Origin of the sequence: Geodermatophilus saharensis (assembly GCF_900188205.1) — a bacterium.
GTDB classification, from domain to species: Bacteria; Actinomycetota; Actinomycetes; order Mycobacteriales; family Geodermatophilaceae; genus Geodermatophilus; species Geodermatophilus saharensis.
The window spans coordinates 112,203-224,646 of the sequence record NZ_FZOH01000002.1 but is presented as its reverse complement, the minus strand read 5'-3'; the positions used below and the strand labels follow the sequence as shown (position 1 = coordinate 224,646).

Sequence of the window (112,444 nt, the reverse complement as noted above, 5' to 3'; positions counted from 1 at the left end):
ACGGCGGTGGCGATGTGCAGCACGTTGTCGGCGGCGTTGATGTTGAGGAAGTCCCAGTCCTGGCCGATCGCGATCAGGCCGTAGACGAACGCCGCGCCGTAGCCGACGGCGAGCAGCCAGCCGTAGGTGCGCGCGCCGGCCAGCGTGCGCGACAGGGCGATCCCGGCCAGGCCGATCACGATGTGCACGATGTTGTGCAACGGGTTGATCATGAAGATCAGGAGCATCTCGTCCTGGCTGTTGTCGGCGAAGGCGTCGAAGCCGGTGACGAAGAAGCCGACGATGCCGACCAGGAGGTAGACCACCCCGAAGGCGAGCGCGAGCGCCTGGGGCCAGGTCATGCCCTGCCGCGCGCCGGTGTTCCCTGCAGATGCCATGGTGCTCGTTCCTCCGCGTGTGTCGTGCGCCGCCGTCGTGGCGGGTGCTGGGGGTTCCGGTACCCGGCGGCGGCGACCCGGCAACGACGCTCCCCCCATCAGGGGACCGTCGTTACCGGATCGTCACCGTCGTGGTCCGGCGTGCTCCCGGACTTCGCAGGAGGGGGCCGTCCCGGTTCGCCTCTCGCCCGGACGGGGGAGAGGTGGACCGCTCAGGGGCGCGGCGTGGGGCGCGGCCGGCGGACGACGAAGGGGCCGATGGCGAGCAGGTCGACCGGCGCAGAGCCGAAGCACTCGAGGGCGTCGCGCGGGTCGTCGACCATCGGCCGCCCGGCGGTGTTGAGGCTGGTGTTGACCACGACCGGCAGCCCGGTGCGCCGCTCGAACGCCGCGATCATCCGGTGCACCAGCGGCTCGGTCCGCGGGTCGATGGTCTGGATGCGCGCGGTGCCGTCGACGTGGGTGACCGTGGGGATGCGGTCGCGCCACTCCTCGGCGACGTCGTGCACGAAGAGCATGTAGGGCGAGGGGATCGGCCCGCGGCCGAAGATCTCCGGCGCCCGCTCCAGCAGCACCATCGGCGCGACCGGGCGGAACTGCTCGCGGCCCTTGACGTCGTTCATCCGCTCGAGGTTGGCCTCGAAGCCCGGGTGCGCCAGCAGCGACCGGTGGCCGAGCGCGCGCGGGCCGTACTCGCTGCGGCCCTGGAACCAGGCGACGATGCCGTTGTCGGCGAGGACCTCCGCGACGGCCTCGGCGACGTCGTCGGGCCGCTCGTAGTCGATGGCCGCGGTCTGCAGCCACCGCTCGATCTCGTCGTCGCCCCAGCCGCGGCCCAGCGCCGCCCCCGGCATCGGCTCGGTGCGCTCGCCGAGCTCGTGCGCGACGTGCAGGGCGCTGCCGAGCGCGGTCCCGGCGTCGCCGGCGGCCGGCTGCACCCAGACCTCCTCGAAGGGGGTCTCGGCCAGGATGCGGGTGTTGGCCACGCAGTTGAGCGCGACACCGCCGGCCATGGTCAGCGTCTTCTCGCCGGTCTGCTCGTACACCCAGCGGGCGAGGTCGACCAGCACCTCCTCCAGCCGGGTCTGCACGCTGGCGGCGAGGTCGGCGTGCGCCTCGGTCCAGTCGTCGCCCTTGCCCAGGCGGGGCGCGAACTCGGTGAAGTCGATCCGCTCGGTGACGAAGCCGCCGTCGCCGGTGGGCCGGATGAGCTCGGACAGCTCGCCGAGGAAGCGCGGCTTGCCGTAGGAGGCCATCGCCATGACCTTGAACTCGTCGGAGCTGCGCAGGAAGCCCAGGTGGTCGGTGAGCTCCTCGTACAGCAGCCCGAGGGAGTGCGGCAGCGCCTGCCCGGCGAGGACCTCCAGCTGCCCGTCGACGTAGCGGCCGGCGAGGTGGCTGTGCGCCTCGCCGCGGCCGTCGAGCACGAGCACCGCGTTGTCCCGCTGCGGGGCGGCCTTGCCCGCCGAGGCGGCGTGCGCGACGTGGTGCTTGACGAAGCGGACCTTGGCGGGGTCCAGGCCGGGCAGGGCGTGGGCGAGGAAGTCCGGCGCCATCTCGGCGTACCGCTTGCGCATGGTGTCGCCGTCGTCGAAGAGCCCGGAGTCCTCGGGGGTGCCCATGAGTGCCGGGTCGAAGGAGTAGGCCACCGCGTCGAGCTCCTCCGGGCGGATGCCGACCTCCCGCAGGCACCACGCGGCCGACAGCTCGGGCAGCTCCCAGGCGCTCCAGGGCAGGGGGCGCTTGCCGTGCTTGCGCCGGCTGAAGCGCTCCTCCTCGGCCGCGGCCACGACCCGCCCGTCGACGACGAGCGCCGCGGCGGGGTCGTGGTAGATGGCGTTGATGCCGAGGACCTTCACGTGCGCACTCCTCCCGCCCGGGCGCCGCGCCCGGGTCCTCGGGTGATCATCGCCGCGGTGCGGCCGCCCCGCAGGGCGAGCACCCGAAGCGGTGGTGCCGTGCAGCCGCTGTGCGGGGCCCCGCGGCTACAGGGGCGGGCGCCGGCTCGTCCAGTCCGTCGCCGACTCGTAGGCCTGTCCGATGCGGAGCACGCCCGCCTCGTCGAAGGGCCGGCCGATGACCTGCAGCCCCACGGGGAGCCCGGCCGAGGTGAAGCCGCAGGGCACCGACAGCGCCGGCAGGCCGGTCACGTTGCCCGGGGCCGAGTGGCCGACCCAGGCGTCGATCACCGACTTCCGGGCGCCGCCGGGGAAGGTGAACGCCTCCTGGCCCACCTCCGCGGCGGCGGTGGGCAGGGTGGGGCAGACCAGCGCGTCGAGGCCCTCGAAGGCGTGGCGGAACGCCTGCTGCACCAGCGTGCGGACGCGCAGGGCCTTGATGTACTGCGTGGCGAGCACCGTCTCCCCGGCCTCGAGGAGCACCCGCACGTCGGCGGTGTAGCGCTCCCCGGACTCCCGCAGCATCTCCTGGTGGTAGGCGCTGGCCTCGGGGATGACGATCCCGAACTCGACGGCCATCATCTGGCCGGCGTACGGGATCTCCACCTCCCGCAGCCGCGCCCCCTGGGCCTCCAGGACGGCGATCGCCTCCCGGACGGCCGCCTCCACCTCGGGGTCGACGTCGTCGAAGAAGTAGTTGGTCGGCACGCCGAGCGTCAGGCCGCGGACCCCGGCGTCGAGGTCGCGGGCGTAGTCGGGCACCGGCTCCTGGACCGATCCGGGGTCGCGGGCGTCGAAGCCGGCGACGGCCTGCAGGGCCAGGGCGGCGTCGCGCACGGTCCGCGTGAGCGGCCCGGCGTGGTCCATCGACCAGCACAGCGACGTGATGCCCGCGCGGGAGACCCGGCCGAAGGTGGGTTTGAGGCCGACGGTGCCGCACACCGACGCCGGGATGCGGATCGAGCCGCCCGTGTCGGTGCCCATCCCCAGCAGGCACTCCCCGGCGGCCACCGCGGCCCCGGACCCGCCGCTGGAGCCACCCGGCACGCACCCGGTGTCCCAGGGGTTGCGCGTCGTCGGGGTGAGCACGCCGTAGGCGAACTCGTGGGTGTGCGTCTTGCCCACCACGACGGCGCCGGCGTCACGGAGCCGGGCCACGCAGGCGGAGTCCTCCGTCGGGTGGTGGTCGGAGCGGACCGCGGAGCTCGACGTCGTCGGCAGGCCCACGGCGTCGTAGAGGTCCTTGATCCCCACGGGGATGCCGTGCAGCGGCCCGCGGTACCCGCCGCCGGCGATCTCCTCCTCCGCCCGGCGGGCCGCCTCCAGCGCCTGCTCGGCGGTCACGACGACGAAGGCGTTGAGCCGGTCCTCGACCTGCTCGATGCGGTCGAGCGCGGACTGCACGAGCTCGACCGGGGACAGCGTCCGCTGCTCGATCTGCCGGGCGGCCTCGGCGACGCTCAGCTCGTGGGGCTGCACTCCCTCACCGCCACCGCGCGTCGAACGCCGAGGCGGGCGGGGTCTCGCCGACCGCGACGTCGTCGAGGCTGTCGTAGAGCCCCAGGACCATCGTCACGGCCGGACCGGCCACGGCCCGCCGGTCCTCCGGGAGCTCCAGGCGGGCGTGGGCGAGCAGCTGGTCGAGGACCTCGTCGCCGAGCGGCGACCGTGGTGTCGAGGCCATGAGCCACCTCTTCCGGTCGGGGCGGTGCTGTGACGCACAGCATGCCCCGGTGCCCGGGTCGCGGGCAGGTCGTCCGGCGCTGCGCCCTGCCGGTCAGGCGCCCCGGACCCGCAGCAGGTCGTGGGCCTCGACCGCCCGCAGCGCGAGGGTCTTGTAGCCGACCTCCTCGAACAGCACGACGACGCGGTCGTCCTCCACGCGCATCACCACCCCCGGGCCCCACTCGGTGTGCTCCACCGGCGTCTCGGGCGCGAACGGGGTGTCGGCGTCGGCGCCGGAGGGCTGCTCGTGCGAGGTGCCCGCCGAGCAGGTGTCGCAGTTGCCGCACGGCTCCTCGAGCTGCTCGCCGAAGTAGCCGAGCAGGTACTGGCGGCGGCACCCGGTGGTCTCGGCGTAGCCGCGCATCATCTCCACGCGGCTCTGGTCGACCCGCTCGTGGTGCTCGGCGAGCTCGCGGGCCGCGGCGGCGGCCTGGCCGGGGGAGGGCGCGCCGTCGGCGGGGTGGGCCGCGCCCTCCTCGTCGAGGACGACGGCCGACACCTGCTCGAGCAGGTTGAGGTCGCGGGCCAGCGGCGTGGCGCCCCGGCCGGTCTCCTCGCGCAGCTGCCTGACGTCGACGCCGTCCTCGAGGCCGGCCGCCGGTGCGGCGGCGACCAGGCCGGCCACCTGCTGCAGCTCCTCCTCGCCGGGGGCGCCCGCGGCGAAGAACCGCCGCAGCCCGAGGTCCTCCTGCCGGTACACGAGGACGGCGAGCGCCGCCTGCCCGTCGCGGCCCGCGCGGCCGATCTCCTGGTAGTAGCTGTCGATCGAGTCGGCGGGCTCGGCGTGCACGACGAACCGGGTGCCGGGCTTGTCGATGCCCATGCCGAAGGCGGTGGTGGCCACGACGACGTCGAGCTCGTCCTCCATCCACGCGCGCTGCGTGTCCTCGCGCTCGCTCTTCTTCAGGCCCGCGTGGTAGGGCCGGGCGCGCAGGCCGCGCTCCACGAGGGCCTCGGCGAGGTCGGTGGTGCCCTTGCGGGTGGCGCTGTAGACGATGCCCGGGCCGCGGCCGGCCTCGACCTCCCCGGCGGCGCGGTCGAGCACGGCGGTGCGCTTGGCGTGCGCGTCGGCGTGGTGGTCGACCTCCAGGCGGATCTCGGGACGGTCGAAGCCGGCGACGACGACCTCGGGGTCGCGCATCGCCAGGCGCTCGACGATCTCGGCGCGCACCGGCGGGGCGGCGGTCGCGGTCAGTGCGAGCACCGTGGGGTGGTCCAGCTGCTCGACGACCTGGCCCAGCCGGAGGTAGTCGGGGCGGAAGTCGTGCCCCCAGGCGGAGACGCAGTGCGCCTCGTCGACGACGAACAGCGCGGGGGAGGCGTCGCGGACCGCGTGCACGACCTCGGGCTTGGCCAGCTGCTCCGGGGCGAGGAACAGGTAGCGGACCGTTCCCTCCCCCAGTCCCTGCAGCGCCGCGTGCTGCTCGCCGGCCGAGAGGCTGGAGTTGAGCTGGGCGGCCCGGCCGGCCTCCTCGCCGAGCTCGGCGAGCCGCTCCACCTGGTCGCGCTGCAGGGCGATCAGCGGGGAGACGATGACCACCGGGCCGTCGAGCAGCTGCCCGGCCACCTGGTAGACGGCGCTCTTGCCGGCGCCCGAGGGCAGCACCGCGAGCGTGTCACGGCCGGCCAGCACGGCCTGCATGGCGCGCTCCTGGCCGGGGCGGAACTCCTCGAAGCCGAGGACGTCGCGGGCGGTCTCCCGCAGCCGGCGGGTGCGGACCGAGGCGGAGCCGCCGGCGGGGTTCTCGCGGGGGGTGCGTGACACCGGGTGCCGCTGCCCGGCCGCCGAGATCGGCAAACGGAGCCCAGGTGGCCCGGGCACCGCCCCGCCGGACGTGGCCGGGCGCCTCACCGCAGGTGGGCGCGGCGCGAGCCGACGTCGGCGGAGTCCGCGGCCGACCGCCCGGCCCACCAGCCGGCGCCGTCCACCGACGAGCGGCTGCGGCTGCTGCGCACCCGCGGGAACAGCTCGGTGAACGCGTCGTCGACGGCCTCCTGCCTCGACCGCAGGACCGGCAGCAGGTCGACGCCCCGTTCCTCGGCGGCCGCCCGGGTGGCCCGCTCCCGCGCCCGGGTCAGCCGCTCGCCGATCCGGCCGGCGTAGCCGAGCAGGAACGCCCGCCGGAAGGCGCGGGAGGCCGGCCGCCGTCCCGTCGGCGCCGCTGTCGGCGCCCCTGCCGGCGCCTCGGCCGCCGCCAGTGCCTGACCGGCCTGCAGCAGCAGCGAGGTGAACAGCAGCTCCACCGCGTCGAGGTCGGCCGCGATGCCGACCAGGGTCGCGATGCCCAGCCCGCGGTACCAGGCCAGCCGGACCCCGTTGGCGTCGGCGACCGCGCCGAGCAGCTGCACCTTGGCCTGCACGTACGGGTCGTCGACGTGGACGCGGCGGGTGGCCACGTCGGAGCAGGCGGCAGGCCGGTCGGCCACGAGGACGGTGTCGACGGCGTGCCGGGTCATCAGCTCCTGCGCCTTCGCGGTCAGCGCCTCGGCCTCCTCCGGGTACTCCGTGGACTCCGCCTTCGCCAGCAGCGCCCGGATGCGCCGCAGCACCCGCGCGTCGTCCGGGCCGGGCGCCGCCTCCCGCCGGGCGGCCGGCCCCCACCGCGAGGGCGGCGGGACGAGCACCTCGAGGCGCGCCGTGGACCGCAGCAGCCCGGCCAGCCGCAGCACGATCCGCCACGCGTCCGCCGGCGACCTGCCCTCGCGGCGCACCCAGGCGGCCACGACCGCGGGGTCGCCCGCGGCGGGCACCCCCAGCTCGCGCAGCTGGTCGAGCCAGGTCCCCGGTGCGCGCGCCGCCGCGTCGGTGCGCCGCGCGTGCTCGGCGACGAGCGCCACGACCAGCGGCACCGAGGCCGCCGTCGCCTGCGCGCGGGCGGCGTGCACCACGTCGGCCGGTTGCCAGCCGCGCTCCCACGTGTCGTCCAGGGCGGCGAGCAGCTCGCGGGTGGCGGTCCCGGTGCCGTCGACGACCCGGTGGCGCGCGGCGAGGGTGGCCGCCAGCTCCGACGCCACGCCGGCGTCGGTGAGCAGGCCGCCGCGGGAGCGGAGGAGGTCGGTGAGCCAGGCGTCGTCGAGCACGGCCCGATGCTCTCCCGCCGCGACGGCGGGGACGCCGGACGCCTGTGGACGGCGGCTCCGCGTCCCCAGCCCGCCCCGGCGCCGCCGGGACCGTCGTACCGGCGACTAGGGTCGCCCGGCGTGGGCGCGAGCTACCGGATCGCCGAGGCCGCGACGCTCCTCGGCGTCAGCGACGACACGGTCCGGCGGTGGATCGACAGCGGCCGCCTGCCGGCCGCGCGGGTGGGCAGCGGCCCGGCGCACGTCGACGGCGCCGACCTCGCCCGCCTGGCCACCGAGCTGCACGACGCGCCCGAGCCGGGGACGACCCGCGGCTCCTCCGCCCGCAACCGGCTGGCCGGCATCGTCACGCGCGTCGTCCGCGACACCGTCATGGCGCAGGTCGAGATCCAGGCGGGCCCCTTCCGTCTGGTGTCGCTGATGTCCCGCGAGGCGGCCGACGAGCTCGGCCTCGACGTCGGCGTGCGCGCCGTGGCCACCGTCAAGGCGACCCAGGTGTCCGTCGACGTCCCCTAGTCGGTCCCGTACACCGAGCAGTGGACGGTCGCATGGGCGCATCCTGGCGGATCTGCGGAGGCCGCGCCCGCGGACCGGCCGCAGGTCCGGCCCCTCCTCGGCTATCGTCCCGCAGGCGCGGATCAGATGGTCCGCCCGGCGGTGAGGAGACCCGATGCGCGGACGGGGCACGGCGGTGCTGGTGGCGGTGGCCCTGGGGGCGCTCGGCGCCTGCGGGGGCGGCGGGGACGACGGCGCGCAGGCGTCGGGCGGCACGTCGGCGTCACCGTCCGGCGACGGCGGTCTCAGCGGCACCCTCACCGTCTTCGCCGCCGCCTCGCTCACCGACGTCTTCACCGGGCTCGGGGAGCAGCTCGAGGGCGACGACCCCGACCTGACCGTGCAGTTCAACTTCGCCGGCAGCTCCGCGCTGGCCACCCAGCTGACCCAGGGCGCCCCGGCCGACGTCTTCGCCTCGGCCAACCCCACGCAGATGGCGGTGGTCACCGACGCCGGCCTCGCCGACGGCGACCCGACCGTGTTCACCGCCAACGTCCTGCAGATCGCCGTCCCCGCGGGGAACCCGGCCGGGATCACCGGACTGGCCGACTTCGGCCGCGAGGACCTCGCGCTCGCCGTCTGCGCCCCCGAGGTGCCCTGCGGCGCCGCCGCCGAGGACGTGTTCGCCGCCGCGGGCGTCACACCGCTTCCGGACACCCAGGAGGAGGACGTGCGCGCGGCGCTGACCAAGGTCGAGCTCGGCGAGGTCGACGCCGCCCTGGTCTACGCCACCGACGTCACCGCCGCCGGTGACGCCGTCGAGGGCATCGCCTTCCCGGAGGCCGAGGACGCGGTCAACGACTACCCGCTGGTCACCCTGGCGGAGGCGCCCAACGCCGACGCCGCGCAGGCCTTCGTCGACCTGGTGCTGTCCGACGAGGGGCAGCAGGCGCTCGAGGCGGCCGGCTTCCGCTCCCCGTGAGGCGGCCCCGCACCCCGGCGCCGCTGCTGGTCCCCGCCGCCCTCGCCGTCGCCTTCCTCGTCCTGCCGCTGGCCGGGCTGCTGGTCCGCACCCCGTGGTCGCAGCTGGGCACCCTGCTCACCGCCCCCGGCGTCGGGCAGGCGCTGCGGCTGTCCCTGGTGTCGGCCACCCTCGCCACGCTGGTGTCCGTCGTCCTGGGGGTGCCGCTGGCCTGGGTGCTCGCGCGCTCGCGGGCCCGCGGGCGGGCGGTGCTGCGCGCCCTCGTCACCGTGCCACTGGTGCTGCCCCCGGTGGTCGGCGGCGTCGCGCTGTTCCTGGTGCTCGGCCGCCAGGGGATCGTCGGGCGCTGGCTGGCCGAGGCCACGGGGATCACCATCCCGTTCACCACCACGGCGGTCGTCATCGCCGAGACGTTCGTGGCGATGCCGTTCCTCGTCATCAGCGTCGAGGGCGCGCTGCGGGCCGCCGACGCCCGCTACGAGGACGCCGCCGCCACCCTCGGCGCGGACCGGTGGACCACCTTCCGCCGCGTCACGCTGCCGCTGGTGGCACCGGGCGTGGCCGCCGGGGCGGTGCTGTGCTGGGCACGGGCGCTGGGCGAGTTCGGCGCAACGATCACCTTCGCCGGCAACTTCCCGGGGACGACGCAGACGATGCCGCTCGCGGTCTACCTCGCCCTGCAGCGCGACCCGCAGGCGGCGATCGTGCTGTCGCTGGTCCTGCTCGTCGTCTCGGTGGCCACCCTGCTGCTGCTGCGCGACCGCTGGCTGGGCCGGGGCGCGGCCGCGTGACCCTGGCCGCGCGGGTCGTCGTCGGCCGGGGTCCGCTCACCGTCGACGTCGCGCTCGAGGTCGCCGACGGCGAGGTGCTCGCCGTCCTCGGACCCAACGGGGCGGGCAAGTCCACGCTGCTGCGGGTCCTGGCCGGCCTGCTGCCGCCCGACGGCGGCCGGGTGGTCGTCGACGGCGCGACCTGGGACGACGTCGCCGGCCGGGTGCACCTGCCCGCCCACCGCCGCCCGCTCGGGATGGTGTTCCAGGACCACCTGCTCTTCCCGCACCTGTCGGTGCTCGACAACGTCGCCTTCGGCCCGCGCACCCGCGGGGCGCCGAAGTCGGCCGCGCGCCGGGCGGCGGCCGCGTGGCTGGAGCGGGTGGGCATCGCCGGCCTCGGCGACCGGCGGCCCGGGCAGCTGTCCGGCGGACAGGCGCAGCGCGCCGCACTGGCCCGGGCGCTGGTCGGCGACCCGGCGCTGCTGCTGCTCGACGAGCCGCTGTCGGCGCTCGACGCCCGCACCCGCCTCGCCGTCCGCGCCGAGCTGCGCCGCCACCTGGCCGACTTCGCCGGCAGCACCGTGCTGGTCACCCACGACCCGGTCGACGCGATGGCGCTGGCCGACCGCGTGGTGGTGGTCGAGGACGGCGCGGTGGTGCAGGCCGGGGCGCCGGCGGAGGTGGCCCGGCACCCGCGCACCGACTACGTCGCCCGCCTGGTCGGGCTCTCGCTGCTGCCCGGCACCGCCGAGGGCCTCACCGTGCGCCTCGACGGCGGGGGAGTGGTCACCGTGGCCGAGCCGGCGCAGGGCCCGGTGCTGGTGGCCGTGCGGCCGGAGTCGGTGGCGCTGTACCCGTCGCGGCCCGAGGGCAGCCCGCGCAACGCGTGGCCGGCGGTCGTGGCCGGCGCGACGCCGCACGGGTCCACGGTGCGCTGCGAGCTCGACGGCGAGGTGCCGCTGCTCGCCGACGTGACCGCGACGGCGTTCGCCGAGCTCGGGCTGGCCCCGGGCTCGCGCGTGTGGGCGGTGGTCAAGGCCTCCGAGGTCGCCGTCTACGCCCGCTGAGGGGTTGCTCGTGCGGGGAGGGAGGCTGGGCGCATGAGCACGGTCGCGGGGCTGGTCCTCGCCGCGGGCGGAGGGCGCCGCTACGGCATGCCCAAGGCGCTGGTCGAGTACGGCGGCAGCCTGCTGGTCGAGCGGGCCGTGCGGACGGCGCGGGCGGTGTGCGACCCCGTGCTGGTCGTCCTCGGCGCACGGGCGGTCGACGTGTGGCGCACCGCCGACCTCGACGGCGCGACCGTGCTGGCCAACCGCGACTGGGAGACCGGCATGGCCTCCAGCCTGCGCACCGGCCTCCAGGGCCTCCGCGGCTGGCCGGGGAGGGTCGACGCCGCCCTGGTCACGCTGGTCGACATGCCGGGGATGACGCCGGAGGCGCTGCGCGCGGTCGCCGCGCACGCCGGCCCGACCGCGCTGGCGGTGGCCACCTACGACGGCGTCCGCGGCCACCCGGTGCTGCTGGGCCGGGAGCACTGGGCCGGCGTCGCGGCGACGGCGACCGGCGACGAGGGCGCCCGCCGCTACCTGGCCGCGCACGCCGTCACCGAGGTCGACTGCACCGGCCTGGCCGACCCGGTGGACCTCGACGTGCCACCCGGCGGGGTAGCTTCGGCGCCGTGATCGCCGGGCACCTGGTCGCCAGAGTCGTCGACGAGCCGCTGTCGGTCGCCGAGCACGAGCAGGCGGTGGCCGACCCCGGTGCCGGTGCCGTCGTCTCCTTCTGCGGCGTCGTCCGCGACGTCGACGGCGGGCGGTCGGTCACCGAGCTGGAGTACGTCGGCCACCCGACCGCCGAGCAGGTGATCACCGAGCTGGCACGGGAGTTCGCCGCCCGCCCCGAGGTCCGCGCGGTCGCCGTCTCGCACCGCGTCGGGCTGCTGGGCATCGGCGACGTCGCCCTGGCCTGCGCGGTCAGCGCCGCCCACCGGGGCGAGGCGTTCCGCGCCTGCGCCGAGCTGGTCGACGAGGTCAAGAAGCGGCTGCCCATCTGGAAGCGGCAGGTCTTCGCCGACGGCGAGGAGGAGTGGGTCGCCTGCCCCTGAGGCGGCAGGGCACCGCACGGTCGCGGCCCGGCCGGGTCCCTTGACCGGCGGCCGCCCCCGTGGCACAACAGGCGCCGGGGCTCCAAGGGCGGGGCGCGGTCTCCCGGCGACCCCTCGACAGCGTGAGGACGGGAGCGGCGTTCCGGTGCACGCTCAGCGCGACCCCGTCCTCGAGGCGATGCCCCTGGGGTACGTCGCCGTCGACCGCGACTGGCGGATCACCTACGTCAACGGCGAGGGCGAGGCCGTCCTCGGCCGGACGTGGGACCAGCTGGTCGGCGCCTGCTACTGGCGGTCGTTCCCGTTCGCCGTCGACACCGAGTTCGGCCGCACCTACCGCGAGGTGGTGGCCAGCGGCCGGGCCCGCACGGTCGAGGCGTTCTACCCCGAGCCGCTCGACCGCTGGTTCGAGGTGCGCGCCGTGCCGCGGTCCGACGGGCTGGCGCTGTACTTCTCCGAGGTCACCGCGCGCCGCACCGCGCAGGACCGGCTGTCGCTGCTGGCCCGGGTCGGGGCCGAGCTGACCGGCACGCTCGACCTCACCGAGGCGGTCCGCCGCATCCCCCGGCTGGTCGTGCCCGAACTCGGCGAGGCCTGCCTGCTGACCGTCCTCGACGACGACGGCCGGCCCCGCGACCTCGGCTCCTGGCACGGCGACCCGGCCAGGCGCGACCTGCTGCACCGCTACGCCGCCGTCCGGCTGCCCGGGATGCCGTCGGCCGCGCCGGTGGTGCGCGCGCTGGCCGGGGAGACGGTGGAGGCCGACGGCGCCGACGTCCTCGCGGCCATCCACGACGACGAGGCCCGCGCCCTGTACGCGCAGCTGGGCGCCCCGGCAGTGCTGGCCGTGCCGCTGCCCGGACGCGACCGGGTGATCGGCGCGCTCACCTTCCTCTCCGGCGGGCCCAGCGGCTCGCGCGTCGACCCGCTCACCGCCCGCGAGGTCGCCGGCCGGGCGGGGCTGGCCCTGGACAACGCCCGGCTGTTCGCCCGCCAGCGGCAGCTGGCCGAGGCGCTGCAGCGCAGCCTGCTGACGACCCCTCGCGGCTCCCGGCTGGGCCGGCTGGCGGTGCGCTACACCCCGGCGGCGGAGGCCGCCCGGGTGGGCGGGGACTGGTACGACGCCTTCGCCCAGCCGGCCGGGGCGACGACGCTGGTCATCGGCGACGTCGTCGGGCACGACACCGCGGCCGCCGCGGCGATGGGCCAGCTGCGCTCGCTGCTGCGCGGCATCGCGGCCTACAGCGACGCGGGGCCGGCGGAGGTGCTGCGGGGCCTGGACCGGGCGATGGCGACCCTGGCGGTCGACACGTACGCCACCGCGGCGGTGGCCCGCTTCGAGCAGACGCCGGAGGAGGCCGCGGCCGGGCTGACCCGGGTGTGCTGGTCCAGCGCCGGGCACCTGCCGCCGCTGGTCCTCGACCCCGCCGGGCGGCTGCGCGAGCTGCCCGCCGCACCGGTCGACCTGCTCCTCGGCGTCGACCCCGGCAGCCCGCGGCACGAGAGCGCGCTGGTGCTGGAGCGGGGCAGCACGGTGCTGCTGCACACCGACGGCCTGGTCGAGCGCCGCGACGTCGACCTCGACACCGGGCTGGCCCGGCTGGCCGACGCGGTCACGGCCCTGGCCGGGCGGCCGCTCGGCGAGCTGTGCGACGAGGTGATCGAGCGGCTCGTGCACGGCCGCCCGGAGGACGACGTCGCCCTGGTGGCCCTGCGCCTCGGGGACTGACCGGCGGTCAGCCGACCGGGGCCTGGCCGTCCTCGTCGGTGGGGCGGGGCGTGCCGTGCCCGTGGGCGGCCTCCTCGGCGCGCTCCTCCTCCAGCTCCACCTCGGCCTCGAGCCGGTGGGCCTCCCCGGCCACCTGCGCGGCGGCGTCGCCGTGCGACTCGCCGTAGAGCTCCTCGGCCCGCCCCAGCAGTTCCTCGGCCTTGGCCTTCGCCTTGTCGATGAAGCTCATCGCGCTCCCGTCCTCCCCGGCTCCCGAGCGGGTGCCCTGTGTGCAGCATCGCGGATCTCCCCGACGAGCTCCTCGAGGATGTCCTCCAGGGCCACGACGCCGACCACCCGGCCGCCGTCGGTGACCGCGGCGAGCTGGGCCCGCCCGGACTGCATGACGCCCAGCGTGCGCCGCAGGTCGTCGTCGGCGGCGACCCGGGGCAGCGGGCGGGTGATGTCGCGGACGCGCGGCTCGGGCGCGCCGTCGGCGACCAGCACGTCCTTGACGTGCACGTAGCCGAGCAGCTCCGCGCCCTCGGCCACCGGGAAGCGGGAGTAGCCGGTGGCGGCCGCGGCGCGCTCGACGGTGGCGGTGTCGTCCCCGGGCGCGACGACGGTCAGCGCGGCGCGGGGGATGAGCACCGAGCGGGTGTCGCGCTCCTCCAGGCCCAGGGCGCCGGTGAGCAGCTCGAAGCCGCGCTGGTCGAGCAGCCCGCCGGCGCGGGACTCACCGATCAGCCCCGCCACCTCGTCGCGGGTGAACGCGCTGGTGACCTCGTCCCTGGGCCGCACGCCCAGCAGCCGCAGCACCGCGTTGGCCAGCGCGTTGAGCACCACGATGACCGGCTTGAGCACCGTGACGACGGCGGCCAGCGGCGGGGTGAGCACCAGCGCGGCGCGGTCGGGCCCGGCCAGCGCCAGGTTCTTGGGCACCATCTCGCCGATCACCACGTGCAGCGCGACGACGACGGTCAGCGCGATGACGAACGAGATCGGGTGCACCAGGCCCTCGGGCACGGCCAGCAGCGTGAAGAGCGGCTCGAGCAGGTGCGCCACCGCGGGCTCCCCGATCGCGCCGAGGCCCAGCGAGCAGACGGTGATGCCCAGCTGCGCGCCGGCCATCATCAGCGACACCCGCTCCATCGCCGCGAGGGTCGTGCGGGCGCGGCGGGAGCCGGCGTCGGCCAGGGGCTCGATCGACGAGCGGCGCGCCGAGATGAGGGCGAACTCCGCGCCGACGAAGAAGGCGTTGGCCAGCAGCAGCACCACGGCGACCAGCACGCCGCCCCAGTCACCCACGGCCGTCCTCCTCCTCGCCGGTGGTGGCGGGCACCTCGCCGACGAGGGCCCGCTCCACCCGGGTGCCGTCGACCCGCTCGACCCGCACCCACACGCCCGCCGGCAGGCCCTCGGCCTCGGCGGCCAGCTCGGGCGGCAGGGTGGGCCGGGCCTCGATCCGGTCGCCGACCTCGGGGATGCGGCCGAGCACGTGCAGCACCAGCCCGCCGACGCTCTCCCAGTGCCGGTCGGCGGGCACCGAGAGCCCGGTGACCGCGGCGACCTCGTCGGGCCGCAGCAGGCCCGACACCGACCAGGTGCCGTCCCCGCGGTCGACGACGTCGTCGCCGGCCTCCTCGTCGTGCTCGTCGGCCAGGTCGCCGACGAGTTCCTCCACGAGGTCCTCGACGGTCACCACCCCGTCGGTGCCGCCGTACTCGTCGACGACGACGGCCATCTGCAGCCCGCCCCGGCGCAGGTCGCCGAGCAGGTCGTCCAGCCGCCGCGAGGTGGGGACGAACAGCGGGGGCAGCATCACCGCCGACACCGGGGTGGCCGCCCGTCGGTCGCGGGGGACGGCGAGGGCGTGTTTCACGTGGACCATCCCGACGACGTCGTCGACGCCGGCGGCGGAGACGACCGGGAAGCGGGAGTGGCCGGAGTCGCGGGCGACGGTGAGCACCTCGGCGACCGGCGCCTGCTCGGGCACCGTGGTCATGCGGGTGCGCGGGGTGGCGGCGTCGCTGGCGCGCAGCTCGCCGAACGCCAGGCCGCGCTCGAGCAGCTCCGCGGTCTCCGTGGGCAGCGTGCCCTGCCGGCCGGACCGGCGGACCAGGGAGGTCAGCTCGTCGGGTGAGCGCGCGGAGGCGAGCTCCTCCTGCGGCTCGACGCCGAACACCCGGCGCAGCGTGGCGTTGGCCCAGCCGTTGAGCAGCCGGATGACCAGCGACGTGGCCCGGGTGAAGCCGCGCTGGAAACCCGACACCGCCCGGGCGGTGCGCAGCGGCTCGCTGATGGCCACGTTCTTGGGCACCAGCTCGCCGAACACCATGGTCAGCGCGGTGGCCAGCACCAGCGCGAGGGTGATCGACACCGAACGGGCGGCGGCACCGGACAGGCCGGCCGACTCCAGCGGCCCGCGCAGCAGCGCCGCGATCGAGGGCTCGGCCACGAAGCCGATCGCCAGGTTGGTGACGGTGATGCCCAGCTGGGCGCCCGAGAGCTGGGTGGACAGCGTGCGCAGCGCGGCGAGGACGCCCGTCGACCCGCGCACGCCGGCCGCCGCCTCGCGCTCGACGGTGGGCCGGTCGACGGTCACCAGCGAGAACTCGAAGGCCACGAACGCGGCGCAGGCGAGGACCAGGACGACGCCGACGAGGACGAGCAGCCACTCGGTCACGGCGTCGCCTCGCTGGCGCTCGGCGATGCCGTGCCCGGCGGTGCTGTGCTGTTGCGTGACCTCGCGAGCTCGGTCACGAGCGGCCCCGGCAGAGCAGGGAGGGGGTCGTATGGTGAGGCTTGCTCACAGGGGGGCGGTCATCCTCCGGCGAAGGGGGGCAGCACGTCGACCGTGGCCCCGGGTCCCAGCTGCAACGCACGGTCGCGCGTCTGCGTTCCGTCGACGAGGAACGAGCAGGCGGTGAGCACCTTCCCGAGGCGCTCGCCGTGGACCTCGACGATCCGGTCGACCAGCTCCGCCAGGGTGCCGGCCGCGCAGGTCTCGGTGTCGACGCCGGCGGCCGCCCGGGCCCCGGCGAAGTAGCGCACGGTCACGGTGCCCACGGCCGGTCAGCCCCCGATGGCCGACATCGGCCGGGACGGCTGCAGGAAGCTCGGGTCGTCGATGCCGTGGCCGGGGAGCTTGGCCAGGGTGGCGATCCGCCACCGGTCGGCGAGCTCGGCGTCGGTGGCACCCTCGCGCAGCGCCGTCCGCAGGTCGGACTCCTCGCGGGCGAACAGGCAGTTGCGGATCTGCCCGTCGGCGGTGAGCCGGGTGCGGTCGCAGGTGCCGCAGAACGAGCGGGTGACCGAGGCGATGACGCCGACGGTGGCCGGGCCGCCGTCGACCAGCCAGCGCTCGGCGGGCGCCGAGCCGCGCTCCTCGGTGTCGGGCGCGAGGTCGTGCGCGGCGGACAGCCGCGCGAGGATGTCCTCCGCGGTGACCATCTCGCCCCGGGTCCAGGCGTGGTGGGCGTCGAGCGGCATCTGCTCGATGAAGCGCAGCTGGTAGCCGTGCTCGAGGCAGAAGTCCAGCAGCGGGACGGCGTCGTCCTCGTTCATGCCCCGCAGCAGCACGGCGTTGACCTTCACCGGGGTCAGCCCGGCGTCCTGCGCGGCGCGCAGGCCGGCGAGGACGTCGTCGAGCCGGTCGCGGTGGGTGAGCTGCCGGAACCGCTCGCGGTCGAGGGTGTCGAGGCTGACGTTGATGCGGTCGAGGCCGGCGGTGGCGAGCGCGGGAGCGACGCGGGCCAGCCCGATGGCGTTGGTGGTGAGACTGACCTCGGGCCGCGGGTCGAGCGCGGTGGCCGCCGCGACGATGCCGACCAGGCCCGGGCGCAGCAGCGGCTCGCCGCCGGTGAAGCGGACCTCGCGGATGCCCAGCTGCTCGACGCCGATGCGCACCAGCCGCACGACCTCGTCGTCGGTGAGCTGCTCGACCTTGGGCAGCCACTGCAGGCCCTCGGGCGGCATGCAGTAGGTGCAGCGCAGGTTGCACCGGTCGGTGAGCGAGACCCGCAGGTCGGTGGCGACCCGGCCGTGCCGGTCGACCAGCCCGCCGCTGCCGGGCAGGGCACCCGGGGCGACGCCGTCGGCCGTGCGGGGCCGCGGGTCGGGGAGCGGGGTGGCACTCACCCCGCGAATGTATCCGCGGAACGGGATCGCGTCGCCCGTCGCGCGGTGGGCGCCCCCGGAAGCGCCGCATCCGCGGTCGCGACCGGGGAGTCCTGGCCGCGACCGCGGATGCGGGGGTTGCACCGGCGCTGCGACGCCGGGGGAGGTCAGCCGATCGGGGTGGGGTTCGTCGGGTCCGGCGGGACGACGAGGTCGCCCTGCACGCGGTTGCGCGCCTGGCAGTCGGTGGTGCAGTTGGTGGCGCCGGCCGAGAGCTCGATCGCGTCCTCGCCGAGCACGCCGCCCAGGCGGCCGCCCGAGGCGACCGACCAGCGGGTCGTCGTCGCCGTCTGGGACAGCTTGGTGGCCACCTGCGGGCTGTCCTTGCCGAGCAGCATCTGGTGGGTGGCGTCGGCCGCCACGCCGTCGCCGAAGTTGATCTTCCCGGTGTACTCGTTGACGAAGTAGAAGAGGCCGGCGCCGAGGGTGTGCACGTACTCGACGGCGGTGCCGAACTCCTGCTCCATCTGGAAGATCCCGCCCTGCGGCGCGTCCTTCGACTGAATCTTGAACTTGCCGCCCGAGGCTGTGGTGAACGAGACCACCAGCACGTCGTCGCGCAGCCGCAGCTCGCTGATCCGCACGCCGCGGAGCTGGGCCGCGGACAGCACGGGCACCTTGGAGGCGAAGACGACGGTCGGGGCGGTGACCATGCGCTGCGGGTCGGGGGCACCGGTGAGGGCGTAGTCGTACACGCCGAGGGTGGCGGGGTCGATCGTGTAGGTCACGTGCCGGCCGCGGACGGCGATCGGCCCGGTCGGCGTCACGTCGCGCAGCCGGTACTCGCTGCCGGGGCCCGGGTTGGACGTGCGGCCGTTGACGGTGACGGCGAAGTCGCCGCCGCTGCTCGTGCCCTCGGTGCCGCCGTCGTCGCCCCCGGAGGCCGAGGCGGTGCCGGGGACCAGGAACGCGGCGAGCGCGAGCAGGAGGACGAGGACCGCGCGCAGGGGACGCGGCCGGGAGGTGGGGGCCACGGGGCTCCTCGGGTCGGGTGGACGGGCGCGGGTCAGGGTGCCGGTCCGACCTCGGACTGTGAGTGATGACACGCACACGTACCGAAACCGGGACGACGGACGGGTGCGCCGTTGTTACGGTCGCGTCGCCACCCGAGAGTCCGGCGGGCAGTCCCGCCCTCGCCTGTGGCCAGGAAGCGCGAGAAGAGCCCGTGTCACCCCGCACCGTCCTCCGTCCCCTGCTCGGCCCCTACGCCCGCCTCTTCACCGTCCCGGGCGCCGCCTGGTTCTCCTTCGCCGGCTGGGTCGCCCGGCTGCCGCTGCCGATGCTCGGCCTCGGCGCGGTCCTGCTCGTCGAGGGCGAGTCCGGCAGCTACGGGCTGGCCGGCGCCGTCGCCGGCACCCTCGCGCTGGCCGCCTCCGTCGGCGGCCCGGCGTGGGCCCGCGCGATGGACCGCCGCGGCCAGGGCGTCGTCCTGCGCGCGGCGATGGCCGCCTACGCCGTCACCGGCCTGTCCTTCGTCGGCGTCGTCGTGGGCGGCGCGCCGACCTGGACCTGGTTCGCCCTCGCCGGGCTGACCGGCGCGAGCGCGCCCAACATCGGCGCGCTGGTGCGAGCCCGGTGGGCTGCCGCGCTGGCCGACGCCGAGCGCCGGCAGACCGCGTTCGCCTTCGAGTCCGTCGTCGACGAGGTGGTCTTCGTCGTCGGACCGCCGGTGGTCACCCTGCTCGCCACGCTGGTCGCCCCGGCCGCCGGGTTCACCACCGGCATCGTGCTGGGCACCCTCGGCGGGCTGTGGCTGTCCCGCCAGCGGGCCACCGAGCCGGTGGTCACGCCGGCATCGGGCGGCGCCGGGCACCGGCGGCGCGCCGCCCTCGGGCCGGCGGTGCTCGTCGTGCTGGTCGCCTACCTCGGCGTCGGCACCGTGTTCGGCGCGATGGACGTCGTCGTCGTGGCCTTCGCCGAGGAGAGCGGGCGGCCGGCGCTGGCCGGCCTCGCGCTGGCCCTCTACGCCGCCGGCAGCCTGGTCGCCGGGCTGGCCTACGGCGTCGCGCGGCTGCCCGGCTCGCTGGCCGCGCGGTTCGTCGGCACCGCCGTCGCCTTCGCCGTGGCCGCGCAGGGCCTGTGGGCGGTGTCCTCGCTGCCGCTGCTGGTGGGCGCCGGCTTCCTCGCCGGCCTCGCCGTCGCGCCGGTGCTGGTGTCGGGTGCCTCGCTGGTCGAGTCGCGGGTGCCGCGCTCGGCGCTCACCGAGGCGCTGTCGTGGACCCACACCGGGCTGACCGTCGGGGTCACCGCCGGGTCGGCGCTGGCCGGTGCCGCCGTCGACGCGTGGGGCGCCCAGGCGGCCTTCGCGGTGCCGGCCCTCGCCGCCGCCGTGGCCGGGGTCATCGGCCTGGCCGGGGCGCCGCTGCTGCGCCGCGCGCCGGAGCCGGTGCCGGTGGCCGCGTGACCCTCACCGTCCGGCCGCTGGCCGACGACGACCTGCCCGCCGCGTGGGACCTGGGCCGGCTGGCCTTCGGCGGCCCCGCCGAGGCGCCCGAGTGGGCGCTGCGGCCGGTCGAGGGGGTGCTGCGCCTCGGCGCCTTCGACGCCCGCGGCCGGCTGGTCGGCAAGGCCACCGACACCGGCCACCGGCAGTGGTGGGGCGGCCGGACGGTGGCGACGGCGGACGTCGGCGGCGTCGCCGTCCTCCCCGAGCACCGGGGCGCCGGGGTGGCCCGCGCGCTGCTCACCGACCTGCTGGCCCGCGGCCGCGAGCGGGGCGCCGCGGTCAGCGCCCTCTACCCGACGGTGTCGGCGGTGTACCGGCGGCTCGGGTGGGAGGTCGTCGGCGCGCTGCAGCGGGCCGACCTGGACACCGCCTCGCTGCCCTCGGCCCCGGTGCCCGGCGTCGACGTGCGCCCCGGGGAGCCGGCCGACCTCGCGGTCGTCGACGCGCTGTACGAGACCCTCGCCCGGCCGCGCGCGGGGCTGCTCACCCGCCGTGGCGGCGCCTTCGACCTGCCGCACGGGGGCCGCTGGCCCGACGGCGTCGACGGGCTCACGGTGGTCGAGCAGGACGGCGTCCCGACCGGGGCCCTGACCTACGAGCGCGGCACCGGCTACGGCCCCGAGGCGCGGCTGGCCGTCCACGACCTGGTCGCGGTCACCGCCGAGGCCGGGCGGGCGCTGGTGGCGGTCCTGGCCGGCTGGCGCAGCGTGACCCGCACCGTGCGGGTGCCGCTGCTGCCCGGCGACGCGGTGGCCGGCGCGCTGCCGCTCGAGCGCTCCCTCGCCGGCCCGGGCGCGGCGTTCATGCACCGGCCCGTCGACGTCGTGCGCGCCGTGGCCGACCGCGGCTGGCCGCAGCACGTGCGCGGACGGGTGGCGTTCACGCTGCTCGACCCGGCCGTGCCGGAGAACGCCGGCCCCTGGGAGCTCGAGCTCGCCGACGGCGCCGGTGAGCTCCGCCGTCCGGCGTCCGAGCCCGGGCTGGTGCTCGACGTCCGGGGGTTCGCCCAGCTCTACGGCGGTGTCACCGGCGGCCGGGCGGCGGCGCTGGCCGGGCTGGTGACCGGGCCGGACGACCCGGCGGCGCTGGACCTGCTCGCCTGCGGACCGCCGGCGCAGCTGCTCGACCACTTCTGAGGCGGGTTGAGCGCCCGGCCCGCGGGTAGGCGGTGGACCGGCAGGCCGCGCCCGGTGTGCGCGCGGCGGCCCCATCCGTCGTCAGCCAGAGGAGCGCCCGTGGCCACCGTGCCCACCATCCGCCTGAACAACGGCGTCGAGATCCCGCAGCTGGGCTTCGGCGTCTTCCAGATCGAGCCGGAGAACACCGCCGAGGCCGTGCGCAGCGCGCTCGAGGTCGGCTACCGCCACATCGACACCGCCGAGATGTACGGCAACGAGAAGGAGGTCGGCCAGGCCGTCCGCGAGTCCGGCCTCGACCGGTCGGAGGTGTTCGTCACCAGCAAGCTGAACAACGGCTTCCACCGCCGCGACGACGCCCTGCGCGCGTTCGACCAGACGATGGACGACCTGGGTCTGGACTACCTCGACCTGTTCCTCGTCCACTGGCCGCTGCCCACCATCGGCATCGACTACGTCGAGACGTGGAAGGCGATGGAGGAGATCTACGCCGGCGAGCGGTGCCGCGCGATCGGCGTCTCCAACTTCAACCCGCACCACCTGCGCCGGCTGTTCACAGAGACCGAGGTGCGCCCGGCGGTCAACCAGATCGAGGTGCACCCCTACCTCGCCAACGACGAGGTCCGCGCGTTCGACGCCGACCACGAGATCGTCACCGAGGCCTGGTCGCCGATCGCCCAGGGCAAGGTCCTCGACGACCCGGTGGTCGTGGCCATCGCGGAGAAGCTGGGGCGGACGCCGGCGCAGGTCGTGCTGCGCTGGCACGTGCAGCGCGGCGACGTCGTCTTCCCGAAGTCGGTGACCCGCTCGCGCATCGAGGAGAACTTCGCGCTGTTCGACTTCGAGCTCGACGGTCAGGACATGACCGCGATCACCGCGCTCGACCGCGGCGAGCGCACCGGCCCCGACCCGGACACGTTCGACTACGTCCCCGGCTGACCTCCGGCGCCCCCGGACGTGCCGAGATCACGTGATCTCGGCACGTCCGGGGCCCGGAGCGGTCGAGATCACGTGATCTCGACGGGGATCAGTCGGTCGTGACGAAGTCGATGAGCTCCTCGACGCGGCCGATGAGCGCGGGCTCGAGGTCGGTCCAGGTGCGCACGCGGGCGAGGATCCGCTGCGCCCACACGTAGCCGGTGTCGTCCTCCCAGCCCAGCCGGCGGCAGACGCCGGTCTTCCAGTCCTCGCCCCGGGGCACCTCCGGCCAGGCGCGGATGCCGACGACGGAGGGCTTGACCGCCTGCCAGATGTCGATGAACGGGTGGCCGACGACGAGCGCGTGCTGCCCGGTGACCTGCTCGGCGATCCGCGACTCCTTCGACCCGCGCACCAGGTGGTCCACCAGCACGCCCAGGCGCCGTCCCTGCCCGGGGCGGAACTCGCGCACGATCGCCGGCAGGTCGTCGACGCCGTGCAGCGGCTCGACGACGACGCCCTCGATGCGCAGGTCGTGGCCCCACACCTTCTCGACGAGCTCGGCGTCGTGCTTGCCCTCGACGTGGATGCGGCCCTCGCGCGCCACGCGGGCGCGGGCCCCGGCGACGTAGGTCGAGCCGGAGGCGCTGCGGGTCGGTGTCGCCGGACCCCTCGGCGTCGGGCGCACCAGCACGACCGGCCGGCCGTCGACCCAGAAGCCCGGCCCCAGCGGGTAGGCGCGCACGCGGCCGAAGCGGTCCTCGAGGTGGACGACGTCCTTCTCGCAGCGCACGACGGCGCCCACGAACCCGGAGCTGGGGTCCTCGACGACGAGGTCGCGTTCGGCGGCGACCTGCGGCGTCGGCTTCTTCACGGTGCGCGGGTGGACCAGGTCGTCGTAGGGGGAGCGGGGTGGCACGTCCCCAGGAGAGCCGATGACGGCGCGGGAGCCCCGCAGACGCGCCGGGAGGGAGCGGCTGCGACACGCCCGGGCGACACGCCGTTGACGCTGTGTCCCCGTCCGTCGCGGATCGTCGGGCGCTCCGGAGGGCTCCTGTCGCGGCCCATCACCGGGTACTGACCTGCGGGAACGGGCCGTCGGGTGCGGCTCCGCAGGGCGGTCCGGGCCGGGCGGTCGAAGGAGGGGCACGAGGAAGATCGCGTCGGGTCGTTTCGGTCCCGCGAGCCCGGTCACCCACTTCTCGACCGGAACACCTGAGCTCAGATGGGAGCGCGAAACGACGATGATCGGCACCGACACCATCAGCCGTGTGATCGGGCAGGACGTCTACGACGACACGGGCGACAAGATCGGCTCGGTCTCGGAGGTCTACCTGGACGACGAGACCGGTCAGCCGGAGTGGGCCACCGTGCGGACCGGCCTGTTCGGCACCAAGGAGTCCTTCATCCCGCTGCGGGACGCCGACCTGACCAACGACGGCCTGCGCGTCCACGTGAGCAAGGCCAAGGTCAAGGACGCCCCGCGGATCGACACCGACGGCCACCTGTCCCCGCAGGAGGAGCAGGAGCTGTACCGGTACTACGGCCTGGGCACCTCGGGCACCCAGACCACCCAGACCGCCCAGACGACGCAGACGACGCAGACGACGGGCACCGACACCGGGACGGCCGGCACGTACAGCGCCGACCAGACCCGCACCCAGCAGGACCTCACCACCGGCGGTGCCGGGATGGGCACCACCGCCGGCACCAGCACCACCGGCCGTGCCGACCGCGACGGCGACGGCGTCTACGACGACGTCCAGGGCCGCGCCGTGGGTCACGACACCTCCGGCCCGACCACCGACCGCGCGATGACCCGCTCCGAGGAGCACGTCAACGTGGGCACCCAGCGCGTCGAGGCCGGCCGCGCCCGGCTGCGCAAGTACGTGGTGACCGAGAACGTCAGCACCACCGTGCCGGTCTCCCACGAGGAGGTCCGCGTCGAGCGTGAGCCCATCACCGACGCCAACATCGGCAACGCGATGGACGGGCCGGCGATCTCGGAGGAGGAGCACGAGGTCGTCCTGCACGCCGAGCGCCCCGTGGTGGAGAAGGAGGCCGTGCCGGTCGAGCGCGTCCGCCTGGACACCGAGACCGTGACCGAGCAGCAGCAGGTCAACGAGCAGGTGCGCAAGGAGGAGATCGAGGTCGACGGCGGTCAGTCCGGCGTCGCCGGGACGACGACCGGCACCACCGGCCGTGACGAGCGCGGCTTCGTGCAGAAGGCCAAGGACGCGCTCGACCGCGACAACGACGGCAAGATCGGTCGCTGACGCACGGCACGACCCAGGGCCCGGGACCGACCGGGCGCACGAGACGGCGGTGGCCGGCCGGAGACCTCGACTCCCGGCCGGCCACCGTGCTGTCCGGGGCCGCCCGCGCCGGCGCGGCCCGCGGCGCGTGCGGGTGGGATGCTCGGCGGCGTGATCGAGACCACGGCCGCGGCGTCGGCGCCCCCTCCCCGGACCGACGGGCTCCCGGGCGGTCCCGACGAGCTCGCCGCCGCACTCCGGGCGACCGGGTACCTCCCCGACGAGGGGCTGGCGACCGCGGCCTACCTGGCCCTGGTCATGCGCCGCCCGCTCTTCCTCGAGGGCGAGGCCGGCGTGGGCAAGACGGCGCTGGCCCGCGCGCTGGCCGAGGTCACCGGCCGGCCGATCTACCGGCTGCAGTGCTACGAGGGCCTCGAGGCCAGCCAGGCGCTCTACGACTGGGACTTCGGCCGCCAGCTGCTGCACCTGCGGGCCGCCGAGGCCGCGCACGCCACGGGGGACACCGAGACGCTGGAGGCCTCGCTCTACGACCGGCGCTTCCTGCTCGCCCGCCCGCTGCTGCAGGCGCTCGAGGACTCCCCGAGCGTGCTGCTGGTCGACGAGGTCGACCGCGCCGACGACGAGTTCGAGGCCTTCCTGCTCGAGGTGCTGTCGGACTTCACCATCTCCATCCCCGAGCTCGGCACCGTGCGCGCCGAGGTGCCGCCGCTGGTCGTGCTGACCTCCAACCGCACCCGCGAGGTCCACGACGCGCTCAAGCGCCGCTGCCTCTACCACTGGCTGCAGCACCCCGACTTCGACCGCGAGGTCGCGATCCTGCGGACCCGGCTGCCCGAGGTCACCGAGACGCTGGCCCGGGAGGTGGCCCGGGCGACGGCGAAGCTGCGCACGCTGGACCTGCTCAAGCCGCCGGGCGTGGCCGAGGCGATGGACTGGGCCAGCGCGCTGCACGCCCTGGGGGCGCGCGACCTCGACCCCGACCTGGCCGCCCGCACGCTCGGCGCCGTCCTCAAGTACCGGGAGGACACCGACCGGGTGCACGCCCTGGCCCGGGGAGCGCTGTTCGGTGGCGCCTGAACGGGCATTGGATGCTCTTCGCACGTCGGAGGGCTGAGAACGTGGGGATGGCTTCCTGTGCCTCGCAGCCGCGCGACGTGGTCGGCGTCGTCCTGGGGTTCGCCCGGACGCTGCGCGCCGCCGGGGTGGGCGCCTCGCCCGACCGGGTCGAGGCGATGCTCTCGGCGGTGGCAGCGCTCGACGTCCTCGACGCCACCGCCGTCTACTGGGCCGGCCGGCTGACGCTGTGCGCCGGTCCCGACGACCTCGACCGCTACGACGCCGCCTTCGCCGCGTACTTCGGCGGCGAGACGCCCCGCCGGTCGACGGCGACGGCGCAGACCCCGCCCCGGGTCGCGGCGACCGCGCCGCTGGAGCAGGGCGCCGGTGCCGGTGCGGAGGGCGAGGACCCCTCCGACCTCGCCGTCGCCGCGTCCGGGGACGAGGTGCTGCGGCACCGCGACGTCGCCGACCTGACCCCGGCCGAGCGCGAGCAGCTGCGCCGGCTGTTCGCGCTGGTGCGCCCGGCCGCGCCGATGCGCCGCGCCCGCCGGCGCCGGCCGGCCCCGCACGGGTCGGTGCACCCCGCGCGCACGGTCCGGCGGGCGCTGCGCGACGGCGGCGAGGTGACCCGGCTGCTGCGCCGCCGCGCCCGTCCGAGACCGCGGCGGGTGGTGCTGCTCGTCGACGTCTCGGGGTCGATGAGCCCCTACGCCGACGCGCTGCTGCGCTTCGCGCACGCCGCCGTGCGCGCCCGGCCGGCCTCGACCGAGGTGTTCACCATCGGCACCCGGCTGACCCGCGTCACCCGCGAGATGCGGCTGCGCGACCCCGACCGGGCGCTGGCCGCCAGCGGCGAGGCCATCCCCGACTGGTCCGGCGGCACCCGGCTCGGCGAGGTGCTCAAGGCCTTCCTCGACCGGTGGGGCCAGCGGGGGACCGCCCGCGGCGCCGTCGTCGTGGTGTGCAGCGACGGCTGGGAGCGGGGGAGCCCGGACCTGCTGCGCGAGCAGATGGCGCGGCTGCGCCGGCTGGCGCACGCCGTCGTCTGGGTCAACCCGCACAAGGGGCGCAGCGGCTACGAGCCGCTGACCGGCGGGATGCAGGCGGCGCTGCCCTCTGTTGACGCGTTCGTCTCCGGGCACAGCCTGGCGGCGTTCGAGGAGCTGTCGGGAGTGATCTCACGTGCGTGATGTTCTCGATGACCTGGTGGGCTGGTGGCAGGCCGGGGAGACGGTCGGCATGGGCACGGTCGTGGCCACCTGGCGCTCCGCGCCCCGCCCGGCCGGCGCATCGATGCTGGTCGGCCCGGACGGGACGGCGGTCGGCAGCGTGTCCGGCGGCTGCGTCGAGGGCGCGGTGTACGAGGAGGCCAAGGACGTCGTCGAGACCGGCGTCCCGACGCTGGAGCGCTACGGCGTCAGCGACGACGACGCGTTCGCCGTCGGGCTGACCTGCGGCGGGATCCTCGACGTGTTCGTCGAGCCGGTCTCGCGCGAGTCCTTCCCCGAGCTCGGCGAGATCGCCGAGTCCGTGGACCGGCACGAGCCGGTCGCCGTCGTCACCGTCGTCCGCGGGCCCGAGGACCGGATCGGCCGGCGGCTGGTGCTCTGGCCCGACCGCGCCTCCGGCACCCTGGGCCTGCAGCGCCTGGACGACGCCGTGGCCGACGACGCCCGCGGCATGCTCGCCGCCGGCCGCACCGGCACGCTGGCCTACGGCCACGACGGGGAGCGGCGCGGCGACGAGCTGACGCTGTTCGTGTCCTCCTTCGCCCCGCCGGCGCGGATGGTCGTGTTCGGCGCCATCGACTTCGCCGCCGCCGTCGCGCGGGTCGGCGCGTTCCTCGGCTACCGCGTGACGGTGTGCGACGCCCGGCCGGTGTTCGCCACCGCCCGCCGCTTCCCCGACGCCCACGAGGTCGTCGTCGAGTGGCCGCACCGGTACCTGCAGGCCGAGGTCGACGCCGGGCGGATCGACGAGCGCACCGTGCTGTGCGTGCTCACCCACGACCCCAAGTTCGACGTCCCGCTGCTGGAGGTGGCCCTGCGGCTGCCGGTGGCCTACGTCGGCGCGATGGGTTCGCGGCGCACCCACGAGGAGCGGCTCGACCGGCTGCGCGAGGCGGGGCTGACCGACGACGAGCTCACCCGGCTGTCCTCGCCGATCGGGCTGGACCTCGGCGCGCGCACGCCCGAGGAGACGGCGGTGTCGATCGCCGCGGAGATCATCGCCGGGCGCTGGGGCGGCACCGGCGAGCGGCTGACCGGGACGGAGGGCCCGATCCACCGCACCGCCGAGAGATGAGCCTTCGTCGCGATGTCGGCATCCCGTACCGGTACGACGTCGAGGTGGTGGGGCTGCTCGTCTCGCCGGTGCACCGCTACGACGGGCGGCCCGCCGGGGTGGTCCCGCCGCAGGACGGCGACCGGGTCGGGCGGATCGAGGTGCGCGCCGGGCACGGCGTCGTCGGCGACCGCTACGCGGGCCGGGCCGCGCACCGCGACGCCGCCGTCACCGTGCTGGCCGCCGAGTCGGTCGAGACGCTCGCCGCCGATCTCGGCGTGGGCCCGCTCGACCCGCTGCTGGCCCGCCGCAACGTCGTCCTGCGCGGAGCCGAGGTGGAGGCGCTGCGCGGCGAGGTGTTCTCCCTCGACTGCGGGGAGGGCGTGGTGGTCCTGCGCGGCGGGCGGCCGGCCAACCCCTGCGCGTGGCTCGACACCGTCCTCGCGCCGGGTGCCCACCGCGGCCTGCGCGGCCGCGCCGGCATCCGCTGCGCCCCGCTGACCGACGGCGTGCTGCGGCTCGGGCCCGCCGTGCTGGCGAGCGCGGTGCCCCTCGACGCCGCCCGCGCGGGCCTGGCCCGCCGGGTGGCGCCCCGCCCGCCCCGTGCCTGACCTCGCTCTCCGTGCCCGGCCTCGCCCTCCCCCCGTCCGGGGGTGCCCGCCGCCTCCCCGCGCCCGGACGATGGCCCGGCCGAGGACGTGCCGTCGAGCCGCGGCGGCCGAGCGACGGGAGTGTCGATGAGGACCAGGGCAGCCGTACTGCGCGACGTCGGGCAGCCGTTCGAGATCACCGAGCTGGAACTGGACGAGCCCAAGGCGGGGGAGGTGCTCATCCGCTACGTCGCCGCCGGGCTGTGCCACTCCGACGAGCACCTGCGGCACGGCGACATCGTCCCGCAGTTCCCCATCGTGGGCGGGCACGAGGGCGCCGGGATCATCGAGAAGGTCGGCCCGGGCGTCACCCGGCTGCAGCCCGGTGACCACGTCATCTGCTCGTTCCTGCCGGTGTGCGGCCACTGCCGGTGGTGCTCGACGGGCAAGTCGAACCTCTGCGACATGGGCGCGTCGATCCTCGTCGGGAACCTCCCCGACGGCACCTACCGCTTCCACGACGACGACGGCAACGACTACGGCGGCATGTGCATGCTCGGCACGTTCTCCGAGCGCGCCGTCATCAGCGAGAACTCCGCGGTGAAGGTCGACCCCGACCTGCCGCTGGACAAGGTCGTGCTCATCGGCTGCGGCGTCCCGACCGGCTGGGGGTCGGCGGTGCACGCGGCGGCCACCGAGCCCGGCGACACGATCGTCATCTACGGCATCGGCGGCATCGGCATCAACAGCGTGCAGGGCGCGGCGCTGGCCGGGGCGCGCAACGTCATCGCCGTCGACCCGCTGCCCAACAAGCGGGAGGCCGCCGAGCAGCTGGGCGCCACCCACAGCGTCGAGACGGCGGAGGAGGCCCAGGAGCTGGTCCAGGAGCTGACCCGCGGCGTCGGCGCGGACAAGGCGATCATCACCGTCGGCGTCGTCGACGCGAAGGTGGTCACCGACGCGGTGAACACCATCCGCAAGGGCGGCACCGCGGTCATCACCGGCCTGGCCGACCCGACCAAGAACAACATCGAGCTCAGCAGCTCGCTGCTCACCCTGTTCGAGAAGACCGTCAAGGGCAGCCTGTTCGGCTCTGGCGATCCGTTCCACGACATCCCGAAGATGGTCGAGCTCTACCAGTCCGGTGACCTCAAGCTCGACGAGCTGATCACCAAGACCTACACCCTCGACCAGGTCAACGAGGGCTACGAGGACCTGGTCAACGGCAAGAACATCCGCGGCGTCATCAAGTACGACACCCCGCCGCTGGAGGGCGCGCCGGCCTGAGCGGTCCCCCGGCGAGACCTGCGCACCGGCGCCCCGGGGCCGGTGCGCAGGTCTCGTCCCTGTCCCCGAGAGGAGTCGCGTGGGCAACCCCACCGCGCCGCACCCGGTCATCGGGCTGCGCCGGGAGCGCGAGGTGCTCACCGTCGCGCTGCGCACCAACCGCCACGTCGTCCTGGAGGGGCCGCCGGGCACGGGCAAGTCCACGCTGCTGCGCTCCATCGCCGCCGACGTCGGCCAGGAGGTCGTCTTCGTCGAGGGCAACGCCGAGCTGACGCCGGCCCGGTTGATCGGCCAGTACGACCCCGCCGCCGTCCTCGCCGACGGGTACGTGCCCGGCAGCTTCACCGACGGGCCCCTGCTGACGGCGATGCGCGGGCACGGGCTGCTCTACCTGGAGGAGCTCAACCGCATCCCCGAGGAGACGCTCAACGTCCTCATCACCGTGCTGACCGAGGGCGAGATCACCGTGCCCCGGCTCGGGCACGTGAAGGCGGCGGCCGGCTTCCGGCTCATCGCGGCCATGAACCCCTTCGACGCCATCGGCACCGCCCGGGTCGGGCAGGCGATCGCCGACCGCATGTGCCGGGTCGTGCTCGGCTACCAGGACGCCGCCGCCGAGCGGGCGATCGTCGGCGCCGTCACCGGGGCACCGCCGGCGCTCATCGGGCTCGCCGTCCGGCTGGTGCGCGCGTCGCGGGAGCACCGCGACGTCCGGATGGGCTCGTCGGTGCGCGGCGCGATCGACCTGGTGCTGCTGCTCGGCGGCCTGCTCGACGTGCGCGGGCAGTCGGGGCTCGGGGCCGACGGCGCCCGGGAGACCGCCCGCGACGCCGCCTACGCCGCGCTGTCGGGGCGGATCCGCATCGCCGAGGGCGTCGAGCGCACCGCCGAGGCGGTCATCGACGAGATCCTCGACGGCGTCTGGCCGGAGGAGGGGCCACCCCCACCGGACGAGGCCGACGCTGCGCCCGAGCCACCGGGCGGTGGTGACCAGGGAAAAGGTGAGGGCCCGCCGGAGACACCGGCGGGCACCGACTCGGGGTCATCGCTGCGCCGCGACCGGCGCTCCGGCGGCGGGCGCAGGCAGACCAGCCGGCGGGAGATGGCGGCCCGGCACGAGGCCTTCGAGGAGGTCAGCCCGGAGGTCGGCGAGCTCGACGAGGAGGCCTTCGCCGCGCTGATGGCCGAGGACGCCGACGCCGCGGCCGCGCTGCTCACCGACCTCGCCGCCGCCACCGACCGCGACCTGCGCTCGGCGGCCCAGCGGCTGGCCGCGCGGGTGTTCGTGCAGGTCGGCCGCGTGGGCCGCACCCGCACCCGGGGCACGCGGCGGCTGGTGCCCGACCGGCGCGGCGACGGCGACCTGGACCTCGACCGCACCCTGGACCGCTGGGACGTGGGGACGCCGCTGACCACCGGCGACCTGGTCACCCGCACGTGGACCGGCAACCGGCGGGCGGTGTGCCTCGCCGTCGACACGTCGGGGTCGATGACGGGGCTGGGCGTGGCGATCGCGGCGGTGGCGGCGGCCGGCGTCGTGCTCACCGGCGACGAGAAGCTGCGGACCAGCCTGATCACCTTCGGCCGCGACGTCGACGTCGTCCAGCGCTCGGGCCAGCGGCGCGCCGCCGAGGACGTCGTCACCCACCTGCTGGGGCTGCGCGGGCACGGGATGACCGACCTCGCCGCCGCGCTGCGGGCCGCCCGGCTGCAGCTGGCCGAGGAGGTGGCCGACGAGCGCGCCGTCGTGCTCCTGTCCGACTGCCTGCACACCACCGGCGACCCGCCGGAGACCGCGCTGGCCGGGATCGACCGGCTCGACGTGCTGTGTCCGCTGCCCACGCCGGAGGCCGAGGAGGCCGCACGGGCGCTGGCCGCGCGCGGCGGCGGCAGCGCGCAGATGGTGCGCACCGTGCGCGACCTGGGGCCCGCCCTCACCCGCCTGCTCGGCTGAGACGGGGCGGGCGCGGCGCGTTGCTTCGATCATCGGATGCGTGCACGTCGGTGCGGCGTGTCGGTGCGTGTCGCGGTACGCATCCGATGATCACGACCCCGATCCCGTCGACCCCATGGTCGACGTGTCAGGCCCCACGAGCACGCGCTACGGCAGGAGCCCCAGCCGCCGCGCGTGGACCACGGCCTCCAGGCGGGTGTGCGCGTCCAGCTTGGTCATCGCCGACCCGAGGTAGCTCTTCACCGTCTCGGGCCGCAGCGACAGCCGCGTGGCGGTCTCGCGGTTGCTGCAGCCCAGCGCCACCTGCGTGAGGACGTCGACCTCGCGGGCCGACAGGTGCACGGCCGGCGCCGCGGCGTCGGGCGCGGCCCCGAGCGCCGCCAGCCGCCCGCAGGCCGACAGCAGCCGCTCGCGCAGGGCGGCGTCGTCGGTGGCCTGCGCGGCCAGCCGCAGGTCGGCGTGCACCGCCCGCACCTCCTCCCAGCGGGCCGGGTCCTCGGCCGGAGGCGGACCGGTCGCGGCGGTGGCCATCAGCTCCAGCCTGCGGTCCACCTCGTCGCGGACGGCGAGCTCGGACCCCATGCGGGCGGCGGCGCGGGCCAGCGCGTCGCGCACCCGGTCGCCGAGCGACCCGCCCTCCCGGCTCGCCGCGTACAGCACCGCCCGCGCCCGCCCGCCGACCAGCACCGGGACGGCGGCCACCGTGCGCAGTCCCTCGGCGAGCACCGGCCCGTCGTACTCGTGGGTGATGTCCAGCGCCCGCTCGTAGTCCTCGACCCCGGCCGGCCGGCCCTCGCTGAGCACCCGCCCGCCGAGTCCCGCGCCGGTGCGGATCTCCAGCCCCCGCAGGTACCGGGTCCGCACGCCGACCAGCTCGTCGATGCGCGCGGACGGGCCCTGCACCGGCCCGGCGGCGAAGACGACGCTCATCCCCGACCGCGCGTGCACCTCCCGGACGGCTGCGCGCAGCGCGTCGCGGTCGTCGGGACGTGCCGTGGCGGGGAGGGACACCCGGGAGCCTCCTCGCGCGTCCGGACGACGGTGAGACAGGTCACGTTAGCGCAGGTCGCGACGGCGGCGACGGCCCGGCGAGATCGGGGGTGGCGGCACCCCGGACCCGCGGCCGACCATGCCCGGCACGCGACCGCACGACCGAGGAGCCACCCCATGCCCGGCACCGCCACCACCGCCTACCGGGCGGCCCGCGACCAGCTGCTCGGGCTGCGCGGGGACCCCGTGAAGGCCGCCGAGGAGTTCCGCTGGCCGCACGTCGAGGGCCCGTTCAACTGGGCGGTGGACTGGTTCGACGAGGTCGCCCGCGGCGTCGACCGGCCCGGGCTGCGCATCACGGGCGAGGACGGGCGCACGGCGAGCTGGTCGTTCGCCGAGCTGGCCCGCCGCTCCGACCAGGTGGCCGGCTGGCTGCGCGGGCGCGGCGTGCAGCGCGGCGACCGCGTCGTCCTCATGCTGGGCAACCAGGTCGAGCTGTGGGAGTCGATGCTCGCCGTCATGAAGCTCGGCGCGGTGATCATGCCGACCACCACCGCGCTCGGCCCGGCCGACCTCGCCGACCGCATCGGCCGCGGCGGCGCGCGGCACGTCGTCGTCAACGCCGCCGACGCCGGCAAGTTCGACGGCGTCCCCGGCGACTACGGGCGCATCGCCGTCGGGGACGCACCGGCCGGCTGGGCGCCCTACGGCGACACCGCCGGCGCGAGCGACGAGCCGCCCGGCCACCCCGGCACCGAGCCGGGCGACCCGCTGCTCCTGTACTTCACCAGCGGCACCACCAGCCGGCCCAAGCTGGTCGAGCACACCCAGGTCAGCTACCCGGTCGGGCACCTGTCGACGATGTACTGGCTGGGCCTGCAGCCCGGGGACGTGCACCTCAACATCAGCTCGCCCGGCTGGGCCAAGCACGCCTGGAGCTGCTTCTTCGCACCCTGGGCCGCCGAGGCCACCGTGGACCTGTTCGACTACCGCCGCTTCGACGCCGCCGCCGTGCTCGGGCACGTCCGCGACAACGGCGTCACCACGTTCTGCGCCCCGCCGACGGTGTGGCGGATGCTCATCCAGGCCGACCTCTCCGGCGGCCCGGGCGCGCTGCGGGAGGTCGTCGCCGCCGGTGAGCCGCTCAACCCGGAGGTCATCGAGCAGGTGCGCCGGCAGTGGGGGCTGACCCTGCGCGACGGCTACGGCCAGACGGAGACGACGGCGGCCGTGGGCAACCCGCCCGGCGCCGAGGTGCGGCCGGGCTCGATGGGCCGCCCGCTGCCGGGCGTGCCGGTGGTGCTCGTCGACCCGGTCACCGGGCAGCGCGGGGACGACGGCGAGATCTGCCTGGACCTCGCCCAGCGGCCGCTGAACCTGATGTCGGGCTACCAGGCGGACCCGGAGCGGGCGGCGGAGGCCATGGCCGGCGGGTACTACCACACCGGCGACGTCGCGACCCGCGACGCCGACGGCTACGTCACCTACGTCGGGCGCACCGACGACGTCTTCAAGGCCAGCGACTACAAGATCAGCCCGTTCGAGCTGGAGAGCGTGCTCATCGAGCACCCAGCGGTGGTCGAGGCCGCCGTCGTCCCGGTGCCCGACCCGGTGCGGGCCGCCGTCCCCAAGGCCTACGTCACCCTGGCGCCGGGGTGGGAGCCGGGCCCGGAGACGGCGCTGGCGGTGCTGCGCCACGCGCGCGAGCGGCTGGCGCCCTACCTGCGGGTGCGCCGGATCGAGTTCGCGGAGCTGCCCAAGACGATCTCGGGCAAGATCCGCCGGGTCGAGCTGCGGCACCGCGAGGAGCGGGCCGCGCCGGCCGGCACCGGCACCGACTGGGCCGACACCGACTTCCCGGAGCTGCGCGGCGGCTGAGCCGCTCCCCGTGCCCGCCGGGAGCGCCGGCGGGCACGGGGCACGGTCTCAGCGGTCGGCGTCGGTGTAGACGATCATCCCGCGGATGTTCTTGCCGTCGCGCATGTCCTGGTAGCCCTGGTTGACGTCCTCGAGCGAGTACTTCGCGGTCGCCAGCTCGTCGAGCTTGAGCTGCCCCTCCTGGTAGAGGCTGAGCAGCTCGGGGATCGCCGCCCGCGGGGCCAGGCCGCCGAAGATCGCACCCTGCAGGTCCTTCTGCAGCAGGGTCAGCTCGAAGAGGCTGAGCTTGACGTCGGTGTTGGCGTAGTTGCCCATGCCGGTCACCACGGCGCGCCCGCCCTTGCCGGTGAGGCTGAGCGCGGTCTGGATGTCCTCGCCCTGGATGTCGCCGACGGTGATGATCGTCTTGTCGGCCATCCGGCCCCAGGTCAGCTCGTTGACCTTCTCGGTGGCCTCCTCGGCGGACTCGAAGACGTGCGTGGCGCCGAGGTCCATCGCCCACTCGCGCTTGCGGGCCACCGGCTCGATGACCATGACCCGCTTCGCGCCGGCCGCGGCCGCGCCCTGGACGGCGTTCATGCCGACGCCGCCGGCGCCCATGACGACGACGTTCTCCCCCGGGCGGACGTCGGCGACCTTGGTGGCCGAGCCCCAGCCGGTGGTGACGCCGCAGCCGACCAGCGCGGCGATCTCCAGCGGGACGTCCGGCTCGATCTTGACCACCGACGCCTGGTGCACGGTGATGTAGGGCGAGAACGTGCCGAGCAGGCACATCGGGATGACGTCCTTGCCGCGGGCCTGGACCCGGTAGCTGCCGTCGGAGATCGACGTCCCGGCCAGCAGGTTCGCGCCGAGGTCGCAGAGGTTCTGCATCCCCTTCGAGCACGGCGGGCACTGCCCGCAGGCCGGGATGAAGGCGGTGACGACGTGGTCGCCCTCCTGCAGCCCGGTGACGCCGGGGCCGACCTTGGTGACCACGCCCGCGCCCTCGTGCCCGCCGATGACCGGGTAGAAGGCCACGGGCGTGCCCCCGGTGACCAGGTGCTCGTCGCTGTGGCAGAGCCCCGAGGCGGCCAGCTGGACCTGGACCTCACCCGCCTTCGGGTCGCCGAGCTCGATCTCCTCGACCGACCACTCCTCGCCCACGCCCCACAGGATCGCGCCCTTGGTCTTCACCCGGTGTCCCTCCGTCAGTGCGGTCTCGCCACCCGTCGCCGTCGACGGGCTGTGCGCCGGGCCACAGACTCCGTGTGACACCCGGTGCCGTCAAGCGGGACGGCCGGTGCCGTTCCGTCAGCGGCCGGGGTCGACGGTGACCGAGCTGAACGGCAGGTGCGGCTCCACCACCGGGAAGACGACGAACAGCAGCAGCGCGCAGACGGCGAGGGCGAGCAGCAGCGACAGCGCCGAGCGGCTCGCGGTGCCCCCGGGCAGGTGGTGCCAGATCCAGCGGTACACGGGTCCTCAGTCCTCGGTCAGGGCCGGCGGCCCGTCGGGTGAGTCCGCCCGGGCCACGCCGGGCCCGTCGAGGACGGCGTGCACGATCAGCCGCTGCCGGGCGGAGTAGCGCGGGTGGCAGGTGGTCAGCGTCAGGTAGGCGCCGGTGGGGGCGGCGTCGGCGGGCCCGCCGGGCGTCGGGGCGATCACGTCCACGTCCGCGGGCGTGACGATCTGCTGGCCGGGGATGCCGCTGGGGTCGGCGAAGTCCCCGGTGGCCTCGTCGCCGAGCACGCGGTAGGTGAACCAGCCGTCGGCCACCTCGACGACGATCGGGTCGCCGGGGCGCAGGGCGTCGAGGTCGAGGAACGGCGACCCGCGGCCCACCCGGTGACCGGCGATGGCGAGGTTGCCCTGCTGGCCGGGCATCGCCGTCCCGACGTAGTGGCCCGGCCCCTGGGACAGCTGGTCCTCCGTGGTGCCCTCGAGCACCACCCGGGACCAGTCCTCGCCCAGCCGCGGGACGTGCAGCACCGCGAACGGCTCGCCCACGCCCGGCTCGGCGGGGGAGGTGGGCACCCCGACCACGGGGGCGTCGGCGTTCCACCCGGTGCGCAGCTCGTCGGCCAGCCGGTCCTGCTCGCGCGCCGCGAACAGGTCGGTGACGTAGAGCTCGTAGACGACGAAGAGCAGCAGCACGAGGCCGGCGGTGACGAGCGTCTGGCCGAGACCGCTGACCAGCGTGCGCCACCGGTCGCGGCGCGGGCGGCCGTAGCGGCGCCACTCGGTGGGCGGCGGTGCTGTCGCGGAGGGTGATGCCATGGCGACTCCACGATGCCAGTGCGGGAGCCGTGCGCCGGTCCGGGAGACTGGACGGCGTGTCGCAGCCGCCGGTGGTCGTCGTCGGCGCCGGGCCGGTGGGCGCCACGGCTGCGCTGCTGCTCGCCCGGCGGGGGCTGGCGGTCCTGCTGCTCGACCGGCAGCCCCGCCCGCCCGCCGTCCCGCGGGCGGTGCACCTCGACGACGAGGCGCTGCGCGCGCTGGCCGACGCCGGCGTCGCCGAGGAGTTCCTCGCGGTGAGCCGGCCGGCGGCGGGGCTGCGGCTGGTCGACGCCGCCCACCGGGTGCTCGCCGAGTTCGGCCGCGAGCCCGGTGCCGGGCGGCACGGCTGGCCGCAGGCGTCGATGTTCCACCAGCCCGACCTCGAGGCCGTGCTGCGTGCCGCCGTCGTCCGGACCCCGGGGATCACGCTGCGCACCCCGGCGGAGGTGGTGGGGCTGACCGCGCGGGCGGACCGGTCCGTCACGGTCGCGGTCGTCGACCGGCGCACCGGGGAGCGGGCCGACGTCCACGCGGCGGCGGTGCTCGGCTGCGACGGCGCGCACAGCACGGTGCGCCGGCTGCTGGGCGGGCGGATGCGCGACCTGGGCCGGCCCGACCGGTGGCTCGTGGCCGACCTGCGGGCACCGTCGCCGCTGCCGGTGTGGCCGGGGGTGCACCAGGTCTGCGACCCGGCCCGCGCCGCAACGTTCATGCCGGTCAGCGGCGACCGCTACCGGTTCGAGGCGCGGCTGCTGCCGGGGGAGACCGTGTCCGGGCTGGCCGGCGGACTGCCCCGGCTCCTCGCGCCGTTCGGTGCCGCGGACGCCGAGGTGGTCCGTTGCGCCGAGTACGTCTACCGGGCGCAGGTCACCGACCGCTGGCGCCGCGGGCGCGTGCTGCTGGCCGGCGACGCCGCCCACCTGACGCCGCCGTTCGTCGGCCAGGGGCTGGGACTGGGGCTGCGCGACGTGCACCAGGTCGCCTGGAAGCTGGCCGCCGTCGTCACCGGTACCGCCCCCGAGGACCTGCTCGACACCCACGGGGCCGAGCGCGGGCCGCACGCCCGGGCGCTGGTCCGCCTCGCCGCGCTGGTCGGGCGGCTGATGACCGGCGGGGGAGCGGGCGCGGTCCCGGTCCGCCGGGCCGTGCTGGCCGCCGTCGTGGGCGTGCCGGCGCTGGCCGCCTACGCCACCGACAGCCGGACGCCGCCGCTGCGCTCCGGCCCGCTGGTCGACCGGCGCGGCCGGGCCGGCCGCCGGCTGGCGGGCGCCCTGGTGCCGCGCGCGCGGGTGCGGGTGGACGGGCGGGAGTGCCGGCTCGACGACGTCCTCGGCGCCGGGACGGCGGTGGTCGCGACGGCCTCGCCCGGCCGGGTCGCGGTGACCGCGGCGGGTCGGCGCACCGAGGTGGACGACGTCGACGGCGCGCTCACCGCGTGGCTGGGTGCCGGGCGGGCGCGGTACGCCGTCGTCCGGCCCGACCGGGTCGTGCGCGCCGCGGGGTGAGTGCACTCCCGCTCGGCGGGTACCGGCGGGTCATGCAGATCGACAAGGCACAGATCCTCCAGCTGCTGCAGTCCCAGGGCGACGACGCCAAGGCGCAGCAGGCCGACCAGGAGCTGCCCGGCCAGGTGGACACCGAGCAGCACGCCGGCATCCTGCAGAAGCTCGGCCTCGACCCGATGGACCTCGTCAAGATGCTCGGCGGCGGTGGCGGTCAGGGCGGCGGCCTCGGCGGGGCGATCGGCGGCATCCTCGGCCGCTGACGCCGGGGTCCCTCCCGACGATCCCGTGCACTTCGGCGGAAGTGCCCCAGGGCACTTCCGCGGAAGTGCACGCCGTTCCGGATCGGCGGGGCGCAGTCGTGTGACGCGCATCACGACAGCGGCTATCGTGGGCGGGCCGTCCGTGCCCCGGAGGTCGTCGTGCCCGCTCCCCACCTGCCGCCCCACCCGGCGCGGTGACCGCCGTCCCGCTGCGGCACGGGCCCCCGCCGGTCCACCGCGCGCTCGACCGCCCGGTCCGGCCGGCTCCCTGCCCGTCAGCAGAGCCGGCGCCCGGGTTCAGCAAGTACCTCGTGCCCGAGGTCGTGTTCGGCTGGGGTGCGCTGTCCGAGGCCGGCTTCGCCGCCCGCCGCCTGGGCGCCCGCCGGCCGTTCGTGGTCACCGACGCCGGCCTGGTCGAGGCCGGCTGGCTCGCCGAGCTCGCGGGCCACCTCGACGACGCCGGCCTGCGGCCCACCGTGTGGACCGGGCTCACGCCCAACCCCAAGGACCACGAGGTGGCCGAGGGCGTCCAGCGGTACCGCGAGAGCGGCTGCGACGTGGTCGTCGGCCTGGGCGGCGGCTCGGTCATCGACGCGGCCAAGGCGGTCGCCGTCGTCGCCAGCAACGGCGGGTCGATCCTCGACTACGAGGGGGTCGACCGGGTCACCACCGCGATTCCGCCCACCGTCATGTGCCCGAGCACCGCGGGCACCGGCGCGGACGTGTCGCAGTTCGCCGTCGTCACCGACACCACGCGGCGGCTCAAGGCCACCCTCATCGGCCGGGTGCTGGTCCCCGACATCTCTCTCACCGACCCCCGGCTGCTCACCACGATGCCCGAGGACCTCGCCGCCGCCACCGGCCTCGACGCGCTGACCCACGGGATCGAGGCGTTCGTCTCCCGGGCGTCGGGCCCGCTCACCGACGTGCACGCGCTGCACGCCGTCGAGCTCATCTGCGGCTCGCTGCGGCGCACGCTCACCGCGCCGGGCGACACCGCCGCCACCACCCGCATGGCCCAGGCCAGCCTGGAGGCCGGGATGGCCTTCACCAACGCCATCCTCGGCGCCACCCACGCGATGAGCCACCAGGTCGGCGGGCTGCTCGACGTGCCGCACGGCGTGGTCAACGGCGTGCTGCTGCCGCACGTCATCCGGTTCAACGCCCGCGCCGTCCCCGAGCGGTTCCTGCCGGTGGCCCGGGCGATGGGCGTCGACGTCACGGGCCTGAGCGGCGAGGAGGCGGCGGAGGAGGCCGCCGGCGTCGTCACCCGGCTGGCCGCCCAGCTGGGGTGCCCCAGCCGGCTGGGGCCGCTGGGCGTGCGGGAGGCCGACGTCGAGCGGCTGGCGACGACGACGCTGGGCGACGCCTGCCTGTCGACCAACCCCCGCGACGCCGACCGCGCCGAGATCGCCGAGCTGTTCCGGGCCGCGCTGTGACCGCCCGCCGGCGCTGACCCGGGGTGCCCGTGACCCCCCGCGCGCCCGTCCCCGGCATCCCCGAGCTCACCGGGCTGCGCTCGTCGAAGCCCAGCTGGTACGCGGAGTACCGGCAGACGGCCGAGGACCTCTCCCGGGCCATGACGCAGCTCGAACATGTCGCCCGGGTGCTGTCGGCCACCGGGCAGGGCGCCGACGCGCTGTGCCGCGCCGTCGTCGACGCGACCGCCGGCCAGCTCGCCGTCCCGTGGGTGGTGCTGGCCCTCGCCGAGGAGGCGCTGCCGCTGGCCCGGCCGCGGCTGGTCGGCCGCGGTCCCGGCGGGGCCCGGGTCGCCGAGCTCGCCGCGCTGCCGGCCGAGGTGGGCCGGCCCGTCGCCGCCGCGCTGGCCGCCGGGGAGGTGGAGCCCTGGCGGGCCGACGGCGGTGCCGTCGTCGTCCCGCTGGTGGTCGACGGCGACCCGGTCGGGGCGCTGGTCGCCTGCGGCGGGGCGCCGCGCAGCGCCGACCCGGCCGACCTGTCCATCCTGCGGATCGTGGCCAACCAGTCGGCCGTGGCGCTGCACGCCGACCACCTGCTGGCCCGTTCCGAGGCGCTGCGCCGGCAGACCGAGCGGCTCTACGCCGAGGCCGACCAGCGGGCCCGCGACCTCGCCGAGCGGCACGAACAGCTGGCCGAGGCCGAGCACCGCCTCGACGTCGCCGCCCAGCGCGAGGCGGTCGACGCCGAGCGGCACCGCATCGCCCGGGAGCTGCACGACAGCGTGGCCCAGCACGTGCTCTCCGCCGGGATGACGATCGAGTGGTGCCGCCCGGAGGTGGCCCACCACACCGAGGTGCACGAGCGGCTCGGGCACGCCAAGGCGCTCACCCGGGAGGCGGTCGAGCGGCTGCGCGGCGCCATCCACGCGCTGTCGGAGCACGAGCACGGCCTGCCCGGGCCGGCGCTGCCCGGCCTGCTCGACCGGTTGCCGTCGGTGCCGGGGCTGGCCGTCGCCGTCCGGGTGGAGGGGCGGCCGCGGGTGCTGCCGCCGGAGGCCGAGCACCAGCTGTTCCGCATCGCCACGGAGTGCCTGTCCAACACCGCCCGGCACGCCGGCGCCACCCGGGCGACCGTCCGGCTCGGCTACCGGCCCGGGGAGGTCCGGCTGTCGGTGGCCGACGACGGCACCGGCGACCCCGAGACGCTGCGCCGCCTGCTGCGGGCCGCCGTCCGGCGCGGCGACGGCCACCACCGCGGGCTGCGCAACATCGAGTCCCGCTGCCGCGAGCTCGGCGCCGGCCTGCGCGTCACCCGCGCCCGGATGGGCGGGGTGCGGGTGGAGGTCCGGCTGCCGTTCCCGTCCGACCCGCCCGCGGAGGAGACCGGTGACTGACCCGATCCGGCTGGTGATCGTCGACGACCACGCCATCGTCCGGCAGGGGCTGCGGTCGATCCTCGAGCGCGAGCCCGACATCGAGGTCGTCGGCGAGGCGGCCACCGCCGCGGCCGCGCTCGACCTGGTCGCCGCGGCCCGCCCGCACATCGTGCTGCTGGACCTGAAGCTGTCGGCCGGGTCCGACGTCGCCGGCCTGGCGCTGTGCGGTGAGCTGACCGCGCGGACCCCCGCGCCGGGCGTGCTGGTGGTGACCACGTTCCTCGACGAGCGGCTGGTGCTCGAGGCGATCCAGCACGGCGCGCGCGGCTACGTGCTCAAGGACGTCGACGCCGTCGCGCTGGTCGCCGCGATCCGGGCGGTGCGCCGCGGCGAGAGCGCCTTCGACAGCCACAGCGCGGCGATGGTGGTGCGCTCGCTGGCCGCGTCCCCGTCGTCCCCGTCGTCCCCGTCGTCCCCGTCGTCCCCGGAGCTGACCGGCCGGGAGCGGCAGGTGCTCGCGCTGCTGGCGCGGGGGCTGTCCAACGAGGCGATCGGCCGCGAGCTCTACATCTCCGCGACGACGGCGAAGTTCCACGTCACCAACCTCATGCGCAAGCTCGCGGTGTCCCGGCGCGCCGAGGCGGTCTACGCCGGTTCCAAGCTCGGCCTGATCTGAGGGCCGTGCACGTCCGCGGACGGGCACGGCCCCCGGCCGGGACGCCGGGTGTCAGCCGGCCTCGGCGATGCGCTTGATCGAGGCCAGCGTCGCCGGGATGCCCTCGCGCGCCGCGCGGATGCGGACCTGCACCTGCTCCGGCGCGTCCTGGCCGTAGCGCTCCTCCATCAGCTCCAGCCCGCCGGGCAGGAACTCCCAGGACTCGGTCAGCCGTGTGCCGCCTCCGACCGCCTCGAGGGTGTAACCCCAGCGCGCCCGCGTCCCGCCGACCAGCCAGGCGAACTCCCGGCCGCGGTCGGCCACCGCCACCACGCTGCGGGTCTCCCACGTGCGGGCCGGGGTGACGTTGCGGCCGGTGAACCAGTCGCCGACGGCGCCCGTCGCGCCCTCGTCCCACCAGCAGGCCACGCACACCGGGCTCCACTCGCCGGTGCGGGTCACGTCGCTGACCAGGTCGTAGACCTCCTCCGGGGAGGCGGCGACGATGATCGAGCCGGAGTGGGTCAGGTCGCTCACGCCCGCAGTGTGCACTTCCGCGGAAGTGCACACCCCGTCAGCGGGCCGAGGCGCGGGTGACGACGTCGGTGGCCCAGCTCTCCAGCCCGCTGTGGTCGCGGATGACCTCCACCCGGTCGCAGTGCTCGGCGTAGGCGGGCAGGTCGCAGCCGCCCAGCGCCCAGGAGTACCGCGGCTCGGGGGTCAGCCAGATCGTCTCGCGCACGCGGCGGGTGAGGTCGGCGAAGACGTCCAGGCGCGGGGCGTTGCCGTTGCCGCGGCCGTCCCCGAGCACGAGCAGCGTGGAGCGGCGGGTGAACGCGCCGGAGTGGTCGGCGGCGAGCCGGGCGAACACGGTGCCGTAGTCGCTGGAGGCGTCCACGTCGATCACGTCGCCGCCGAACACCAGCCCCAGGGCGTGCTCCAGCGGGTGCTCGTCGAACAGGTCGGTGATCTCGACGACGTCGTCGACGAAGGCGAACGTGCGCACCTGCGCGAACAGGTCCTGCAGCGCGTGCACCACGTGCAGGCTGAACCGCGCCGTCGTCCGCACCGACAGGCTCACGTCGGCGACGACGACCAGCCGCGGACGGTCCTCGGCCAGCCGGGTGGTCACCGGCCGGAACGGGACGCCGTCGTAGCGCATGTTGCGCCGCATGGTCCGGGCGACGTCGACCCGGCCGCGCGGCGACTGCCGCTTGCGGTGGGTCAGGCCCCCGTGCAGGGACGTGGCCAGCCGGCGCAGTGACTCCTCGATGCGCGCCCGGTCGGCCTCGGTGACCTTCTCCACCGGCGCGCGGGCGAGCTCGCGCTCCTCGATCGCCAGGTCGGTCATCTCGGCCAGCTTCTGCAGGTGTGCGGCCAGCAGCTCCGGCAGGTCCTCGATGACGCCGGCCAGCTGCCGGCGCAGGGCCTCGGCGACCTCGGGGTCCAGGTCGCCGACGGGGTCGGCCAGCCAGTCGCGCAGCGCCTGCTGCTGGGCCACCGTCAGCTGCACGTCCAGCGGCGTGCCGCCGGCGCGCGCCAGCTCCCCGGGCAGGCCGGGGTCGTGCAGCCGCGAGACCTCCAGCTGCACCTGCTGGGCGTCGTCGGCCGGACCGGCCGGGCTCTCCGGGGACAGCACGATCTGCTCCGTCAGCGAGGCGAGGTCGATCTTGTTCGCCTCCTGGTGCAGGTTGTACTGCGCGGCGAGGTCCTCGGGCCGGAAGAAGTCGCGGATGTCGACCGGCTTGCCGTGGCTGTGCCCCTCCTGGACGTCGGTCGGCGGATCGGCCGACCAGGTCATCCGGGTCAGCTCGCCGGTGTCCTCGAGGTCGTCGTGGGCGTGCCCGTGCTCCTCGGCGTCGGGGACGACCGGCCGCAGGGTGAAGAACCGGTCGAAGGTGTCGGCGAAGACCTCGGCGTCGCGGCGGTCCTTGAGGAGGGCGGCGCCCAGGGCCGCCTCCAGCGCGGCGCGGTCGCTGACGCCGACGGCGGCCGCGGCCTCGGCGGCGTCGAGGACCTCCGCCGTCGACACGCGCATGCCGCGCAGCCGCAGCAGCCGGACGAACCGGTGCAGCGCGCCCTCCACGTCAGACCGGCCGGCGCCGGGCGCCGCCGCGACTGCCGGCGGAGAAGGAGCGCGCCCCCTGCCCGGCGCCCACCTGCCGCTTCGGCGCGGGCGCCGCGTCGGGCGCCTCGGCCGGAGCCTGCTGGCCGTAGTAGTTGCGGTCGTGCCGGCCGGGGGTGTCCTTGGCCGCCCGCACGCGGCGGCCGTCGTCGTGCGGGTGGTCGTGCGGGTGGTCGTGGTCGTGCGGGTGGTCGTGGGTGTGCCCGCCGTGGGTGTGCGACCCGTGCGAGTGGGTGTGGCCGAGGGACTCGGGCACCGTCGCGTTCGGGTCGACCAGCCGCGGCAGCGCCTCGCGGGAGCGCTGCACGTCGCGCTCGTACTTGGCGACGACGGACACGGTGTCGGCCAGCACCTCGGCCGACAGCTCGCCGACGCCGAGGACGGCGAGGGTGCGCGCCCAGTCGATGGTCTCGGAGATGCTCGGGGCCTTGCGCAGGTCCAGCCCGCGCAGCCCGCGCACGATCTCGACCAGCCGGCGGGCGGCGGCGTCGTCGAGGCCGGTGCGCTTGGACCGCAGGATCTCCAGCTCCCGCTCGGCGTCGGGGTACTCGAGGAACAGGTGCAGGCAGCGTCGCTTGAGGGCGGCGGAGAGGTCGCGGGTGTTGTTCGAGGTCAGGACGACGTAGGGCGGCTGCCGCGCGACGAAGGTGCCGATCTCGGGCACCGACACCTGGTACTCGGCGAGCATCTCCAGCAGCACCGCCTCCAGCGCCTCGTCGGCGCGGTCGACCTCGTCGACCAGCAGCACCACCGGCTCCTCCGAGCGCACCGCCTCCAGCAGCGGCCGGGCGGCGAGGAAGCGCTCGGTGAAGAAGGCGCTGTCGGCGTCGGCGATCCGCTGCACCGCCGCCTCGAGGGTGTCGGCGTCGCCGAGCAGTGCGGCGGTCTTCTCCCGCAGGATCTGGGTGTAGAGCAGCTGCTTGCCGTAGTCCCACTCGTAGAGGGCCTTGGTCTCGTCCTGGCCCTCGTAGCACTGCAGGCGCAGCAGCCGGCGGCCGGTGACGGCGGCGAGCGTCTTGGCCAGCTCGGTCTTGCCGACGCCGGCCGGTCCCTCCAGCAGCAGCGGCTTGGCCAGCCGGGACATGACGAACGTCGTCGTGGCCAGCCGCCGGTCGGTGACGTAGCCCTGCGCGGCGAAGGCGCGGGCGACGTCGTCGGGGTCGTCGAAGTCGTTCGGCGCGCGGTCGGCGGGGACGGGCTGGACGCTCAACGGGGCTCCTGAGGGCGGGCTGGGTGGGTGCGGTGACGGAAGGGGCGGGGCGACGCGCGTCGCCCCGCCCCCGGGAGTCGGTCAGGACAGCAGGTCGTCGAGGTCGCCGGTCATGCAGTGCTCCACCACGGGCCGGACCGTCTCGAAGGTGCACTCCTTGGCGTTGCCGGGGGTGCACGCGTCGCCGAGGACGTGGTGGGTGATCCGGTCGACGTCCTTGTCGTCGCCGACGATCGTCGGGGCGTTCTCGTAGAACCGGGTCGGGCCGACGCCCAGCCGGTTCTTCGAGTAGCTGTCCTGGGTGACGTCGACGAACCGCTCGGGGATGCCCACGTCGCGCAGCAGCCGGATGGCCGCGGCCAGGGCGGCGTCGGCGGCCTGCACGTCGGTCATCCCGTGGGTGTCCACGCCCATGGCCTGCGCGATGTCGGCGAACCGCCGGTACTGGGTGGGCATGTTGAACGCCCACACGCGGGGCAGCGCGATCGCGTTGTTCAGGCCGTGGTGGGTGTCGTAGAACGCGCTCACCGCGTGGCTGATCGAGTGGATGATCCCCAGGCCGCCGGAGTTGAACGCCTGCGCGGCGATGTACTGGGCGTACATCATCCCCTGCCGGCCGCCGAGGTCCTGGCCGTTCCACACCGCCTGCCGCAGGTGCTGGTTGGTCAGCCGGATCGCGTAGAGGGCGTTGCCCAGCGACGGCGGGAAGTCCAGCCGCGACACGTAGGGCTCGCTGGCGTGGGCCAGGACGTCGAAGCCGCACTGGGCCGTGTAGTCGATCGGGCAGTCGAAGTAGAGGACCGGGTCGTCGATGGCCAGCGTGGCCAGGCAGTGGTCGTCGAAGGCGACGTACTTGTGCGGGTTCTCCGGGTCGGTGGTCGTGTCGGTGATGACGTAGGCCCAGCTGGTCTCCGACCCGGTGCCGGCCGTCGTGGAGACGGCGATGTGCGGCGGGTTCTTCGGGTTCTCCGACTGGTTGAAGCCCTCGAACTCGTTGACGCTGCGGCCGTCGTGGGCCACCGAGATCCGCGCGCCCTTGCACGCGTCGTGGCTGGAGCCGCCCCCGATGGAGACGAAGCTGTCGCACTCGTTCTCCTGGTACATCGCCACGGCGTCCATGACGTTGTAGTCCTTGGGGTTGGACTCGACCCGGTCGTAGACCACGACCTCCAGGCCGTGGTAACGCAGGGAGCCGGCGATCTTCTCCACGACGTCGGTACCGCGCAGGCCCGAGGTCATGACCAGCGTCTTCCGGAACCCGAGCTTCAGCGCCTCGGGGCCGATGATCTCGTGCGCCCCGGGCCCCATCAGCGCCCGGGGGAACGGGTGGAACTCCTTGATGGGGAAGGGCTTGAGGAGTTCTTCGACCTTCATCGAGGGGTCCTTCCAGGCGGGGCGGGGCGGTCCGGCCGGACGCTAGGACCGGCGTCCCGGCCCGCGGGATCCCCGCGGGCCGGGAACCGTCCGTCCGGAGGAGCAGGTCCGGCCACCCGGCCAGGGCGCCCTGCCCGACCGGCCAGGGCCGTCGGCCCCTGCGGCAGGGCCCCGGGCTGTCCGGCGAGATCGCCGATCTCGCACGCCCGCGGGCCCGGAGGCGGCGAGATCGCCGATCTCGTCCGGCTCCGGAGGTGACGGGATCGCCGGGCCCGCCGGGTGAGGGGTGAGCACCGGCGGCATGCTGCGGGGGTGACCACCGCGCGCACCACCTACGACGTCGCCGCCGTCCGTGCCGACTTCCCCGCCCTGCGCGCCGGCGCCGCCCACTTCGACGGTCCCGGCGGCTCCCAGGTGCCGCGGCAGGTCGCCGAGGCGGTGGCCGCCACGCTCACCGCCCCGATCGCCAACCGCGGGCAGGTGACCGCGGCCGAGCGGCACGCCGACGCCGTCGTGCACGCCGCCCGCGCCGCGGTGGCCGACCTGGTCGCGGGCGACCCGGGCGGCGTCGTCTTCGGCCGGTCGATGACCCAGCTGACCTACGACCTCTCCCGCACGCTGGCCGCCGGCTGGGGCCCCGGCGACGAGGTCGTGGTGACCCGACTCGACCACGACGCCAACGTCCGGCCCTGGGTGCAGGCCGCGACGGCGCGGGGCGCCACCGTCCGCTGGGCCGACCTCGACCCCGACACCGGCGAGCTCACGGCGGAGGCGCTGGCGGCGGTGCTGTCCGACCGCACCCGGCTGGTCGCGCTTCCCGGCGCCTCCAACCTCATCGGCACCCGCCCCGACGTCGCCGCGCTGACCGCGCTGGCGCACCGGGCCGGCGCGCTCGCCTACGTCGACGGCGTGCACCTCACCGCGCACGCGCCGGTCGACGTCGCCGCGCTCGGCGCCGACCTCTACGCCTGCTCTCCGTACAAGTTCCTCGGCCCGCACCTCGGCTGCGCCGTCGCCGCGCCGTCGCTGCTGGAGACGCTGCACCCGGACAAGCTGCTGCCCTCCACCGACGCCGTCCCCGAGCGGTTCGAGCTGGGCACGCTGCCCTACGAGCTGCTGGCCGGCACCACCGCCGCCGTCGACTACCTCGCCGGGCTGGGTGGGGACGACGGCGACCGACGCGGCCGGCTGGTCGCGGGCCTGACCGCCGTCGAGGCGCACGAGGACCGGCTGCGCGAGCGGGTCGAGGAGGGCGTCGCGGAGCTGCCCGGCGTGACGTCGTGGTCGCGGGCCGCCCACCGCACGCCCACGCTGCTGTACACCTTCGCCGACCGCCCGGCCGCCGAGGTGTCGCGCGCGCTGGCGCAGCGGGGCGTCAACGCGCCCGCGGGCAGCTTCTACGCCATCGAGGTCTCCCGGCGGCTCGGGCTCGGGGACACCGGCGGGCTGCGCGTGGGCCTGGCGCCCTACAGCGACGACGACGACGTCGACCGGCTGCTCGACGGCCTGCGCGCGGCGCTGGCCCAGGCATAGGAGGCGATCCGCACGTCGGCGGCGCGCGGACGTGCGGAGAGCTTCCGATGCCTCCTGTCAGCGCAGGCCGGGGAAGCCCTCGGCGAGCTGGCCGAACGCGGTCCGCAGCGCCTCGGCCAGCGACGGGACGTCGCCGGACAGCCAGGCCTCGAAGGCCGTCGTCGCCGCGGCGCGGGTGGCCGTGGCCACCAGCCGCGGCACCAGCGACGTCGGGGACTGCCCGCAGCGCCGCGCCACGTAGCCGGCCACCACCCGGTCGACGTCGGCGTAGCGCAGCTGCGAGTGGGCCTGCAGCGCCGGCTCGGTGAGGATCAGCCGCATCCGCTGGCGCAGCACCGGCAGGTCGCCCGGGGCGTAGTCGTTGGCCTCGACGTAGGCGGCGAGGACGGCGGTCAGTACCGGGACGTCCTCGCCGGACCGGTCCAGCAGCGTCGCCAGCCGGTCGACGTGCCCGTCGAAGTCGCCCCACACCGCGTCGGCCTTGCCGCCCACCGTGCGGAAGAACGTGCGCCGGCTGGTGCCCGCGGCCGCGGCGATCTCCTCGATCGTGACCTGTTCGAAGCCGGCGGCGGTGAACAGCTCGAGCGCGGCCTGCTCGATGCGGGCGCGGGTGTCCTCGCGGGGGTCCTCGCGGGGGACGCCGCGGTCGGACTCGCGCAGCACGCTCACCGGCCCATCTTCACCCGTGGCGCCCCGGTCGCCGTCCGAGGGTGTGCCGTGGCTCACCCCCTCGGTTGCCCGTGGCACCCGGTGCCCCTACCGTCCTCGGCATCCCCCGCTCCCCCTGATCCGGAGGTCGGCATGCCCGAGACGCCCGCCCAGACCGAGGCCCAGACCGTTCCCCAGGACGGGGCCGCGCCCGCCGTCGCCGAGGAGGCGCTGGTCGAGGAGTCCCTCGTCGAGGAGGTCTCCATCGACGGCATGTGCGGCGTCTACTGAGCCTGCGGTCGTGACCCCCGCCGCTCCGGCCGCGAGCGTCTTCGACCCGGGGCTGCCGTGGCGGCGCGCCCGGTCGGTGGCGCTGCGGCCGGAGCCGTTCGGGGCGCTGGTCTACCACTTCGGCAACCGGAAGCTGTCGTTCCTGAAGTCGAGGACGCTGGTCACCGTCGTGGAGACGCTGGCCGACCACCCCAGTGCCGACGCCGCCCTGGTCGCGTGCGGCGTCCCCGAGGCCCAGCGGCCGGCCTACGTCAAGGCGCTGGCCGACCTCGCCCGCTCGAGCATGATCGAACCCCGGGAGCTGACCTGATGACCGCCGTCGTCCCCGACCGGCCCGTGGGTGGCCGCCTGGTCGACCAGTTCGAGTACGGCCTCGACGCCCCGATCTGCCTGACCTGGGAGCTCACCTACGCCTGCAACCTGGCGTGCGTGCACTGCCTGTCCTCCTCGGGCCGGCGCGACCCGCGCGAGCTGTCCACCGCCGAGGCCGAGGCGGTCATCGACGAGCTGCAGCGCATGCAGGTCTTCTACGTCAACGTCGGCGGCGGTGAGCCCACCGTCCGGCCGGACTTCTGGCACCTGCTCGACTACGCGATCGGCCACGACGTCGGCGTCAAGTTCTCCACCAACGGCGTCAAGCTCGACCGGGCGCGCGCGCAGCAGCTGGCGGCCACCGACTACGTCGACGTCCAGATCTCCCTCGACGGCGCCACCGCCGAGGTCAACGACCGCGTCCGGGGCACCGGCTCGTTCGCCACCGCCACCAAGGCGCTGGAGAACCTCGCCGAGGCGGGGATGCGCGACTTCAAGGTGTCCGTCGTCGTGACCCGGGAGAACGTGTCCCAGCTCGACGCGTTCCGGGAGCTCACCGACCGCTACGGCGCCCAGCTGCGGATCACCCGGCTGCGCCCCTCGGGCCGCGGCGCCGACGTCTGGGACCAGCTGCACCCCACGCAGGCCCAGCAGCGCGAGCTCTACGCCTGGCTGCTGGCCAACGGCGAGCGCGTCCTCACCGGCGACTCGTTCTTCCACCTGTCGGCCTACGGCGAGGCCCTGCCCGGGCTGAACCTGTGCGGCGCCGGGCGGGTCGTGTGCCTGATCGACCCGGTCGGCGACGTCTACGCCTGCCCGTTCGCCATCCACGAGCAGTTCCTCGCCGGCAACGTGCGCGGCGAGGGCGGCTTCCAGCGGGTCTGGCAGCAGAGCGAGCTGTTCGCCGAGCTGCGCAGCCCGCAGACCGGCGGCGCCTGCACGAAGTGCGCGCACTTCGACGCCTGCCGTGGCGGCTGCATGGCGGCGAAGTTCTTCACCGGCCTGCCGCTGGACGGCCCGGACCCGGAGTGCGTGCAGGGGTACGGCGAGTCGGCGCTGGCCGCGCGCGAGGCGGACCTGGTGACCCCGCGCAGCTCCCTCGACCACTCCCACACCGGCCCGGTGCGCGGTCAGCCCACGCTGCTCGGCATGCCCGCGATCCCGGCCAAGCCGTGCGACGAGTCGCCGCTGGCCGGCCTCCAGCCCCGCTGAGGCCCGTCAGCGGGTCGGCGCCACCGCCGCGGGACCCGGACCGTCGGGCAGCAGCGCGGGGGCGAGGTCGGCGAGGGTCATGGTGAGCAGCAGGGCCACGAGCACGGCGACGGTCAGCACGGGATACCTCCTGGGTGTGTCGTGTCCCCAGCCTCGCCGTCGACCCTGACCGACGGCAGGACACCGGCTGGGAGTCGGCTGGACGCCGGCCGGGCGCTCTGACCAGGGCGTTGCCGAACGTCGCCCTCCTCCCTAGGTTGAGACCTGCGTCACCTGGCACGGTCCCTCGACCCGGGAGTCCGGATGGGCAAGCTCGACGGCAAGGTCGCGTTCATCACCGGCGCCGCGCGCGGGCAGGGCCGCAGTCACGCGGTCCGTCTCGCCCAGGAGGGCGCCGACGTCGTCGCGGTGGACATCTGTGCCGACGTGCCCACCGTCGGCTACCCCATGGCCACCGAGGAGGACCTGGCCGAGACCGTCCGCCAGGTCGAGGCGCTCGACCGGCGGATCGTCGCCCGGGTGGCCGACGTGCGCGACACCGCCGCGCTGGAGTCGGCCGTCGGCGAGGGGGTCGCCGAGCTCGGCCGGCTCGACATCGTGCTGGCCAACGCCGGCATCGCCAGCTTCGCGCCGGTGGAGGACCTCACCGACGAGATGTGGGACCAGATGATCGGCATCAACCTCACCGGCGTCTTCCGCACGGTGCGGGCCGCGGTGCCGCACCTGCGGGCGCACGGGCAGGGCGGGGCGATCGTCATCACCAGCTCGACGGCCGGCATCAAGGGCCTGGCCAACCTCGCGCACTACGTCGCCGCGAAGCACGGCGTCGTCGGCCTGGTGAAGACGCTGGCCAACGAGCTGGCCCCCGACATGATCCGGGTCAACTCGGTGCACCCGACCTCGGTGAGCACCGACATGATCCACAACCGCGAGACCTACGGGAACTTCGTCCCGGACAAGCCCCCGGACGAGGTCACCCGCGACGACGTCGCGCCGATGTTCCAGGGGCTCAACGCGCTGCCGATCCCGTGGGTCGACGCGGTCGACATCAGCAACGCGATCCTGTGGCTGGTCAGCGACGACGCCCGCTACGTCACCGGCGTGCAGCTCCCGGTCGACGCGGGGTCGGTCATCAAGTAGTCGAGCAGCGCCGGGACAGGAGGACACCGTGGCCGGACGCGTCGAGGGCAAGGTCGCCTTCATCACCGGGGCCGCCCGCAGCCAGGGCCGCAGCCACGCGCTGCGGCTGGCACAGGAGGGCGCCGACGTCATCGCCGTCGACCTCTGCGGGCCGGTCGAGACGGTCACCATGTACCCGCCGGCCACCGAGGAGGACCTCGCCGAGACGGTGCGGCAGGTCGAGGCCCTCGACCGGCGGATCGTCGCGACCAAGGCCGACGTCCGCGACCCGGCGGCGCTGCGCGCGGCGGTCGACGACGGTGTCGCGCAGCTGGGCCGGCTCGACATCGTGCTGGCCAACGCGGGCGTGTTCGAGGTGGCGCCCGCGCTGGAGCTCACCGACCGGGCCTGGCAGGAGATGATCGACATCAACCTGACCGGCGTCTGGAACACCTGCCGGGTCGCGCTGCCGCACCTGGTCGACGGCGGCGGCGGGTCGATCGTGATCACCAGCTCGACCGCCGGCCTCAAGGGCACGCCGAACACGATCCACTACACGGCGGCCAAGCACGGCGTCATCGGCATCATGCGGACGCTGGCCAACGAGTTCGGCAAGCAGTCGATCCGGGTCAACACCGTGCACCCGACCGGCGTCGACACCGTGATGATCCAGAACGAGCGGACCTGGGGCCTGTTCACGCCGGACGACCCCAACCCGACCCGGGAGAAGTTCGCCGAGCTGTTCGAGACGCTGCACCCGCTGCCGGTGCCCTACATCGACCCGGTGGACATCTCCAACGCGATCCTCTTCCTCGTCTCCGACGAGGCGCGCTACGTCACCGGCGTGACGCTGCCGGTCGACGCCGGCTACACCGTGCGCTGAGCCGGGCCGCCGGTCAGGACAGTCCCGACAGCAGCGCGGCCAGCAGCCGCTCGAAGGAGGCCTCGGGGTCCCCGGCCTGGGTCACCCCGGCCAGCTCCAGGCTGACCGCGCCGTGCACGGCCGACCAGATGACCTGGGCGGTCTCGGCCGGGTCGTCCCGGCGCAGGACACCGGCGTCCATCGCCCGCGACACCTCGCCGACGAGCACGCCGAAGGCGGCCGCGGCGTGCTCGTCGAGCTCCGTGGTGGAGGCGGCCGCGCGCGCGTCGGAGGGCACGGCGGTGCCGAACATCGCCTCGTAGTGCTCCCGGTTGCCCAGGGCGAACCGCCGGTAGCGCCGCCCGCAGCCGGCCAGCCGGTCCTGCGGTGCGTCGGCGTCGTCCCCGCGGACGCTGGCGGCCAGCGCGTCGAACCCGCGGACCAGGACGGCGGCCACCAGGCCGTACTTGTTGCCGAAGCGGTTGTAGACGCCCATCGGTGCCACGCCGGCCTCGGTGGCGACCGCCCGGACGGTCAGCCCCGCGGTCCCGTCGCGCACCAGCACCCGCTCGGCCGCGTCGACCAGCGCGCCCTGCACGTCGCGGCTCGGCGTCCGCTGCCCCGTCTCGGTCATGCCGTCATCCTCCCTTGCGGCTTGTAGAACATCGTTCTACTGTTCTGGAACATCGTTCTACGAGAGGAGGGCCCCGTGGTGGTCCGATCCCCGGCCGAGGCCACCCGCCGGTGGTGGGTGCTGGCCGTGCTGTGCCTGTCGGTGCTCCTGGTCAGCGTCGACAACACGATCGTCAACGTGGCCCTGCCGACGCTCGCGGCGGAGCTGTCGGCCGACACCAGCGGCCTGCAGTGGGTCGTGGACGGCTACACGCTGGTCTTCGCCGCGCTGCTGCTCCTGGGCGGGCACCTCGGTGACCGGTTCGGCCGGCTGCGCGTCCTGCAGGTGGGCCTGGTGCTGTTCGGGGTGACCTCCCTGCTCGCGGCGCTGGCCGGCACCACCGGGCAGCTCGTCGCCGCCCGCGCCGCCATGGGCGCCGCGGCCGCCCTCGTCTTCCCGGCCACCCTGGCGCTGCTCGTCGTCGCCTTCCCCGACCGGCGCGAGCGGGCGACGGCGATCGGCGTCTGGTCGGCGGTCACCGGGCTGTCGGTCGCGATCGGCCCGGTCAGCGGCGGGCTGCTCCTCGAGCACTTCGCGTGGGGCTCGGTGTTCCTCGTCAACCTGCCGCTCGTGGCGCTGGCCCTGGTCGCCGGCCGCGTGCTGCTGCGCGAGTCCCGCTCCGCCGAGCACGGCCGGTTCGACGTCGGCGGGGTGCTCGGCTCCGTCGCGGGCGTCGGCCTGCTGGTGTGGACGACGATCGAGGCGCCCGGCCACGGCTGGACCGCGCCGCTCACCCTCGCCGGCTACGCCGCCGCGGCCCTGCTGCTGGCCGGCTTCGTCCGGTGGGAGCTGCGCCGTCCCGACCCGCTGCTCGACGTCCGGCTGTTCACCGACCGCCGGGTGTCGGCGGCGAGCGTGGCGATCGCGCTGGCGTTCTTCGCGCTCTTCGGCTTCATCTTCCTGATCACCCAGTACCTGCAGGCGGTGCTCGGCTACGGGACGCTCGCCGCCGGCGTGGCGACGCTGCCCTTCGCGACGGTCATCGCCGTGACCAGCCCGGTGGCGGTGCTCCTGGTGCGGCGCGTGGGCACGGCGGTCGTCGTCACGGCGGGGCTGCTGGTCATGGCCGCGGGCTTCGCCGTCGCCGCGGGCGCCGCGGTGGACTCGGCGTACTGGGGCCGGATCGTCGTCTCCATGGTCCTCATGGCCGCCGGGCTCGGCCTGGTCACCAGCCCGGCGACCGAGACGGTCATGGGCGCCCTGCGCGCGGGGCAGGCCGGTGCCGGCTCGGCGGTCAACGACACCGTCCGCGAGCTGGGCGGCACCCTCGGCGTCGCCGTCGTGGGGTCGGTGACGAGCACCGTCTACGCACCGGCGGTGCGCGACGGGCTGGCAGGGCTGCCGGCCGCGGTGCGCGACGCGGCCACGGACTCGGTGGTGGCCGGCCTCGCCGCCGCCTCCCGGCTGCCCGACGGGGTGGCGGCCGCCGAGGTCGTCCGCCGGTCCTTCGTCGACGGGCTGTCTGCGGGGTCGTGGGTGTGCGCCGCGGCCTGCGTGGCCGGGGCGCTGGTGGCCGCGGTGTGGCTCCCGGCCCGGCGCCCGGCGGCCGTGCCGGTGCCCGAGCCGGTCCCGGCGGCGTGAGGCCGGGTGCGGCGGCCGTCCGGCCGCCGCACCCCGGCGCCGTCTCTAGAGGTCGACCTTCTGGTGCTCGCCGGTGTCGGGCTGCGACCCGGTGGCCTTGGCCTTCACGAAGCTGAACGCGGTGGCCAGCCGGTTGCCGGGGCTGTCCCAGTACTCGGCGGAGTCGGCGTCGACCTTCACCAGCACCACCGACGGGTCCTCCGGTCCCTGGGGCAGCCACGCCTCGACGCCGCTGTTCCACAGCTCCCGCTTCTTCGCGACGTCGTCGACGACGAGCGCGCGCCCGGTCAGCGACACCCAGCTGCCGCCCGAGCCGACCCCGACGTTGACCTGCGGGGAGACCGCGACGTGGCCCAGCCAGGGCGCGTGCGCCTCGGCGAAGAACCACAGGTCACCGTCGAACTCGACCTCCTGCAGCGACATCGGGCGGCTGGTGAGCTTGCCCTCCGGCGTCGTGGTGGTGAGGAAGCCGAACCTCTGCCCCGTGAGCAGCTCGGCGACCTTGCGGGTGGGGTCCGTCGTGTCATCGCTCATGTCCCTGCCCTTCCCCGGATCGGCCGCCTGACACCGCCGGTGGGGCCGGTGACACACCGCGGTGCCGGAATGCGCGGCCGCGGGGCCGTCTTGCCCTCCTCCGTGACGACGATCCAGGACCGGCCGGCGACCGCACCGCCCCCGACGACCGACCGGCCCGGGACGGCGCGCACCGCCCTGACCCTGGGCGCCTTCGTGGCGCTCGGCCCGCTGACCGTCGACACCTACCTCCCGGCCCTCCCCGCCGTCGCCGAGGACCTGCAGACGTCGCCGGCCACCGTGCAGCTCACGCTCACCGGCACCCTGGTCGGCCTCGCGCTCGGCCAGCTCGTCCTCGGCCCGCTGTCCGACGCCGTCGGTCGCAAGCGGCCGCTGCTGGCCGGCACGGCGCTGCACGTCGTCGCCTCGCTGCTGGTGCTGGTCGCACCGTCGATCGCCGTGCTGGGGGCGCTGCGCTTCCTGCAGGGCGTGGGGACGGCGGCCGGCGCGGTGATCGCCCTCGCCGTCGTGCGCGACCTGTTCGAGGGGCGCGCCGCGGCCACCATGCTGTCGCGGCTGTTCCTCGTCCTCGGCGCAGCGCCCGTGCTCGCCCCCACCATCGGCGGCGAGATCCTGCGCTTCACCTCCTGGCGCGGGGTCTTCCTGCTGCTCGCCGGTTACGGCCTGGCGCTGGTCGTCGTCGGCCGGTACGCGGTGCGGGAGACGCTGCCGCCGCAGCGGCGGCACAGCACCGGCGTCGCCGGCACGCTGCGCGACTACCGGGCGCTGCTGGGCGACCGCGTCTACGTCGGGCTGGTGGTGGTGGCCGGGCTGACCATGGCGAGCCTGTTCAGCTACGTGTCGGGCTCCTCGTTCGTCTTCCAGGAGCAGTTCGGCCTCGACGAACAGCAGTTCGGCCTGCTGTTCGGCGCCGGCGCCTTCTGGCTGATCGCCGCCACCCAGCTCAACCCGGTCGTGCTGCGGTGGACCTCGCCCGCGCAGGTGCTCGTCGCCGGCACCGTCGTCGGTGCGCTGGCCGGTGCGGTGCTCGTGGTGCTCGCCGGCACCGGCACCGGCGGCCTGTGGGCGGTCGCGCTGCCGCTGTGGGCGGTGCTCTTCGCCGCCGGGCTGGCGCTGCCCAACGCCCCCGCGCTGGCGCTGTCGCGGCACGGCGAGGCGGCCGGCACCGCGGCCGCGCTGCTCGGCGCGGTGCAGTTCGGGGTGGGCGCGGCGGTGGCGCCGCTGGTCGGCCTGCTGGGCAACGACGCGGTCGCCATGGGCGCCGTCGTGGTCGCCGCCCTGGTGCTGGCCCTCGCGGTGCTGGCGGCCGTCGTCCGCCCGTGGCAGCTGCCCGACCCGGTCGAGGTCCCCTAGGCTCCGGCGGTGCCCGACCTGGCCGGCGCCGTCTGGCCGGAGCTCCCCGACCGGCCCCTGCTGGTGGTGCCGCTGGGCTCGGTCGAGCAGCACGGCCACCACCTCCCGCTGACCACGGACACCGCCGTCGCCACCGCGGTGGTCGCCGCCGCCGACCTCGGCGCGGCACTGGTGGCACCCGCCCTCCCGTACGGCGCCAGTGGCGAGCACGAGGGCTTCCCCGGCACCGTGTCCCTCGGCACCGAGGCACTGACCGCCGTGCTGGTCGAGTACGGCCGGTCGGCGTGCCGCTGGGCCGGGCGGCTGCTGGTCGTCAACGGCCACGGCGGCAACCTCGACGCCCTGCGCCGGGCGGTCCCGCTGCTGCGCACCGAGGGCCGCGACGCCGCCTGGTTCCCCTGCGCCGTCCCGGACGGGGACGCGCACGCCGGCCGCACCGAGACCGCGCTGCTGTTGCACGTGGAACCGGCCGCGGTGCGCACCGACCGCGCCGTCGCCGGCGTGACGACGCCGGTGGGCGAGCTGCTGCCGCGGCTGCGCGCGGAGGGCGTGCGCGGCGTCAGCCCCACCGGCGTGCTCGGCGATCCCGCCGGCGCCACCGCGGCGGAGGGGGCGCGGCTGCTCGGCGACCTCGCCGCCCGGCTGACGGCGGCCGTGGCCGGATGGGACGTCGGCGGGGACGGGCGGCTGCGCGGCTGACGCGCTGCGCGCACCCGTCGCGGGCGCGGGAGCGCGCGCGGCACGATCATGGCGGGACGGGGCCGGGGACGGCGGGCCCGCCGAGCGAGGAGGTCGGGATGGCGCAGCGGCAGGCCCTGGACGACGGGACCGGCGCGCCGGGGACGCGCGTCGCCGTCGAGACCAACGGCATCAACGTCATCGCCGAGGAGGAGCGCCGCGGCCGCCCGCGGCAGCTGTTCTGGCCGTGGTTCGGCGCCAACGTCAGCGTGCTGGGCCTGGCCTACGGCTCGTTCCTGCTCGGCTTCGGCATCTCCGCGGCGCAGGCGCTGGTGGCCGGCGTCGTCGGCATCGTCGTGTCCTTCCTGCTGTGCGGGCTGGTCGCGATCGCCGGCAAGCGCGGCTCGGCCCCCACGCTGGTGCTCAGCCGCGCCGCGTTCGGCGTGCACGGCAACCGGGTCCCCGCGGCGCTGTCGTGGGTGCTCACCGTCGGCTGGGAGACGGTGCTGGTCAGCCTGGCCACGCTGGCCACCGCCACGGTCTTCGGCCAGCTCGGCTGGAGCGGCGGGACGGCCACGCAGGTCGTGGCGCTGCTCGTCGTCGCCGCGCTGGTCGTGGCCGGCGGCGTCCTCGGTTTCGACGCGATCATCAAGATGCAGGCGGTCATCACCGTGGTCAGCGGCGTGCTGACCGTCGTCTACCTGGTCCTGGTGGCCGACTCCGTCGACTGGTCGGCGGTCACCGGCATCCCGGGAGGCTCGACGGCGGCCGTCGTCGGCGCGCTCGTCCTGGCCATGACCGGGTACGGCTTCGGCTGGGTGAACGCGGCCGCCGACTACTCCCGCTACCTGCCGCGCACGGCGTCGACGGGTGGCGTCGTGGCCTGGACGACGTTCGGCGGCGCGCTGGCGCCGGTCGTGCTGCTCGGCACCGGGCTGCTGCTGGCGGCGTCGGACCCAGAGCTGTCGGCGGCCATCGGTGCGGACCCGATCGGGGCACTCGGGTCGATCCTGCCCACCTGGTTCCTCGTGCCGTTCGTCGTCGTCGCGGTGCTCGGCCTGGTCGGCGGCGCGCTGCTGGACATCTACTCGTCGGGGCTGTCGCTGCTGGCCGCCGGGGTGCGGGTGCCCCGGCCGGTGGCCGCGTCGATCGACGGCGCGCTGATGGTGCTGGGCGCGGTCTGGGTGGTCTTCGTCGCCACCGGCGGCTTCTTCTTCCAGTTCCAGGGGTTCCTGATCACGCTGGGCGTGCCGATCGCCGCCTGGTGCGGCGTGTTCCTCGGCGACCTCGCGCTGCGCCGCCGGCCCTACGCCGAGGCCGACCTCTACGACCCGCGCGGCCGCTACGGTGCCGCCCCCGCGGTGCCGCTGGTGCTGCTGGTGGCCGGGACCCTGCTCGGCTGGGGGCTGGTCACCAACACCTACGCCGGCTGGCTGGACTGGCAGGGCTACCTGCTCGGGCCGCTGGGGCTCGGCGGCCGGGAGGGCGACTGGGCCTTCGCCAACCTCGGCGTGCTGGCCGCCTTCCTCGTCGGGCTGCTGGGCACCCTGGCGCTGCGCCGCGGGGCGGTGCGGGCGCAGGAGGCCGCCCGGGTCTAGCCGGGAGCCGTCCGGAGGATCTCGCTCGCCCCGGCACCTGTCCGTGGAGGCGGCCCCGGGGACACCGCTGTCGACGAGCGACGTGCAGATCCGCGCACGTCCCGGCCCTGCGACTGCGCCCTCGGCGCACACCGTCCCGGCGCTGGCAGGTCTGCGACGCCGGTGACGTCCACGGGGCGTTCCCGCGGGGACGTCTGCGTACCGAGGGGCCGTCGAGCGGGCCGCTCGGGAGGCACCTGCGGCAACTGCCGCTCCCGTGATCCCCGGGCCGGCCCTCAGGACCTCAGCGCAGCGTCTCGGCGAACAGCGGGACGGCCTGCTCGAGCGCGTACTCCGTCCCGAGCACCGAGCCGCTGGAGAAGGCGCTCACCAGCGTCTGGTCCTCCAGGACCACGGCGTTGCCCTGCTGCACCGAGCCCAGCGTCTGCCACAGCGGGTTCGAGGTGATCTGCGCCGGGTCGACGAAGATCGGGAAGACGACGGTCAGCGGCGCGTCCAGCAGCGACACCTGCTCCTCCGACACCGGCACGAAGAAGCTCTCGGTCGCCAGGTCCTGGATCGCCGGCCGGTTCACGAAGCCCAGCGCCTCCATGAAGTCGACGCGGGTGTCGCCGCGGACGTAGGCGCCGAAGCCCTCGGAGGTGTACGCGCCGACGGCGACCTCGGTGCCGTCGAACTCCGGGTGCGCGGCGGCGGCATCGGCGAAGGCCTGCTCGAGGTCGCCGCGCAGCTGCTCGGCCTCGTCCGTGCGGCCCAGCGCGCGGCCGACGAGGTCCAGCTGCTGCTGCCAGGTGGTCTGGTAGGCGCCCACGCCCTCGGGCGCGCCCACGACCGGGGCGATCGCGCTGAGGGAGTCGTAGCGCTCCTGCGTGCCGTCGGAGCGGGTGTCCAGGATGAGGTCGGGCTCCAGTGCCGCGATCGCCTCGAGGCTGGGCTCGAGCGTCTCGATGATCTCCGGCGCCTCGTCGTAGCGTCCCTGCGCCCACGGTCCGACGCCCTCGCCGCCGAAGCCGAGCCAGTCGCTGGCCCCGACCGGCTGCACGCCCAGCGCCAGCGCCGTCTCCGCGTCGGACCAGCCCAGCGCCACGACGCGCTGCGGCTCCTCCTCGATCTCGGTGTCGCCGAACGCGGTGCTCACGGTGACCGGGAACTCGCCGCTCCCGCCGCCGGAGGAGGCCGTCGACCCCGCCTCGCTGCCGCCGTCGTCGGAGCCGCACGCGGTCAGCGACGCGGCGGCGGTGAGGGCGGCCGCCAGCAGGACGGCGCGGCGGGGCAGGGGGTGGGACATCGGGGCTCCTCGGGTGCGGCTGGTGAGGGCAGCCTAACCAAAGTCACATGGGGGCTCCGTCGCCCGGCTAGGGTCCGGGCGTGGCAGAGACCTCCGGCCGGCTGGTCGTCGTCGACGCGCAGCGGGTGTTCGCCGACCCGGACTCCCCATGGGCGGCGCCCCGGTTCGCCGAGGCCCACCCGCGCATCCGGCGCCTGGTGGCCGCCTTCGGCGACCGGGTCGTCTACACCCGCTTCGTCGCCCCGGCCGAGCCGAGCGGGGCGTGGGTCGACTACTACGAGGTGTTCCCCTTCGCGCTGCAGCCGCCCGACGCCCCGCTCTACGACCTGGTCGAGGACCCCGGCGCGGCCGCCGTGGTCACCGCGACCACCTTCGGGAAGTGGGGGCCCGAGCTCGCCGCGCTGGTCGGTGCCGGCCCGATGACGGTGGCCGGCGTGGCCACCGACTGCTGCGTCGTCTCCACCGTGCTGCCCGCCGCCGACGCCGGCGTGCCGGTGCGCGTGGTCGGCGACGCCTGCGCCGGCAGCAGCGACGACGACCACCGCAAGGCGCTGGGCCTCATGGGCCTCTACGCCCCGCTGGTCGAGGTCACCAGCACCGACGCCGTCCTGGGCGGGTGAGCGTCCCGCCGCCACCGCACGCCCGGCTGCCCGACGGCTACGCGGTCCGGCTCGCCGGGGGCACCCGCCGGGTGGAGGGCGGCGCGGCGCTGCTGGGCGGCTCGCCGCTGCGGCTGCTGCGGCTGTCCCCGGCCGCCCGCGACCTGCTCGACGGCGACCGGCTGGTGGTCTCGTCCGCGGCGACGGCGGCGCTGGCCGCCCGGCTGCTCGACGCCGGGGCCGCCGTCCCCGAGCCCGCCGGCCCCGCGCCCGGCCCCGGGGACGTCACCGTCGTCGTCCCCGTGCGCGACCGTCCCGAGGGGGTGGCCCGGCTGGTGGCCGCGCTGCGGGCCGACCCCGCCACCGCGGCCGCGCGGGTGGTGGTCGTCGACGACGGCTCGGTGGACCCGGGCGCCCTGGCCGCCGCGGCGGGCCCGGCGGAGGTGCTGCGGCACGAGCGCCCGCTCGGCCCGGCCGCGGCCCGGAACACCGGCCTGCGCGCCGCGACCACCGGAGCGGTGGCCTTCCTCGACTCCGACTGCGTGCCGCTGCCCGGCTGGCTCGACGTGCTGCTGCCCCACCTGGCCGACCCGCGGCTGGCGCTCGTCGCGCCGCGGGTCGTGGCGCTGCCGCCGGCGCGGCCAGGCTGGACCACGCCCTACGAGACGGCGGTCAGCGCGCTGGACATGGGGCCCGAGCCCGCGCGCGTGGCCCCGCTGAGCGCGGTGTCCTACCTGCCCAGCGCCGCCCTGCTGGCCCGCCGGGCGGCGCTCGGGGAGGGCTTCGACGCCGCCATGCCGGTGGCCGAGGACGTCGACCTGGTCTGGCGGCTGACGGCGGCCGGCTGGCGGGTCCGCTACGACCCGGCGGCGCGGGTGGCGCACGAGCACCCGGCCGCGACCGGGGCGTGGCTGCGCCGCCGCGCCGTCTACGGCACCGGCGCCGCGCCGCTGGCGCAGCGGCACGGCGGCCTGGTCGCTCCGGTCGTCGTCAGCCCCTGGTCGGCGGTGCCGGTGGTGCTCGCCCTCACCGGCGGGCGGGCGGGCCGGGTCGCCGCGGCCGGGGTCCTCGCCGTCTCCGCGGCCGGCCTGGCGCGGCGGCTCGCGCCCCCCGGCGGGGCGCCGCCGTACCGGCTGGCCGCCGGGCTGGTGCTGCGCGGCACCGCCGCGGGCGTGCGCACGCTCGCCCGCGCCGCCACCCGCCACCACTGGCCGCTGACGGTCGCGGCCGCCGCCGTCTCCCCGCGGGCCCGGCGCGCGGCAGCCGCCGTCGCCACGGCCGACGCCGTCCTGGCGTGGTGGCCGCACCGGGCCGAGGTCGGCCTGCCGCGCTTCGCCGCCGCGCGCCGGATGGAGGACCTCGCCTACGGCGCCGGGCTGTGGGCCGGCGCGCTGCGGGCCGGGAGCGCCCGCGCGCTGCTGCCGGCGCGTCCACCCGGCGGCTGACCTGCGGCGGGGGGACCTGGCGCGGACCGGTGACAGGGGTCACCATGGGCGGACCATGAGCCACACGTCGGGGAGCGCGCCGTGACCGGCGTCAGCCCGTGGCTCGCACTGCCCGGCGGCCGACCGCCGCCCGGGCTGACCCGGCAGTTGCGTGCCGCGCACGAGACGCTGGTGACCCGCGGCGCGCCGCCGCCCCGCCCCGGTGTGCGGTCGGTGGTCTGGGACTCCTGGCGGCGCAGCCTGGGCAGCGGCGTCGACCCCGACGGCCAGGGGCCGCCGGTCGACCTGCTCGACGACGACCTGGCCGCCTACCGTGCCGCCCACCCGCTCGCCCCGGTGCTGCCGCTCATCCGGCGGCTGCTGGTCGAGGACGCCGAGGCCGACCGGATGATCGTGGGCGTCACCGACGCCGACGGCCGGATGCTGTGGGTGGAGGGTGACCGCCGGCTGCGCTCCCTGGCCGAGACGATGAACTTCGTCGCCGGCGCCCGGTGGTCGGAGGAGGTCGCCGGCACCAACGCGCCCGGCACCGCGCTGGCCATCGACCACCCGGTGCAGATCTACGGCAGCGAGCACTACCGCCGACCGGTGCAGCCGTGGAGTTGCTCGGCCGCGCCGGTGCACCACCCGGTGAGCGGCGTGCTGCTCGGCGCCATCGACGTCACCGGCGGCGACCACGTGGCCACCCCGCACGTGCTCACCCTGGTGCGCGCCACGGTGGCCGCCGTCGAGGCCGAGCTGCGGTGGCTGCACCGCGAGGAGCAGTCCCGCGGGCCGGTGCGCCCGGCGCCGGCCCGGCCGCCCGCGCCGCTGCTGGAGGTCCTGGGCCGCGAGCGCGCCCGCCTGACCCTGCCGTCGGGTCGGCAGGAGCTGTCCCTGCGGCACTCCGAGCTGCTCCTGCTGCTCGCGGAGGCCGCCGCGGCGGGGGAGGAGGGCCGCAGCGCCGAGCGGCTGGCCGCCGAGTGCCACCCCGCCGGCAGCGCCGCGGTCACCGTCCGCGCCGAGCTGTCCCGGCTGCGCCGGCTGGTGGGCGCCGACCTCGTCGGCTCGCGGCCCTACCGGCTGCTCGCCCCGCTGGAGACCGACCTCGACCGGGTCCGCGTGCTGCTCGACCGCGGCACCGTCGGCGCGGCGCTGGACCGCTACCCCGGCCCGGTGCTGCCCCGCTCGGCCGCGCCGGGCGTCGTCGCCGCCCGCCGCCGCACCGCCGCGGCGCTGCGCGCGGCGGTCCTGCGCAGCCGCCGGCCGGAGCTGCTGCTGCGCTGGACGGCGCTGCCCGAGGCGCGCGAGGACGCCGTCGCGTGGCAGGCCTGTCTCGAGGCGCTGCCGGCCGGCTCACCGCGCCGCGGCCCCGTCGCGGCGCACCTGCTGGCGCTGCGACGGTCCTCCCGCGGCTGACCCCTGGTGCCTTTGTCGCGCAATCGGCACCTGGACCGGGTCGGGAATACGCATCGGTCCCGTTCCCTTGGCACGGTCACGTGACCGCCCGTGCCGCCGCACCGCCCGCACCCGCGTCCCTGACCACCCCGCGGGTCGCCGCCGCGCTGCTGGCCCTCGCGCTGGGCGGGTTCGCGATCGGGACCACCGAGTTCGTCACCATGGGCCTGCTGCCCGACATCGCCGCCGGCACCGGCGTGGACATCCCGACCGCGGGCCACGTGATCTCCGCCTACGCGCTGGGCGTCGTCGTCGGCGCCCCGGTCCTCGCCGCGCTCGGGGCGCGGCTGCCGCGGCGGGGCGTGCTGGTTGGGCTGGCGGCCGTCCTCCTCGCCGGCAGCGCGCTCAGCGCGGTGGCGCCGGGCCCGACGGCGCTGCTGCTCGCGCGCTTCGTCAGCGGGCTGCCGCACGGCGCCTACCTCGGCGTGGCCTCGCTGGTCGCCGCCTCCCTCGTGCCGCCGACGCTGCGCGGCCGGGCGGTGAGCACGGTGATGCTCGGCCTCGCGGTGGCCACCGTCGCCGGCGTCCCGGCCGCCACCTGGCTGGGGCAGACGCTGGGCTGGCGCGCGGCGTACTGGGCCGTCGTCGTCCTCGCCGCGCTCACCGTGGTCGCCGTGCTCGCCGTCGTCCCCTCCACGCCCGGCGACCGGGACGCCACCGTCCGCACCGAGCTCGGCGCGCTGCGCCGGCCGCAGGTGCTGATCACCCTCGCGGTCGGCACCGTCGGGTTCGGCGGCATGTTCGCCGTCTACAGCTACGTCGCGCCGCTGGCCACCGAGGTCACCGGCCTGTCCCGGAGCGCCGTCCCGTGGGTGCTGTTCGCCTTCGGCGTCGGCGGGGTGCTCGGCACCGCGCTCGGCGGGCGGCTGGCCGACGTGGCGCTGTTCCGCTCGCTGGTCGGCACCCTGGTCGCCCTCGCCGTGCTGCTGACCCTGCTGGCCCCTGCGGCGGGTAGCGGGCCGACCCTGCTGGCCGGGATCTTCCTCGTGGCGGTGAGCGCCTCGACGCTCGTCGTCTGCCTGCAGCTGCGGCTCATGGAGGTCGCCGGGGAGGCGCAGATGCTCGGCGCCGCGCTCAACCACTCCGCGCTCAACGCCGCCAACGCCCTCGGCGCCTGGCTCGGCGGCGTGGTCATCGCCGCCGGGTACGGCTACACCGCCCCCAGCCTGGTCGGCGCCGGGCTGGCCGGCCTCGGCCTGGTCGCGCTGGCCGCCGGCGCGCTGCTGCGCCGCCGCGAGCTGACCCGCAGCCGCGAGCTGCAGCGGAGCCGCGAGGCGCGCGCCGTCCCGGCCGGCTGACCGCCGCTGCAACGCGGTTGCAACCTCTCCGCTGCGGCACCGCGCACCGGAGCGCGCCGCAGGCGCGGCTCGATCCGCGCTCCCGGTCCGCTCCTGCGGATGCGCAGGGGCTCCGTGTGGAGGTAAGCGTGGCCTAAGTCACTCCTCCGTAGGCAGACTCCGCCCTGGAGCGCCCGGCCACCGGGCGCACTCGCCCCCTGCAACCAAGCGGAGGATCCATGACACGGGTGAGCATGCGGGTCGACGGAGTGACCTACACCGACGAGGTCGAACCCCGGACCCTGCTGGTGCACCACCTGCGCGAGGCGCTCGGCAAGGTCGGCACCGTCGTGGGCTGCGACACCAGCAACTGCGGCGCGTGCACCGTCCACCTCGACGGGCAGGCCGTGAAGTCCTGCACCGTCCTGGCCGTGCAGGCCGACGGCGCCGAGGTCACCACCATCGAGGGCATCGGCAGCACCGACGCCCTGCACCCGGTGCAGAAGGCCTTCCACGAGCAGCACGGTCTGCAGTGCGGCTTCTGCACGCCGGGGATGATCATGGCCTCGATCGACCTGCTCAAGGAGAACCCGTCCCCCAGCGAGGACGAGGTCCGCGAGGGCATCGAGGGCAACCTCTGCCGCTGCACCGGCTACCAGAACATCGTCCGGGCCGTGCAGCAGGCCGCCCGCGAGATGTCGGGCACCTCCGAGACCCTGGGAGCGCAGTCGTGACCGTCACCGAGGACCCGGCCACCACCGCCCCCTCCGCGCCGGAGAAGGAGATCGGGCAGGCCCGCCGCCGCAAGGAGGACGCCCACCTCATCACCGGCGAGACCACCTGGACCGACAACATGGTCCTGCCCGGGATGCTGCACATGGCCCTGGTCCGCAGCCCGGTGGCGCACGCCCGGATCACCGCGATCGACGTCAGCGCGGCCCGCGAGGCGCCCGGCGTCGTCGCCGTCCTCACCGGCCAGGACGTCGCCGAGGAGCAGGGCTCGATCCCCAGCGCCTGGCAGGTCACCCCCGACATGGTCAACCCGGGTCACCCGTCGCTCGCGGTCGACCAGGTGAACCACGTCGGGGAGGCCGTCGCGCTGATCGTGGCCCGCAGCAGGGCCGCGGCCACCGATGCGATCGAGCTGGTCGACGTCGACTACGACACGCTCCCGCCGGTGCTCGACGTCGAGGAGGCGGCGAAGGAGGGCGCCGACCTCGTCCACTCGCACCTGTCCTCGAACACCAGCTACCACTTCGTCTTCGACGCCGGGGAGGCCGGCACCGGCAGCGACACCGAGCAGGCCTTCGCCGACGCCGACGTCGTCGTCAGCCGGCGGTTCGTCAACCAGCGCCTGATCCCGGCCTTCATGGAGCCGCGGTCGGTCGTCGTCCAGCCGGTCGGCGACAGCTTCACGATGTGGTCGGCCACCCAGATCCCGCACATCCTGCGCGTCATGGCCGCCATGGTCACCGGCATCCCCGAGCACAAGCTGCGGGTCATCGCCCCCGACGTGGGCGGCGGCTTCGGCGGCAAGCTGCAGGTCAACCCCGAGGAGATCCTCGCGCTGCTCGTCGCCCGCCGGCTCGGCAAGCCCGTCAAGTGGACCGAGACCCGCAGCGAGTCGCTGATGGCCGCCCACCACGGCCGCGACCAGGTCCAGTACATCGACATCGCCGCCGACCGCGAGGGCAACGTCAAGGGACTCAGGGTCCGGCTGCTGGCCGACATGGGCGCCTACCTGCGGCTCATCACGGCCGGGACGCCGGCGCTGGGCGCGTTCATGTTCCCCGGCATCTACAAGTTCCCGGCCTACCGCTTCGAGCTCGACGGCGTCTTCACCACCAAGACCCCGACCGACGCCTACCGCGGCGCCGGCCGGCCCGAGGCGACCTTCGCGATCGAGCGGATCATGGACGAGCTCGCCGTCGAGCTGGGCATGGACCCGCTGGAGCTGCGCCGCAAGAACTGGATCGACGCCGAGGAGTTCCCGTTCACCACGGTGGCGGGCCTCGAGTACGACAGCGGCGACTACGACACGGCCACGCGCAGGGCGCTGGAGCTCATCGGCTACGACGAGCTGCGCGAGGAGCAGCGCCGCCGCCGGGAGTCCGGCGACCCGGTCCAGCTCGGCATCGGCTTCTCGACGTTCACCGAGATGTGCGGCATCGCCCCCTCCCGGGTGCTCGGCTCGCTGTCGTTCGGGTCCGGTGGCTGGGAGCACGCGACGATCCGGATGCTGCCCACCGGCAAGGTCGAGGTGGTCACCGGCTCCACCCCGCACGGCCAGGGGCACGAGACGGCGTGGAGCCAGCTGGTCGCCGACCGGCTCGGCGTGCCGTTCGAGGACATCGAGGTGCTGCACGGCGACACCGCGATCGCCTCCCGGGGCCTGGACACCTACGGTTCCCGCTCGCTCGTCGTCGGCGGTGCCGCGGTGGTCAGGGCCGCCGACAAGGTGATCGCCAAGGCCCGCAAGGTCGCCGCCCACCTGCTCGAGGCCAGCGAGGACGACCTCGAGTTCGACGGGGGCCGGTTCTCCGTCCGCGGCACCCCGGGCACCGGCATGGCCATCCAGGAGATCGCGCTCGCGGTGTTCACCGCGCACAACTACCCCGAGGACATCGAGCCGACGATCGACGCGGACGCCGCGTTCGACCCGGTCAACTTCTCCTTCCCGCACGGGACGCACATCTGCGCCATGGAGGTCGACACCGAGACCGGGTTCGTCAAGATCCGCAAGTACGCCTGCGTCGACGACGTCGGCACGATCGTCAACCCGCTGATCGTCGAGGGGCAGATCCACGGCGGACTGGCCCAGGGCATCGCCCAGGCGCTGTACGAGGAGGCCGTCTACGACGCCGACGGCAACCTCACCACCGGCACCTTCGTCGACTACCTGGTCCCCTCGGCCGCCGACCTGCCGCACTTCGACACGGACAACACCGTGCACGTGGCGCCGGGCAACCCGATCGGCGCGAAGGGCGTCGGCGAGGCCGGCTGCATCGCCAGCACGCCGGCGGTGGTCAACGCCGCGCTCGACGCCGTCCGGCACCTGGGGGTGCGGGACATCCGCATGCCGCTGACGCCCGAACGGGTCTGGCGGGCCGTCCACGAGGGCGGCGACGGCGGGGACCGGGCGACCGCCAAGACCAACGCGCAGGGTGCCGAGTCGGCCCAGGCGCCGTCCACCGGCACGTCGTCCACGGGAGGTGCCCTGTGATCCCCGCGCCGTTCGAGTACGTCCGGCCGACCACCGTCGAGGAGGCCGTGCAGGCGGTCGCCGAGGGCGGTGACGACGTCAAGATCATGGCCGGTGGGCAGTCGCTCATCCCGGTCATGCGGCTGCGGCTGGCCGCACCCGAGACGATCGTCGACCTCGGCCGGGTCGCCGAGATGCGCGGCGTCCGCGAGGACGGCGACGCGCTGGTGATCGGCGCGATGACCACCCACGCGGAGGTGATCGCCGACCCGCTGATCGCCCAGCACGCGCGGCTCATCGCCGAGGCGACCGAGACGGTGGCCGACCGGCAGACCCGCCGGCGGGGCACCTTCGGCGGGGCGCTGGCCCACGCCGACCCAGCCGGGGACCTGCCGTCGGTGGCGCTCGCGCTCGACGCCGAGATGGTGGTCGCCGGGCCCGAGGGTCGGCGCACCGTGCCGGCCCGCGAGTTCTTCGTCGACTACCTCACCACCGCCCTCGACGAGGGTGAGGTGCTCGTGGAGATCCGGGTGCCCAAGCTCGCCGGCGACTGGGGGGTGCGCTACGAGAAGTTCAACCGCGTGGCGCAGGCCTGGTCGATCGTCGCGGTCGCCGCGGCGGTCCGGCGGGAGAACGGGCACATCGCCGAGGCGCGCATCGGGCTGACCAACATGGGCCCGGTCCCGCTGCGCGCGCCGGCCACCGAGGCGGCCCTGGCCGGCGCGTCGGCGTCACCGGACGCGGTCGCCGCGGCGGCCCGCTCCGCGGCCGAGGGCACCAGCCCGAGCAGCGACCTCAACGCCCAGGCCGACTACCGCCAGCACCTCGCCCAGGTGCTGACCCGCCGGGCGGTCGCGACCGCCGCCGGGTTGTAGTTTCCGACACGACCCGGCACCCGCCCGCCCTCGGCCGGCCCGCCCTCCCCGGGCGGACCGGCCGAGGTCCGTTCCTCACCCCGGAGGTCGCACCGTGCAGCTGGAGAACTCCTTCACCGTCCCCGTCCCCGTCGACGAGGCCTGGCGGGTGCTGCTCGACATCGAGCGCATCGCCCCCTGCATGCCCGGCGCCGCGCTGGACTCGGTCGAGGGTGACTCGTTCACCGGCCGGGTCAAGGTCAAGCTCGGCCCGATCAACCTGACCTACCAGGGCAAGGCGTCGTTCGTCGAGAAGGACGAGGCGGCGCACAAGGCCGTCATCGACGGCCGCGGCAAGGACCAGCGCGGCAACGGCACCGCGGCCGCCCTCATCACCGCCCAGCTCAAGGGCGAGGGCAACACCACCCGCGTCGACGTCCTCACCGACCTCAACATCACCGGCCGCCCGGCGCAGTTCGGCCGCGGTGTCATGACCGACGTCGGCAACAAGCTGCTCGGCCAGTTCGCCGACAAGCTCGCCGCCCAGCTCGCCAGCGGCGACGACGTCACCGTCGACCGGGACGCGGCGGCGCAGCAGCAGGAGCCCGCCGTGGGCACGACGGTCGCTGCCACCGCGACCGGGGTGGCCGAGGAGGTCGCGCAGTCGGTCGAGCAGGTGCCGGGGGACAACGCCGCCGCCGAGACCGTCCGCAAGGCCGGCACGAAGGCCCGCAAGGCGGCTGCCGCGGCCACCGACTCGGTGACCTCCACCGGCACGACCGACGCCGGGAACGCCCCGCCGCCCACCGACACGGCACCGATCACGCCGGTCGGGGCGACGGACACGGTCTCCATCGCGGCGGTCGACGCCGACGCCCCGGCGGCCACCGACGCCGCTCCCGCCGCCTCGGACACCGCGCCGTCGGCCTCCGACACCGCACCCGTGGCCGCCGCCGGCGGGGTGCCCAGCACGCCGCCGTCGGGCAACACCGCCCCGCCGAGCCGCCCGGCCACCGGCGCGCCTGCGCGCAGCGCCCCCGCGGCGGCCACGGTCCGCACGCAGCCGGTCGCCGAGCCCGAGCCGATCGATCTGCTCGAGGTGGCGGGCGGTGCGGCGATGGCCCGCTACGCCGGCCCCGCGGCGGGTGTGCTGGCGGTGCTGCTGCTGGTGCTGCTCGCCGTCCGGCGCCGCCGCCGCTGACGGAGGACCCCGTCCCTCTCACGCCTCGCACGCTCGGCGCGAGCCTCCGGACGGGGCCGAGCGGCAACGACCCGGTGATCATCGGGTCGTTGCCGCTCCCGCCGGCGTGTCCGCGCGTGTCCACGGCAACAGCCCGGTGATCAACCGCTGAGCAGGTCCTCGAGCCAGGACGTCGCCGCCGCGGCCACCACGTCGGGGGCCCGCCGCAACGAGTGGTCGCCCGGCACCGCGTAGACCGACGCCGTCGGCACGCCGGCGAGCACCGCGGCGACCTCCTCCGGGCGACCGAAGGCGTCGGTCTCGCCCTGCACCACGCCCACCGGCACGCCGGCGCCGGTCAGCTCGCCGGCTCGGCTGCGCTCGGGCCGGCCGGGCGGGTGCAGCGGGAACGCCAGGCACAGCACGCCGTCGGCGCCGGCGTCGACGGCGGTCCGGCACGCCACCCGCGCACCGGCGCTGCGGCCGCCGAGCACCAGCGGCCCGGCCGGTGCGCCACCGGTGCGCAGCGCGTCCAGGACGGCGGTCCAGGCGAGGTCCAGGCGCGGCGGCGCCGGGGCGATCCGCCCGCCGGCCACCCGCCACGGCTGCTCCACCAGCAGCACCCGCCACCCGGCCGCGCCGGCGGAGCCACCGACGGCGACCAGGTCGGCCGACCCCACCCCGCCGCCGGCGCCGTGGCCGAGCACCAGCGTCCCGCGGGCGCCCGCGACCGGGCCGTCGGCGTGCACCGCGGCCGGTCCGAGCGGGGTGTCGACCAGCGCGGGGGAGCTCACAGCGCCAGCAGCGCGTCGACCGCGCCGGCGAGGTCCCCGGCGAGGACGGTCGGGGCGGGGAACGCCGGTGGGTACACGCGCTCGCCGCGCGGGAACCAGGCGCCGGTGAGCCCCGCGCGCTCGGCACCGAGGACGTCCCAGCCGTGCGCGGCCACCAGCGCCATCCGCCCGGGCGGCACGTCGCACACGCCGGCCGCCCACAGGTACGCCTCCCGCGAGGGCTTCCACGCGTGCACGGTCTCGCTGGAGAGGGTCCGCTCGACCAGCGGCGCGATGCCGCCCCGCTCGAGGCCGGCCTCGGCGACGCCGGGCGAGCCGTGCGACAGCGTCACCACCCGCACCCCGGCGGCGGCCAGCCGGCGCAGCGCGGGCTCGACGTCGGGGTGCGGGACGAGCTCGAGGAAGGTGTCGGCCACCCGGGCGCGCTCGCCGTCGGAGAGGTCGGTGAGCTGCGCCAGCGCCGACTCGAAGGCGGCGCGGAAGGTCAGCCGGACGCCGGCCACGGTCGCCGCCGCGCCGGTGTGCAGGGTGCGGCCGAAGACGGTGGGCAGCAGGTGCGCCGGCCGACCCAGCTCGACCAGCGCCGCGGCGACGGGGGAGAGGTCGAGCAGGGTCTCGTTGACGTCGAACGCGACGACCTCGGGGCGGCTCACGCGGCGGGGCGGTCGCCGGTCCCGCGGACGTCCCCGGAGCGGCCCGCGGTGGTCTGCCGGCGGCGGTGGTGGCGGATGTCCCTGACCCGCTTGTAGACCAGGTAGCCCACCGCGAGGACGAAGACCGCGACGACGGCGTAGTCGAGGTAGTGCAGGTTCGCCTCGATGAAGTCGCGGGCCAGCCAGCCGAGGGTGACCAGGACGGCGTTCCAGATGAGGCTGCCCGCCGCGGAGTAGAGGAGGAACTGCGCGAAGGGCATCCGCACGACGCCGGCAGGCACCGAGATGAAGCTGCGCACGATCGGCACCATGCGGCCGAAGAACACCGCCGAGCGCCCGTGCCGCTCGAACCAGGCGAAGGTCTTGTCGACGTCGGCGGTCTCCACCAGGGGCAGCCGGTCGAGGAAGGCGTGCGAGCGGCGCGGGCCCAGCGCGCGGCCGACGTAGTAGAAGAAGACCGCGCCGAGGATCGAGCCGATGGTCGCGCAGCCGACGACGGCCACGAACGCCCACGGGCTGTCGATGAGCACGCCGGCCGCGCCGAGGACCGCCTCGCTGGGGATCGGCGGGATCACCGTCTCCAGCAGGATGCTGAAGCCCACGCCGATCGGGCCGAGGGAGTCCACGAGGGAGAGCAGCCACGCGGTGAGCCCGCCCTGGTCGGAGGAGGCCGTGGCGGCCAGGAAGGACATGGCGTCCACGGTACGGGCGGCTCCTGGGCACTGCCTGCACGTCGGCCGGTCGGACGGGGCCGCTGGGGCTAGCGTGCCGCCATGCGCCAGCGACTCGCCGCCCGGGCCGTCGTCGTGGGGGACCGGTCCGGCACCGTCGTCCCGGACGCCGTCGTCGACGTCGAGGACGGGCGGATCGCCTGGGCCGGCCCGGCCGCCGACGCCCCGCCGGCCGGGGGCGCCGAGGTGGTGACGCTGCCCGGCCTGCTGCTGCCGGGACTCGTCAACGCCCACTCGCACGCGCCGATGGTGCTGTTCCGCGGCCAAGGGGAGGGCCTGCCGCTGGACCGCTGGCTGCGCGAGGTGATGTGGCCGCGGGAGGCGCGGCTGACACCGGACGACGTCGAGGTCGCGATGACCGCCGCGTCGGCGGAGATGCTGCGCGGCGGGGTGACCACCAGCGTGGAGATGTACTTCTCACCCGAGCGGATCGCCGCCGCGGTCGGGGCGACCGGCGCGCGGGCGGTCATCCCGGCGCCGATGGTGCCGCTGCCGGGGATGCCGCCGCTGGAGGAGCAGATGGCCGCCGCCGTCGACCTCGCGCGCGGAGCGCCCGGCGACGGCACGGTCGAGTACGGCCTGGGCCCGCACGCCGCCTACACCGTGCCGCTGCCGCTGCTGCGGCGGGCCGCGGAGCTGTGCCGGGAGCACGGGATGCTGCTGCACCTGCACGTGGCCGAGACCGCCGGCGAGGGCGCCGACCTGCTGGCCCGGCACGGGCTGTCGGTGCCGGCGCTGCTGGCCGCCCACGACGTCCTCGGCGGGCGGGTGCTCGCCGCGCACAGCGTGCACGTCGACGACGGCGACCTCGAGCTGTGGCGCGAGTACGACGTCGCCGTCGCGCACTGCCCGGCCAGCAACGCCAAGCTCGCCAGCGGCATCGCGCCGGTGCGGGCGATGCTCGACCGCGGCATCCGGGTGGGCCTGGGCACCGACGGGCCGGCGTCCAACGACGGGCTGGACCTGCTGGCCGACGTCCGGCTGGCCGCCGGGCTCGCGCGGCTGCGGGAGATGTCGGCGACCGCGCTGACCGCCGCGGAGGCGTTCTGGCTGGCCACCGGCGGTGCCGCCGACGCGGTCGACCGGCCCGACCTGGGCCAGGTCGAGGCCGGGCGGCGGGCCGACCTGGTGCACCTCGACACCCGCGACCTCGGCTTCGAGCCGGTGGGCGATGCCGCCGACCTGCTCACCCACCTCGTCTGGTCCGGTGTCTCCCGGCTGGTGCGCGACGTGTGGGTGGGTGGCCGGCAGGTGGTCGCGGGCGGTGAGGTCACCACCGTCGACGCCGGCGCGCTGCGGGCCGAGGTGGCCGAGCGCGCCGCCCGGCTGGCCGGCTCGGTGCACGATCAGGTGAGCTGATCGTGCTGCGTCCTGGCGCGCGGGGGGCGGTGAGCCAGGACGCGCGGCGGTGAGCCAGGACGCACCGCGGTGAGCCAGGACGCGCTGCGGTGAGCCAGGACGCCGGCCGGGCGCCCGGTGCGACGGCGGCTGACGGGCCCGGCCGCACCGCGGTTGACTGCGACGCATGACGGCGTCCCTGCGGGTCCTGACCCTCAACGTGCTCGGCCCGGCCAACCCGGACTGGGCCCGCCGGCGGGAGCTGATCGCCGCGACGCTGCGCCGCCTCGACGCCGACGTCGTCGCGCTGCAGGAGGTGCCCGTCGCCGACGGCACCGTCGAGGAGCTGCTCGGCCCCGGGTACGCCGTGACCCCGTTCTCCCGCACCGCCGACGACGGCGTGGGCGGCGCGCTGGCCACCCGGGCGCCGCACCGCGTGGTCGAGGAGGTCGACGGGCACTGCACGCCCCGCACGGCGGACTTCCCCTGGTGCGCCACGCTCGTCGTCGAGGCCGACACCCCGGTCGGGCGCACGCTCGTCGCCCACCACAAGCCGAGCTGGCAGTTCGGCTACGAGCACGAGCGCGAGCAGCAGGCGCTGGCCGCCGCCCGGGTGCTCGAGCTCCTGGCGGACGGCGCCGACCACGCCGTCGTCCTGGGCGATCTCGACGCGACCCCCGATGCCGCGAGCCTGCAGTTCTGGCGCGGACGGCGGTCGCTCGACGGCACGAGCGTCTGCTACCAGGACGCCTGGGAGACGCTGCACCCGGCCGATCCCGGCGTCACCTTCGACGCGCGCAACCCGCTGGTGCGGGCCGGGGAGGTGGCCACCGCCGTCAGCCGCCGCATCGACCACGTCCTCGTGCGCGCCGGCGTGCACGGCCCGACGCTGCAGGTGGTGTCGTGCGCCCGGGTCCTCGACGAGCCGGTGGGCGGGGTGTGGGCGAGCGACCACTTCGGCGTCATGGCCGATCTCGCGCTGCCCGGTCACCCGCCCGGCTCCTGGGCTCCTCAACCGAACGGTTGACGGAGGGGGCGGGCGAGGGCTAGCGTCGTCCTCAACCGAGAGGTTGACGAAGGAGGTCGGCGGTGGCGGCAGACGCGCTGTCCCGGGTGTTCGCGGCGCTGGCCGACCCGACCCGGCGCGACATCGTCGCCCGGCTCGCGGTCGGTGACGCGACGGTCGGCGAGCTGGCGGCCCCCTACGACGTGACCGTGCAGGCGGTCTCCAAGCACCTGCGGGTGCTGGAGGACGCCGGCCTGGTCAGCCGCACCCGGGAGGCCCAGCGCCGCCCGGTGCACCTGGAGGCGGAGGTGTTCGACCTGATGACGGCGTGGATCGAGCGCTACCGCCGCCGGGCCGAGGAGCGCTACCGCCGCCTCGACGACGTCCTGCGGTCCATGCCGGAGGGCGACCCACCCCAGGAGAGGAACCCGTCGTGACCACCAGCACCCGCGAGACGCAGATCGCCGCCGACCCCGACGTCCCGCTCATCCGCATCACCCGCGAGTTCGACGCCCCGCCGGCGAAGGTGTTCCGGGCGCACACCGACCCGGACCTGGTCGTGCAGTGGCTGGGGCCGCGCGGGCTGGAGATGCGGATCGACCACTACGACTGCCGCACCGGCGGCTCCTACCGCTACCTGCACAGCGACGGGAACGGCGAGTACGCCTTCCGCGGCTGCTTCCACGAGGTGCGCCCCGACGAGCTCATCGTGCAGACGTTCACCTTCGAGGGGCAGCCCGACGGCGTCGCGCTGGAGAAGCTCGTGCTCACCGACCTCGGCGGCGGCCGCACCCGGCTCACCTCCACCTCGCTGTGCGACTCCTTCGCCGACCGCGACGCCATGCTCGCCAGCGGCATGGACGTCGGCGTCGTGCAGGGCTACGAGCGCCTCGACGAGCTGCTGGGCCGCTGATCAGGCGCGCAGTGAGATCGTCTCCCCGCGCAGGACGGTCCGGAGCTCCCCGGGTGCGCGCCGCTCGGCGACCTCTCGCACGAAGTCGCCCAGCGGCGAGGCGAACCGGTCGTAGTCGTCGTAGTGCACCGGCACGGTCACCGGCGGCTTCAGCAGCTCCACCAGGTCGGCGCCCTGCCGGCCGTCCATGGTCACCGTGACGCCGAGCGCCTTCGTGCCGCCCAGGTGCGCGACGACGACGTCGAGCGGCCCGCAGCGCTGCAGCACCTCACCGAGCCAGGGCCGGAACAGCGTGTCGCCGGTGACGTACCCGCGCCAGGTCACCTCGCCGTCGCGCAGCAGCTCCAGCACGCTGCCCATGACCGGTGGCAGCACCTTGGCGAGCGGGCCGGGGCCGTGCACGCCGGGCACCGAGGTGATCCGCAGCGTCTCCTCGCCGCGGCCGACCTCGTGCACCTGCCACGGTCGCAGGTCCGCCGTGGCCGAGAAGCCGCGGGAGGACAGCGTGCGGGCCGCGGCCTGCGTGGTGACGATCGGCGTGGCCTTGTCGATGGTGGCGTAGGCGACGCGGTCCCAGTGGTCACCGTGCAGGTGGGAGAGCAGGACGGCGTCGAGGTCGGGCAGGTCCTCGGGCAGGATCGCGGGGTCGGTCAGCCGCTTGGCGAACAGGCCCTTGCCCAGGTAGACCCGCTGCCCGCGCCGGATGAAGTTCGGGTCGGTGAGCAGGGTGAACCCGCCCAGCCGCAGCAGCGTCGTCGCGTTCCCCCCGAAGGTGAGCGTGACGTCGGAGGTGCGCTCGTCGGTGAGGTCGGCGCTGCGGTCGGCGCTGCCCGGGTCGGCCGTCATGCGGCGGGTGCTACCCCTGGCCGCCGGTCCGTGCACTTCCGCGGAAGTGCACGGAGGGGTGCCCAGGGCGGCTGGTAGACAGAGGCGGTGGTGCAGCCCCGCGACGTCGACGAGTCGTTCCTCGCCCTGCCCCTGTCCGCGCTGACCGAGGCGGCGCTGACCCGCGCCGTCGACCTCGGCTGCGAGCACGCCGACCTGCGGGTCGAGCGGATCCGCACGCAGGCGATCACCCTGCGCGACGCCCGCCTCGAGGCGCTGGCCACCGGCGAGGACCTGGGCCTGGCCGTCCGCGTCGTCCACGAGGGCGCCTGGGGCTTCGCCGCCGGCGTCGTCCTCACCGCGGCCGAGGCGGTGCGGCTGGCCGAGCAGGCGGTCGCCGTCGCGCAGGTGTCCGCGGCGCTGGCCACCGACCGGGTGGAACTCGCCCCCGAGCCGGTGCACCAGGGCGCGTGGGTGTCGGCCTACGACGTCGACCCCTTCGACGTCCCCGACGCGGAGAAGACGGCGCTGCTCACCGAGATGTCGGAGCGGCTGCTGGCCGCCGACGGCGTCGAGCACGTGCAGTCGGGGTGCATGCACGTCAAGGAGCAGAAGTACTACGCCGACACCTCCGGCACCCGCACCCGCCAGCAGCGGGTGCGCATCTCACCGGAGTTCACCGCGCTCACCGTCGACCGGACGACGGGCGCCTTCGAGAGCATGCGCACCCTCGCGCCGCCGGTGGGCCGCGGCTGGGAGTACCTCACCGGCGGGCACCGGGACTGGGACGGCGAGCTCGCGGAGCTGCCCGAGCTGCTGCGGGAGAAGACCAAGGCACCGTCGGTGGAGCCGGGCCGCTACGACCTCGTCGTCGACCCGTCCAACCTGTGGCTGACCATCCACGAGTCGGTCGGGCACGCCACCGAGCTCGACCGGGCGCTGGGCTACGAGGCCGCCTACGCCGGCACGTCCTTCGCCACCGTCGACGGGCTCGGCAGCCTGCGCTACGGCTCGGAGCTCATGCACGTCACCGGCGACCGCACCGTCGAGCACGGCCTGTCGACCGTCGGCTGGGACGACGAGGGCGTCGAGGCCCAGCGGTGGGACATCGTCCGCGACGGCGTGCTGGTCGGCTACCAGGTCGACCGCAACACCGCCCGGCTGGGCGGCATGGCGCGCTCCAACGGCTGCGCGTTCGCCGACTCCCCGCACCACGTGCCGGTGCAGCGGATGGCCAACGTCTCGCTGCAGCCGCACGACCACGGCCCCGACCTCGACGGCCTGGTCGGCGGGGTCGAGCGCGGCATCTACGTCGTCGGCGACAAGAGCTGGTCGATCGACATGCAGCGCTACAACTTCCAGTTCACCGGCCAGCGCTTCTACCGCATCGAGGGCGGCCGGCTGGCGGGGCAGCTGCGCGACGTCGCCTACCAGGCCACGACGACGGACTTCTGGGGCTCGATGCGCGCGGTCGGCGGGCCCGACACCTACCGCCTCGGTGGGGCGTTCAACTGCGGCAAGGCCCAGCCCGGGCAGGTCGCGCCGGTGAGCCACGGCTGTCCGGCGGCGCTCTTCGAGGGCGTCACCATCCTCAACACGGTCCAGGAGGGCGGCCGATGAGCCAACTCACCGGGCAGCAGCTGGTGGAGAAGGCGCTGGCCGCCTCGACCGCCGACGGCTGCGTCGTCCACGTCGTCGAGAGCACCGAGGCCAACCTGCGGTGGGCGTCGAACAGCCTGACGACGAACGGGGCGATGCGCTCGCGCCAGGTCGTCGTCGTCTCGTTCGTCGACGGCGGGGCGGGCATGGCCACCGGGACGGTCGCGCGGACCGGCACGCCCGACGTCGCCGAGCTGGTGGCCGCCAGCGAGCAGGCCGCCCGGGACGCGGGGCCCGCCGAGGACGCCGTGCCGCTGGTCGACCAGGCGCCGCCGGGCGGCGGGGACTGGGACGCCGACCCCGCCGAGACCTCGATCGAGGTGTTCGCCGAGTTCGCACCGGCGCTGGGCGAGGCGTTCGGTGCCGCCCACGACCGCGGCGAGCTGCTGTTCGGCTACGCCGAGCACGCCATGACCACGACCTACCTGGGCACCTCGACCGGGCTGCGGCTGCGCCACGACCAGCCCACCGGCCGCGTCGAGCTCAACGGCAAGAGCACCGACTACTCCCGCTCGGTGTGGGCCGGCGTGGGCACCCGCGACTTCCGCGACGTCTCCGTGGCCGACCTCGCCGCCGACGTCGAGCGCAAGCTCGGCTGGGCGCAGCGGCGCGTCGACCTGCCGGCCGGGCGCTACGAGACGCTGCTGCCGCCGTCGGCGGTGAGCGACCTGATGCTCTACGCCTACTGGACGATGGAGGCCCGCGACGCCGACGAGGGCCGCAACGTGTTCGCCCGCGCCGGCGGCGGCAACCGCATCGGCGACCGGCTCGCCGCCCTGCCGCTGACCCTGCGCAGCGACCCCGCCGCGCCGGGCCTGGAGGCCGCGCCGTTCCAGGTGGTGAGCACCTCGTCGGGCTCGGCCAGCGTCTTCGACAACGGCATGGCGACGCCGGCGGTCGACTGGATCCGCGACGGCGTCCTCACCAACCTGGTGCGGCCGCGGGCGTGGGCGCTGAAGACCACCGCACCGGCCGTGGTCGCCGTCGACAACCTCCTCCTCGAGGACGCCGCCGCGACCGCCACGCAGGACGAGATGGTGGCCGCCACCGACCGCGGGCTGCTGCTGACCACCCTCTGGTACATCCGCGAGGTCGACCCGCAGACGCTGCTGCTCACCGGCCTGACCCGCGACGGCGTCTTCCTCGTCGAGGGCGGCGAGGTCACCGGCGCGGTGAACAACTTCCGGTGGAACGAGTCCCCGGTGGACCTGCTGGCGCGGATCACCCAGGTGGGCCGCACCGAGCGGACCCTGCCGCGCGAGTGGAACGACTGGTTCACCCGCGCCGCGATGCCGCCGGTGCGGGTGCCTGACTTCAACATGAGCTCGGTGTCACCCGCCAGCTAGACGAAGGACCCGCCTGCCCCCACCCCTCGCCGGGGCTCGGGGCGGGCCCCTGCAGGCGGGCCGTTCCAGCACGTCACCTGGTCGGGGGAGCGCCGGTCAGGCGTCGGGGACGGCGAGGTGGCGGGGGTTGGCCACCCGCAGGCGGTCGCGCACCCCCTCGCGGACGGCGGCGACCACCTCCTCCCATCGGTCGTCGCGGGAGCCGTCGGTGACCGCCGCGGACAGCGCGGCGTCGTCGGCGAGGTCCAGGCCGTGCAGCCGCGCCAGACGCCGGGCGCGGGCGCCCTCGCCGAGCAGCAGCTCGCGGCGCACGGTGGCGAGCACGTTGGCCGCCACCTGCGCGTGGAACGACGTCCGCCCGCCGGTGGCCGCCCGCACCTCACCGGCCAGGAAGTCCCCGACCGCGGCGGCGAGCTCGGCGGCGGTCGGCCGGCCGAAGAGCAGCTCGTCCCCGGCCGGCTCCCCGTCGGGCGCGGCCGTGTCCGGGGTGTCGAGGCCGAGAGCGAGCAGGACGTCGAACTCCTGCTCGGCGGCGCGCCGGCCGATCGCGGCCAGCTCGACCGACGGCTCGGCGCCCGACAGGTGGCGCTCGGTCATCGCCCGGCACATCAGACCCCACTGCACGGTGGCGTGGAGCTCCCACCAGTGCAGCTCCGCCGCCGTCGGCCGCCAGCCGGCGACCGCGGCGTAGCCGTCGAGCAGCTCCTCGCGGGTGCCGACCCCGGCCGCGGGCAGCGGGGAGCCGAAGCGCCACACCTTGGCGCAGCACCAGGCGAGGTCCTCCAGCGGGTCGCCGCGGTGCACCAGCTCCCAGTCCAGGACGGCACGCAGCCCGTCGGGGCCCACCATCAGGTTGCCCAGCCGGAAGTCGCCGTGCACGAGCACCGGCCCGTGCGGCGGCGGGCGGTGCTCGCGCAGCCGGCGCAGGCCCAGCGCCAGCCCGGGCGGGGGCGGGCCGCCGGTGAGGTAGGTCGCCGTCAGCCGCTCCAGCGGGTCCCCGACGGCCGGGATCGCGTCCAGCCCGTCCAACGAGGCGGCGTGCAGCCGGGCGAGGACGGCGCCGAGCTCGCGCGCCAGCCCCGCCCGCGCCGTCGCGTAGGTCGCGTCCCGCAACAGGCGGCGCGGGATCGTCTCGCCGTCCACGCGGGCCATCAGCAGGTACTCCGCCGGCAGGCCGTCCTCCCCGGTGCCGGCGTCGACCAGCTCGGGCACCGGCACGCCCGCCCGGGCGGCCGCGGTGATCGCGGCGGCCTCCACGGCCAGCGGGGCGCCGCCGGTGCCGGCGCCGCCGCGCAGCACCAGGTCACGGCGCCCCGAGGCGTCCACCGCGGTGAACGCCCACGTCGCGCGGTTGGCCCCGCCGGTGAGCCGCGTCAGCCCCTCGACGGTCACCGGGCGGCCGGTGAGCCGGGTCAGCCGCCGGGCGAGCGCGCTCGCCGGCTCCCCGGTCACCGCAGGAAGCCGAACAGCTGCCCGGCCACCCGCCGCATCTGGATCTCCTCGCTCCCCTCGGTGATCCGGTAGCGGCGGTGGTGGCGGTAGATGTGCTCGAAGGGCAGGTGGCGGGAGTAGCCCATGCCGCCGTGCACCTGCATCGCGCGGTCGGCGGCGTCGCAGACGAGCCGGTTGCCGCGGTAGTTGCACATCGAGACGCGGTGGCCGATGGTCACCGCCGGCTCCCGGCGGGCGGTCACCTCGTCGAGGTCGGCCGCGGTGGCCCGGATGAGCGTGCGGACCATCTCGGCCTCGGTGTGCAGCTCGACCAGCGGCCACTGGATCGCCTGCCGCTCGGCCAGCGGCCGGCCGAAGGTGTGCCGCTGCCGGGCGTAGGCGACCGAGCGGTCGATGCAGAACTGCGCGGCGCCCACGCCGGAGGCCGCCTGGCGGATCCGGTTCTCGTGCACGAAGGTCTGTGCGACCGCCAGCCCCTCGCCCTCGGCGCCGAGCACCGCGGAGCCGGGTACCCGGACCCGGTCGAGCACCACCTCGCCGTGGTCGGTGGGCATGTTGAGCGTCCACCAGAACTGCGGGACCGACAGGCCCGGGGCGTCGGCGGGTACCAGCAGGGCGCTGATCCCGCGGGCCTCGCCCGGGCGGCCCGAGGTGCGGGCGAAGACCAGCAGGTGGGTGCCGGTGTGCACTCCGGTGATCCAGCGCTTGCGGCCCGTGATCACCCAGTCGCCGCCGTCGCGCTCCGCGCGGGTCTCCATCCACGTGGCGTCGCTGCCGTGGTCGGGCTCGGTGAGCGCGAAGGGCATCCGGCGCTCGCCGGTGACCAGCGCCTCGACGAACTCCTCACGCTGCTCCCCGGTGCCGAACAGGTGCAGCAGGTGCGGCACCACGAGGTTGCCGACGACGCTGTGCTCGTTCTGCAGGTCGTTGTGCAGGCCCAGCCCGCGGTGGGCGAGGTGCTCGCGGACGACGGCCATGTCGACGTTGCTGCCGTCGCGCCCGCCCAGCTCGGCCGGCAGGGAGTACCGCAGCCACCCGGCGGCGTCGGCTCGGCGGCGCACCTCGGCCAGCAGCTCCTCCCACTCCGCCCGGGGCACCCCGCCGGCCTCGACGTCGGTGCGGGCGAACTCGCGGCGGTGGTCGAAGAAGCGGACGTTGTCGTCCTGCTCCTCCAGCGGGTCGACCTCGGCCGCGACGAACGCGTCGAGGTCGGCGAGCAGCGCGGTCAGCCGGGCGGGCAGCGCGGACCCGGCGACCTCGCCGCGGGACGCGGACGGCGCGGGAGGCCGGTCGTGCGGGGTCATGCGACCTCCTGTCCGGCGGCGGTGCCGGTGGACCCGACCCTGGCAGCGGCACCGCCCGGGGTCAACGCCGTCCGCCGGCGGCCCGCGGCGCCCCCTCGCCGGGGCCGCCCGAAGGGCGCGGCGTGCCGGTGTTCCTCGTGCGTCGCCGGTGCTGCAGCGCCCCCCCTGCGCGAGGAGCACCGGCAGTCCACGGGGCCCGGACGGCGCCCGCCCGTAGGGTGACCCCGGTTCCGATCCGGGAGGCGGTGGGCCGTGCGCGTCGGCATGCGGATCCGGTACGACGGCGGCTTCCGGCAGGTCGCCGACGAGATCGGCGAGCTCGAGCGCGCCGGGCTGCAGCTGGTCTCGGTCGCCGAGGCCTACAGCTTCGACGCCGTCAGCCAGCTCGGGTACCTCGCCGCGGTCACCGAGCGCATGGAGCTGACCAGCGGCATCCTGCAGGCCTTCACCCGGACCCCGACGCTGACGGCGATGACCGCCGCCGGCCTCGACATGGTCTCCGGCGGCCGGTTCACCCTGGGGCTGGGCGCCAGCGGCCCACAGGTGGTCGAGGGCTTCCACGGCGTCCGATACGACGCGCCGCTGGCCCGCCAGCGGGAGATCGTCGAGATCTGCCGGATGGTCTGGCGGCGCGAGCGGGTCGTCTACCACGGACAGCACTACACGCTGCCGCTGCCGCCGGACCAGGGCACCGGCCTGGGCAAGCCGCTCAAGCTGATCTCCACCCCGGTGCGCGAGCGCATCCCGGTCACCATCGCCGCGATCGGGCCGAGGAACGTCGAGCTGACCGCCGAGATCGCCGAGGGCTGGGAGCCGATCTTCTTCGTCCCCGAGCGGGCCGCCGAGACCTGGGGTGGCGCGCTCGCGGCCGGCGCGGCCCGGCGGGACCCGGCGCTGGGCCCGCTCGACGTGCGCGTCGGCGTCCCGTGCGCGATCGGGGAGGACCTCGGCGAGCTGCGCGAGCGGTCCCGGGCCGACCTCGCGCTCTACCTCGGCGGCATGGGTGCCCGCGGCCGCAACTTCTACAACGAGCTCGCCGTCCGCTACGGGCACGCCGAGGCCGCCGCCACCGTCCAGGACCTCTACCTCGCCGGCCGCCGGGAGGAGGCCGCCGCGGCGGTCCCGGCCGAGCTGGTGGAGGCGACGTCGCTGGTCGGCCCGAGGGGCTGGGTGGCCGAGCGGCTGGCCGCACTCCGCGACGCCGGGGTCACCACGCTCGTGGCCTCCCTGGTGCAGCCCGAGCGGGCCGGCCGGCTGCGCACCGTCGAGCAGCTGCGGGAGCTGGCGCAGGACCTGTGACCGGCGGCCGCCGCCGGGCCGTCGGCTAGCGTCCGGCCCGGGTGCTCCGCCGGGGAGCGCGGCGAGGAGGCGTCCTGTGACCGAGGCGAGCGGGGCCGGCGTGCCCGAGGGCCTGACCGTGGCGGTGCTGGGCGGCACCGGCCCGCAGGGGCGCGGCCTGGCCCGGCGGTTCGCCGCCGCCGGCGTGCGGGTGGTGCTGGGCAGCCGGGACGCCGGGCGGGCCTCCGCCACCGCCGCCGACCTCGCCGGCGCCACGGGGGGCGACGTCACCGGCGCCGACAACCACGGCGCGGCCCGGGCCGGGGACGTCGTCGTCGTGGCCGTGCCCTGGGAGGGGCACGGCCACCTGCTGGCCGGCCTGCGCGAGGAGCTCGCCGGGAAGATCGTGGTCGACTGCGTGAACCCGCTCGGCTTCGACAAGCAGGGCTGCTTCGCGCTCCCGGTCGAGGAGGGCTCGGCCGCCCAGCAGGCTGCGGCGCTGCTCCCCGACAGCCGCGTCGTCGCCGCGTTCCACCACGTGAGCGCCGTCCTGCTCGAGGACCCGGAGGTGACCGACGTCGGCACCGACGTCCTGGTGCTCGGCGACGACCGCGAGGCCACCGACCTGGTCCAGGCCCTGGCCGGTCTGGTACCGGGCATGCGCGGGATCTACGCCGGCCGGCTGCGCAACGCGCGCCAGGTCGAGGCGCTCACCGCCAACCTGATCAGCGTCAACCGGCGGTACAAGGCGCACGCCGGGCTGCGGGTCACCGACGTGTGAGGCGCCGCCCCACCCGTGGGGCAGCTGTGACGCAAGGCGTCGAAACGCCGTGTCATACCGCAGGGGTGATGCCCTCAAACCCGGTTCGCGGATTACTTTTCGGCGCAACCGCAGCAGCCTCCGGCAGTGGGGGCGTCGAGGGGAGCACTCCATGACCCGCACGCAGAAGCCCTCCGTCTTCCAGGTGGGCCAGATCTGGGACGACGGCCGGACGGTCGTCGTCTCCGGCTGGGGCATCGGGCTGTGCGCCTCCGGGTGTGCCTGCCACCGCTCGCCGTCGAGCGGGCACCTGTCCATCGACGAGGACCAGGCCGGCGGGACGCTGGGCCTGCGCTGCTTCAGCGAGGACGGCTGCGACTGCTGCGAGCCGTGGACCGCCGACGAGCTGTCGGCCGTCCTGCGCGACCTGCAGCGCGTGGCCGGCCTCGACGCCCAGGAGCCCCTGGCCGGCTAGACGACGGACCAGCCGCCCCCCACCGGACGCCGCCAGGTTCGGGGAGCCCCGGCCCGCGGGTAGGGCCTGGCCATGCTGGGACGAGCGGCGATGCGCGGTGCCCTGGCCGGTCTGGCCGGCACCGCGGCGATGACCCTGGCCGAGAAGGCCGAACAGCAGGTGACCGGGCGACCGGACTCCTACGTGCCGGGCCGCACGCTGACCGCGCTGGCCACCCGCCGCCGGCCGCCCGGCTCCGAACGCCCGTTCGTCCGCAACCACCTCATGCACTGGGGTACCGGCGCCGCCGTCGGCGCGCTGCGCGGCGTCTGGTCGGCCAGCGGGCTGCGCGGCTGGCGCGCGTCGGCCTGGCACACCTCGGTCCGGCTGGCCACCGACCAGACCCTGGAGAACGCCACCGGCGTCGGTGACCCGCCGTGGACGTGGGACCGCCGCGACCGCGTCGTCGACGTGGCCGGCAAGGCCCTCTACTCCTTCGTCACCGGAGCCGTCTCCGACGCGCTCGTCCCCATGGCGCCCGACCGGCGGCGCAGCACCGCCTCCTGACGGCACCGTCCTGACAGCACCGTCCTGACGGCACCGTCCTGACGGCACCGCCCCCTGACGGCACCGCCCCCTGACAGGACCGGCTCCTCGCCGCGACCCCCGGGGCGGGTGGGACGAACGGGACCGGTGAGGTCCCGCCCGTCCCGATCACCGCGCGCCCTGCACACGCTCCGCTGATCACCTCCCTACGGTCCGTGTCGACCACAGGGGGCCGCCCGGGACGGCGGCAGGGGGAGGCCGATCGTGCAGCGCAACCGGACGACGGGACGCCGCTGGACGGGCGCGGTCCTCGCCGCCACCGGCCTGGTGGCCCTCGTGCTCGTCCCCGGGTCGGCCGCGGCCGCGCCCTCCACCGCCGAGGAGGCCGCGCAGCTGGTCGAGGAGGCCGGCCGGCGGCTCACCGCGCTCGACGAGCAGGTGCACCAGGCGCAGCTGGCCGTCGAGGCCCAGCAGCAGGCCGCCACCGACGCCGACCGCACCGCCGACGACGCCGAGGCCACCCTCGCGACCTACGAGCCGGCCATCCGCGCCATCGCCCAGAGCGGCTACACCGGCACCACCCGGTCCCGCGTGGCCGCGTTCCTCGGCAGCGACTCCGCCGACGACCTCATCGCGCAGATGACCATGATCGACCTCATCGCCGACCACACCGACGGCGTCCTCACCGACGTCGCCGCCGCCCAGGCCCGTGCCGCCGAGACCCGGGCCTCGGCCGACGCGGCCGCCGCCGAGGCCACCGCGGCGCTGCGCACGCTGGAGGAGCAGCAGGCGCAGGTGCAGGCCGAGGTGGACCGCTACGAGGCCGACTTCGAGCGGCTGACGGCGGCCGAGCAGGCGCGGGTCACCGCGGCGCTGGCCGGGCCGGTCCTGGCCGCGCCGCCGGCCGCCGTCGCCGCGGCCGGAGCCCCCGGGCCCGCCGCCGCCACCGCCGTCGAGACCGCCCTGGCCCAGCTCGGCGACCCCTACGTGTGGGGCTCCTCCGGGCCCGACGGGTTCGACTGCTCGGGGCTGACCCAGTACGCCTACGCCGCCGCCGGGATCTCGCTGCCGCACTCGAGCAAGGCGCAGTCGACGATGGGCACGCCGGTCTCGCGGGCCGAGCTGCTGCCGGGCGACATCGTGTACTTCTACTCGCCGGTCAGCCACGTCGGCATCTACATCGGCGACGGCCGCATGGTGCACGCCCGCACGTTCGGGCAGCCGGTCGCGGTGACCAGCGTCGACCAGGCCGGGTACCGCGGCGCCGTCCGCGTGGCATGACTCACGGGTGTGGGCGGCGGCCCTCGGCGAGCATCTGCACCAGCGCGGCGATCCGCTTCGCCCGGGTGGCCGGGGTCGCGGCGGTGTGCACGCGGTACAGGACGGCGTAGCGGTTCTGCCCGTCGAGCGCGTCGAAGGCCGCCCGCGCGGCGGGTTCGGCGTCCAGCGCGGCGGTGAGGTCGTCGGGGACGGTGGCGGTGGCCGGCCCGGCGTAGGCGCGGTCCCAGCGGCCGTCGGCCTGTGCCGCCGCCACCTGCGCCAGCCCGGCCGGGCGCATCCGGCCGGCCGCGGTGAGCTCGGCGACGGCGGCCACGTTCTTCTGCGACCACACGCTGCGCGGCCGGCGCGGGGTGACGCGGATGAGGTACCACTGCTCGTCGAAGCGGTTGGAGCGGCCGTCGATCCAGCCGAAGCACAGCACGGACTCGACCAGCTCGGCGTAGGTCAGCGACGGCACCCCGGCGCCCTTCTTGGCCAGCTTCACGTACAGGCCGGGCGCGGTGGCGTGCTCGGCCTCCAGCCACGCCTCGAAGGCGGCCTGGTCGGGGAAGGCGAGCACCGGCAGGTCGGTCGGCACGGTCACGGGCGCCGATCCTGGCCGCCGTCCCGGGTGCCGTCCAGGGGCCGGTTGTGCTGGGGTGGGGTCGTGGCGGACAACTACATCGCTCAGTTGGAGTTCGGCGCGCCGGCCATCGACGACGAGGCGTTCGTCGCGCCGACGGCGGTGGTGGTCGGCGCGGTCACGATGGGGCCGCACTCGAGCATCTGGTACGGGGCGGTCGCGCGCGCCGACCACGAGGTCATCGAGATCGGCGAGGGCTCCAACGTGCAGGACGGCAGCACGTTGCACTCCGACCCCGGTTTCCCGCTGGTCATCGGCCGCGGCGTGACCGTGGGCCACCGGGTGGTGCTGCACGGCGCGCGCATCGGCGACGACGTCCTGATCGGCATGGGCAGCGTCGTCATGAACGGCGCGGTCATCGGCGCGGGCTCGATCGTGGCCGCCGGCGCCGTCGTCACGCAGGGGACGGAGGTGCCGCCGGGCTCCCTGGTGGCCGGTGTCCCGGCGACGGTGCGGCGGCAGGTCACCGACGACGACCTGACCCACATCCGGCTCAACGCGGCGAGCTACACCGAGCGGCTGCCCGCGGCCCGCAAGGTGCGGCCGGTCGTGCGCCGCCCGCTGCCCCCGGCCGGGCACATCCCGGGCGACGCCGCCGACTGACGAAGGACCCCCCTCGCCCCCCACCGCTCGCAGGCTCGCGGCGGGGCCCTGCGAGGGGGCCGTTCCCTCACCTCGCCAAGCGGGCGACGGCGGCGCGGATCTCGTCGAGGGACAGGGCCAGCGTCGCGTCACCGGCGCCGAGCTCGACGCGCAGCACGGCCGGGTCGCCGGTGGACGCCGCCGAGGGCCAGGTCCACAGCCCTCCCTCGGCGAGCTCCCGCGCGGCGGCGCCGAACGCCTCCGGCGTGGTCTCCAGCAGCAGGTGCAGCATCGGCGTCTGCGGCGGGTCGGGGACGACGCGCACGCCGGGCAGGTCGCGCACGCAGGCGGCCACCTCGCGCGCCCGCTCCAGGTAGCGCGGCATCAGCGGCAGCCGCTGCCGCAGGCAGGTCAGTGCCGACGCCGCGCCCGGCCACAGCCCGAACAGCGTGCCGCCCATGCGGTGCCGCCACTCGCGCACCTCGGCGACGACGTCGGCCGGCCCGGCGAGGCAACACCCGGCCAGCGCGCCGAGGCCCTTGTAGAAGCTGACGTAGACGGTGTCGAACGGGGCGGCGAGGTCGGCCGGCGGCAGGTCGTAGCCGGCCGTGGCCTCCCACAGCCGGGCGCCGTCGAGGTGGGCCACGGAGTGCACGTCGTGCGCCCACGCCGTCTGCTCGACGACGTCGTCCCACGGCGGCAGCTGCCCGCCGAGGTCGCGCTGGGGCAGCTCCACCACCAGCGCGGCCGGCGGCTCGGCGACGGCGTCGAGGTCGGCGCGCAGCAGCAGCCGGTTGCGGTCGCCGACCGGGCGCGGCACCAGCCCGTGCAGCCGCTCGAGCGCGCCGTCCTCGTGCTGGAACAGGTGGCACTCGGGGTGGGCGACGACGGTGCGCCGCAGCGTGCGCCCGGCGTGCACCCGCAGCACGGCCTGCTGGGCCATCGTGCCGCTGGGCAGGTACACCGCCGCGGGCTTGTCCAGCAGGCCGGCCACCTCGGCCTCCAGCTCCGCGACGACGCCGCCCGCGCCGTAGCGGTCCACCGCGGTGTCGGCCGGGATCGTCGCCAGCAGCGCGCCGGCGCGCACCGGGCCGTGGCCGGACAGGGCGCGGTCGCAGGACGGGCGCAGGGTCTCGAGGTCGTCGTCGCTCACCGGGTCAGTCTGTCGAGATCCCGTGATCTCGCCCGCCCGGGGGCCCCGGAGCGGCGAGATCACGGGATCTCGACGGGGAAGGGGACGGCCTCAGGTACCCAGCAGCTCGCGCACCAGCGCGCCGACGGCGTCGGCCTCGATGAGGAACCCGTCGTGCCCGTACGGCGAGGTGATCACCCGCAGCGGCACCCCGAGCCCGTCGGCCACCCGCTGCTGCAGGTCCAGCGGGTAGAGCCGGTCGCTGTCCACCCCGGCGACGACGGCGCGCGCGCTCACCCGGGCCAGCGCCGCCTCCACCCCGCCCCGGCCGCGGCCGACGTCCCAGGTGTTCATCGCCTCGGTGAGCACCAGGTAACTGCCGGCGTCGAAGCGGCGGGTGAGCTTGTCGGCGTGGTGCTCCAGGTAGGAGGCGACGGCGAACCGGCCGTCGTCCTGCACGGTCGCGCCGAAGCGCTCCTCCAGCTCCAGCGCACTGCGGTAGGTCAGGTGCGCGATCCGCCGGGCGACGCCGAGCCCGGCGGCCGGGTCGGCGCGGATGGCGGCCTGCTGGGTGGTCTGCGTGCCGAGCTGGTCGGCGGTGACCGCGGCGCCGGAGGCGAGGAAGAACAGCCCGGCCACCCGCTCGGGCAGCGCGACCGCCCACTCCAGCGCCCGCATGCCGCCCATCGACCCGCCGACGACGGCGGCCCACCGGCGCACCCCCAGCGCGTCGGCCAGCGCCGCCTCGACCAGCACCTGGTCGCCGACCGTCACCTCGGGGAACCGCGGCCCCCACGGGGAGCCGTCGGGCGCCGTCGACGACGGTCCCGTGGTGCCCTGGCACCCGCCGAGCACGTTGGCGCAGACGACGAAGAGCCGGTCGGTGTCCAGCGGCGCGCCCGGCCCCACCAGCGACGCCCACCAGCCCGGCGTCGGGTGGCCGGGCCCGGCGGGGCCGGTGACGTGGCTGTCGCCGGTGAGCGCGTGCTCGACCAGCACCGCGTTGCCGCCGTCGGGGGCGAGCGTCCCCCACGTCTCGTAGGCGACCCGGACGCCGGGCAGCACCCCGCCGCGCTCGAGGCGGACCGGTCCGTCCAGGTCGAGGAACAGCCGGTCCCCGGCGGGGTCGCCGTCGCGCCACCCGCCGGTGCGCGGCGGGGTGCGGGACCCCGGGAGGTCCCGCACCCCGGTCACGTCAGGCCCCCTTGGCGGCGCGGAACCCGGCCTCGAGGTCGGCCAGGACGTCCTCGATCCCCTCCAGGCCGGCGGCCAGCCGGACCAGGCCCGGGGTGACGCCGGCGGTCAGCTGCTCGTCGGCGGTCAGCTGCGAGTGGGTCGTGGACGCCGGGTGGATGACCAGGCTGCGCACGTCGCCGATGTTGGCCACGTGGCTGTGCAGCTCCAGCCCCTCGACGAACCGCTTCCCCGCCTCGATGCCGCCGCGGATCTCGAAGGCCAGCACCGCGCCGGCGCCCTTGGGGGCGTAGCGCTGCTGGGCGGCGTGCCAGGGCGAGGACGGCAGGCCGGCGTAGTGCACCGCCTCCACCTCGTCGTGCGCCTCGAGGAACTCGGCCACCCGCTGGGCGTTGGCCACGTGCCGCTCCATGCGCAGCGACAGCGTCTCGATCCCCTGCACCACCAGCCAGGCGTTGAACGGGCTGATGGCCGGGCCGAGGTCGCGCAGCAACTGCACCCGCGCCTTGAGCGCGTAGGCCGGCGCGCCGAGGTCGGCGTAGACGACGCCGTGGTAGGTCGGGTCCGGCGTGGTGAACCCGGGGAACTTCCCCGACGTCCAGTCGAACCCGCCGCCGTCGACGATGACGCCGGCGATCGCGGTGCCGTGCCCGCCGAGGTACTTGGTGGCCGAGTGCACGACGACGTCGGCGCCGTGCTCCAGCGGGCGCACCAGGTACGGCGTGGCGATGGTGTTGTCGACGATCAGCGGCACGCCGTTGCGGTGCGCCACCTCGGCCACGGCGGTGATGTCGAGGACGTCGCCCTTCGGGTTGCCGATCGACTCGCCGTAGAACGCCTTGGTGTTCTCGCGGACCAGCGCCTGCCAGTTCTGCGGGTCGTCGGGCTCCTCCACGAAGGACACCTCGACGCCGAGCTTGGGCAGCGAGTGGTGCAGCAGGTTGTAGGTGCCGCCGTAGAGCGAGGCGGAGGCGACGACGTGGCTGCCGGCCTCGGCGACGTTGAGCAGCGCCAGGGTCTCGGCGGCCTGGCCGCTGGCCACCGCGAGCGCCGCGACGCCGCCCTCGAGGGAGGCCACGCGCTGCTCGAGCGCGTCCTGCGTGGGGTTCATGATCCGCGTGTAGATGTTGCCCAGCTCGGCCAGCGCGAACAGGTCCGCGGCGTGCTGGGTGTCGCGGAACTGGTAGCTGGTGGTGGCGTAGATGGGCAGCGCCCGGGCCCCGGTGGTGGGGTCGGGGCTGGTCCCGGCGTGGATCTGCCGGGTCTCGAAACTCCAGCTCTTCGGGTCGGTCACGCGCCGTCTCCTCTCGTCCCGGAGGACCTGCGGCGCACAGGTGCTCCGTCCTTGCCGGGCGGCGGGCGCCGCACGGCCGGCTCTTCCCCTGGGAGCACCTCAGACGGAGGAAGAGGTTGCCGGGCAGCCAGCCAGGTGCTTCGCGCTGCCTCTCGTGAGCCTGGTCCGACGATAGCCGAGGTCAGCGGCCGCCGGTCCCGGGGTACGGGCGAGCCAGCGCCGCGCGGGCGCCGTCGTCGAGGCGGCGCACCAGCTCGGCGGCGGGGACGGCCTCGACCAGGGGGTGGCCCTGCCCGGCCCACAGGTTGTAGCCGCCGTCGTCGCCGGCCCGCCGGGCGGCGGCGCGCAGCGGCGCGGTCAGCTGGTGCACCTCGGGGTAGGCGGCCGGCGCGGCGGCGGAGTGCTCGGTGAGGAAGCGGTTGACCAGCCCGCGGGCGCGCCGGCCGCTGAAGGCCCGGGTCAGCGCCGTGCGCCCGCGCGTGGTCAGTGCGGCGCGGTGCTCCGGGGTGGTCGCCGCCTCGGGGCAGCACAGGAACGCGGTGCCCAGCTGCGCGGCCTCGGCGCCGGCGACGAGCACCGCGGCGACGGCGGGGCCGTCGGGGATGCCGCCGGCGGCGACCAGCGGCAGGTCGACGGCCCGGGCGACCAGCCGCAGCAGCGGCAGCAGCCCGTACTCGCCCTCGCCGTCGCGGTCGGTGAAGCTCCCGCGGTGCCCGCCGGCCTCGACGCCCTGCACGACCAGCGCGTCGGCGCCGACGTCGCGGGCGGCCACCGCCTCCTCCGGCGTGGTGACGGTGACGAGCACGGTGGCCCCGGCGGCGTGCAGCGCGGCGACCACGTCGGCGCCGGGCAGGCCGAAGGTGAACGAGGCCACCGGCACCCGCTCCTCGGCGAGCAGCGCGACCTTGTCCTCCCAGGCGTCGTCGTCGGCGCGGGGCTCACCGAGGCCGACGCCCCAGCGGCGGGCCTCGGCGTCCAGTTCGCGGGCGTAGCGGGCCACGGCGCCGGCGTCGCCGGGCGGGCCGGGCACGAACACGTTGACGGCGAACCGCTGCCCGGTCAGCGCGCGGACGGCGCGGATCTCCTCGCGCACCGCGGCCGGCGTCCGGTAGCCGGCGGCCAGGCAGCCCAGCCCGCCGGCCTCGGACACGGCCGCGGCGAGGGCCGGGGTCGACGGCCCGCCGGCCATCGGTGCCTGCACGATCGGGCGGCGCAGCTCCAGGACCATGCCGGCCATCCTCCGCCCCGGCGGGGCCGACCGGGTGGGCCTCAGCCGGGCGGCGAGACCGTCGTCGGCTCGGTGGCCGGCGCCGTCGGGGCCCGGGTGGTGGTCGGGACCGGCGGCTCCGACGGCGTCTCCCCGGGGGCGGTGGTCGGCGCAGGGGTCGGCGCGGTGGTCGGCGCGGTGGTCGGCGACGGGACGTCCGTCGTGGCCGGGGCGTCGGTCGTCGTCGGCGGGGCGTCCGTGGTGGTCGCGGGGGCCTCGGTGGTCGGCGGCGCGGTGGTGGTCGGCGGCGCGGTGGTGGCCGGTGGTGCGGGGGCCGGCGTGGTGACGGTCGTGGTGCCCGCCGGCGCGGTCTCGGCCGGGTCCGGCCGCACGTACAGGTACAGCAGCCCCAGGCCGAGGAACAGCACGACCAGGACCACCGTGGAGGTGCGGGCCCGCCCGATGTGGCCGGGCGTGCGGCGCAGGGCGGACAGGCCGAAGCGGCCGCGGCCGGCCGGGTCGCCGCCGGGGACGGGCCCGGTGCCGGGCTCGGGGCCGGGGGAGCGCGGGGCGCCGGGGACGGTCACGGCCGCGCCGCCGGCGGGGGCCGGGTCGCGACGGCGGCCGGCTCGGGACTCGGGGCGAGCGTCAGCCCCGCCGCGGCGAAGGCCAGCACGATCCGCTCGCGCAGGTCGCGGCCCACCTCGAACTGCCGCCCGGGCAGCGTCCGGGCCACCACCCGCACGTTGACCTGGTCGAGGTCGATGCTCTCCACGCCCATGACGCTGGGCTCGTCGAGCAGCAGCCGGCGCAGCTCGGCGTCGGCGAAGGCGTCCCGGCCGACGTCGTGGAGGATCTCGTTGACCCGGGTGACGTCGGCGCTCGTGGGCACCGGGACGTCGACCACCGCCCGCGCCCAGTCGCGCGAGAGGTTGGTGACCTTGACGATCTGCCCGTTGGGCACGGTCACCACCTCGCCGTCGGCCGAGCGCAGCCGGGTCACCCGCAGCGTGACGTCCTCGACGGTGCCCGCGGCCGGGTCGCCCCCGCCGACGACGGCGATGGAGACGACGTCGCCGAAGCCGTACTGCCGCTCGGTGATGAGGAAGAACCCGGCGAGGACGTCGCCGACGATGCGCTGCGCGCCGAAGCCCAGCCCGACGCCGAGCACGGTGGCCGGCGCGACCAGCCCGGTGATCGGGACGCCGAGGCGGTCGAGCACGTAGAACGCCGCCACGGTGTAGACCAGCACGATCAGCGCCCACGTGATCACCTGGGTGAGCGAGTGCCGGTGCTTGGCGGCCTCCGAGCGCACGAGCACGTCCCCGCCGGTGGAGCGCGCGTCGATGCGGTCGGTGATCCGGGTGCCCACCCAGGTGGTGAACCGGGCGATCAGCACCGAGCCCAGGATGATCAGCACGATCTCCAGGCCGCGGCCGGCGAGCCAGTCGAGCAGGTCGGTCAGCGGGCCCATGGCAGGTCAGGTCCTCCGTCCGTGTCGCGTCGTGCCCCCATCCAACCGGGCTCCCCTGGCAGCGCGCTCAGCGCGGCTCGACGAACAGCGACGCGACCGAGCGGCCGATCCGCCCGTCGGCGTCGTAGAGGTCGGCGGCGCACTGCCCGAGCCCGCCGGGCCCCAGCGTGGTGACGGCGTCCATCGCCAGCCACTCCCCGGCCGGCTGCCGGAACAGCGCGACGACGAGGTCGACGTTGGCGAAGGTCGCCTGCGACCAGTCCAGCGCCGCGGAGATGCCGCTGGCCGCGTCGGTCATCACCAGCAGGTGCTCCAGCGGCGTGATCGGCTCGCCCTCGACCAGGCCGCACAGCGGCCGGGTCCACGCGGCGGCCGGGCCGGTCGCGGTGATCGAGCCGCCGGCCTCCCGCCACTCCAGCGACCGGTGGTAGGCGACCTCCTCGCTGAAGACGTCGAACTGCGCCGGGCGGCCGTCCTCCGGCCCGACCGCGAGGCGCTGCGGCGGGTGCGCGGTGGCCGCCGAGTCGCGGACCCGCATCCGCCAGGCGGTCAGCCGCACCACCGGGCGCCCGCCGGCCTCCAGCGTCGCCTCCACCAGCTCGATCCGGCGACCCGGCCGCAGCACCCGCGCGGCCACCCGCACCGGCCCCACCGGCACCGGACCGAGGACGTCGAAGGCCAGCCGCACCGGCTGCCCGCCGTCGATCCCGCCGGTGCGCTCGACCTCGCGGGCCAGCAGCGCGGCGGGCGGGCCGGCGTGCTGCAGGCCGGGGTCCCACGGCCCGATGGTGAGCGCGGTGGCGACGAAGGCGCCGGGGCCGTCGGGCAGGTAGTAGGCGGGGGGCAGCTGCACGCCCCGCAGTCTCGCGCCGGACCTCCCGGTCACCCGCGGCGGGCCAGCCACACCGCCGCGGCCACCCAGAGCGCGCCCGCGGCGGCCGCCGTCCACCACACCCAGCGCAGCGGCCGGCCCTCCGTGGACAGCGCCAGCAGGACGGCGACGACGCACACCGCGCCGGCCAGCGGTGTGGTGCGCACCAGCGTGCCGAGGGTGTCGGGCCCGGGGATGGCCACGAACAGCACCGCCGCGGCGACCAGCAGGAACCCGCACAGGGCGCCGAGGAAGCCCGCCGTCACCCCGATCTCGGCCGGCAGCACGACCGCCCCGAGACCGCCGGCCACCCCGCCGAGGGCCAGGCCGACCAGCAGCCGGCGGCGCCGCCGCGACCACGGCGGGCGGGTCTCGGTCACGACGTCGAGGGTGCCCGACGTCCCTGGGAGTCACGCACCGGTGAGTGTCGCGCCCGACACACCGGTAGGTGGCGTCTGTCACTACGCCCGCTACAGTCGGACGGGTGCCGCACACCCGCCGTCCCGCCGTCGGCTACACCACGACCGTCGCCGCGGCCGGCCTGTTCGCCGTCAACGGCACCGTCTCCACGCTCGCGCTGCAGGCCGGCGTCCCGCCGACCTGGCTGACCGCGATGCGCTGCGGCGGGGCGGCGGTGGGCCTGCTGGCCGCACTGGCGCTGGTCTCGCCGCACCGGCTGCGGCTGTCCTGGCGGGAGGTGCCCTTCCTCGCCGCGTTCGGCGTGGTCGGCGTCGCGCTGACCCAGTTCCTCTACTTCGTGGCCATCGGCCGGCTGCCGGTCGGCATCGCCCTGGTCTTCGAGATGACCGCGCCGGTCGGGATCGCGCTGTGGGTCCGGCTGGTGCGCAGGGAGCCGGTGCGCCCGCGCATCTGGCTGGCGCTGACGCTGTCGCTGTCGGGACTGGTGCTGGTCGCCCAGGTGTGGCGGGGCGGCGGGTCGCTGGACCTGCTCGGTGTCGGCGCCGCCCTGGCCGCGGCGGTGTGCCTGGCCACCTACTACCTGATGGGCGAGCGTGGGGCGGCCACCCGCGACCCGGTCGCGCTGACCACCTGGACGTTCGTGGCCGCGGCCCTGTTCTGGGCCGTCGTCGCGCCGTTCACCGCACCCTTCGACGCCGGGGTGCTCGGCGAGCGGGTGCCGGTCTCGCTCGGCGCGGTGCAGCTGCCGCTGTGGGTCCTGGTGACGTGGATCGCCGTCCTCGGGGCGGTCGTGCCGTTCTGGCTGTCGATCGCCGCGCTGCGGCACCTGCCGCCCACCACCGCCGGGCTGGTGGCCACCGTCGAGCCGGTGTTCGCCTCGGTGGTCGCCTGGGCGTGGCTGGGACAGGTGCTCAGCGGCTGGCAGGTGGCCGGCGGCCTGGTCGTCCTCGCCGGCATCGCGCTGGCGCAGACCGCGCGGACGGCCGCGGCGCGGCCGGCGCCGGCGCCCCTCCCGGAGGCGCCGGCGCCGCTCGCGCCGGGCCGCTCCGCTGCCTAGGTGACCTTCTGCGCGTCGCGCAGCCAGCCGGCCAGCCGCTCCATGTAGCGGGCCTGGGCGGCGTGGTCCATGCCGACGTACTCCCACGGGTGCACCTGGCCGGCCTGCGCGGCGGGCAGCAGCCCGTAGGTGGGCTGGCCGGCCATCTGCTCCGGCGTCATCGCGCCGCGCAGCGAGTACAGCAGGACGTCGCTGCGGTGCTGCGGCACGACCTCCCAGCTCGCAGTCTCCCAGAAGTAGCCCTCGCCGCCGGGGTCGACGAACTGCACGCCGAGGTCGCGGTAGAGCCGCAGCGACGGGTCGTCGGCGGCCTTGGCCATGTAGAAGCCCTCGTCGGGGTAGGCGGCCACCGGCAGCACGGTGACGCCGGAGGAGGCGGCCTCGGTGAGGGCGGCCGCGGCGTCGTCGTAGGCCTGCCGGGCCGCACGCGCCTCCCCGCCGTCGGTGTCGGCGCCGAGGGCCGCGGCGAGCTCGGCGGTGCGCTCGACGACGTCGGCGGCCGATCCTCGCCAGGCGATCGCGACGATCGGCGCGATCCGCGCCACCTGCTCCTGCTGCTCGAGGGACTCGAAGCCGTACAGCGGCTGGGTGCCGTCCAGCGTCCCCTCGGAGTCGACCGGGTAGACGCTGGTGACGACGACGTCGGGGTCGGCCGCGGCCAGCGCCTCGAGGTCGATCGCGCCGTAGCTCTCCCCGACGATCTCCACCCCGGACAGGTCGCGCCCCTCGAACTGGACGTCGTCGGCAGCCGAGGTCTGCCCGAAGGTGGCCACCGGCTCGATGCCGAGGTTCCACAGCGAGGAGACGACGTCGTTGAGGCCGGCGACGCGCTCGGGGCGCGCGTCGAGCTCGACGGTGGTGCCGACGTCGTCGGTGAACGACCAGCCCCCACCGGGCGCGGCGGCCGCCCGCGTGTCCTCGGAGGGAGCGCAGGCGCTGGCGGCGAGCAGCGTCGTGAGCGCCAGGGAGGCGCCGAGCAGGCGCGGGGGTCGGGACACGGGGTCTCCTCGCGGGTCGGGGCAGGGGGTTCCCCCTGCGAGCGAGGGCAGGTTAGCCTTGCCTTACCAACGGTCCGCACGGGCCGTCCCCGAGCGGAGGAGACACCGGTGGCGACGACGACCGAGGCGACGACCGAGGCGACGACCGAGGCCGCGACCCTGCCGCGGTGGCTGTTCTTCGACACCGTCGTCGCCCGGGTGCGCCCGCTCGGCCCGTCGACGGTGCGGATCACCCTCACCGGCCCGCGGCTCGGGGAGTTCGGCGTCGCCGGTGACGACCAGCGGGTCAAGCTCGTCCTGGTCCCCGATCCCACCGCACTCGCCGAGCTGCACGCCGCCGGCGCCGAGTGGTACCCCGCCTGGTGTGCGCTGCCCGAGCAGCGGCGACCGGTGCTGCGCACCTACACCGTGCGCGCGGCGCGGCCGGAGGCGGCCGAGGTCGACCTCGACGTCGTCCTGCACGGCGTCGGCGACGGGTCCGCCGGCCCGGCGGCGACCTGGGCCGCGCAGGCCGCGCCCGGTGACCCGGTGGTGCTCATGGGCCCCGACCGGCCCGGCCGCGGTCGCGCCTGGGGCGTGGAGTGGGCGCCGCCGGGGACCGCCCGCTGCCTGCTGCTGGCCGGCGACGAGACCGCGGTTCCCGCCGTCGGCGCGATCCTCGAGTCGCTGCCGCCGGGCCGGCGCGCCGTCGCCGTCCTCGAGGTGCCCGAGGCGCGCGACGTGCAGGACCTCCGGCTGCCCGTGGGCGTGGAGGTGCGCTGGCTGGCGCGCGGCGACCGCCGGCGCGGGGAGCTGCTCGTCCCCGCCGTCCACGCCGCGCTGGTCGACCTCGGGGTCGCCGCGGCGCCGGCTGCCGCCCCGGAGGACGTCGACCTCGACAGCGGGCCGCTGTGGGAGGTCCCCGAGGACCCGGGGGCGGGCGCGGGCTGCTACGCCTGGCTGGCCGGTGAGGCCGGGGTGGTCAAGCGGCTGCGGCGGCACCTGGTCGCCGACCTCGGCGTCGACCGGCGCTCGGTGGCCTTCATGGGCTACTGGCGCGAGGGCCGCTCCGAGTCCTGACCCCGGCGGGGCAGGCGGCGGACGGGGACCACCAGCGGCGTCCCGGCCACCGGGTCGGGCACCACGCGGGCCTCGAGGTCGAAGACCTCGGCCAGCAGCCGCTCGGTGAGCACCTCGTGCGGCGTCCCCGAGGCCACCAGGACGCCGTCGCGCATGGCCACCAGCCGCTGCGCGTAGCGGGCGGCGAGGTTGAGGTCGTGCAGCACGACGACGACGGTCCGGCCGCGCTCGGCGTGCAGCCGGGCGACCAGCTCCAGGACGTCGATCTGGTGCGACAGGTCCAGGTAGGTCGTCGGCTCGTCGAGCAGGAGCAGGTCGGTCTCCTGCGCCAGGGCCATCGAGATCCAGGCCCGCTGCCGCTGCCCGCCGGAGAGCTCGTCGACGGGGCGGTCGGCGAGGTCGGCCATGTCGGTCCAGGCCAGCGCCTCGGCGACGACGGCCTCGTCCTCGCGCGACCACTGCTGCAGCCAGCTCTGGTGCGGGTGCCGGCCGCGGGCGACCAGGTCGGCCACGGTCAGCCCCGCCGGGGCCACCGGTGTCTGCGGCAGCAGGCCGAGGACGCGGGCCACCTCGCGGGTCGGCGTCCTCGCGATCGAGCGCCCGTCGAGCAGCACCCGGCCGGCCGCCGGGCGCAGCAGCCGGCCCAGCGCGCGCAGCAGCGTGGACTTGCCGCAGCCGTTCGGGCCGACGATCGCGGTGAACGAGCCGTCGGTGAGCGCGAGGTCGAGGCCGTCGACGACGACCCGGTCGTCGTAGGCCAGGCGCAGGTCCTCGGCGGCCAGGCGGACGGCGGGGGCGGGCGGGGGCTCGTGCACGGGCGCCTCGGAGGTGGAGGTGGTCATGCGGGGGTCCGCCTCCCGCGGACGAGCAGCCAGAGCAGGTAGGGCGCGCCGACGGCGGCGGTGAGGATGCCGACGGGGAGCGCCTCGGGCAGGACGGTGCGGGTCAGCAGGTCGGCCGCGGTCACCAGCGCCGCGCCGAGCAGGCCCGAGGCCAGCAGCGGTGGCCGCGAGCCCCCGGTCAGCCGGACGGCGATCTGCGGCACCACGAGCGCCACGAACGCGATCGGCCCGGCGGCGGCCACCGCGGCGGCCACGAGCAGGACCGCGACGACGACCACCGCCGCCTGGGCGCGGGCCAGCCGGACGCCGAGGCCGCGGGCGGTGTCGTCGCCGAACTGCAGGACCCCCAGCACCCGACCGGCGGCCAGCGCCAGCGGCAGCAGCACCGCCAGCGCGACCGCCAGCTGGGTCGCCTGGTCCCAGGTCCGGGCGTTGAGCGAGCCGGTGATCCACACGTAGGCGGCCGCGGCGTCGTAGATCTCCGCGCGGGTGAGCAACCAGTCGGTGAGCGCGGTGCCGGTGGTCCACAGCGCGATGCCGACGAGCACCAGGCGGAAGCCGTCGAGCCCCGAACGCCAGGCGAGGACGAACAGCAGGGCACCCCAGACCAGCGCGCCGAGCAGCGCGGCCAGCGGCACGCCGAGGCCGTCGAGCAGCGCGCCGGCCGAGCCCCCGCCGCCCAGCACGATGGCGGCCACCGCGCCGACCGAGGCGCCCTGGGTGATGCCGAGGACGTCGGGGGAGGCCAGCGGGTTGCGGGCGAAGGTCTGGAACAGCGCTCCGGCGGTCCCCAGCGCCAGGCCGACCAGCACCCCGACCAGCGTCCGCGGGGCGCGCAGCTCCAGGACGACGAAGCGGTGGGCGTCGGTGCCCGCGCCGACCAGCGTGCGCAGCACGTCGACGGTGCCGATGGGGTAGTCGCCGCGCCCCAGGCCGACCGCCGCCAGCAGCACCACGACGGCGAGCGCGACCACCGGGACGACGACCGAGCGCCAGCGGAACCGCGCCGAGACCGGCCCGACCCGGACGGTGACCGCGCGGCCGCCCGGGCGCCCCCCGGGCCCGGGCGGCGTCGTCGCGCGGAGGGTGTCGGCGGTGGCGGTCACAGCGTCGCCACTCGCCGGCGGCGGACCAGCGCCACGAAGAAGGGGCTGCCGACCAGCGCCAGCACGATGCCCACCTGCAGCTCGCCCGGGCGGGCCACGACCCGGCCGAGCACGTCGGCCGACAGCAGCAGCACCGCCCCGAGCAGGCCGGAGCAGGGCACCAGCCAGCGGTGCGCCGGCCCGGTGAACGCCCGCACGGCGTGCGGCACGACCAGCCCGACGAAGGCGATCGGGCCGCAGGCGGCGGTGGCCGCGCCGGCCAGCAGCGTGACCGCGGCCAGCCCGAGCCCGCGGGCCAGCCAGACCCGCTGGCCCAGGCCCCGGGCGACGTCCTCGCCCATGCCGAGCAGGTCGAGGGCGGGGGCGTTGAGCAGCGCGAGCACCAGGCCGGCGGCGATGAACGGCGCCACCTGCCAGGCGACGTCGGCGCCGCGGCCGGCCAGCGCCCCCACCACCCAGAAGCGGAAGGCGTCGAGTGAGTCCGAGTCGCTGACCAGCAGCGCCCGGACCAGCGCGAACAGCAGCGCCGACAGCGCCGCACCGGCCAGCGCGAGGGTGACCGGGGTGGCCCCGCCGCGACCGACCGAGCCGAGCACGAAGACGGCGACGGTGCCGGCCAGGGCCCCGGCGAAGGCGAACCAGACGTAGCCCGACGGCGTGCCGACGCCGAGCAGCGTGATCGCCAGGACGACGGCGAACGACGCCCCGGCCGTGACGCCGAGCAGGCCGGGGTCGCCCAGCGGGTTGCGGGTGTGACCCTGCATGAGCGCGCCGGAGACGCCGAGCGCGGCACCGACGAGGAGGCCCAGCACCGTCCGCGGGACCCGCAGGTCCCAGACGATCACCGCCTCCTCGGTGCGCAGCGACCGGTCGGTGAGCGCGGTCCACACGGTCTCCAGCCCGAGCGGGCGGGTGCCGACGGCGATGCTCGCCGCGCACGCGGCGACGACGAGGACCAGCAGGAGCACGACGCCGAGGACGCGGCGCCGGGTCCGCGCGGCGCGGGCCGTCCGCCCGCCCGTCCCCGGGGTCGCCGGAGACGGGCGGGTGGCGCTGGGGACGGGCACCGGCGAGCTCCGGACGGCAGGGGCTAGGTGAGCCTCACCTTAGTCGGTGCCCCGGGGGTGCGCTCACCGCTCGAGCCGGCGGCTGCCGGCGTGCCAGTCCTCCTCGACGCCGACCTCGCCGGGTGCCACGCCCGCAGCGGGCAGCTGCGGCACCTCGCGCAGGCTGCGCTTGAGCTCGGCGAACCCGGGGAAGCGGGCCAGCCCCACCACGTGGTCCCACAGCTCGACCGCGCGGTCCTCGGCGGGCACCCGGCTGATCACGGGGCCGAAGAACGCGACGCCGTCCGGCGGCTGGAAGTGCAGGATCGGCGTGCCGACGTCGCGGCCGGTCAGCGACAGCGCCTCGTCGGTCTCGGCCTGCAGGACGCCGTCCCAGCGGTCGTCGTCCAACACCGCCGCCAGGTCGCGGGGCAGCCCGGCCCGCTCCAGCACCGGCTCGAGGTAGGCGGCCGTGCCGCGCTCGGCCGCGGTGCCCGGACGGTCGGGTTCGGTCTCGAACACCCGTTGCCCGAGGTGCTCGTAGAGGACGCCGACCGCCGCGCGCCCGTGCTGCTCGCGCGTCTGCGCCAACACCCGCAGCAGCCGCAGCCCCGCGGTGTGGCCCGCCTCGTACTCGGGCGGGAAGTGGGCGGCGTAGTCGACGTGCGCGTTGAGCAGCCGCAGCGAGATCAGCCGCCAGTCGACGTCGTAGTCGCGCTGCGCGGCGACCAGGCGGACCCACTTGCTGGTCAGCCAGGCGAACGGGCAGACGGGGTCGAAGTAGAAGTGCAGGTCGGCCACGGCTCCATGCTGCCCCCGCCGCCGCGCCCCGGCCCGACCGGAGCCCTTGTAGCGCCATTGGCACCCGAGGGGTGCCTTTGTAGCGCTATTGGCACCCCGGAGGCGCCCGGTCAGGCCGGGAGGAGTTCCTCGATGGCGGTGCGGACCTCGGGCGAGCCCGGGTCGGTCCGGGGGCGGAACCGCGCCACGACCGCGCCGTCGCCGTCGACCAGGAACTTCTCGAAGTTCCACTGCACCGGGCCGGCCTCGCCGCTCGCGTCGGGCGTCGTCGTCAGCCGCCGGTACACCGGGTGCGCGCCCTCGCCGTTGACCTCGAGCTTCTCGGTCATCGGGAAGGTGACGCCGTAGGTGGCCGAGCAGAACCCGGCGATCTCCTCGGCGGTGCCCGGCTCCTGGCCGGCGAACTGGTTGCAGGGCACCCCGACGACGGTGAACCCGCGCGGGCCGTACTCGCGCTGCAGCTCCTCGAGGCGGGTGTACTGCGGGGTCAGGCCGCACCGGCTGGCCACGTTGACCAGCAGCGCCGGACGACGGCCGGTGAGCTCGCCGAGGGTGGTGTCCGCGCCCTGCAGGGTCGCGACGGGCAGGTCGAGCAGGTCGGTCACGGGCACTCCTCGCGGGCCGGGGCGGTCACCGGCACCAGCACGCGGGAGGCCGGGCTCATTCCAGGTCGCTGATGTCGTCGGGGACGTCGACGGCGTGCTGGCGCAGCGCCGTCAGCGGGATCACCTCCAGCGCCCGCTCGTTGGTGGCCGCGAGCACGACGCCGGCCGCCGCCCCGGCGCGGTAGGCCTGCAGCCACCGCACGGCGACGACGCACCAGCGGTCGCCCGGGTGCAGTCCCGGGAAGCCGTACTCCGGTCGCGGGGTGGTGAGGTCGTTGCCGAGCTCGCGCTGCAGGGCCAGGAACTCCTGGGACACCACGGTGCAGACGGTGTGGCTGCCCAGGTCCTCCGAGCCGGTGCGGCAGGCCCCGTCGCGGAAGTAGCCGGTCAGCGGCTCGGTGCCGCAGGGCTCCAGCACGCCGCCCAGCACGTTGCGCTCGCTCTCCGGCTCGGTCATGCCCGGATCGTGGCAGAGCGGCGGCTCTCTGCGCGCTGCGTGCGCGGGCCCGGCCGGTGGTGCCCGGCCGGGCCCGCGCCGGGCTCAGGCGGTGCCGTCCCGGCGGCGCGCCGCCAGCAGCAGCACCTCACCCAGCAGCAGGACCAGCAGTCCCGCGCCCAGGGCGCGGCGCAGGTCCGCGCCGGTGGAGGCCAGCCGGCCACCGGTGGACCCGTGCCCACCGGCCGTCGCGGTCCCGGGACCGGCCTCCGCGCCGGATCCCGAGGCGGCCGCAGGGCCGGTCCAGGAACCGGTCCAGGAACCGGTCCAGGAGCCGGACCGCGGGCCGGTCCACGGGCCGGTCCACGCGCCGCCCCAGGCGACCGGGCGGACGGACTCCGCGCCGTCGGCGGGCAGGCCGCCCGGCCGGCTGCCGGGCTGGGTCCCCGGGTCCTGCGGGCCGGCCGGGTGCGCCGGCTCCTGCGGGCCGGCCGGGGGAGTCGGGCCGCTCGACGGCGCGCAGTCGGCCGACGCGTCACCGAGCAGGCCCACGCCCACGCCGCAGACGGTCACCGGCACGTCGACGACGGCGCCGCTGCCCGGGCCGCCACCGCTGCCGTCACCCGCGCCGGGAGCACCCGCAGGCGAGGTGCAGTCGGCCGATGCGTCGCCGAGCACGCCGGCGCCGACGCCGCACACGGTGACGGGCACGGTGACCGCGCCCGCCGGGGCCGCCGGGCTGGTGCCGGTGGCCTCCGCGTCGCCGAGCACGCCGACGGCGTTGCCCGACACGGTGACCGGGACGGCGACGTCGGCCGGTGCAGGAGCCGGCTCGGGAGCCGCCGCCGGAGCGGCCGGTTCCTGGGGAACCCCACCGCCGGCCACCGCGGCGTCGTTGCCGCCGACCGTCACGGGCACCGAGACGGTGGCGGCGCCGAGGTCGACGGTGACGTCGGCGCTGACGGCGGGCAGCTCGAGGCCCCCGCCGGCGGGGGCGTCGGTGAGGACGCCGAGGGAGTTGTCGGTGACGGTGACCGGCACGGTCACGGCCAGGTCGTCGGCCGGGTCGTCGGACAGGTCGTCGGACGCGGAGGCGACGCCGGTGCCGACGGCCAGCAGGCCGCCGGTCAGCAACGCCACGCGCAGGGCACGGGTGGCCCACGTGGTCCTTAGGGTGTTCACGGGAGGTCTCCTCGACTGGGTGCTGGGACCCCGGTCCCGGACGGGACGGCGGGGGTCGTGCGCTGGGCCGGCCCGCGGGCCGGCGGCGCGGCACTCAGTCGGGGGAGGTGGCGGGGTCGACGGGGTCGGCGGCCGCGGCCTCGCGGGCACCGTCGGACACCGCGCCGGCCGCCGCGAGCAGCGCGGCAGGAGTGGCCGCCACCAGGTCGGCCGCGGGCTGGTCGCGGTCGGCACCAGATGCCGCCGCGCCCGCCGGCGCCGGCGCGGCCGGGACCGCGGGCGGCAGCGGGGCGACCGGCGCGACCGGCAGCGGCGACACGGGGACGACGGCGGCGGGAGCGGACGGCGCGGCGACCGGGCCGGCCGTCGGCGCGGCGTCCGGCGACCCCGGGTCCGGGGTCACGGCACCCGGGGCCGCCGGATCAGGGGCCTCCACCGCGCGGGCAGCGGACGGCGGGACGACGGTGGGCGCGGGCGGCGACGCGGGGTCGGTCGCCGCCGGGTCGAGCACCGCGGGGTCGACCACCGCGGGGCCGGCGGCTGGGGCCGGGACGGGCGGCAGCACACCGGTCACCGGCTCGACGACGTCGTCCACCGGGGTGAGCACGTCGGTCACGGGCACGAGCACGTCGGTCACCGGCGCCAGCGGGTCGGTGACGGGAGTCAGGGAGTCGGTGACGCGGGCGAGGGTCTGTGCCGCGGGGCTCAGTACCGGCTCGAGCGCGGCGGTGACCGGCGCGACGGCGTCCGCCAGCGGCGCCACCACCGGCGTTCCGGCCTCGGAGACCGCCCCGGCCACGGGCGGCAGCACCGGCTCGAGGACCGGGCCGGGCGCCCCGCCGACGGGTGCGGCGACCTGCCCCACCAGCTCGCCGGCCGGGGCGGTCACCGACGCGAGCAGGGGAGCCGGCGGCGCCTCGTCGGCCGAGGCGGGGGCCTGACCGCCCAGCCACGCCCCGGCCCCGAGGCCGGCCAGCAGCAGGGCGCGGCCGCTCCACCGGCGCAGGCGGGCGCGGCGGCCCGTCGTTCCCCCGGCCATCGCACCTCCCCCCGAGACGGTGACTGTCAGCACACAGATTGGAGCGGACGGTGACCGCGAAACGGCAGTCACCCGATGGGCGGACCCGTCCTGACCGACCGTCACCGCCGGGCCCGCCGCGCTCCGCCCCGGTCGCCCGATGGGCGGTCCCCGGTGGCAGAGTCCGGGCGTGACCGTCGACACTCCCGGCGCCTCGACCGGCTCCTCGACCGGCCCGGCCGTCCTCTGGCAGCCGACGCAGCAGTCCCGCGAGGCGACCCGGCTGGCCGGGTTCGCCCGCGACGCGGCCGCCAGGCGCGGGCTCGACCTCGACCCGACCGACTACGACGCGATCTGGCGCTGGTCGGTCGAGCACCCCGACCAGTTCTGGGCCGACGTCGCCGCGTGGTCGGGCGTGCTGCCCGGCGTCCCCGACGACCGGGTGCTGACCGACCGGCGGATGCCCGGCGCCGTCTGGTTCCCCGACGCCACGGTCAACTACGCCGAGCAGGCGCTGCGGCAGGCCACCGACGAGCACCCCGCCCTGATCGCCGTGGCCGAGGACGCCGAGCCGGTGGAGGTCTCCTGGGCCGTCCTGCGCGGGCAGGTCGGCGCCTTCGCCGCCACGCTGCGCCGGCTGGGCGTGCGGCGCGGCGACCGCGTCGCGGGCTACCTGCCCAACGTCCCCGAGGCGGTCGTCGCCTTCCTGGGCGCGGCGTCGATCGGTGCGGTGTGGTCCTCCTGCGCGCCGGACTTCGGCACCCGCGCCGTCCTCGACCGGTTCGCCCAGATCGAGCCCACCGTGCTGGTCGCCGTCGACGGGTACCGCTTCAACGGCAGGGCCCACGACCGGCGCGACGTCGTCGCCGAGCTGCGCGCCGCCCTGCCCACGGTGACGACGACGGTCGCCGTCCCCCGGCTGTTCCCCGACGAGCGGCCCGACGGCGCGCTGGCCTGGGCCGACGCCGTCGCCGACCGGCAGGATCCGGAGTTCGAGCCGCTGCCCTTCGACGCGCCGCTGTGGATCGTGTACTCCTCGGGCACCACCGGGCTGCCCAAGGGGATCGTGCACGGGCACGGCGGTGTCGTCCTCGAGCAGCACAAGCAGCTGGGCCTGCACGGCGACGTCGGCCCCGGCGACCGCTTCTACTGGTACGCCTCCACCGCCTGGATCATGTGGAACATCGCCACCTCGGCGCTGCTGCGCGGCGCCACCGTGGTCGTCCACGACGGCGCTCCGGCGTACCCGACGGTCGACGCGCAGTTCGCCCTCGCCGCCCGCACCGGCCTGACCTACCTGGGCACCAGCGCCGGCTACCTGATCGCGTGCGAGAAGGCCGGCGTCCGGCCGGGGGAGACCCACGATCTCTCGGCGCTGCGCACGATCGGCTCGACCGGCTCACCGCTGCCCGAGTCGACGTTCCACTGGGTCTACGACGCGGTGGGCGGCGACGTCTTCCTCGGCTCGGTGTCCGGCGGCACCGACGTGGCCACCGGGTTCATCGGCAGCACCCTGCTGCTGCCGGTGACCGCCGGGGAGCTGCAGCGGCCGATGCTCGGCGTCGCCGCGGCGGCGTGGGACGAGGACGGCCGGCCGGTCGTCGGCGAGCTGGGCGAGCTGGTGGTCACCGAGCCGATGCCGTCGATGCCGCTGTACTTCTGGAACGACACTCCTCCGGGCCCGGACGGCAGCCGCTACCGGGAGGCCTACTTCGAGCCGTGGCCGGGCGTGTGGCGGCACGGCGACTGGATGGAGGTCACCGAGCGCGGCACCTGCCTGATCACCGGGCGCTCGGACTCCACGCTCAACCGCGGCGGCGTGCGCATGGGCACCGCCGACATCTACGCCGCCGTCGAGGCCTTCCCGGAGATCGCCGACTGCGTCGTCCTCGGCGTCGAGCAGCGCGACGGCGGCTACTGGATGCCGCTGTTCGTGCAGCTGGCCCCCGGCGCGGAGCTCACCGACGACCTCGCCGACCGCATCCGCGCGGCCATCCGCAGCTCGGCCAGCCCGCGGCACGTGCCCGACGAGATCCTGGTGGCGCCCGGCGTCCCGCACACCCGCACCGGCAAGCGGCTGGAGGTGCCGCTCAAGCGGCTGTTCCAGGGCGTGCCCCCGGAGAAGGCGGTCAACCCCGGGGCCGTCGACGACGCGTCGCTGGTCGAGCACTACGTCGCCCTGGCCCGGGAGCGCGGGGCCCGCTAGGCAGCGAACGGGCCCCGCAGCGCCGCCCACTGCAGCAGCAGGACGGTCTTGGCGTCGGCGATCCGGCCGTCGTCGACCATGGCCAGCGCCTGCTCGACGGGCAGCTCGAGCACCTCGATGTCCTCGCCCTCCTCGGCGAGCCCGCCCCCGGCCGACACCCGGTCGGCCGGGGTGTACGGGCCGGCGAAGAAGGCCAGCCGCTCGGTCACCGACCCCGGGCTCATCCACACGTCGGGCAGCCGGGTGAGCGGCCCGACGGCGACGCCGAGCTCCTCGGCGGCCTCCCGGCGGACCGCGGCCTCGGCGTCCTGCTCGTCGAGGAGGCCGGCGGCGGTCTCCACCAGCACCCCGTCGGGGGAGCCGTTGACGTAGGCCGGGAAGCGGAACTGGCGGGTGAGCAGCACGGTGCGGCGGGCGGTGTCGTACAGCAGCACGGTGGCGCCGTTGCCGCGGTCGTGCGTCTCGCGCCGCTCGGTGCGCCAGACGCCGTCGCGGCCGCGCCGGTCGAACGTCGTCCGCCGGTTGACGTACCAGGAGCTGGAGAGCACCTCGACGTCGCGGACGACGACGTCGGGGTTGCCGGTGAGGTCGCGGCCGGCCCGGTCCAGCCCGGTCCGCCCCCGCGCGTCGGGGAGGTCCACCCCGACGACGCCGGTCACCGCGTCACCGCCGGCACCTCGTCGAGGCTGCGGTACACCGTGGCGCCGCGGGCGCGGGCCAGCGCGACCATCTCGTCGGACCCGGCCGAGGCGCCGGGCAGCCGCAGCACCGCGTCGACCCGGGCCACCAGCCGCCGGCCCATCGGGTGGAAGACCTCGTCGAAGGCGGCGTCGCCCACCCGCGTCGAGCCGGCCAGCTCGGCCAGCGGCAGCGCGAGGTCCTCCCCGTTGACGGCGAGGTGGCCGGCGCGGAACAGCTCCAGGCAGGCCGCCCGGATGGCGCGGTGGTTGGCGGCGATCCGCTCCGGGTCGTCGCCGGTGCCCCCGCGGTAGGGGCCGGCGACCAGGATCATCAGGGGCTGCGTCACGGGAAGTCGACCTCCACGCCGACGTCGTCGAGCGCGGCGAGGGTCTCCTGCGCCGCGGGGCTGAGCTGCGGGTCGCGGGCGCTGGCGTCGGTGACCAGCCGGCCGACGGCGCCCAGCGGCGCGACCGAGGCGAACGCGCGCACGCCGAGCTTGGAGGCGTCGGCGACGACGAGGGCCGCGCGGGACTGCTGCAGGCCCACCTGCTTGACGGCGGCGTCCTCGAGGGTGAACTCCGACCAGCCGGCCTGCGCGCTCACCGCCCCGATCGACATGACGAACAGGTCGACCGTGAGCTGCCGCAGCACCGTGGCGGTCAGCGGCCCGGACAGGCTGCGCTCGCCGGGCCGCGACTCCCCGCCGACGACCAGCAGCCGCACGCCCGGTCGGTCGGCCAGCGCCTCGGCCACCGGCAGGCTGACGACGGCGACGGTGAAGGGTCCCTCGCCCGCGGCCGCCCGGTCGGCCAGCGCGCGGGCGACGTGCACCGTCGTCGTCCCGGCGTCGAGCAGCACGGTGGAGCCGGGCGCGACCCGCGCGGCCGCGGCCCGGCCGATGCGCTCCTTGAGCCCGGCCTGCCAGCCGGCCCGGGCGGCGAACCCGGCCGCGCTCTCCGGCTCGGCGACGGCGACCGCGCCGCCGCGCACCCGCTCGACCAGCCCGCGGGCCTGCAGGGCGTCGAGGTCGCGGCGCACGGTCATCTCCGAGACCCCGAGCCGCGCGGCGAGATCGGCGAGCGGGACCCGGCCGGCGTTGCGGACGAGCCGCAGCGTCACGTCGAGTCGGTCGGGGACGGCCACGGGACGTTCCTACCAGAGCTATGTGAGATGTGTGAAGTAGCTGTGAGATCCGATGGCGCGCGGATCCGGTGACGGCGCGGCGACGCTCGGCTACCTTCCCGCGCGGCCCGTCGCCGGACCGCCCCCGGGCGGCGCGGCGGACCGGTCCCGGGCAGCCGCACGGGGCCCGGCGACGCCCCGAGGAGAACCGTGTACCGCACCCGCCCGACCACCCGCCGCGCCCTGGCCGGGGCCCTGCTCGGCACCGCCCTGCTGCTGTCGGCCTGCAGCGCCGACGACGACGTGGCCGCCGGGGAGGACACCGCCGCCCTGGGTGACGTGGCGGGAGCCGACGTGCCCGAGGAGTGCACCGCGGCCTTCCCGCTGACCGTCACCGGCGACGCGGACATCGCCGACGTCGAGTCCGTCCCCGCCGACTTCCCGCCGCCGCCGGACGGGGCGACCCTCTGCGAGACCGGCGGCACCGCCGACGGCGGGCAGGAGTACGCGAACTACGCCTCCGGCCTCGGTGCCGAGGAGGTGCTCGCGCACTACGAGTCGGCCGCGCCGGGCGCGGAGCGCACCGAGACCGGCCTCGGCGAGCCCGCGGTCTCCGGGACCGCGGGCGGCGTCTTCTGGCAGGTCGAGCCGGTCGACGGCGGCTTCCGGCTCGTCTTCGCCGCCGCCTGACTCCCGGTCCCGCGCCCGCTCGTGCTCTGCACACACGTGTGTGCAGAGCACGAGCGGCGGGGGAGGACCTCAGCCGGCGGCGAGCACGGCCTCGTCGGCGTGCGCGACGTGCCCGAGCTCGCGCCACACCACCGCCAGCAGCACCGCCGACCCGGCGAAGGCGAACCAGAACGGCCCGGTGACGCCCCAGACGCGCGCCACGACGCCGCCGACGCCCTGCCCGGCCACGATGCCGCCGAACACGCCCATCGCGTAGAGGCTGCCCACCCGGCCCTGCAGCTGCATCGGCACCGCCCGCATGCGGACCGTGCGCGAGGTCGTCCCCCAGACGAAGGCGTGCACGCCGAAGACGAACAGCACCACCAGCGCCACCCACACCGTGGTGGTGAGGGCGAGCGCGAGGTGCGTGAGCGTCTCCAGCGTCAGCCCGACCCGCATGAGCGTGGCCAGCCGCACGTGCCGCTCCAGCCAGCCGTAGGACGCCGTCCCCACCATGCCGCCCAGGGCACCGACCGTGGTGAGCAGCCCGTAGCCGGCCGCCCCCAGCCCGAGCCGCCGGTCGGCGTAGAGGACGAGGACCGACCACGCCGCCCCCCACGTGACGTTGAACAGCACGATGGTCAGCGTCAGCGTGCGGACGGCGGGGTCGTGCCACGTCCAGCGCAGACCCTCGGCGATCGACCGGCGCACCGGCGGGTGCTGCACCACCGGCGGGCGCGCGGGCAGCCGCATCCGCGACACCAGCACCGCGCCCAGCCCGACGCACACCGCCTGGGTGAGGAACGGCCAGGCCGTGCCGGCGGCGAACAGCAGGCCGCCGAGGGCAGGGCCGGCGAACTGGTCCATCGTCAGCGTCCCGGCCATCAGCCGGGCGTTGCCGGTGCCCAGGTCGGCCCGCGGCACCACCATCGGCAGCAGCGTGCCGCCGGTGGTGTCGGCGAAGACCTCCGCGGTGCCCAGGACGAACAGCGTCCCCAGGACGAGGGGCAGACCGACGTCGCCGGTGGCCAGCGCGACGGTGAGGACGGCGAGCACCCCGGCCCGGGCGAGGTCGACGCCGACGAGCAGCCGGCGCCGGTCGACCCGGTCGGCCAGGACGCCGGCGTGCAGGCCGAACAGCAGCCACGGCAGCTGCTGCAGCAGGGCGCCCAGCGCGACCAGCAGCGGGTCGGAGGTGAGACCGGCCACCAGCAGCGGCCCGGCGGCCAGAGCGATCCCGTCGCCGAGGTTGCTCACCCACGAGGAGGCGACCAGCCAGCGGAACGGCGTGCCCATGCGGGCCGGCAGCACCGCCTCGACGAGTCCCCGCACGGGGCCGGGACTCTAGCCGCCGACCGTTCCTGCGCTCTCGGCGATAACCGGCTGCTCCTGTCGGACCCGTCGGCCAGCATGGGTCCGACGGCGCCGACCGCGCGCCACCCCCGAGGAGGAACCGACATGGCCGGCCTGCCGCGCGCGCTCGCGCCCCTGCGGCACCGCTCCTACCGCCTGCTGGCCGCCTCCATGGGGTTGTCGCTGCTCGCCCAGGGGCTGTGGACGGTCGCGCTGGTGTGGCAGGTCGTCGACCTCGGCGGGGGTCCCGGAGCGCTGTCACTGGCCACCGCGCTGTCGGCCGGCGGCATGCTGGCCAGCACCCTGCTCGGCGGCGCGCTCGCCGACCGGGTGCCGCAGCGGCGCATCCTGCTCGGCGTCGCGCTGCTGCAGACGGCGGCGGCCGGCCTGGTCGCCGTCCTCTCGCTCACCGGCACGCTCGCGCTCGGGCCACTGGCCGCCGCCTCCCTGGCCGGCGGCGTGGCCACCGGGCTGTACTACCCGGCCTACTCCGCCCTCGTCCCCGGCGTGGTGCCGCCGGGGGACCTGCTCGCGGCCAACGGCCTCGAGGGCGTGGTGCGCCCGGCGCTGGCCATGGCGGCCGGTCCGGCGGCCGGCGGCCTGCTCGTCGGCGCGTTCTCCCCCGGGGCCGCCCTGCTCGCCACCTCGCTGACCTCGGCCGCGGCGGCCGCCTGCGTGGCGGCGCTGCCCACGCTGCCCGTGCGCCGCGAGGAGCTCGGCGCGGGCCTGCTCGCCGACGTCCGGGAGGGCGTGGCCTACATGGTCCGCACGCCGTGGCTGCTGGCCACGCTGCTGTTCGCCTCGCTCATGGTGCTCGTCTTCATCGGCCCCTTCGAGGTGCTGGTGCCCTTCGCGGTCCGCGACCAGGCCGGCGGCGGGCCGTCGGAGCACGCCTGGGTGCTGGCCGCGTTCGGCATCGGCGGCGCCGTCGGGTCGGCCGTCGTCGCCTCGTTCCGGCTGCCGCGGCGCTACCTGACGGTGATGAACCTGCTCTGGGGCGCCGGCTGCGTGCCGCTCGTCGTCTTCGGCTGGACGTCGTCGCTGTGGGTGATGATCGCGGCGGCCGCGGTGCTGGGTGCGGCGTTCGAGTCCGCGACCGTCATCTGGGGCACGCTGCTGCAGCGGCGGGT

At 76.1% G+C, this 112,444-nt stretch carries 111 protein-coding genes, 1 pseudogene and 1 riboswitch (2 of these 113 only partly in view); of the genes and pseudogenes, 59 read left to right on the top strand and 53 right to left on the bottom strand.

Annotation, left to right across the window (positions count from 1 at the left end):
* From CHC04_RS05310 to CHC04_RS05285, 6 genes are all read right to left on the bottom strand, one after another.
* Window positions 1-377: the 5' portion of a DUF4383 domain-containing protein gene (locus CHC04_RS05310; RefSeq protein WP_089402861.1), read on the bottom strand. It extends 61 nt beyond the left edge of the window; the window shows 377 of its 438 coding nt (coding positions 1-377); it begins with the start codon at window positions 375-377; the stop codon falls past the left edge of the window.
* A 212-nt stretch (window positions 378-589) separates the two neighbouring features.
* Complete coding sequence (locus CHC04_RS05305) at window positions 590-2,236, bottom strand: carbamoyltransferase family protein (protein WP_089402860.1); 1,647 nt, start codon at window positions 2,234-2,236, stop codon at window positions 590-592.
* A gap of 126 nt (window positions 2,237-2,362) precedes the next feature.
* Window positions 2,363-3,754: an amidase gene (locus CHC04_RS05300; RefSeq protein WP_089402859.1), complete on the bottom strand. Its 1,392-nt coding sequence runs from the start codon at window positions 3,752-3,754 to the stop codon at window positions 2,363-2,365.
* 4 nt (window positions 3,755-3,758) lie between these two features.
* Window positions 3,759-3,959 carry a hypothetical protein gene (locus tag CHC04_RS05295; protein WP_089402858.1) on the bottom strand — a complete coding sequence of 67 codons (201 nt, stop codon included), beginning with the start codon at window positions 3,957-3,959 and terminating at the stop codon, window positions 3,759-3,761.
* A 93-nt stretch (window positions 3,960-4,052) separates the two neighbouring features.
* On the bottom strand, window positions 4,053-5,765 hold the full coding sequence (locus CHC04_RS05290; RefSeq protein ID WP_089403339.1) for a RecQ family ATP-dependent DNA helicase: 1,713 nt from the start codon (window positions 5,763-5,765) through the stop codon (window positions 4,053-4,055).
* An 83-nt stretch (window positions 5,766-5,848) separates the two neighbouring features.
* On the bottom strand, window positions 5,849-7,081 hold the full coding sequence (locus tag CHC04_RS05285) for a DUF2786 domain-containing protein (RefSeq protein WP_176449832.1): 1,233 nt from the start codon (window positions 7,079-7,081) through the stop codon (window positions 5,849-5,851).
* A 120-nt stretch (window positions 7,082-7,201) separates the two neighbouring features.
* Between CHC04_RS05285 and CHC04_RS05280 the strand changes: the two genes are divergently transcribed.
* From CHC04_RS05280 to CHC04_RS05250, 8 genes and pseudogenes are all read left to right on the top strand, one after another.
* Complete coding sequence (locus CHC04_RS05280; protein WP_089402856.1) at window positions 7,202-7,597, top strand: TOBE domain-containing protein; 396 nt, start codon at window positions 7,202-7,204, stop codon at window positions 7,595-7,597.
* A 154-nt stretch (window positions 7,598-7,751) separates the two neighbouring features.
* Entirely contained in the window at window positions 7,752-8,558 is an 807-nt protein-coding gene (gene modA / locus CHC04_RS05275; protein WP_089402855.1) for a molybdate ABC transporter substrate-binding protein, read from the top strand.
* Window positions 8,555-9,349: an ABC transporter permease gene (locus CHC04_RS05270; RefSeq protein WP_089402854.1), complete on the top strand. Its 795-nt coding sequence runs from the start codon at window positions 8,555-8,557 to the stop codon at window positions 9,347-9,349. Before modA ends, CHC04_RS05270 begins: the two co-directional genes overlap by 4 nt.
* Window positions 9,350-9,378: 29 nt before the next feature.
* A pseudogene (locus CHC04_RS25480) lies at window positions 9,379-9,822 on the top strand (ATP-binding cassette domain-containing protein); the annotation flags it as partial.
* A 120-nt stretch (window positions 9,823-9,942) separates the two neighbouring features.
* Window positions 9,943-10,398: a TOBE domain-containing protein gene (locus CHC04_RS25475; protein WP_425432451.1), complete on the top strand. Its 456-nt coding sequence runs from the start codon at window positions 9,943-9,945 to the stop codon at window positions 10,396-10,398.
* Window positions 10,399-10,431: 33 nt separating this feature from the next.
* Window positions 10,432-11,013 (top strand): nucleotidyltransferase family protein, encoded by a 582-nt coding sequence (locus tag CHC04_RS05260; protein WP_089402852.1) that lies wholly within the window; start codon window positions 10,432-10,434, stop codon window positions 11,011-11,013.
* Entirely contained in the window at window positions 11,010-11,435 is a 426-nt protein-coding gene (locus tag CHC04_RS05255) for a molybdenum cofactor biosynthesis protein MoaE (protein ID WP_245817003.1), read from the top strand. The genes CHC04_RS05260 and CHC04_RS05255 overlap by 4 nt, the downstream gene beginning before the upstream one ends.
* Before the next feature lie 145 nt (window positions 11,436-11,580).
* A complete protein-coding gene (locus CHC04_RS05250) occupies window positions 11,581-13,164 on the top strand; it encodes a SpoIIE family protein phosphatase (protein ID WP_245817002.1) in 1,584 nt (527 codons plus the stop codon).
* A gap of 7 nt (window positions 13,165-13,171) precedes the next feature.
* Here the strand turns inward: CHC04_RS05250 and CHC04_RS05245 are convergent, their stop codons facing one another.
* From CHC04_RS05245 to CHC04_RS05220, 6 genes are all read right to left on the bottom strand, one after another.
* Window positions 13,172-13,393 (bottom strand): hypothetical protein, encoded by a 222-nt coding sequence (locus CHC04_RS05245; protein WP_089402851.1) that lies wholly within the window; start codon window positions 13,391-13,393, stop codon window positions 13,172-13,174.
* Entirely contained in the window at window positions 13,390-14,451 is a 1,062-nt protein-coding gene (locus CHC04_RS05240) for a hemolysin family protein (RefSeq protein ID WP_089402850.1), read from the bottom strand. The genes CHC04_RS05245 and CHC04_RS05240 overlap by 4 nt, the downstream gene beginning before the upstream one ends.
* Complete coding sequence (locus CHC04_RS05235) at window positions 14,444-15,829, bottom strand: hemolysin family protein (RefSeq protein WP_089402849.1); 1,386 nt, start codon at window positions 15,827-15,829, stop codon at window positions 14,444-14,446. Before CHC04_RS05235 ends, CHC04_RS05240 begins: the two co-directional genes overlap by 8 nt.
* Before the next feature lie 137 nt (window positions 15,830-15,966).
* Window positions 15,967-16,212: a MoaD/ThiS family protein gene (locus CHC04_RS05230; protein ID WP_245817001.1), complete on the bottom strand. Its 246-nt coding sequence runs from the start codon at window positions 16,210-16,212 to the stop codon at window positions 15,967-15,969.
* 6 nt (window positions 16,213-16,218) lie between these two features.
* On the bottom strand, window positions 16,219-17,283 hold the full coding sequence (moaA, locus tag CHC04_RS05225; protein WP_217897186.1) for a GTP 3',8-cyclase MoaA: 1,065 nt from the start codon (window positions 17,281-17,283) through the stop codon (window positions 16,219-16,221).
* A 146-nt stretch (window positions 17,284-17,429) separates the two neighbouring features.
* Complete coding sequence (locus CHC04_RS05220) at window positions 17,430-18,296, bottom strand: hypothetical protein (protein ID WP_089402848.1); 867 nt, start codon at window positions 18,294-18,296, stop codon at window positions 17,430-17,432.
* A 191-nt stretch (window positions 18,297-18,487) separates the two neighbouring features.
* Here CHC04_RS05220 and CHC04_RS25175 point away from each other — a divergent pair, with 191 nt between their 5' ends.
* The 3 genes from CHC04_RS25175 (at window position 18,488) to CHC04_RS05205 (ending at window position 21,843) form a co-directional block, all read left to right on the top strand.
* Window positions 18,488-19,726, top strand: coding sequence for an MFS transporter (locus CHC04_RS25175; protein ID WP_089402847.1), 1,239 nt, complete (start codon window positions 18,488-18,490; stop codon window positions 19,724-19,726).
* Complete coding sequence (locus CHC04_RS05210) at window positions 19,723-20,904, top strand: GNAT family N-acetyltransferase (protein WP_089402846.1); 1,182 nt, start codon at window positions 19,723-19,725, stop codon at window positions 20,902-20,904. The genes CHC04_RS25175 and CHC04_RS05210 overlap by 4 nt, the downstream gene beginning before the upstream one ends.
* A 99-nt stretch (window positions 20,905-21,003) precedes the next feature.
* Window positions 21,004-21,843, top strand: coding sequence for an aldo/keto reductase (locus tag CHC04_RS05205; RefSeq protein ID WP_089402845.1), 840 nt, complete (start codon window positions 21,004-21,006; stop codon window positions 21,841-21,843).
* A gap of 88 nt (window positions 21,844-21,931) precedes the next feature.
* On the opposite strand, the gene CHC04_RS05200 is transcribed toward CHC04_RS05205, so the two are convergent.
* Window positions 21,932-22,741: a DUF3097 domain-containing protein gene (locus CHC04_RS05200; RefSeq protein ID WP_089402844.1), complete on the bottom strand. Its 810-nt coding sequence runs from the start codon at window positions 22,739-22,741 to the stop codon at window positions 21,932-21,934.
* Between the two features lie 352 nt (window positions 22,742-23,093).
* Here CHC04_RS05200 and CHC04_RS05195 point away from each other — a divergent pair, with 352 nt between their 5' ends.
* The 7 genes from CHC04_RS05195 (at window position 23,094) to CHC04_RS05165 (ending at window position 31,271) form a co-directional block, all read left to right on the top strand.
* The gene (locus tag CHC04_RS05195) at window positions 23,094-24,098 is read left to right on the top strand and encodes a PRC and DUF2382 domain-containing protein (RefSeq protein ID WP_342743469.1); all 1,005 of its coding nucleotides are present in this window, start codon (window positions 23,094-23,096) and stop codon (window positions 24,096-24,098) included.
* 150 nt (window positions 24,099-24,248) lie between these two features.
* Window positions 24,249-25,175 (top strand): AAA family ATPase, encoded by a 927-nt coding sequence (locus CHC04_RS05190; protein WP_245817000.1) that lies wholly within the window; start codon window positions 24,249-24,251, stop codon window positions 25,173-25,175.
* Between the two features lie 47 nt (window positions 25,176-25,222).
* The gene (locus CHC04_RS05185; RefSeq protein ID WP_089402842.1) at window positions 25,223-26,347 is read left to right on the top strand and encodes a vWA domain-containing protein; all 1,125 of its coding nucleotides are present in this window, start codon (window positions 25,223-25,225) and stop codon (window positions 26,345-26,347) included.
* Window positions 26,340-27,461 (top strand): XdhC family protein, encoded by a 1,122-nt coding sequence (locus CHC04_RS05180; RefSeq protein WP_089402841.1) that lies wholly within the window; start codon window positions 26,340-26,342, stop codon window positions 27,459-27,461. Before CHC04_RS05185 ends, CHC04_RS05180 begins: the two co-directional genes overlap by 8 nt.
* On the top strand, window positions 27,458-28,051 hold the full coding sequence (locus tag CHC04_RS05175) for an MOSC domain-containing protein (protein WP_089402840.1): 594 nt from the start codon (window positions 27,458-27,460) through the stop codon (window positions 28,049-28,051). Before CHC04_RS05180 ends, CHC04_RS05175 begins: the two co-directional genes overlap by 4 nt.
* 126 nt (window positions 28,052-28,177) lie before the next feature.
* Window positions 28,178-29,317: an NDMA-dependent alcohol dehydrogenase gene (locus CHC04_RS05170; RefSeq protein ID WP_089403333.1), complete on the top strand. Its 1,140-nt coding sequence runs from the start codon at window positions 28,178-28,180 to the stop codon at window positions 29,315-29,317.
* A 79-nt stretch (window positions 29,318-29,396) separates the two neighbouring features.
* On the top strand, window positions 29,397-31,271 hold the full coding sequence (locus tag CHC04_RS05165; RefSeq protein ID WP_089402839.1) for an AAA family ATPase: 1,875 nt from the start codon (window positions 29,397-29,399) through the stop codon (window positions 31,269-31,271).
* A 147-nt stretch (window positions 31,272-31,418) separates the two neighbouring features.
* Here the strand turns inward: CHC04_RS05165 and CHC04_RS05160 are convergent, their stop codons facing one another.
* Window positions 31,419-32,282, bottom strand: a complete 864-nt coding sequence (locus CHC04_RS05160) for a LuxR C-terminal-related transcriptional regulator (protein WP_245816999.1) — start codon at window positions 32,280-32,282, stop codon at window positions 31,419-31,421.
* A 156-nt stretch (window positions 32,283-32,438) separates the two neighbouring features.
* Between CHC04_RS05160 and CHC04_RS05155 the strand changes: the two genes are divergently transcribed.
* Window positions 32,439-34,139 carry an AMP-binding protein gene (locus CHC04_RS05155; protein WP_089402838.1) on the top strand — a complete coding sequence of 567 codons (1,701 nt, stop codon included), beginning with the start codon at window positions 32,439-32,441 and terminating at the stop codon, window positions 34,137-34,139.
* Window positions 34,140-34,187: 48 nt separating this feature from the next.
* On the opposite strand, the gene CHC04_RS05150 is transcribed toward CHC04_RS05155, so the two are convergent.
* The 3 genes from CHC04_RS05150 to CHC04_RS05140 all read right to left on the bottom strand — a co-directional run bounded on the left by CHC04_RS05150 (window position 34,188) and on the right by CHC04_RS05140 (window position 36,398).
* Window positions 34,188-35,315, bottom strand: coding sequence for an NDMA-dependent alcohol dehydrogenase (locus CHC04_RS05150; protein ID WP_089402837.1), 1,128 nt, complete (start codon window positions 35,313-35,315; stop codon window positions 34,188-34,190).
* A 117-nt stretch (window positions 35,316-35,432) separates the two neighbouring features.
* Window positions 35,433-35,597: a hypothetical protein gene (locus tag CHC04_RS23910; RefSeq protein WP_089402836.1), complete on the bottom strand. Its 165-nt coding sequence runs from the start codon at window positions 35,595-35,597 to the stop codon at window positions 35,433-35,435.
* Between the two features lie 6 nt (window positions 35,598-35,603).
* Complete coding sequence (locus CHC04_RS05140) at window positions 35,604-36,398, bottom strand: class E sortase (RefSeq protein WP_089402835.1); 795 nt, start codon at window positions 36,396-36,398, stop codon at window positions 35,604-35,606.
* A gap of 56 nt (window positions 36,399-36,454) precedes the next feature.
* On the opposite strand from CHC04_RS05140, the gene CHC04_RS05135 reads away from it, so the two are divergent.
* The 5 genes from CHC04_RS05135 (at window position 36,455) to CHC04_RS05115 (ending at window position 41,633) form a co-directional block, all read left to right on the top strand.
* Window positions 36,455-37,903: a bifunctional 3-(3-hydroxy-phenyl)propionate/3-hydroxycinnamic acid hydroxylase gene (locus CHC04_RS05135; protein ID WP_089402834.1), complete on the top strand. Its 1,449-nt coding sequence runs from the start codon at window positions 36,455-36,457 to the stop codon at window positions 37,901-37,903.
* A gap of 32 nt (window positions 37,904-37,935) precedes the next feature.
* The gene (locus tag CHC04_RS05130; protein ID WP_089403331.1) at window positions 37,936-38,163 is read left to right on the top strand and encodes a hypothetical protein; all 228 of its coding nucleotides are present in this window, start codon (window positions 37,936-37,938) and stop codon (window positions 38,161-38,163) included.
* A gap of 194 nt (window positions 38,164-38,357) precedes the next feature.
* Complete coding sequence (locus CHC04_RS05125) at window positions 38,358-39,602, top strand: iron-containing alcohol dehydrogenase (RefSeq protein WP_245816998.1); 1,245 nt, start codon at window positions 38,358-38,360, stop codon at window positions 39,600-39,602.
* A 29-nt stretch (window positions 39,603-39,631) separates the two neighbouring features.
* Complete coding sequence (locus CHC04_RS05120) at window positions 39,632-40,975, top strand: GAF domain-containing sensor histidine kinase (RefSeq protein WP_089402833.1); 1,344 nt, start codon at window positions 39,632-39,634, stop codon at window positions 40,973-40,975.
* Window positions 40,968-41,633 (top strand): MadR family response regulator transcription factor, encoded by a 666-nt coding sequence (locus tag CHC04_RS05115; RefSeq protein ID WP_089402832.1) that lies wholly within the window; start codon window positions 40,968-40,970, stop codon window positions 41,631-41,633. Before CHC04_RS05120 ends, CHC04_RS05115 begins: the two co-directional genes overlap by 8 nt.
* Window positions 41,634-41,684: 51 nt before the next feature.
* Here the strand turns inward: CHC04_RS05115 and CHC04_RS05110 are convergent, their stop codons facing one another.
* The 4 genes from CHC04_RS05110 to mdo form a co-directional block, all read right to left on the bottom strand.
* Window positions 41,685-42,149, bottom strand: coding sequence for an SRPBCC family protein (locus CHC04_RS05110; protein ID WP_089402831.1), 465 nt, complete (start codon window positions 42,147-42,149; stop codon window positions 41,685-41,687).
* A gap of 37 nt (window positions 42,150-42,186) precedes the next feature.
* Entirely contained in the window at window positions 42,187-43,698 is a 1,512-nt protein-coding gene (locus CHC04_RS05105; protein WP_089402830.1) for a VWA domain-containing protein, read from the bottom strand.
* A gap of 1 nt (window position 43,699) precedes the next feature.
* Window positions 43,700-44,947: an AAA family ATPase gene (locus CHC04_RS05100; protein WP_217897183.1), complete on the bottom strand. Its 1,248-nt coding sequence runs from the start codon at window positions 44,945-44,947 to the stop codon at window positions 43,700-43,702.
* 81 nt (window positions 44,948-45,028) lie between these two features.
* Window positions 45,029-46,321 carry an NDMA-dependent methanol dehydrogenase gene (gene mdo, locus CHC04_RS05095; protein ID WP_089402829.1) on the bottom strand — a complete coding sequence of 431 codons (1,293 nt, stop codon included), beginning with the start codon at window positions 46,319-46,321 and terminating at the stop codon, window positions 45,029-45,031.
* A gap of 312 nt (window positions 46,322-46,633) precedes the next feature.
* Here mdo and CHC04_RS05090 point away from each other — a divergent pair, with 312 nt between their 5' ends.
* On the top strand, window positions 46,634-47,854 hold the full coding sequence (locus CHC04_RS05090) for a cysteine desulfurase-like protein (protein ID WP_089402828.1): 1,221 nt from the start codon (window positions 46,634-46,636) through the stop codon (window positions 47,852-47,854).
* A 57-nt stretch (window positions 47,855-47,911) separates the two neighbouring features.
* On the opposite strand, the gene mftR is transcribed toward CHC04_RS05090, so the two are convergent.
* The gene (gene mftR, locus CHC04_RS05085) at window positions 47,912-48,523 is read right to left on the bottom strand and encodes a mycofactocin system transcriptional regulator (protein WP_245816997.1); all 612 of its coding nucleotides are present in this window, start codon (window positions 48,521-48,523) and stop codon (window positions 47,912-47,914) included.
* A gap of 132 nt (window positions 48,524-48,655) precedes the next feature.
* Here mftR and mftA point away from each other — a divergent pair, with 132 nt between their 5' ends.
* The 5 genes from mftA (at window position 48,656) to CHC04_RS05065 (ending at window position 52,319) form a co-directional block, all read left to right on the top strand.
* Window positions 48,656-48,793 (top strand): mycofactocin precursor MftA, encoded by a 138-nt coding sequence (gene mftA / locus CHC04_RS23400; protein WP_141233688.1) that lies wholly within the window; start codon window positions 48,656-48,658, stop codon window positions 48,791-48,793.
* A gap of 10 nt (window positions 48,794-48,803) precedes the next feature.
* Window positions 48,804-49,103 (top strand): mycofactocin biosynthesis chaperone MftB, encoded by a 300-nt coding sequence (gene mftB / locus CHC04_RS23395; protein ID WP_141233687.1) that lies wholly within the window; start codon window positions 48,804-48,806, stop codon window positions 49,101-49,103.
* Window positions 49,103-50,317 (top strand): mycofactocin radical SAM maturase, encoded by a 1,215-nt coding sequence (gene mftC, locus CHC04_RS05075; RefSeq protein ID WP_089402826.1) that lies wholly within the window; start codon window positions 49,103-49,105, stop codon window positions 50,315-50,317. The genes mftB and mftC overlap by 1 nt, the downstream gene beginning before the upstream one ends.
* Before the next feature lie 303 nt (window positions 50,318-50,620).
* Window positions 50,621-51,457, top strand: a complete 837-nt coding sequence (locus CHC04_RS05070) for a mycofactocin-coupled SDR family oxidoreductase (protein ID WP_089402825.1) — start codon at window positions 50,621-50,623, stop codon at window positions 51,455-51,457.
* A 28-nt stretch (window positions 51,458-51,485) separates the two neighbouring features.
* Window positions 51,486-52,319 (top strand): mycofactocin-coupled SDR family oxidoreductase, encoded by an 834-nt coding sequence (locus CHC04_RS05065; RefSeq protein WP_089402824.1) that lies wholly within the window; start codon window positions 51,486-51,488, stop codon window positions 52,317-52,319.
* 13 nt (window positions 52,320-52,332) lie between these two features.
* Here CHC04_RS05065 and CHC04_RS05060 read toward each other — a convergent pair whose 3' ends face one another.
* Window positions 52,333-52,932 (bottom strand): TetR/AcrR family transcriptional regulator, encoded by a 600-nt coding sequence (locus tag CHC04_RS05060; protein WP_089402823.1) that lies wholly within the window; start codon window positions 52,930-52,932, stop codon window positions 52,333-52,335.
* A 75-nt stretch (window positions 52,933-53,007) separates the two neighbouring features.
* On the opposite strand from CHC04_RS05060, the gene CHC04_RS05055 reads away from it, so the two are divergent.
* Complete coding sequence (locus CHC04_RS05055; RefSeq protein ID WP_089402822.1) at window positions 53,008-54,552, top strand: MFS transporter; 1,545 nt, start codon at window positions 53,008-53,010, stop codon at window positions 54,550-54,552.
* Between the two features lie 45 nt (window positions 54,553-54,597).
* On the opposite strand, the gene CHC04_RS05050 is transcribed toward CHC04_RS05055, so the two are convergent.
* Window positions 54,598-55,086, bottom strand: a complete 489-nt coding sequence (locus CHC04_RS05050; protein WP_089402821.1) for a pyridoxamine 5'-phosphate oxidase family protein — start codon at window positions 55,084-55,086, stop codon at window positions 54,598-54,600.
* A gap of 102 nt (window positions 55,087-55,188) precedes the next feature.
* Here CHC04_RS05050 and CHC04_RS05045 point away from each other — a divergent pair, with 102 nt between their 5' ends.
* The 3 genes from CHC04_RS05045 (at window position 55,189) to CHC04_RS05035 (ending at window position 58,715) form a co-directional block, all read left to right on the top strand.
* On the top strand, window positions 55,189-56,439 hold the full coding sequence (locus tag CHC04_RS05045) for a multidrug effflux MFS transporter (RefSeq protein WP_245816996.1): 1,251 nt from the start codon (window positions 55,189-55,191) through the stop codon (window positions 56,437-56,439).
* A 9-nt stretch (window positions 56,440-56,448) separates the two neighbouring features.
* Window positions 56,449-57,138 (top strand): mycofactocin biosynthesis peptidyl-dipeptidase MftE, encoded by a 690-nt coding sequence (gene mftE / locus CHC04_RS05040; RefSeq protein ID WP_089402819.1) that lies wholly within the window; start codon window positions 56,449-56,451, stop codon window positions 57,136-57,138.
* A gap of 98 nt (window positions 57,139-57,236) precedes the next feature.
* Complete coding sequence (locus CHC04_RS05035; protein WP_089402818.1) at window positions 57,237-58,715, top strand: purine-cytosine permease family protein; 1,479 nt, start codon at window positions 57,237-57,239, stop codon at window positions 58,713-58,715.
* 283 nt (window positions 58,716-58,998) lie between these two features.
* Here the strand turns inward: CHC04_RS05035 and CHC04_RS05030 are convergent, their stop codons facing one another.
* Complete coding sequence (locus CHC04_RS05030; RefSeq protein WP_089402817.1) at window positions 58,999-60,003, bottom strand: iron-siderophore ABC transporter substrate-binding protein; 1,005 nt, start codon at window positions 60,001-60,003, stop codon at window positions 58,999-59,001.
* A gap of 80 nt (window positions 60,004-60,083) precedes the next feature.
* Between CHC04_RS05030 and CHC04_RS05025 the strand changes: the two genes are divergently transcribed.
* From CHC04_RS05025 to CHC04_RS04990, 8 genes are all read left to right on the top strand, one after another.
* Window positions 60,084-60,623: a cysteine hydrolase family protein gene (locus CHC04_RS05025; RefSeq protein ID WP_089402816.1), complete on the top strand. Its 540-nt coding sequence runs from the start codon at window positions 60,084-60,086 to the stop codon at window positions 60,621-60,623.
* Window positions 60,620-62,047 carry a mycofactocin biosynthesis glycosyltransferase MftF gene (gene mftF, locus CHC04_RS05020; RefSeq protein ID WP_089402815.1) on the top strand — a complete coding sequence of 476 codons (1,428 nt, stop codon included), beginning with the start codon at window positions 60,620-60,622 and terminating at the stop codon, window positions 62,045-62,047. The genes CHC04_RS05025 and mftF overlap by 4 nt, the downstream gene beginning before the upstream one ends.
* Window positions 62,048-62,128: 81 nt before the next feature.
* Window positions 62,129-63,445, top strand: a complete 1,317-nt coding sequence (locus CHC04_RS05015) for a GAF domain-containing protein (RefSeq protein WP_089402814.1) — start codon at window positions 62,129-62,131, stop codon at window positions 63,443-63,445.
* 80 nt (window positions 63,446-63,525) lie between these two features.
* Window positions 63,526-64,782: an MFS transporter gene (locus CHC04_RS05010; RefSeq protein ID WP_217897182.1), complete on the top strand. Its 1,257-nt coding sequence runs from the start codon at window positions 63,526-63,528 to the stop codon at window positions 64,780-64,782.
* A 218-nt stretch (window positions 64,783-65,000) separates the two neighbouring features.
* Window positions 65,001-65,495: a (2Fe-2S)-binding protein gene (locus CHC04_RS05005; RefSeq protein ID WP_089402813.1), complete on the top strand. Its 495-nt coding sequence runs from the start codon at window positions 65,001-65,003 to the stop codon at window positions 65,493-65,495.
* On the top strand, window positions 65,492-67,984 hold the full coding sequence (locus CHC04_RS05000; RefSeq protein ID WP_089402812.1) for a xanthine dehydrogenase family protein molybdopterin-binding subunit: 2,493 nt from the start codon (window positions 65,492-65,494) through the stop codon (window positions 67,982-67,984). Before CHC04_RS05005 ends, CHC04_RS05000 begins: the two co-directional genes overlap by 4 nt.
* Entirely contained in the window at window positions 67,981-68,838 is an 858-nt protein-coding gene (locus tag CHC04_RS04995; protein ID WP_089402811.1) for an FAD binding domain-containing protein, read from the top strand. Before CHC04_RS05000 ends, CHC04_RS04995 begins: the two co-directional genes overlap by 4 nt.
* Window positions 68,839-68,932: 94 nt before the next feature.
* On the top strand, window positions 68,933-70,018 hold the full coding sequence (locus CHC04_RS04990) for an SRPBCC family protein (RefSeq protein WP_089402810.1): 1,086 nt from the start codon (window positions 68,933-68,935) through the stop codon (window positions 70,016-70,018).
* A 140-nt stretch (window positions 70,019-70,158) separates the two neighbouring features.
* Here CHC04_RS04990 and CHC04_RS04985 read toward each other — a convergent pair whose 3' ends face one another.
* From CHC04_RS04985 to CHC04_RS04975, 3 genes are read right to left on the bottom strand one after another with little or no spacing between them, the layout of a single operon-like run.
* On the bottom strand, window positions 70,159-70,791 hold the full coding sequence (locus CHC04_RS04985; protein WP_089402809.1) for an alpha/beta hydrolase family protein: 633 nt from the start codon (window positions 70,789-70,791) through the stop codon (window positions 70,159-70,161).
* Entirely contained in the window at window positions 70,788-71,444 is a 657-nt protein-coding gene (locus CHC04_RS04980) for an HAD family hydrolase (RefSeq protein WP_089402808.1), read from the bottom strand. Before CHC04_RS04980 ends, CHC04_RS04985 begins: the two co-directional genes overlap by 4 nt.
* Window positions 71,441-72,136, bottom strand: coding sequence for a DedA family protein (locus CHC04_RS04975; protein ID WP_089403326.1), 696 nt, complete (start codon window positions 72,134-72,136; stop codon window positions 71,441-71,443). The genes CHC04_RS04980 and CHC04_RS04975 overlap by 4 nt, the downstream gene beginning before the upstream one ends.
* Before the next feature lie 81 nt (window positions 72,137-72,217).
* On the opposite strand from CHC04_RS04975, the gene CHC04_RS04970 reads away from it, so the two are divergent.
* The 4 genes from CHC04_RS04970 to CHC04_RS04955 all read left to right on the top strand — a co-directional run bounded on the left by CHC04_RS04970 (window position 72,218) and on the right by CHC04_RS04955 (window position 75,432).
* Window positions 72,218-73,534: an amidohydrolase family protein gene (locus CHC04_RS04970; RefSeq protein WP_089402807.1), complete on the top strand. Its 1,317-nt coding sequence runs from the start codon at window positions 72,218-72,220 to the stop codon at window positions 73,532-73,534.
* Between the two features lie 166 nt (window positions 73,535-73,700).
* The gene (locus CHC04_RS04965) at window positions 73,701-74,540 is read left to right on the top strand and encodes an endonuclease/exonuclease/phosphatase family protein (RefSeq protein ID WP_089402806.1); all 840 of its coding nucleotides are present in this window, start codon (window positions 73,701-73,703) and stop codon (window positions 74,538-74,540) included.
* Window positions 74,541-74,602: 62 nt separating this feature from the next.
* Window positions 74,603-74,956 (top strand): ArsR/SmtB family transcription factor, encoded by a 354-nt coding sequence (locus CHC04_RS04960; RefSeq protein ID WP_089402805.1) that lies wholly within the window; start codon window positions 74,603-74,605, stop codon window positions 74,954-74,956.
* Window positions 74,953-75,432, top strand: coding sequence for an SRPBCC family protein (locus CHC04_RS04955; RefSeq protein ID WP_089402804.1), 480 nt, complete (start codon window positions 74,953-74,955; stop codon window positions 75,430-75,432). The genes CHC04_RS04960 and CHC04_RS04955 overlap by 4 nt, the downstream gene beginning before the upstream one ends.
* Here CHC04_RS04955 and CHC04_RS04950 read toward each other — a convergent pair whose 3' ends face one another.
* Complete coding sequence (locus CHC04_RS04950; protein ID WP_089402803.1) at window positions 75,433-76,278, bottom strand: MBL fold metallo-hydrolase; 846 nt, start codon at window positions 76,276-76,278, stop codon at window positions 75,433-75,435.
* Between the two features lie 87 nt (window positions 76,279-76,365).
* On the opposite strand from CHC04_RS04950, the gene CHC04_RS04945 reads away from it, so the two are divergent.
* Window positions 76,366-77,877 (top strand): TldD/PmbA family protein, encoded by a 1,512-nt coding sequence (locus CHC04_RS04945; RefSeq protein ID WP_089402802.1) that lies wholly within the window; start codon window positions 76,366-76,368, stop codon window positions 77,875-77,877.
* The gene (locus CHC04_RS04940; protein WP_089402801.1) at window positions 77,874-79,262 is read left to right on the top strand and encodes a metallopeptidase TldD-related protein; all 1,389 of its coding nucleotides are present in this window, start codon (window positions 77,874-77,876) and stop codon (window positions 79,260-79,262) included. Before CHC04_RS04945 ends, CHC04_RS04940 begins: the two co-directional genes overlap by 4 nt.
* A 96-nt stretch (window positions 79,263-79,358) precedes the next feature.
* Here CHC04_RS04940 and CHC04_RS04935 read toward each other — a convergent pair whose 3' ends face one another.
* Together CHC04_RS04935 and CHC04_RS04930 are read right to left on the bottom strand one after the other, a co-directional pair.
* A complete protein-coding gene (locus CHC04_RS04935) occupies window positions 79,359-80,714 on the bottom strand; it encodes a phosphotransferase family protein (protein ID WP_089402800.1) in 1,356 nt (451 codons plus the stop codon).
* Window positions 80,711-82,018: an acyl-CoA dehydrogenase family protein gene (locus CHC04_RS04930; protein ID WP_089402799.1), complete on the bottom strand. Its 1,308-nt coding sequence runs from the start codon at window positions 82,016-82,018 to the stop codon at window positions 80,711-80,713. The genes CHC04_RS04935 and CHC04_RS04930 overlap by 4 nt, the downstream gene beginning before the upstream one ends.
* 252 nt (window positions 82,019-82,270) lie before the next feature.
* Between CHC04_RS04930 and CHC04_RS04925 the strand changes: the two genes are divergently transcribed.
* The 5 genes from CHC04_RS04925 to CHC04_RS04905 all read left to right on the top strand — a co-directional run bounded on the left by CHC04_RS04925 (window position 82,271) and on the right by CHC04_RS04905 (window position 86,337).
* A complete protein-coding gene (locus tag CHC04_RS04925; RefSeq protein ID WP_089402798.1) occupies window positions 82,271-83,317 on the top strand; it encodes an LLM class F420-dependent oxidoreductase in 1,047 nt (348 codons plus the stop codon).
* A 76-nt stretch (window positions 83,318-83,393) separates the two neighbouring features.
* Window positions 83,394-84,077, top strand: coding sequence for an NADPH-dependent F420 reductase (npdG, locus tag CHC04_RS04920; protein WP_089402797.1), 684 nt, complete (start codon window positions 83,394-83,396; stop codon window positions 84,075-84,077).
* Window positions 84,078-84,228: 151 nt separating this feature from the next.
* Window positions 84,229-84,531, top strand: coding sequence for a hypothetical protein (locus tag CHC04_RS04915; RefSeq protein ID WP_089402796.1), 303 nt, complete (start codon window positions 84,229-84,231; stop codon window positions 84,529-84,531).
* Window positions 84,532-84,603: 72 nt separating this feature from the next.
* Window positions 84,604-85,077: a hypothetical protein gene (locus CHC04_RS04910; protein ID WP_089402795.1), complete on the top strand. Its 474-nt coding sequence runs from the start codon at window positions 84,604-84,606 to the stop codon at window positions 85,075-85,077.
* Between the two features lie 243 nt (window positions 85,078-85,320).
* Window positions 85,321-86,337, top strand: coding sequence for a C40 family peptidase (locus tag CHC04_RS04905; protein ID WP_089402794.1), 1,017 nt, complete (start codon window positions 85,321-85,323; stop codon window positions 86,335-86,337).
* Window position 86,338: 1 nt separating this feature from the next.
* Here the strand turns inward: CHC04_RS04905 and CHC04_RS04900 are convergent, their stop codons facing one another.
* Window positions 86,339-86,920: a YdeI/OmpD-associated family protein gene (locus tag CHC04_RS04900; RefSeq protein WP_217897181.1), complete on the bottom strand. Its 582-nt coding sequence runs from the start codon at window positions 86,918-86,920 to the stop codon at window positions 86,339-86,341.
* A gap of 63 nt (window positions 86,921-86,983) precedes the next feature.
* On the opposite strand from CHC04_RS04900, the gene CHC04_RS04895 reads away from it, so the two are divergent.
* Window positions 86,984-87,562 carry a gamma carbonic anhydrase family protein gene (locus CHC04_RS04895; RefSeq protein ID WP_089402793.1) on the top strand — a complete coding sequence of 193 codons (579 nt, stop codon included), beginning with the start codon at window positions 86,984-86,986 and terminating at the stop codon, window positions 87,560-87,562.
* Between the two features lie 67 nt (window positions 87,563-87,629).
* Here CHC04_RS04895 and CHC04_RS04890 read toward each other — a convergent pair whose 3' ends face one another.
* The 8 genes from CHC04_RS04890 to CHC04_RS04855 form a co-directional block, all read right to left on the bottom strand.
* The gene (locus tag CHC04_RS04890) at window positions 87,630-88,694 is read right to left on the bottom strand and encodes a threonine aldolase family protein (protein ID WP_089402792.1); all 1,065 of its coding nucleotides are present in this window, start codon (window positions 88,692-88,694) and stop codon (window positions 87,630-87,632) included.
* A gap of 90 nt (window positions 88,695-88,784) precedes the next feature.
* Window positions 88,785-89,867: a homoserine O-acetyltransferase MetX gene (gene metX / locus CHC04_RS04885; RefSeq protein ID WP_245816995.1), complete on the bottom strand. Its 1,083-nt coding sequence runs from the start codon at window positions 89,865-89,867 to the stop codon at window positions 88,785-88,787.
* 1 nt (window position 89,868) lies between these two features.
* Complete coding sequence (locus CHC04_RS04880; protein WP_089402791.1) at window positions 89,869-91,161, bottom strand: bifunctional o-acetylhomoserine/o-acetylserine sulfhydrylase; 1,293 nt, start codon at window positions 91,159-91,161, stop codon at window positions 89,869-89,871.
* A gap of 42 nt (window positions 91,162-91,203) precedes the next feature.
* Window positions 91,204-91,321, bottom strand: a riboswitch (SAM riboswitch).
* A 21-nt stretch (window positions 91,322-91,342) separates the two neighbouring features.
* Window positions 91,343-92,389 (bottom strand): NAD(P)H-dependent flavin oxidoreductase, encoded by a 1,047-nt coding sequence (locus CHC04_RS04875; RefSeq protein ID WP_089402790.1) that lies wholly within the window; start codon window positions 92,387-92,389, stop codon window positions 91,343-91,345.
* Window positions 92,390-92,430: 41 nt separating this feature from the next.
* Complete coding sequence (locus tag CHC04_RS23390) at window positions 92,431-92,955, bottom strand: Rv3103c transmembrane domain-containing protein (protein WP_141233686.1); 525 nt, start codon at window positions 92,953-92,955, stop codon at window positions 92,431-92,433.
* Window positions 92,952-93,842: a mechanosensitive ion channel family protein gene (locus tag CHC04_RS04865; RefSeq protein ID WP_089402789.1), complete on the bottom strand. Its 891-nt coding sequence runs from the start codon at window positions 93,840-93,842 to the stop codon at window positions 92,952-92,954. The genes CHC04_RS23390 and CHC04_RS04865 overlap by 4 nt, the downstream gene beginning before the upstream one ends.
* Window positions 93,843-93,909: 67 nt before the next feature.
* Window positions 93,910-94,695 carry a thioesterase family protein gene (locus CHC04_RS04860; protein WP_089402788.1) on the bottom strand — a complete coding sequence of 262 codons (786 nt, stop codon included), beginning with the start codon at window positions 94,693-94,695 and terminating at the stop codon, window positions 93,910-93,912.
* Window positions 94,696-94,724: 29 nt separating this feature from the next.
* The gene (locus CHC04_RS04855; RefSeq protein ID WP_089402787.1) at window positions 94,725-95,093 is read right to left on the bottom strand and encodes a hypothetical protein; all 369 of its coding nucleotides are present in this window, start codon (window positions 95,091-95,093) and stop codon (window positions 94,725-94,727) included.
* Between the two features lie 104 nt (window positions 95,094-95,197).
* Between CHC04_RS04855 and CHC04_RS04850 the strand changes: the two genes are divergently transcribed.
* A complete protein-coding gene (locus tag CHC04_RS04850) occupies window positions 95,198-96,190 on the top strand; it encodes an EamA family transporter (RefSeq protein ID WP_089402786.1) in 993 nt (330 codons plus the stop codon).
* Here CHC04_RS04850 and CHC04_RS04845 read toward each other — a convergent pair.
* Window positions 96,187-97,188 carry an ABC transporter substrate-binding protein gene (locus CHC04_RS04845; protein ID WP_089402785.1) on the bottom strand — a complete coding sequence of 334 codons (1,002 nt, stop codon included), beginning with the start codon at window positions 97,186-97,188 and terminating at the stop codon, window positions 96,187-96,189. The two genes, CHC04_RS04850 and CHC04_RS04845, sit on opposite strands and share 4 nt — an antisense overlap.
* A gap of 108 nt (window positions 97,189-97,296) precedes the next feature.
* On the opposite strand from CHC04_RS04845, the gene CHC04_RS04840 reads away from it, so the two are divergent.
* Window positions 97,297-98,247, top strand: a complete 951-nt coding sequence (locus CHC04_RS04840) for a siderophore-interacting protein (RefSeq protein WP_217897180.1) — start codon at window positions 97,297-97,299, stop codon at window positions 98,245-98,247.
* Here the strand turns inward: CHC04_RS04840 and CHC04_RS04835 are convergent.
* The 8 genes from CHC04_RS04835 to CHC04_RS04800 all read right to left on the bottom strand — a co-directional run bounded on the left by CHC04_RS04835 (window position 98,217) and on the right by CHC04_RS04800 (window position 105,304).
* Entirely contained in the window at window positions 98,217-99,089 is an 873-nt protein-coding gene (locus CHC04_RS04835) for an ABC transporter ATP-binding protein (protein WP_089402784.1), read from the bottom strand. The two genes, CHC04_RS04840 and CHC04_RS04835, sit on opposite strands and share 31 nt — an antisense overlap.
* Window positions 99,086-100,195 carry a FecCD family ABC transporter permease gene (locus tag CHC04_RS04830; RefSeq protein ID WP_089402783.1) on the bottom strand — a complete coding sequence of 370 codons (1,110 nt, stop codon included), beginning with the start codon at window positions 100,193-100,195 and terminating at the stop codon, window positions 99,086-99,088. The genes CHC04_RS04835 and CHC04_RS04830 overlap by 4 nt, the downstream gene beginning before the upstream one ends.
* Window positions 100,192-101,262, bottom strand: coding sequence for a FecCD family ABC transporter permease (locus CHC04_RS04825; protein ID WP_089402782.1), 1,071 nt, complete (start codon window positions 101,260-101,262; stop codon window positions 100,192-100,194). The genes CHC04_RS04830 and CHC04_RS04825 overlap by 4 nt, the downstream gene beginning before the upstream one ends.
* Before the next feature lie 63 nt (window positions 101,263-101,325).
* The gene (locus tag CHC04_RS04820) at window positions 101,326-102,042 is read right to left on the bottom strand and encodes a mycothiol-dependent nitroreductase Rv2466c family protein (protein ID WP_089402781.1); all 717 of its coding nucleotides are present in this window, start codon (window positions 102,040-102,042) and stop codon (window positions 101,326-101,328) included.
* Window positions 102,043-102,152: 110 nt separating this feature from the next.
* Window positions 102,153-102,647, bottom strand: coding sequence for a glutathione peroxidase (locus CHC04_RS04815; protein ID WP_089402780.1), 495 nt, complete (start codon window positions 102,645-102,647; stop codon window positions 102,153-102,155).
* Between the two features lie 55 nt (window positions 102,648-102,702).
* The gene (locus CHC04_RS04810; protein ID WP_089402779.1) at window positions 102,703-103,104 is read right to left on the bottom strand and encodes a DUF2237 family protein; all 402 of its coding nucleotides are present in this window, start codon (window positions 103,102-103,104) and stop codon (window positions 102,703-102,705) included.
* A gap of 84 nt (window positions 103,105-103,188) precedes the next feature.
* Complete coding sequence (locus tag CHC04_RS04805) at window positions 103,189-104,265, bottom strand: hypothetical protein (protein ID WP_141233685.1); 1,077 nt, start codon at window positions 104,263-104,265, stop codon at window positions 103,189-103,191.
* Between the two features lie 94 nt (window positions 104,266-104,359).
* The gene (locus CHC04_RS04800) at window positions 104,360-105,304 is read right to left on the bottom strand and encodes a hypothetical protein (RefSeq protein WP_089402777.1); all 945 of its coding nucleotides are present in this window, start codon (window positions 105,302-105,304) and stop codon (window positions 104,360-104,362) included.
* A 169-nt stretch (window positions 105,305-105,473) separates the two neighbouring features.
* On the opposite strand from CHC04_RS04800, the gene CHC04_RS04795 reads away from it, so the two are divergent.
* On the top strand, window positions 105,474-107,489 hold the full coding sequence (locus CHC04_RS04795) for an acetoacetate--CoA ligase (protein WP_089402776.1): 2,016 nt from the start codon (window positions 105,474-105,476) through the stop codon (window positions 107,487-107,489).
* Here CHC04_RS04795 and CHC04_RS04790 read toward each other — a convergent pair.
* The 3 genes from CHC04_RS04790 to CHC04_RS04780 are packed head-to-tail and all read right to left on the bottom strand — an operon-like array spanning window position 107,486 to window position 109,313.
* A complete protein-coding gene (locus CHC04_RS04790) occupies window positions 107,486-108,148 on the bottom strand; it encodes an NUDIX domain-containing protein (RefSeq protein ID WP_089402775.1) in 663 nt (220 codons plus the stop codon). The two genes, CHC04_RS04795 and CHC04_RS04790, sit on opposite strands and share 4 nt — an antisense overlap.
* Window positions 108,145-108,516 carry a DUF4406 domain-containing protein gene (locus CHC04_RS04785; RefSeq protein WP_245816994.1) on the bottom strand — a complete coding sequence of 124 codons (372 nt, stop codon included), beginning with the start codon at window positions 108,514-108,516 and terminating at the stop codon, window positions 108,145-108,147. The genes CHC04_RS04790 and CHC04_RS04785 overlap by 4 nt, the downstream gene beginning before the upstream one ends.
* The gene (locus CHC04_RS04780) at window positions 108,513-109,313 is read right to left on the bottom strand and encodes a DeoR/GlpR family DNA-binding transcription regulator (RefSeq protein WP_089402774.1); all 801 of its coding nucleotides are present in this window, start codon (window positions 109,311-109,313) and stop codon (window positions 108,513-108,515) included. The genes CHC04_RS04785 and CHC04_RS04780 overlap by 4 nt, the downstream gene beginning before the upstream one ends.
* Window positions 109,314-109,502: 189 nt before the next feature.
* On the opposite strand from CHC04_RS04780, the gene CHC04_RS04775 reads away from it, so the two are divergent.
* Window positions 109,503-109,982, top strand: a complete 480-nt coding sequence (locus tag CHC04_RS04775; RefSeq protein WP_089402773.1) for a hypothetical protein — start codon at window positions 109,503-109,505, stop codon at window positions 109,980-109,982.
* Between the two features lie 69 nt (window positions 109,983-110,051).
* Here CHC04_RS04775 and CHC04_RS04770 read toward each other — a convergent pair whose 3' ends face one another.
* The gene (locus tag CHC04_RS04770) at window positions 110,052-111,293 is read right to left on the bottom strand and encodes an MFS transporter (RefSeq protein WP_217897178.1); all 1,242 of its coding nucleotides are present in this window, start codon (window positions 111,291-111,293) and stop codon (window positions 110,052-110,054) included.
* 126 nt (window positions 111,294-111,419) lie between these two features.
* Between CHC04_RS04770 and CHC04_RS04765 the strand changes: the two genes are divergently transcribed.
* On the top strand, window positions 111,420-112,444 hold the 5' portion of the coding sequence (locus CHC04_RS04765; RefSeq protein ID WP_089402772.1) for an MFS transporter. The gene runs 295 nt beyond the window's last position; only the first 1,025 of its 1,320 coding nucleotides appear in the window; the start codon lies at window positions 111,420-111,422; its stop codon lies off the right edge, out of view.

Excerpts from the sequence above, each read along its gene's own strand:
- CHC04_RS04930 (WP_089402799.1), bottom strand. The coding sequence starts at position 82,018 with ATGACCCCGCACGACCGGCCTCCCGCGCCGTCCGCGTCCCGCGGCGAG.
- CHC04_RS05245 (WP_089402851.1), bottom strand. The coding sequence starts at position 13,393 with ATGAGCTTCATCGACAAGGCGAAGGCCAAGGCCGAGGAACTGCTGGGG.
- CHC04_RS05140 (WP_089402835.1), bottom strand. The coding sequence starts at position 36,398 with ATGGCATCACCCTCCGCGACAGCACCGCCGCCCACCGAGTGGCGCCGC.
- CHC04_RS05260 (WP_089402852.1), top strand. The coding sequence starts at position 10,432 with ATGAGCACGGTCGCGGGGCTGGTCCTCGCCGCGGGCGGAGGGCGCCGC.
- CHC04_RS05060 (WP_089402823.1), bottom strand. The coding sequence starts at position 52,932 with ATGACCGAGACGGGGCAGCGGACGCCGAGCCGCGACGTGCAGGGCGCG.
- CHC04_RS05130 (WP_089403331.1), top strand. The coding sequence starts at position 37,936 with ATGCAGATCGACAAGGCACAGATCCTCCAGCTGCTGCAGTCCCAGGGC.
- CHC04_RS04910 (WP_089402795.1), top strand. The coding sequence starts at position 84,604 with ATGCTGGGACGAGCGGCGATGCGCGGTGCCCTGGCCGGTCTGGCCGGC.
- CHC04_RS04940 (WP_089402801.1), top strand. The coding sequence starts at position 77,874 with ATGAGCCAACTCACCGGGCAGCAGCTGGTGGAGAAGGCGCTGGCCGCC.
- CHC04_RS05070 (WP_089402825.1), top strand. The coding sequence starts at position 50,621 with ATGGGCAAGCTCGACGGCAAGGTCGCGTTCATCACCGGCGCCGCGCGC.
- modA (WP_089402855.1), top strand. The coding sequence starts at position 7,752 with ATGCGCGGACGGGGCACGGCGGTGCTGGTGGCGGTGGCCCTGGGGGCG.
- CHC04_RS05005 (WP_089402813.1), top strand. The coding sequence starts at position 65,001 with ATGACACGGGTGAGCATGCGGGTCGACGGAGTGACCTACACCGACGAG.
- CHC04_RS04810 (WP_089402779.1), bottom strand. The coding sequence starts at position 103,104 with ATGACCGAGCCGGAGAGCGAGCGCAACGTGCTGGGCGGCGTGCTGGAG.
- CHC04_RS04875 (WP_089402790.1), bottom strand. The coding sequence starts at position 92,389 with ATGGTCCTGGAGCTGCGCCGCCCGATCGTGCAGGCACCGATGGCCGGC.
- mftC (WP_089402826.1), top strand. The coding sequence starts at position 49,103 with ATGACCGCCGTCGTCCCCGACCGGCCCGTGGGTGGCCGCCTGGTCGAC.
- CHC04_RS04800 (WP_089402777.1), bottom strand. The coding sequence starts at position 105,304 with ATGGCCGGGGGAACGACGGGCCGCCGCGCCCGCCTGCGCCGGTGGAGC.
- CHC04_RS04970 (WP_089402807.1), top strand. The coding sequence starts at position 72,218 with ATGCGCCAGCGACTCGCCGCCCGGGCCGTCGTCGTGGGGGACCGGTCC.
- mftA (WP_141233688.1), top strand. The coding sequence starts at position 48,656 with ATGCCCGAGACGCCCGCCCAGACCGAGGCCCAGACCGTTCCCCAGGAC.
- CHC04_RS04965 (WP_089402806.1), top strand. The coding sequence starts at position 73,701 with ATGACGGCGTCCCTGCGGGTCCTGACCCTCAACGTGCTCGGCCCGGCC.
- CHC04_RS05155 (WP_089402838.1), top strand. The coding sequence starts at position 32,439 with ATGCCCGGCACCGCCACCACCGCCTACCGGGCGGCCCGCGACCAGCTG.
- CHC04_RS05185 (WP_089402842.1), top strand. The coding sequence starts at position 25,223 with ATGGCTTCCTGTGCCTCGCAGCCGCGCGACGTGGTCGGCGTCGTCCTG.
- CHC04_RS04950 (WP_089402803.1), bottom strand. The coding sequence starts at position 76,278 with ATGACGGCCGACCCGGGCAGCGCCGACCGCAGCGCCGACCTCACCGAC.
- mdo (WP_089402829.1), bottom strand. The coding sequence starts at position 46,321 with ATGAAGGTCGAAGAACTCCTCAAGCCCTTCCCCATCAAGGAGTTCCAC.
- CHC04_RS04915 (WP_089402796.1), top strand. The coding sequence starts at position 84,229 with ATGACCCGCACGCAGAAGCCCTCCGTCTTCCAGGTGGGCCAGATCTGG.
- CHC04_RS05295 (WP_089402858.1), bottom strand. The coding sequence starts at position 3,959 with ATGGCCTCGACACCACGGTCGCCGCTCGGCGACGAGGTCCTCGACCAG.
- CHC04_RS05035 (WP_089402818.1), top strand. The coding sequence starts at position 57,237 with ATGGCGCAGCGGCAGGCCCTGGACGACGGGACCGGCGCGCCGGGGACG.
- CHC04_RS25475 (WP_425432451.1), top strand. The coding sequence starts at position 9,943 with ATGGCGCTGGCCGACCGCGTGGTGGTGGTCGAGGACGGCGCGGTGGTG.
- CHC04_RS04865 (WP_089402789.1), bottom strand. The coding sequence starts at position 93,842 with ATGGGCCCGCTGACCGACCTGCTCGACTGGCTCGCCGGCCGCGGCCTG.
- CHC04_RS05175 (WP_089402840.1), top strand. The coding sequence starts at position 27,458 with ATGAGCCTTCGTCGCGATGTCGGCATCCCGTACCGGTACGACGTCGAG.
- CHC04_RS05170 (WP_089403333.1), top strand. The coding sequence starts at position 28,178 with ATGAGGACCAGGGCAGCCGTACTGCGCGACGTCGGGCAGCCGTTCGAG.
- CHC04_RS05030 (WP_089402817.1), bottom strand. The coding sequence starts at position 60,003 with ATGTCCCACCCCCTGCCCCGCCGCGCCGTCCTGCTGGCGGCCGCCCTC.
- CHC04_RS04835 (WP_089402784.1), bottom strand. The coding sequence starts at position 99,089 with ATGACCACCTCCACCTCCGAGGCGCCCGTGCACGAGCCCCCGCCCGCC.
- CHC04_RS04975 (WP_089403326.1), bottom strand. The coding sequence starts at position 72,136 with ATGTCCTTCCTGGCCGCCACGGCCTCCTCCGACCAGGGCGGGCTCACC.
- CHC04_RS05050 (WP_089402821.1), bottom strand. The coding sequence starts at position 55,086 with ATGAGCGATGACACGACGGACCCCACCCGCAAGGTCGCCGAGCTGCTC.